Source organism: Rhodoferax ferrireducens (assembly GCF_003347515.1).
GTDB lineage: Bacteria > Pseudomonadota > Gammaproteobacteria > Burkholderiales > Burkholderiaceae_C > Rhodoferax.
Genome location: NZ_QEII01000300.1, coordinates 1 through 115,343, shown reverse-complemented (window position 1 = coordinate 115,343; position 115,343 = coordinate 1). Strand labels below are relative to the sequence as shown.

The following is a 115,343-nucleotide window of genomic DNA, read 5'->3' as shown; positions in this document are numbered from 1 at the left end:
AGTACGCCTACTTTTCCACCACGCTGGGACTGGAGCGGGATGTGCTGCAAATGCTGGCCGTACCCGGCCCGACCCAGACCGCGCAGGTGAACCAGTACCTGGAACAGCTCAACGAGCGAGCCGGCACCCTCTCGATCTACGTGCTGGATAGCAAGGGCAAAGTCCTGGCCACCAGCAACTGGCGCCGGCCCGACAGCTTTCTCGGAGAAGAACTCTCTTTTCGCCCCTATTTCCGCCAGGCCATGGAGACCGGCAGCGGGCGCATCTTTGGCATCGGCACCACTCGGGGCGAGCCCGGCTACTACCTGGCCTCGTCCTTGACCAACGGCCAGGGCACGGTGGGCGTGGCCGTGGTCAAGGTGGGCCTGCAACAGCTGGAAAAATCCTGGGTCACGGCAGAAGCGCCGGTGCTGGTCGCTGACGAGAACGGCGTGGTCATCCTGGCCTCGGTGCCAGACTGGAAGTTCACCACCCTCAGGCCGCTGGACGACGCCACCCGCCGCGCCTTTGACCGCACCCAGCAATACAACCGCCGTGCACTCAATCCCCTGGGCGTGGTGGAAATGACGGAGCTGGCGCACGGCGCCCGCCTGGTGTCCCTGCCCAAGCTGGGGCCGGAGATGGTCTCCATGTTCCCCGTCGCCGGCAAGTTTCTGGCCCAGACCCAGCCGCTGCCCGGCACCCCCTGGCGCATCACGGTCTTCTCCCTGCAGGAACAGGTGCGTGGCATGGCCGCCAACCGAGCCGCCGTGACCGGCGTGGGCGCGGCCTTTCTGTGCATCCTGGCGCTGATGCTGAACGAGCGGCGGCGCCACACGAAAGACCGACTGGCAGCCCGTGAGGCGCTGCAGCAAGCCCACGACGAACTCGAACGCAAGGTGGTGGAACGCACCGCCGACCTCTCTGCGGCCAACACCCGCTTGCAAGTCGAGGTGGCGGAACGCACCCGGGCCGAGCGCACCTTGCGTGCCGCTCAGGACGAGCTGGTCCAGGCCGGCAAGCTGGCGGTCATCGGCCAGCTTTCCTCCGGCCTCGCCCACGAGCTGAATCAACCACTGGCGGCGCTACGCACACTCTCAGGCAATGCCCGCAAGTTCCTTGCCCGCGGCGACCAGCAGACCGCTGGCAGCAACCTGGAACGCATTGCCGACCTGGTGGATCGGATGGGCCGCCTCACGGGCCAGTTGAAGTCCTTCGCCCGCAAGTCCTCCGGCCGACCCCAGGCCGTACCGCTGCGCCGGGCCGTGGATAACGCCCTGTTCCTGCTGGAGCAGCGTCTGAGGCGCGCTGGCGTCGTCGCCTGCCTCGACCTGTCGGACGAGGAACTGCAAGCCTGGTGCGATGCCAACCGGCTGGAGCAGGTGCTGGTGAATCTGGCCGGGAACGCGCTGGACGCCATGGAAGGCCAGCCAGCACCGGCGCTCGACATCACCGCCCGGCGCCAGGGCGAGCGGATCCTGATCCAGGTGCGGGACCGGGGGCCGGGCCTCTCCGCGCAGGCGCGGACCCACCTGTTTGAACCGTTTTTCACCACCAAGGAGGCGGGCAGTGGCCTGGGACTTGGCCTGACCATCTCTGCCGGTATCGTCACCGATTTTGGCGGCAGCCTGTCTGGCGACAATCATCCAGAAGGCGGCGCCATCTTCACGCTGGACATCCCGGCTGCCCCAGGAGGGCCAAACACATGACTGAAATCTTCCAAGTGCTGGTGATCGAAGACGACCCGGATGTCCGCCTAGGCTGCGAACAGGCGCTGCAGCTCGAAGACATTCCGGTCAGCGGCCTGGACAGCGCCGAAAAAGCCCTGCGTTGCGTCACGCGCGATTTTCCTGGCGTGATCGTGAGCGACATCCGACTGCCGGGTATGGACGGCATGGCCCTGCTGAAGGAACTGCGGGCCATCGACCCGGATCTGCCGGTCGTTCTGATCACCGGCCACGGCGACGTGTCCCTGGCGGTCCAGGCCATGAAGGACGGCGCCCACGACTTTATCGAAAAGCCCTTCTCCCCGGACTACCTGGTGGAAGTGGTGCGCCGGGCCCTGGACAAACGCCGCCTGACCCTGGAAGTGCGTCAGCTGCGCGCCCGTCTGAACAACCGGGACCAGCTGGAAGCCAAGCTCCTTGGCCGCTCGCCAGCCATGGCCCGGGTCAGGCAGTTGGTGACGGACCTGGGCAACAGCGCTGCCGACATCCTCATCCAGGGCGAAACGGGCACCGGCAAGGAACTGGTGGCCCGCTGCCTGCACGAGGCCGGGCCGAGTCGCTCCGGTCACTTCGTCGCCATCAACTGCGGCGGTCTGCCGGAGACCCTGTTCGAAAGCGAAATATTCGGCCACGAGGCCGGGGCTTATACCGGTGCCGGCAAGCGCCGAATTGGAAAGATCGAGTACGCCAGCGGTGGCACCTTGTTGCTCGACGAAATCGAGTCGATGCCTCTCAGCATGCAGATCAAGCTCCTGCGGGTGCTGCAGGAGCGCAGCCTGGAACGCCTGGGATCCAACACCCCCATCCCGGTGGACTGCCGGGTTATCGCCGCCACCAAGGTTGACTTGAAAGAGCTTTCGGACCAGGGCCGATTCCGCGCCGACCTCTATTACCGGCTCAATGTCGTCACTTTGCAGCTGCCACCCCTGCGCGAGCGGCGGGAAGATATTCCCCTCATGTTCGAGCACTTCCTGCTGCAAGGTGCTGCCCGTCATCAGAGACCGGTGCCTGCAACTGAGCCGCCCGGTCAGAACCGCCTGATGGCCTACGACTGGCCAGGCAATGTGCGGGAACTGCGAAATGTGGCCGACCGCTGGGTGCTGGGTATCGAGCTCGGTTTCCCTCCCTTCGCAAGCGAAATTCCTGCCGGTCCGCGGCAACTGGCACAGACCGTGGAAGCCTTCGAGAGCGCGCTGATTGCGGAAGCCCTGAACCGACACGGAGCTAGTCTGGCGCGTACTGCCGAAGCCTTGGGCATGGCCAAGACCACGCTGCACGACAAAATCAGGAAGTACCGTTTAGGGAAAAACGACTTGCCTTGGTAGCACCCAGCACGCCCGCAGCTCATCCATTCAAGCTAGCGCTTCCAGCAACTCCGTCTCGATTTCAATCTGGGCGCGGTTGTGCTGCAACTCGGCGCCCTGGATCAAGAAGGTGTCATCCACCCGCTCTCCCAAGGTGTTGACCTTGGCCAGCTGAAGATTGATCTTGTGCTTGGCCAGCACGCGGGCTACACAATAAAGCAGTCCCACCCGGTCGCTGGCGGAGATATTCAGCAGCCAGCGCTGCGCTTTTTCATCCGGGCGCAGGGTGACCCAGGGGGCGATGGGGAAGCTCTTGACCCGGCGCGACACCCGCCCTCGGCTCGGGGGCGGCAGCGGGCCTGTCTGGGCGATGGCCCGGCCCAACTCGCTTTCCACCATGCTGGTGAGCTCCTGGTAGTGTTCCGGCAGGCTTGATGCAATCACCTGAAACGTGTCCAGCGCATAGCCATTGTTGGCCGTGTGCACGCGGGCGTCCAGAATGCTGAAGCCGCACTGGTCAAAGTAGCCGCAGATACGGGCAAACAGGTCGGCCTGGTCAGGGGTGTACACCAGCACCTGCACGCCCTCGCCCAAGGGAGACAGCCGAGCCCGCACGATGGACTTACCGGCGCCCACGTAGCGCGAGAGTTGTCGGGTGTGCCAGGCAATGTCGGCGGCGTCGTGGCGCATGAAATAACCCACGTCCAGCGTGTCCCACAGCGCTTTGTGGGCCTCAAACGGCAGGGCATGCAGCGCGAGCAGAATCAGGGCCTCGCGCTTGTGTGCTTCCACCTCGGCGTCGGGGTCGGGTGCGCGTCCTCCCAGTGCCCGCAAAGTCAGGCGATACAGGTCTTCCAGCAGTTTGCCCTTCCAGGCGTTCCAGACCTTCGGACTGGTGCCCCGAATGTCGGCCACCGTCAGCAGATAAAGCGCCGTGAGATTGCGCTCATTGCCCACGCGTTTGGCGAAGGCGGCGATGATGTCGGGATCACTCAGGTCGGATTTTTGCGCCACGCGGCTCATCGTCAGATGTTCATGCACGATGTATTCGATCAAGCTGGCATCCGTCCGGTCGATGCCGTGCTGCTTGCAAAAGCGCCGTGCCTCGATGACGCCCAGTTCCGAGTGGTCGCCGCCGCGGCCTTTGGCGATGTCGTGAAACAACGCGGCGATGTAGAGAATCCAGGGCTTGTCCCAGCCTGAGGCCAGTTGCGAGCAAAACGGGTACTCGTGGGCGTGTTCGACGATGAAGAAGCGCCGCACATTGCGCAGCACCATCAGGATGTGCTGGTCCACCGTGTACACATGAAACAGGTCGTGCTGCATCTGCCCGACGATCTTGCGAAACACCCACAGGTAACGCCCCAGCACCGAGGTCTGGTTCATCAGCCGCATGGCGTGGGTGATTCCGTCGTGCTGCATCAGGATCTGCTTGAAGGTGGCACGGTTCACCGGGTCATTGCGGAACTTGCCATTCATCAGGCCACGCGCATTGAACAGCGCGCGCAGGGTGCGTGCCGACAAGCCCTTGAGCCCCACCGTGGTCTGGTAGATCAGAAAGGTTTCCAGAATAGCATGCGGTTCGCGTTGGTAGAGATCGTCGCTGGCGACCTCCACCATGCCCGCCTTGTCATAAAAACGTGCGTTGATCGGGCGGCGCTCATGCGTGGACGGGTTGAGCCGTTCCTCGATGTTGAGCAGCAAAATCTGGTTGAGCTGGGTCACCGCCTTGGCCGCCCAGTAATAGCGGCGCATCAGGGCTTCACTGGGGCGCACAAAAGCGCGTTTGTCAACGCTGGGCGAGGGCGCTTCATAGCCAAAAGACTGGGCCACGGCGCTTTGCAGGTCAAACACCAACCGGTCTTCACGGCGCTGGGCAATCAAATGCAGGCGCACGCGAATCAGCCGCAGCAAGGCTTCGTTGTGTTTGATCTGCTTGATTTCAAAGGCGGTGGCCAGGCCTCCCTTGGCCAGTGCATCCCAATTGTTCCCAAGTCCGGCTGCCTTGGCCACCCACAGGATCACCTGCAAGTCGCGCAGCCCGCCGGGTGACTCCTTGCAATTGGGCTCCAGCGAGTAGGGCGTGTCCTCAAACTTGCTGTGACGCTGGCGCAGTTCCAGTGTTTTCGCCACGAAAAAAGCTTGCGGGTCGATCGCCGCATAGAACTGCTTTTCAAAAGCCGCAAACAACGCGACGTTGCCAGTGATCAGCCGCGATTCAATCAGCGAGGTCTGTACCGTGACATCGCGGGCGGCCTCGCTCAGGCATTCCGAGACCGTGCGAACGCTGGAGCCGATCTCCAGCCCGGCATCCCAACAACTGCCGATGAAGCCTTCAATCCGGGCCTTGAGTTGCGCATCCGTGTCGGGCGATTGGTCGTCCGGCAAAAGCACCAGCACGTCCACATCGGAAAAGGGAAACAACTCCGCCCGCCCATAGCCGCCAACCGCCGCCAAGGCGAAGGGGCTGGAAAACCCCGCGTTTTGCCACAAGATTTTCAGCGTGGCGTCCGCCAGGCCTGAGAGCTTGCCCAGCGTGGCGCGAACCCCCCGGGTAGAGGCGCCACTGGACGCCAGGGACTGCAGCAAGGTACTTTTTTGGGCGCGGTAACGACTGCGCAGCGCTTGGAGATCGGTCATGGACTGCTATGCACTAAATAGCTATAGCAGCTGCTTATACGCTTGCAGGGGCGGGGATGGGGAGGGCGGCCGGTGCGGCCACGGGTACGAAGGCGGGTATGGGGGGGCTGCCGGCCGACAAGGTCAACACCTCGTAGCCGGTCTCGGTCACCAGCACCATGTGTTCCCATTGCGCCGACAGCGAACGGTCTTTGGTGACGATGGTCCAGCCGTCGCCCATTTCCTTGATTTCCTTGCGCCCAAGGTTGAGCATGGGCTCAATCGTGATCGTCATGCCGGCTTTGAGCTGGTCCAGCGTGCCGGGCCGGCCGTAATGCAGGATTTGCGGTTCTTCATGAAACTTGCGCCCGATGCCGTGGCCGCAAAACTCGCGCACCACGCTCAGGCCGTTGCCTTCGGCAAAGGTCTGAATCGCATGGCCAATATCGCCCAGATAGGCGCCGGCCTTGACCTTGACGATGCCGTGCCACATCGCTTCGTAAGTCAGCTTGCACAGGCGCCGGGCCGCGACGGAGACGTCGCCCACCATGAACATGCGGCTGGAGTCGCCATGCCAGCCGTCCTTGATGACGGTGACGTCGATGTTGACGATGTCGCCTTTTTTCAGCGGCTTGTCATTCGGAATACCGTGGCAGACCTGGTGGTTGATGGAGGTGCAAATGGACTTGGGGTAGGGGTTGTGACCCGAGGGCGCGTAATTCAGCGGCGCGGAAATCGCCCCCTGCACCTGCACGGTGTAGTCGTCGGCCAGTTTGTCGAGCTCGTTTGTCGTTACGCCGGGCTTGACGAAGGGGGTCAGGTAATCCAGCAGTTCTGAGGCCAAACGGCCCGCCACGCGCATGCCTGCAATGCCTTCGGCGTCTTTGTAAGTGATAGTCATGCCGCAATTATCCCATTGGGCGATGGTTTTTGTCGGGATGCGCCCATGCAAGTCTTTCTGTGGCGTTTCGTTCGCGGGATGGAAGTTGTTGGTTATTAATAAGAAAAACTAAACTATTGATGTAGCGTGAGTTAGTTTCTTTTTATCAATGCCAGTCCTAAAATTATTCTTCGAGTCATGTTTTATGACCTGTTGATTCATTTTTTTAGGGGGTCCGTATCATGCGCAAACGCTTTCTGCTGCTCAATCTTGCCTTTGCTGCGCTGGCGGCTGTGGCCATGCCGGGCCTTGCGGCCTATCCTGACAAGCCGATCCGTCTGATCGTGCCGTCGGCCGCAGGCGGTGCGCCCGACGTTCTGATGCGCAGCTTGGCCTTACAGCTGTCCCAGCAAATGGGCGTGCCGATCGTGATAGACAACAAACCGGGTGGCTCCTATCTGATCGGCACCATGGACCTGATCCGTTCACCCGCCGACGGCTACACGCTGGCCTACGGCAACGTGGTCTCGTTGGCCACCAACCGCTCGCTGCTGGCCAATGTGCCGTACGACGTGGACAAGGACTTGACGCTGATCTCCAACACACTGCGCCTGTCCAACATCATGATTGTGAACAACAGCGTGCCCGTGAAGAACGTGCCCGAGCTGATCGCCTATGCCAAGAAGAATCCGGGCAAGTTGGCTTTTGCATCGGACGGCAATGGCACCACGGCCCATCTGGGCGTGGAGCTGTTCAAGTCCATGACCGGCACCCATTTGCTGCATGTGCCCTACCGGGCCGCGACGGCAGCCATCACCGACCTGATCGGCGGCGGCGTCCAGCTCATGATGATCAACACGCCGGTGTCCGGTCCGCATGCCCAGGCCGGCCGGGTGCGGGCCCTGGGTATTTCGTCCAGCCAGCGCTCGCCTGCCTACCCGGACATTCCGACCATTGCTGAATCCGGCGTGCCGGGCTTCGAGGTCGTGGCGTGGGGTGGCATTGTCGGACCGGCCAACTTGCCCAAGGACATCGTGACCCGACTCAATGCAGAAATTCGCACCGCATTGGCGAGTCCGGCGGTGCGCGATCGCTTCAAGGCGCTGGGTGCTGACACGGACCCCACCACGCCCGAGGAGTTCCGCGAGCTCTCGCGTCGTGAGACCGAAAAATGGGCCAAGGTGATCAAGTTCTCCGGCGCCAAGGTCGACTGACCTTTTAACTGGATTTCCCCTTATGAGCCCCTGGCAAGCTGCCCAACCCGGCGATCTGATCGGCGCGATCGATACGCCGGCCCTTCTTCTGGATCTTGATGCGTTCGAACGCAATCTGGCGCGCATGGTTGAGGCGCTGCGCGGACGCAACGTGCGCCTGCGCGCGCATGCCAAGAGCCACAAGTGCCCGCAGATTGCCCTGCGTCAGGTGGCGCTGGGCGCGGTTGGCATCTGCTGCCAGAAGGTCAGCGAAGCGGCGGTGTTTGTGGGGGCTGGCATCCAGGATGTGCTGGTCACCAATGAGGTGATGGGCGACGTCAAGCTGCGCCATCTGGTGGCATTGGCGCGCACCGCGCGCATGGGCGTGCTGGTCGATCACCCGCAGCAGGTGCAGGCGCTGGCTGCGGCGGCGCAAGCCCATGCGGTGACACTGGATGTCTATGTCGAGGTCAATGTCGGCGCGAACCGCTGCGGTGTTGCCCCCGGAGAAGATGCGGTGCGGCTGGCGAAGCAGATTGCGGCCAGTGCGTCGCTGCGCTTTGCAGGCTTGCAGTGCTACCACGGTCCCGCTCAGCATCTGCGCGCGCCGCAAGACCGTGCCGCAGCCATCGGCAGCGCTGTTGAGGCCGCACGCATAACCCGCCAGGCCATTGAGGCTTGCGGCATCGCCGTCGAGCGTGTCACGGGTGCGGGCACGGGCAGCTTCGTGCATGAGCGCGACTCTGGCGTCTTCAACGAAATCCAGGCCGGCTCCTATGTCTTCATGGACCGCGACTATGGCGACAACCAACTGGGGGACGGCGACATCGCGTTCGAACATGCCTTGTTTGTGCGCACCAGCGTCATGAGTCGGACCACCGCCACGCATGCCGTGGTTGACGCCGGCTTGAAGGCGTCCAGTGTGGACTCGGGCCTGCCCACCGTGTGGCAGCGACCTGATTTGCGCTATGTGAAGGCCGCCGATGAGCATGGTGTGTTGAGTACCGCCGACGCGGCCGCGCTCTCCCTGGGCGAGCAACTGATGCTGGTACCCGGTCATTGCGACCCGACCGTCAACCTGTATGACGACCTGATCTGCGTGCGCGGCGGACGAGTCGAGGCGCTCTGGCCCATTGCCGCGCGCGGCGCGTTGCTATGAACATGGAGCAGCGCAAGGATCTCGCGGCCGTTTTCCGTGGCGCCGCCATGTTCAGCGGGCAGGCCGGCGTCTGCAGCCATTTCAGTCTGAGGGTGAGTACTGAGCCCCTGTTGTTTTTGCTCAACCCGTGGGGCATGTACTTTTCCGAAGCCCGGGCGAGCGAGCTGATGCTGGTTGACGAGCATGGCGTCGAACAACTCGGCGGACGCGACGGCGGCTTTGCTGCATTCAATATCCATGCGCAAATCCATGCCATTCATCCCGAGGCGCACTGTGTACTGCATACGCACATGCCTTACGCGACGGCGCTCACGATGCTCGAAAACGGCCGGCTGGAGCCGGCTTCGCAGGAGGCCTTGCGCTTCTATGAGGATGTCGCTTACGACGACAGCTATAACGGCCTGGCCCATGATCGAGCCGAAGGGGAGCGCATTGCCCGCCAGATGGGCGACAAACATGTTCTCTTCCTTGCGCACCATGGCGTGATCGTGGTTGGGGCTTCGGTTGCCCAGGCCTTTGATCGGCTCTATTACCTGGAGCGCGCGGCAGAGTTGCAGGTCAAGGCCATGAGTTGCAACCGGCCGCTGCGGCTGGTCCCACACGATATTGCGAAAAAAACGGTGAATCAGTTCGGGCGTGAGCGCGAGCACTGGGCACGGCTGCATCTTGATGCGCTGCGCCGCAAGCTCGATCACGAGCATCCCGAATATGCGAGCTGATCGAACACGAGACTACAAAAGGAATGAACATGTCTGGCAACAGAAAACTTGGTTTTATCGGTGTCGGTCTCATGGGCCATGGCTTGGCAAAAAATCTGCTCAAACAGGGGCACGCCATGACCCTGCTGGATCATCCCGGCAACCAGCCGATCAATGACCTGATAGAGATGGGGGCACAAACGGTGGCGACCGCCAAAGAGGTGGCGGCGGCGGCCGATGTGGTGTTCATGTGTGTCACCGGATCGCCCCAGGTCGAAGCCTGTGTCTATGGCTCGGACGGGCTGCTGGAAGGCTTGCGGGCGGGGGCCATCGTCGTGGATGGCACGACGGCCGACCCGGTGTCGACGGTCAAGGTGGCGGCGGCGGTGCAGGCGTGCGGCGGGCGTTATGTCGACGCCCCGATGACCCGAACCTCGCAGCACGCCGAAGATGGCTGTGTCAATACCATGCTCGGTGGCGATGCCGCCACGCTGGCAGAGATTCGTCCGCTGGTCGAGGCCTATTCCGAAAATATCTACATCGGTGGCGATGTGGGTTCCGGCCATCGCATGAAGCTACTGCACAACTACATTTCCCTGGGTACGCTGGCCCTGCTGGCTGAAGCCTATACCTGTGCCGGCAAGGCCGGGGTCGATCGCAAAGTGCTGACCCAGGTGCTGGCCACTGGTGGCGGCGATAGCGCAGTCCTGAAGCGACTGATGCCCTTTCTCGACAGCGGGGAGCCGGGCAGCATGTTGTTCTCGCTGATCAATGCCGGCAAGGACCTGCGCTACTTCACCCACATGGCAGAAGACCTTCAGGTCGGCGCCTTTGTCGGCGAGGCGGTGCATCAAACCTATGTCACCGCTTCCAACGTGGGCGGGGGCGAAAAAATGATTCCTGAACTGCTCAACATCCTGTGCCAGATGCACGGTGCGCCGCCGTGCGGCCAATAGAAATTCATCAACCCAAAGGCCTCTGATGCAAGAAAAATTTGACTTACTGATCCGCAACGCCAGCATCGTCGATGGCACCGGTGCGCCCCGCTTCACGGGTGACATCGGCATTCGCGGCGAGCGCATCGCGCGCATTGGCGACCTCTCCAAGCTGCACGGCGCGCTGGAGATTGATCTGGCCGGTCGCATTGCGGCGCCGGGCTTCATCGACGCGCACACCCACGATGACCGCTTGATGCTGTCCAGTCCCGACATGGCGCCCAAGGTTAGCCAGGGGATAACCACGGTGATTGGTGGCAACTGCGGCGTCTCGCTGGCGCCGATGCCGCGCCCGATCCCCGACCCGGTCACGCCGCCGCTGAACCTGCTCGACGGCGAGGGCGAATGGTTCCGCTTCCCCAGTTTCGGCGCCTACCTAGATGCATTGCGGGCCCATCCGGCCGCCACCAACTGCGCCATGCTGGTGGGACACACCACCTTGCGCGTGGCCACCATGAATGACCTCACGCTGCCGGCGAGTGCGACCGAGATTAGCGCCATGCGCGCGCTGGTTGATGAGGCCATGCGCGCCGGTGCCATCGGCGTCTCCACCGGCCTGTTCTACGAGCCGGCGATTGCCGCGCCGACCGAGGAAGTGATCGAGATCTGCCGCCCGCTCAAGGCATTCAACGGCCTGTATTGCACCCATATGCGCGACGAGGCGGACCGGGTGATTGACTCGCTGGAAGAAAGCTTTCGCATCGGCCGCGAGGTCGGGGTGCCGGTGGTGATCTCGCACCACAAGGTGGTGGGGCAGGCGAACTACGGGCGCTCCGAGGAAACCCTGTCCTTCATTGAGAAAAACATGGCCAAGCAGCCGATCTGCCTGGACTGCTATCCCTATACGGCCGGCTCTACCATTCTGTCGGTGGACCGGGCGGCGAGTTCCACGCGCGTCATTGTCAGCTGGTCCAAGACGCTGCCTGAGTATGCCGGCCAGGACCTGGCCGATATCGCGACAAAGATGGGCGTCTCCCAGGAGGAAGCGGTGCAACGCCTGCTACCTGCTGGCGCGATCTATTTCAGGATGGACGAGGCCGATGTGCAGCGCATCCTGAAGTTCGACCAGACCATGATCGGCTCCGACGGCCTGCCGCACGACGCGGCGCCGCATCCGCGCCTGTGGGGCAGTTTCCCGCGCGTGCTGGGCCACTACGGCCGCCTGCTCGGGCTGTTTTCGCTGGAGACTGCCGTCTACAAGATGACCGGCCTGACGGCCAAGAACTTTGGCCTGAAGGACCGCGGCGTGCTGAAGGAAGGCGCCTACGCCGACCTGACCCTGTTCGACGCCGACACGGTGGACGAGGTCGCCACCTATGAAAAACCAATTGCGCCGGCCCGCGGCATCGACACGGTAATCGTCAATGGCGCCGTGGTCTGGCGCGAGGGCCGCTCGACCGGCGCGCGCCCGGGGCGGGTGCTGGCGCGCGAAACACAAGGAACAGGAATCTGACATGTCGAAACAAGTTTTGGAACAACTCGAGACGCCGGCACTGCTGCTGGACGAGGCTCGGATGGATCGCAACATCGAGCGCATGCGCAGCCATTTGCGCAGCCTGGGCGTGGCCTTCAGACCGCACGTCAAGACCAACAAGTCCATCGACGTGGCGCGTCGGACCATGGAAACACCACAAGGCCCGATCACGGTTTCTACCTTGCTGGAGGCCGAGTATTTCGCGGCGCACGGGGTCAAGGACATCCTGTACGCCGTCTGCATCGCGCCGAACAAGCTGGACCATGTGATGGCCCTGCAAGACAAGGGCGTCCAGCTGTCGCTCCTCCTGGACAGCATGGAGGCGGCCCGGTTTCTGGCCGAACGCGCCAAGGCGGCCCAGCGGCACTTCGACGTCCTCATCGAGATCGATTCGGACGGTCACCGTTCGGGCATTGCACCGGACTCCAGCGAGCTCGTCGAAATCGGCCAATTCCTGGAGAGCGCCGGGATCACGGTCAAGGGCGTGCTCACCCATGCGGGAAGTTCCTACGATTGCCGATCTCTGGACGCGATCCGCGCCATGGCCGAGCAGGAGCGTGCCGCGATCGTGCAAGCGGCTGAGCGATTGCGCGCGGCAGGCATGGCGTGCCCAGTGGTCAGCATGGGCTCGACGCCGACCGCGCTGTTCGCCGAACATCTGGAGGGCGTGACCGAGGTGCGTGCCGGCGTATTTGTCTTCTTCGACCTGGTGATGGCGGGCCTGAATGTCTGCCAGCTGGACGACATTGCCGTGTCGGTTCTGGCCACGGTGATCGGGCATCAGCGCGAAAAAGGCTGGACTATTTTGGATGCAGGATGGATGGCCATGTCGCGCGACCGCGGCACCGAGAAACAGCCCTTGGACCAGGGCTATGGCGTTGTCTGTGACCTTGATGGCCGGCCGCTGGACGACTTCATTCTGGTGGGCGCCAATCAGGAGCACGGCATCATGGCGCATCGATCCGGCAAGACGGACAGCACGCTGCATCTGCCCGTGGGCACCCAGGTGCGGATCCTGCCCAACCATGTGTGTTCCACCGCAGCCCAGTACGGCCACTACAACGTGCTGGGGACGAACCACGAGATCACCGCGACTTGGCCGCGTTTCAGCGGCTGGTAAAGCCAGCAACCAAAGGATCACCCGATGTTAATTATTTCTGAACAGGACGCTCGCACCCTGGTGGGTGTTGAGGACGTCATCGCCGCCGTCGAAAAATCATTCGTCGCCATGGCGCGCGGCCTGGCCCACAACTACCCGGTCGTGCGTGAAGTAGTGGGTTATCAGGATGCCGTGTTTGGCGTCAAGACCGGCTGTGACACCAGCGCCCCCATCCTCGGCCTCAAGGCCGGTGGCTACTGGCCTCACAACCTGGCCCGGGGTCTGACCAATCACCAATCTTCCACGGTGTTGTTTGATCCGGAAACCGGTCGCGCTTCGGCCCTGGTCAGCGCCAATTACCTGACCGGGGTGCGCACCGGCGCTGCCAGCGCCATCGCCACCAAGTACCTGTCGCGCCCGGATAGCAGCGTGCTCGGTATTCTCGGCACCGGCGTCCAGTCGGTGTACCAGTTGCGTGCCACGCTGGCCGTGCGCCCGATCCGCAAAGTCTATGCCTGGGATCCGTCGGCGGAAAATCTTGCGAGTTTCGGCCGCACAGTCGAGGAGCTGGGACTCGAATATGCGCCGCAAACCGACTGCCAGGCCGTGGCGGCCAATGTTGACATTCTGATCACCGTGACGCCGTCGCAGCGGGCCTTGGTCGAGAAATCCTGGGTCCGTGCCGGCACCCATATCAGCGCCATGGGGGCCGACACCAAAGGCAAGCAGGAATTGGATGCGGCGCTGGTGGCGAGCGCGGCCTTGTTCGTGGATGAAGCCGCTCAGGCCATCACCATTGGCGAATGCCAGCATGCCTATAACGCCGGGCTGATCACGCTGCAGAGCCTGCGCGGCAGCATTGGCGCGGTCATCGCGGGGCTCTGCGGGGGACGGCGCAGCGCAGAGGAAATCACTCTTTTCGATGGCACCGGTGTGGCCTTGCAGGACCTGGTTGTGGCCGACCTCGCCGTGCGCCTGGCCACCGAGCAGGGGCTGGGTTCGCGGGTCGCGTATTGATCGATCCGTCACGCCAGAACGACGGCTCGAGAAAACAAACCAGACAACAAGCGGGAGATGTACTTGCAAAAAATAATTGACGATTCGATTCACTGGTTCTTCAAACTGCTGGAGCTGCTGGTGGTGCTGTGCATGGTGGCGATGGTGGTCATGGTGTTCGGCAATGTGGTGCTGCGCTATGGTTTCAATTCCAGCCTCCTGATCTCCGATGAAATGTCGCGCTACTGCTTCATCTGGCTGACCTACATCGGGGCCATGGTGGCCATGCATGAGGGCGGTCATCTGGGCGTTGATACGCTGGTCAAACACCTGCCGGTGATGGGCAAGCAAGTGTGCCTGTTCCTGAGCGAGAGCCTGATGCTGCTGTGCAATGGGCTGTTTTTTCTGGGCACCTGGAAAATGCATGACCTGCAGGTGACCAATGTGTCGCCGGTGGCCGGCCTCTCCATGATCTGGATTTATGGCATCGGCTACGTGGTCAGTGTGGTGATGGGCATCATCAATCTCAATGTGATGTATCGCCTGTTGACTGGACAGATCAGCGATGACGATCTGGTGCAGGTGGTCGAGACCGAAGGCTTGGCCGATGTCGAAAAACAAATGCAAGAGGCCAGGGCATGACCGTCAGCGTCTTTGTTTTCAGCTTGCTGGCCGCCATGGCCATCGGCATGCCGATCGCCTATGCGCTGCTGGTCTGCGGTGTCGCTCTGATGGCGTTCCTGGGGGCCACCAGTGGCTTGGTGACTTTTGACAGCCAGATTCTGGCGCAGCGCTTTGTCGAAGGCGCCGACAACTTCCCGCTGCTGGCGGTGCCGTTCTTTTTACTCGCGGGTGAATTCATGAACGCCGGGGGCTTGAGCCGCCGCATTATCAATATGGCCATGGCCTGGGTCGGGCACTTTCGCGGCGGCCTGGGTTACGTCACGGTCATTGCCGCGGTGATCATGGCCTCACTGTCGGGCTCGGCCGTCGCCGACACCGCCGCACTGGCCGCGCTGCTGGTCCCGATGATGCGCGCCGCCGGCTACAACGTGGGCCGGGCCTCGGGACTGATCGCCTCGGGCGGCATCATCGCGCCGGTGATTCCGCCGTCAATAGGCATGATTATTTTTGGCGTCGCGGGCAATGTCTCCATCACCAAACTGTTTCTCGCCGGCATCGTCCCCGGTATGCTGATGGGGCTGGCGATCGGCCTGACCTGGTGGTGGCTGGCCAAGCGGGAAAACGTGTTGCCCGCGCCCCAACTGAAGCTGCCCGAACGCCTGCGTATCACGGCCGAGGGCGGCTTCGCGCTGGCGCTGCCGATTGTCATCATTGGCGGCATGAAATTTGGCGTGTTCACGCCGACCGAAGCGGCGGTCGTGGCGGCGGTGTACAGCTTTTTCGTGGGCATGTTCATCTACCGCGAACTCAAATGGTCGCAACTGTACGGCGTGATCCTGGCCGCCGGCAAGACAACCGCGGTCGTGATGTTCCTGGTCGCCGCGGCCATGGTCAGCGCCTGGCTGATCACGGTGGCCAATATCCCGACGGAGGTCGCCAACATGATGGCGCCGTTCATGGACAACAAGCTGCTGCTGATGTTCATGATGATGGCGCTGATCGTGGCCGTTGGCACGGCGCTGGATTTCACGCCCACCGTGCTGATCCTGACGCCGGTGCTGATGCCCCTGGTGCTCAAGGCCGGCATCGACCCCGTCTACTTCGGCGTCATGTTCATCATGAACAACGCCATCGGCCTGATCACGCCGCCGGTGGGCACGGTGCTCAACGTCGTGTGTGGCGTTGCCAAGATCAGCATGGATGATGCGTTCAAGGGTGTGCTGCCATTCCTGATGGCGCAATTGACCGTGCTGTTCCTGCTGGTTCTGTTCCCCGCCATCGTCACCGTGCCACTGCAGTGGTGGATGCGATGACTACATTTTCCCAACCCCTGTCGTTTATTTAAGGAGACAAGCATGTTCAATCGTAGAACCCTGGCCACCGCCGTGGCCGCAGCCGCCTTGCTGGTGGCAACTTCTGCCTTCGCGCAATTCACCGAGCGCACCATCAAGTTCACCAATGGCGTAAATGAAGACCACTCGGTCGGCAACGGCGTCAGGAAGATGCAGGAAGTACTCAACGCCAAAACCGGCGGCAAGATCAAGATCAACGCCTTCTGGGGCGGCTCGGCCGGCGGTGACCTGGCGGCTACCCAGGCGACGCGCGCGGGTACGCAGGAGATCGTCTGCACGTCCGGCTCGGCATTGGTCGGCATCGTCAAGGAGCTTGGCGCGTTTGACCTGCCATTCCTGTTTGCCAATGAAAAAGAGGCCTATACCGTGCTGGACGGCCCGGCCGGTCAATACTTCAATAAAAAATTGGAAGCCGCTGGCCTGGTGAACCTGGCCTACTGGGAAAATGGGTTTCGCAACCTGACCAACAGCAAGCGCCCGGTCGCCAAAGTCGAAGACTTTGACGGCGTCAAAATTCGCGTGATGCAGAACAACATTTTTCTCGACACCTTCAAGACGCTGGGCGCCAACCCCTTGCCGATGGCCTTCGGGGAAGTGTTCACCGCGCTGGAGACCAAGACCATTGACGGCCAGGAAAATCCCTTTGCCACGATCGAAACCTCCAAACTCAATGAGGTGCAGAAGTATTTGTCAGTGACCCGTCATGCCTACTCACCGTTCTTTGTGCTGTACAGCAAGAAGCTGTGGGACCAGCTGAACCCGCAGGAACAGGCGGTGCTGCGTGAAGCGGCATTGGCCGGGCAGACCGTGCAGCGCGATGCCAGCCGCGCGCAGGATGAGAAATCACTCGCCATCCTCAAGTCAAAGGGGATGATAGTCAACGAATTTTCCGAGGCAGAGAAGGCCCGCGTGATCGCCAAGATCAAGCCAGTCTACGACAAGCACGTGCCAGTCATCGGCGCCGAGGCGGTTAATGTGTTGCTCGACGGCCTCAAGAAAGCCCGGGGCGGTTGAGCCAGCAGCGCTGCGTTGATGGATAGTGGATAGCAGGCCGCCAGGGGCAACTCTGGCGGCCTTTTTAATTTCTTTCAGTCACCGGTCGCGCCGAGGCGCCCACTGGCACCCGTACCGCCGGTCATCAACAGTCTGCGGACCGCGTCCGCGTAGACGACTTCGGAGTCATCCTGCGGAGAGTAGCCGAGCACGCGACGAGCCGTCTCGAGGGACCAGAACGCCCTGGTGTTGTCGGAGATGCCGTAGGCGATCACCCAGGGCACGGCCTCCTCCGGCAAGACAAGCTTCGCTTCCAGTGCCGATCGGAACAGTGCCGCACAGTCCCGCTCACTCAGGTAGGCGCCGAGTGCGCGCTTGAACGCCGCACGGCCGCTCGGCCGCGTCAACCCGGACGCGGGCGGCTGCGCGTCCGGCTCAAAGCGGGAGACGTCGAGCGGGTAGGGCGAGCCGATGCGAAGCATGACCATCTCGATCTGCCGGCCGAAGACGCCGCATGCGTAAGGGTACGCCAGGAGCTCATACGACGCCTTGGCCCAGCCGTAGAAGTTGTCGGACAGGGGCAGGTCGCTTGGATAGACCATGTCGCGTCGGCGTTGGTGGACTTGGGCGTGTTCGTACCAGTCGGCGGCATGGTTTGAAGAGACAACCAGGATTCGCTTGACGCCGGACTCCAGCGCGCAGCGGTATACGCGCTGTGCCATGCGGATGTTGTTGAACTCGGCCTCGAACCGGTCGATCTGGGGCGGCAACAGACTGTAGACGTCTCGTTCGGCGGAGGGGATGTAGGCACTGTGGATGACGGTTTCCACGCCCCGGAACAGCGCTGCCATTTCGGCGTCGTTCGCGTCCAGCAGACTCATGGGGTGGAACGTCGCACCCGCCGGAACGTGCGCCGGCGTTCGCAGGTCGGTGAGTCGCAAGTCGTGCCGACCCTCAAGTCCCGGCATGGCCAATGTGGCCATGTGGCCTGCCGCCCCCGTGACTAGTACTTTCATGATGACTCTCCGATGGTCTGGTCTGCAAGTGCACACCTGATCCAGTCAAGCCGGTTCAGGGGCATCATCGCGTAATGGTAAAACTCGACGCTGGTTGCGTGCGCGCTACGCACCGCGGCCACCTTGGCGTTGAAGTTCTCCTCAAGACGGCAGTCCGGCAGCAGCGGGCGCAAGGCCACCGAGATCCTGGCGTCTGGGCCGAGCAAGTTCCTGTAATCGGCCAGCAGGGCTTGCAGGCGCGTCGTTGTGTCTACGTAGCCCAACACAGAGAACTCGTCACAGGCGGCGGCCACGGCGACCGGGTCGATCCCGAGCTTGCGCGATGACGCCGTCACCTCGTCGTCCGCGCTTGTTCCGTGCATGACGTGCGACATCGCCCCCGCGTGATCGATGAAGGTGAGCGCCACCCCGGCGGGCGCCATTGCCGCACGGACTTCTGCCACGAGGCTCGTGACCACGACCGTGCGCGTCGCGACGTACTTGGCCAGCTCCGCCTGCCCGGTCTCGCTGAGGAGCGGCGCGGTCTGCACCGGAGGCAAGGTCCCAAGCCAGACCGGCTCCAGGGCGGCGCGTGCGGCTGCCGCCAGCGCCTCGACCGCGACACCCGCACGCTCCCCCGCTGCGCGGCAGTGCTGACAGAAGCACTGCGACAGCAGGGTCCGCGCCTCGGCCGGCAGGTCAATGAGGTAACGCTCGTGATGTTCGCCGTGTTCCAGGGGGCGGTAGTGCAGGCTCTCTGCCAGCAGCCGCCGGACCGGGTAGCGCGCGATGTCCCCGGCCAGCTCGCGACAGTAAGCGCGCACGCGCGGGTTGGCGGGGCACAGATCGGTCAGGTAGGGGTCGCCATAGACGTTGCGGGTCGCACAGTCGGGGTGCTGCGTCGCCAATACGGAGTTGTGCAGAAAAATTGTCCAGGCGTCCACGGCCAGTCCCCGCCGCCGCGTTCGTGCGCACAATTCCGACAGCACATCCACGCCACCCGCCGCCGCGGCCATCCGCGGGGTGAGGCCGCTGGTGTAGCGGTGCTGTTCAGGCGCGAACCAGGCGACATCGCCCTCGTTGCGGTAAACATGGAACTTCGGATTGTGCGCGAACACGTCGCGCGCGTCATGGTAGGTGGCGGACAGCGCCACGCCATCGACACCGCCGCGTTGCTGCAGGTTGTCGAGCACGGCGTCATAGCCCTCGTGCAACAGATCCGTTCCAAAAACATAGACCGAAGATCGCATGGCGCTTCCTAGTACCAGAGGGCTTTGTCGACAACGTTAAGCAGTGCTCGCCCGGATTCGAAGCGCTGCGCGTTGTCACAGAGAACGGCCAGTCGGCGTTCGACGATATAAGGGCCGACCACCGCCACATGGGGCGTCAGCAAGGCGCGCGGCTCCTGCCACAGCGGATGGTCGCTGGGCAGGGGCTCCTGCTCGAACACATCAAGCGCGGCCCCGCCCAGCCGCTGCTGCCGCAGTGCCTGCACCACCGCATCCAGCTGCACGGTGGCACCCCGCCCGATGTTGACCAGCAGGGCACGCGGGCGCATCAGCGCGAGGCGCGCGGCATTGATGAGGCCTTCGCTTTCGGGGGTGTGCGGCAAGGTCAGGATCACCGCATCGGCCGTCGCCAGCAGTCGGTCAAGCGCCTGCGGTGGATGGATTTCTGCCATCCCTTCGGGCCGATCGGTCCGTCGCGGATCGACGCCGATTACTTTGGCGCCAAAGGCGCTGACCAGGCGGGCGATCTCGGCCCCGATACCGCCGACGCCGACCACAAGCACGGTGCTCTGCGGCAGGTGCAGGATGTCCTCGTCCGCCAGATGCCGGATCCACTCGCCCCGGGTTTGCTGGCGCATGTAGCGCGGCAGGCCGCGGGCCAGGGCGAGCAGCATGGCCACGGCGTGCGTGGCCACGTGGTCGTTGTAAATGCCTCTGAAATTGGTGACCTGGACGGGGTGTGCGACCAATTCCGGAAAGAAAAAACCGGCTGGCGGCGCGGCCATTGGTGCCTGCAGCCATTGCAGCTTGTCGGCCACTGACAGCAGTTCGGCATCCAGGGTGCCGAACGCCGCCTCGGCTTGCGGCAGCAGTCGCAGCGCGGCGGCCCGGTCCGGGGCGACGCACACGCGCAAGCCGGGCGCGGCCTGCGCGACCGCGTCGGCCCAAGCCTGCGTCGTCTCATCCAGGGGCGGCAGCATGACCAGATCTCGGGTCATCGCGCACCTCCAGGCAGCCCGGTGACCTGATTGCGCCAGTCGGCGGCTCCCGCGAAGGCCAACAGGTTCTGCGCGAAGATGACGCCCCAGCGACGTCCGTAGCCCGGACTGTCGCCGGCGTTGTGGGCGCTGAGCACGACGTTGGGCAGGTCCCAGAGCGGCGACCCAGTCGGGAGCGGTTCTATGGCCGTCACGTCGAGCCCGGCGCCGCGCAGGCCGCCGGACCTCAAGGCACGGATCAAGGCCGCCTCATCGATCAGGCTGCCGCGCCCCACGTTGACGATCCATCCGGCGCCCAGGAGTTCGAGCTCGCGTTCTCCGACCAGGGGGCGACGATCCGGGGTCGCGGGGGCAGCGAGCAGCAGGATGTCCGCCCATTCGCATACAGCCGCCATCTGGTCAACGCCGCGCACGTCAGTCAGGCAGCCCTGGTATTGGTCTGGATGGCGCTTTACGCCGGTGATGGACATTCCCCAGTTCTGGGCGCGCCGGGCCACTCCCTCGCCGATCCGGCCGAGGCCGACGATACCGAGCTTCTTGCCCGCCAACTCTTCGCCGACCAGCGCTCCCCAATGGTGCTGCGTCATGTTTCGCACGGACTCGCCGATGCGGCGCGTCAGTGCGAGCAGGAGGCTGAAAGCATGCTCTGCCACGCAATCCGAGTGGACCCCGGCCGCAGTCGTCAAGACGACATGGTGCGAGCTCAACACATCCAGCGGATACTGCTCGGTCCCTGCGCCTGTGCCAGCGATCCATTTGAGCGATGGCGTCAGAAAAGCGTCCCGCCAGATGAAGGTGACCAGCACCTGCGCACCGTTGTTGAGGGCGCGGATCACCCCCTCCTCGTCGGCGGGACAGTGCAGCACGATCTCGGGGATTCCCCGCAAGAAGGTATCGACCGCCGGCGGGTGGCGGGGATGCAGGACGACGTGGAGTTCGGGCATTGGGTTCATCAGACTGTGGTGGCAGGTTTGCCGGAACCGCTGTGGCGGGGGTCCATGACGTCGCGTATCGCATCGCCGAGCACATTGAAGCCAAGCATCAGCAGGACGAGGGCGGCGGTGGGCCCGATCACCAGCCACGGTGCGACGGTGATGAAGTCACGGGCCTTGGACAGCATGCTGCCCCAGTCGGCCTGGGGCGGGCTGACCCCGAGACCCAGGAAGCTGAGAGAGGCATAGGCCAGCTGGGCGGTCGACATGCTCAGCGCCGCCAGCACGATAACGGATGGCAGGACATTGGGCAGCATGTGGCGGGCGAGAATCGTCGGCGTGCGTACCCCCGCCAGTCTGGCGGCATCGAGGTACTCGCTGGTCCTGATGCTGAGGGCGCTCGCTCTGGCGATCCGCGCGAACCGGGGCGTGTAGACGATGGCGATGGCAAGGACGGCGTTGAACAGTCCCTGGCCGAGGACGGCGACGATGATGATGGCCAGCAGCAGCGTCGGAAAGGCAAACAGCACATCCTGGCTGCGGTTGAGGACGGTGTCTACGACGCCACCGAAATAGCCGGCGATGACGCCGATCACGACGCCGACGACCGAGGCGATGGCGACCGAGAGGAAGGCAATGACGATGGCGATGCGGGAGCCGTCGATGACGCGGCTGAGGGTGTCGCGTCCCAGTTCGTCGGTGCCGAACCAGTGCATTGAGGAGGGCGCGCTCAGGGTGCTGACCAGCTCGCCGACATTGGGATCGTAGGGCGTGAGGACTCGACCGAAGAGCGCGAGCACGACGAACAGCGCCAGCACCGCCAGGCCGAAGGCGCCGCCCTTGTGACGCAGCAGCTCGGCGAGGAAACCCTGTTGTCGCGGCTTTCGAGCGGCTTGTACCGGGACCAGTGCCGAGGTGACGTCCGTTTCGTGGTCGAGTGTCATCGTGTCCTTTGACGTGGGTCTAGAAGTGGGTAGAGCAGGTCGATCACCCCGTTGATGATCACGAAGGTCACCGCGAAGACAAGGGTCGTCGCGGTGACCATCGGGTAGTCACGCGTTGAAATCGCTTCGAGCATGCCGCGCCCGAGCCCGGGCAGGCTGAAGATCTGTTCCACAACAATCAGTCCACCGAGCAAGACGCCGAACTGGAAGCCGATGAAGGTGATGATCGGCGGGAGCGCATTGCGCAAGGCATGCAGGTAGTGGATTCTCGGCAGGCGAACGCCGACGGATCGTGCCGTGACGATGAACGGGTCCGTCAGGACTTCGAGCATGGCGCTGCGGGTCATCTGCATCGTCATCGCCGTGATCGGGAACGTGATGGTGAGCAGCGGCATGATCATCGACCGGATATGTGTCATCGGGTCCTGGGACCAGGGGGTGAACGACACGCGGAAGAGGTCGGGCGCGACCCGCGATCCGACGAGCAGCAACAGAATGCCGACCACGAACGTCGGCACCGAGAACGCGATCAGCAGCTGTGACCGGATCAGTACATCGAGCTTCCTGTTCGCGTGCACGGCCGCCACGATTCCGGCTGGCAGGCCGATGAGGGTTGAAAAGAGCAGGCAGACCAGGGCCAGTTCGGCCGAGACCGGGATTTGCTGCGCGAGGTCCGAGCTGACGTTTCTGCCGGTAATCGGAGAGGTGCCGAGATCGCCCAGTAGCGCGTTCCCCAACCAGCGTGCGTACTGCACCGGCAGCGGCTTGTCCAGGCCGAGATTGCGGCGCACCTCCTCGAACTGCTCGGCCGTGGCGCCTTCGGTGCCGACGATCACACTGGTCAGGTCACCCGGGATCAGGGTCCCTAGGCCGAACACCAGCACCGTCACGGCAAACAGCACCGCGATCATGGCGCCCAGGCGGGTCAAGACCATTTTCAGCATGGCAGTTCCCCCTTCGCCAGCCTGTCGGCGGCGTCCGGGAAATGGCAGGCGACGAGATGGCCGGCGCCGGCAACGCGCAGCGCAGGCGCCTCTGCCGCGCAGATCGCCGCGGCCAGGGGACAACGCGTGCGGAACCTGCATCCCGAAGGCGGATTCATGGGGCTCGGCACGTCGCCGCGCAAGACGATCTTGGGTCGACTGTGCTCAAGAACGGGGTCGGGCAGCAAGGTCGCATTGCGCAGCGCGATGGAATAAGGATGCAGCGGCCGCTCGGCGAACTCCTGCGCGGTCGCCGTTTCCACGATCTCACCGAGGTACATGACCACGACCCGATGGCTGATCGCCTGCACCGCCGCCAGGTCATGACTGATGAAGAGGTACGAGGTGCCCAGTGTCTGCTGCAGGTCGACCAGCAGGTTGAGGATCTGCGCCTGCAGGGAGATGTCCAGCGAGGCGACGGACTCGTCATGCACGACAAGCGCTGGTTGAGCGATCAGCGCCCTGGCGATCGAGGCGCGCTGCTGCTGCCCCCCTGACATCTGGTGGGGCATGCGCGCTGCCATTTTGGGGTTCAGGCCGACGAGACTGAGTATGCGCTCGACCTCATCGTCGGTGTTGCGTATGCCGCGGGCTCTGAGTGGCTCGGCCACGCTCGCGCCGACGGTGCGTCGCGGGTTCATCGAGCCGGCCGGGTTCTGAAATACCATCTGAAAGTGTCGCCGACGCTCCCGTCCAGCGGCGCCGGACGCCCAGATGTCGCCGCCGTGAATCCGGATGACCCCCGTGCTCGGTTCGAGCAGTCCGACCACCAGGCGTGCCAGCGTGGACTTTCCGCACCCGGACTCACCGACGATGCCCAGCGTTTCCCCCGCTGCGAGACGCAGGGAAACACCGTCAACAGCGCGCAGGATTCCACCCGCCCGCCCTGGTGAAGGGTGGACCTGGAAGTGCTTGACGACGTTGTCGACCTCTAGCAGGGGTGGGGTCAAGTCAGCGGCCATGCGCGTGTTGCTCCAGCTTGCGTGCATTCTCGACGCTCGGGCGCTCACTGGCGCCGAGCGTCACGCCATCCTGGGTGACCCAGCAGCGGGTCAGATGGCCAGGTGCGACGGCGAGCAGGGAGGGGTGGGTCTTGCAACGCTCTTGCGCAAGCGCGCACCGGTCACGGAAGCGGCATCCCGTCGGGAGCGCACTCATGTCCGGCGGCGATCCGGGCAGGGTCGGTAGCTGTCCCCGTGGATGATCGGCGCGCGGGATGGAGCGCAACAGTCCCCATGTGTAGGGGTGGCGGGAGTCCGCGAAGAGCTGCCCGACCGGCGCCTCCTCCACGATCTCACCGGCATACATCACCGCGACCCGGTCGCACATTTTGGCAATCACCCCCATGTTGTGGGTGATCAGAAGCAGTGCGGTCCCGTGATCGTGCGTCAGTTTCTTCATGAGGTCCAGCACCTGCGCCTGGATGGTCACGTCAAGGGCGGTCGTCGGCTCATCCGCGATCAGCAGTTGGGGTTCGTTGAGCATGGCCAAAGCGATCACGACGCGCTGGCGCATGCCACCCGACATCTGGTGCGGGAACGAGGCTGCCTGACGCTCGGGGTCCGGCATGCCGACGTCCGACAGCGCCTTGTGGATTACTTGCGCACCCGCCTGGCCCCGGCCATGGGCCTTCAGCGCTTCGCGCATCTGCCATCCGACCGTGAAAACCGGGTTCAGCGCCGTCATGGGGTTTTGAAATACCAGGCCGGCCTCGGTGCCACGTCGGCGCCGCATCCCCTCCTCGTCGAGCGAGAGCAGCTCAGTGCCGTTCAACTCGACCGAGCCGGACTCGATGCGTCCGGGATTCGACACCAGTCTGAGGATCGACATGGCAGTCACGCTCTTGCCCGAGCCCGACTCGCCGACCAGACCCAGGGTTTCGCCCCGGCCCACGGTGAATGACACGCCATCGACCGCGGTGATGGTTCCGTAGCTGGTGTGGAAGCGGGTGGTCAGGTCCTTGACTTTCAGAACGGGCGAGACATTCACGTTGCAACTTCTCCGGTGAGCGACTTGAGGCGACGGCTTTACTTGAGGATCACGCCGGCCAGGAAGGTGCGAGACAGGGTTGCGTCTGGCGCTGCCGACAGAACCTTGGCGTTGTAGGCGACCCAGGCGTTGCGCGCGGCAACCGTGATGTCAGGGAAGACCAGGTCATCCTGCATCAGCGCCACTTTTGCCAGTTGGGCTGTGTAGTCCTCGATGGGGCCGTTCTGGGCCTTCACGATCAGGGCCGCCATCTCCGGAGGTGTCGGCCCCTGCCGGCCGGGACGCGGCATCAGGTAGAACAGCGGGTCGGCCTGGAAGGCGTACTCGTTGTCGCCGATCTCGTAGTCGGCCTTGTTCTGCTTGTCCAGCCAGACCGCATTCTGGTTGGCCTGGATCGTGACGCGGATACCCGCCTGCGCCAACTGGGTCTTGGTCAACTCGGCGAGCCGGTCCAGGTAGGTCGCGTAGCCGGCCAGGTGATTCAGGGTGATATCAATGCCATTCGGGAAACCGGCCTTGGCCAGCAGTGCCTTGGCCTGGGCGAGATCGTGTTTCTGGTACTTCAGGTCTGCCGCCTTGGGCGCCCAGGTGTAGGACGGCGGCAACTGGGCGCTCGGGACGCCCTCGCCAAGGAGGGCACCCTGGACGATTTCCGCCCGGTTCAGCGCCAGGGAGATGGCGCGGCGGACATCCGCGTTATTGAATGGCGCGCGATTGGTGTTGAGGTTCAGCCGCAAGGTATTGGTCGAGTTGACCTGGACCGTGGTGATGGCCGGGTCGCCCCTGAGCTGGAGCTTGCCCTCGGCGCTGGGCAGCATGAGGTCGATCTGGCCCGACTTCAGTGCCGCAATCTGCGCCGATTGCTCCGGCATGTAACGGATCGTTAGGTCGGAAACCTTGGCGGTCGCCTCCTTGTTCCAGTAGTTGTCATTGCGCTTCAGGACCAGTTGGGTGTTCGGGGTGTAGGAGACCATCTTGAACGGGCCGGTCCCCATCATCTCGCGCTTGGGGTCATGCGTCTGCGCCCACTTCTGGCTCAGAATCGCCGACCCGACCAGGAACGGGCTTCCCAGGTTCAGCAGGAAGCCGGCGTCAGGCTGCTTGAGCTGGAAGTGGACCTTGCGCTCGTCCACCTTGGTCACCGCGACCAATGAACTGAAGCGATCCTTGGCGTAAGGCAGTCCGCGCTCGCTGAGCCGCTGGAAGGAGAACACCACGTCGTCGGCGACCACGGGGCTCCCGTCGGAGAATTTCGCGCCATCGCGCAGCGTGAACTCATAGCCGGTCCGCGCCGCATCAATTGACCATTTGCTGGCGAGCACGGGCACGATCTTGCCGCCGACGTCCGCGCGCACCAGACCCTCGTAAACAAGCTGCCAGGTGTACCAGGTTCGGATCTGCGACGACTGCGTCGGGTCGAAGGTTTGCGGCACGACGTCTTCGGCAACAACCAGGGTGCTGATTTTCGTGCTGACATCCTGCGCCGCGCTGTACGACGTTACCAGGACGCCCACTGCCAGTAACCCGGCAAGGCGGCGAAATGTGGATCTCATCTGGATTCCTTTGTTGAAATAGCCGCCTGTGCGGCAAGAAGCAGAGGGAGCAGCAGTAAACGCGTTGGCACGGCGCGAACGGCTGCAACAAGGGTTCGAAACCCGAATGTAGGCCTGCCGTTCCGAAAGATAAACTACGTGGCGCTACATCTATAGTTCATTTTTTCTTACGAATCCTGTGCACTGAATTCGGCTGGCGAAGGCGCCCCTGCCAGCGCGTGGCGCGGGCACGGATCGGTCCAGGAACCAATCAGGCGGATGGCTGCCGCCACGGCGGCAAAGGCTTGAAGCGCGCTTGCAGGAAGGCCAAAAACAGCTTCACGCGCGCTGACATGCCCTGGCGCCGGTCCACCAGCGCCACGATGTCGGCATCGGGCAGGCGCCAGTCTTCCAGCACGCGCACCAGGCGGCCGGTGGCCAGGCTTTCGGCCACATCCCATTCGGAACGCATGATCACGCCCTTGCCCATGAGCGCCCATTGGCGCACGACGTCGCCATCGTTGCTGCTCAAGATCGCCGGCACCCGGACCGAGAGCTCGTTGCGGTTCTTGCGGAAGCGCCACAGGGTCACGTCTTCCTGGTTTTCGCGCAACACGATGCAATGGTGCGCGGCCAACTCCTGCGGCTCCCGCGGCGCCGGGTGACGGGCCAGGTAATCGGGCGCGGCGCAGACGAAGCGGGCATTCGGCGCGATGGGATAGGCGACCATGCTGGAGTCCGAGAGGTTGCCGATGTGCACGATCACATCGAACCGATTGGCATCGGCCACCGGCACCACGTCGCTCAGCGACAGGGAAACCATCAACCTGGGATGCAGGGTGTGGAAATCGGCAATAGCCGCTGCCAGGTGATGCCGGCCAAATCCGAGAGGGCCGCAGACATTCAGCGTGCCGGCCACTTCCCCCGAGCGTGCGCGCAGGGTGTCGGTGAGCGTATCAAGATTGGTCAGAAGATCGACCGCACCCGCATAAAACAGCTCACCCTCGTCGGTGAGGCTGAAGCGCCGGGTGGTGCGGTGGACCAGTTGCAGGCCCAGGCGTGTCTCAAGTTGTCGCAGACGCTGCGACACGGCCGACGCCGTGACGTCCATGCGTCGAGCGGCCTCGGCCAGGGAGCCACTTTCCGTGACCGCCACGAAGAAGCGCAGGTCGGTAATATCGTTTGACATTGCTTAGATTTTCCTAAGGGTAATCGTTGCCATTCTGCAGTTTATCCTGCGGAATTGAATCACTTTGCACACCCATTGTCTGGTTTACCCGTCTTGTGCGTTGGCTTGGGTCAAGGGCCAGTTAAAATCAAACGCTTCCTCGGGCCGGCCCAGTCAGCGCCTGCCCCTTGAGCCAATTTCAACCCCGTCAGCCCCCAATCCAGGCCATAACCGTGACTCTGCATATCACCCAAATCGAGGGCGGCAGCGCTCTCAGCAGCTTTCGTATCCAGCAGCTTCTTCCTAGCCTGCAAGCCATTCACGACAAGATCAACGGTGTGGCCGCGCGCTTTGTGCACCTCGTCACGTCCGATGTTGAGCCCGCGCCAGCGCTCAAGGAGCAGTTGGCAGCCTTGCTAACCTATGGCGATCCCTACACCGGTCCGCAGGACGGCGCGCTGATTGTGGTGACGCCGCGTTTTGGCACGGTGTCGCCCTGGGCTTCCAAAGCCACTGACATTGCCCACAACTGCGGCTTGGCCGTCAGACGCGTGGAGCGGGTGCTGGAATACCGCGTCACGCTCAAGAGTGGTTTACTGAGCAAACCCACCTTGTCCGATGCGCAACTGGCGCAAATTGGCGACTTGCTGCACGACCGCATGACCGAGAGCGTGATGTTTGACCGAGTTGCTGCGCTCGGCCTCTTCACCGAGCTGCACCCGGCGCCCATGGCCCATGTGGACGTGCTTGGCGGCGGCAAGGCGGCGCTGGAAACTGCCAACACCCAGTTCGGTCTGGCACTGGCGGCTGACGAGATCGACTACCTAGTGCAGGCCTTCACGCAACTCAAGCGCAACCCGACCGATGTCGAGCTGATGATGTTTGCGCAGGCCAACAGCGAGCACTGCCGCCACAAGATCTTCAACGCCCAGTTCACCATTGACGGCGTGGCGCAAGACCAGAGCATGTTCGGCATGATCCGCCACACCCACCAGACCAACCCGCAGCACATGCTGGTGGCCTACTCGGACAACGCTTCTGTCATGGAAGGCGTGGAAGTTGAGAGATTTATAGCAAAATCAGCCTCTAGCCCTCGTGGAATAAGCGCAGGCGGCTATGAAAAACAGAGTGCGATCAATCACATTCTGATGAAGGTGGAAACGCATAACCACCCGACGGCGATATCACCTTTCCCCGGCGCCTCCACCGGCGCGGGCGGCGAGATTCGCGACGAAGGCGCGACCGGGCGCGGCTCCAAGCCCAAGGCCGGTTTGACCGGTTTCACCGTGTCCACCCTGCGTTTCGACGAAGCTGCGACCGGCTACGGCAAGCCTGGGCACATTGCCAGCCCCTTGCAGATCATGCTGGAGGGCCCCTTGGGTGGCGCGGCGTTCAACAACGAGTTTGGCCGTCCCAATCTGCTGGGTTACTTTCGCGAATACGAGCAGAGCCTGAGCTACTCGGTGGCCGACGCCGCCGGTGCAACATCCGACAAAGAAGAGCAGCGCGGCTACCACAAGCCCATCATGATCGCTGGCGGCCTGGGTGTGATCGACGCCACGCAGACGCACAAGATTGAGTTCCCCGCCGGCAGCTTGCTGATCCAGCTCGGCGGCCCCGGCATGCGCATCGGCATGGGCGGCAGCGCCGCCAGTTCCATGGCGACCGGGTCCAACGCGGCGGAACTCGACTTTGATTCGGTGCAGCGCGGCAACCCCGAGATTGAGCGCCGGGCGCAGGAAGTCATCAACCAATGCTGGATTCAAGGCGCGGGCAACCCCATTCTGGCGATCCATGACGTGGGCGCAGGCGGCTTGAGCAATGCCTTCCCCGAGCTGACCAACGACGCCGGGCGCGGCGCCCGCTTCGATCTGCGCGCCGTGCCGCTGGAAGAGTCCGGCATGGCACCGAAAGAGATCTGGTGCAACGAAAGCCAGGAACGCTACGTGCTGGCCATCGCGCCTGAGTCGCTGGACCAGTTCAAAGCCCTGTGCGAACGCGAGCGCTGTCCATTTGCCGTGGTCGGCGTGGCGACTGAAGCGCGTCAACTGGCACTGGTCGATGGGGATCACCAATCCCCCGTGGACATGCCGATGAACGTGCTGCTGGGCAAACCGCCCAAAATGCACCGCGATGTGACAACCGTGGAGCGCACGTTTGCGCCCGTCAACCTGACCGGCGTGGATCTGCAAAAAGCCTGCATCGACGTGCTGGCCAGCCCGACCGTGGCCTCCAAGCGCTTTCTCATCACCATTGGCGACCGCACCGTGGGCGGCTTCAGTCACCGCGACCAGATGGTCGGCCCGTGGCAAGTGCCCGTGGCCGATTGCGCCGTGACCCTGGCCGACTACAAAGGTTTTGCTGGCGAAGCCATGAGCATGGGCGAGCGCACGCCGCTGGCCACCGTGAACGCGCCCGCGTCCGGCCGCATGGCGGTGGGTGAAGCCATCACCAATTTGCTGGCAGCACCCATCGAGCTTTCAAGGGTCAAGCTCTCAGCCAACTGGATGGCCGCTTGCGGCGAACCGGGCGAAGACGCCGCGCTCTACGCCACCGTGAAGGCCGTCGGGCTGGAGCTGTGCCCGGCCTTGGGTATTTCCATCCCTGTGGGCAAGGATTCGCTTTCCATGCGCACGCAGTGGAAGGATGAAGAGGGCGCCAAAAAAGTGACCTCGCCCGTGTCCCTGATCGTCACCGCCTTCGCCACCCTGGCTGACGTGCGCGGCACGCTGACGCCGCAACTGAACGCGACGGACGACACCACGCTGGTGCTGGTTGACCTGGGCCGCGGCCAGAACCGCATGGGCGGCAGCATGCTGGCGCAGACGTTGGGTCAACTCGGCGACGAGGTGCCGGATCTCGACCACCCGCAAGACCTGGTGAACCTGGTCAATGCCGTGAACGCCTTGCGCGCGCAGGGTCAGATCCTGGCCTACCACGACCGCAGCGATGGTGGCCTGTTCGCCTCGGTGGTGGAGATGGCGTTTGCCGGCCATGTCGGCGTGTCGCTCAACGTCGACCTGCTGGTGACCGAAGGCGACGGCATCACCGACAGCCGCGCCGACGTAGGCGACAGCAAAAACTGGGCCGGCCAGGTCAGCGCCCGCCGCGACGAGCTCACGCTCAAAGCCCTGTTCACCGAGGAGCTGGGCGTGGTGCTGCAGGTGCGCACGGCGCAGCGTACGGAAGTCATGCAAACCTTGCGCGAGCATGGCTTGAGCAAATACAGCCACGTCATCGGCAAAACCCGCCCGGCCGCCTCAAGCATCCAGGTGGGTGTGGGCGAGGTGCAGGTCTGGCGCGACGCCAAAGCCGTGTTCAGCGCCAAACTGCAGGATCTGCACCAGGTTTGGGACGCCACCAGCTGGAAGATTTGCCAACAGCGCGACAACCCGGCCTGCGCCGACGCCGAGCACGCCGCAGCCGGTGATCCGCTGGACCCGGGATTGCACCTAAGTTTTGGATCAAATCAGCCTCTAGCCCCCGTAGATCCTGCGCAAGCAGCTACTAAATCAGTAGTAACTCAGGCAAGCCCCGCGCTGCTGCTGTCCCGCCCTAAAGTGGCGGTGCTGCGCGAGCAGGGCGTCAACTCGCACGTCGAGATGGCTTACACCTTCACCGAGGCCGGTTTTGAAGCCTATGACGTGCACATGACCGACCTGCAAAGTGGCCGCGCCAACCTGGCCGACTTCAAGGGCGTGGTCGCTTGCGGTGGCTTCAGCTACGGCGACACCTTGGGCGCCGGCATCGGCTGGGCGCGCTCCATCACCTTCAACCCCGTGCTGGCGGAGCAGTTCAAGGCCTTCTTCGGCCGCGACGACACCTTTGGCCTGGGCGTGTGCAACGGCTGCCAGATGTTTGCCGAACTGGCTGACATCATCCCCGGCGCACAGGATTGGCCGCGCTTCACCACCAACCAGAGCGAACGCTTCGAGGCCCGCCTGAGCATGGTCGAAGTGCTGGACTCGCCGTCGCTTTTCTTCGCCGACATGGCCGGACACCGCCTGCCGATTGCTGTGGCACACGGCGAGGGCTACGCCAACTTCAAGTACCGCGGCAACGCCGACAAAGCCATCGCCGCGATGCGCTTCACCGACAACTATGGCACTGCGACCGAGGCCTACCCGTTCAATCCGAACGGTAGCCCCGGCGGCTTGACGGCCGTGACCACGGCGGACGGCCGCTTCACCGCCATGATGCCGCACCCCGAGCGCGTGTTCCGCAACATCCAGATGAGCTGGACCAACGGCGACCCGGCGGCTTTCAGCGCCTGGATGCAGTTGTGGGTGAATGCGCGGAAGTGGGTGGGGTAATTCGCCGGTCAATGTCCCACCAGGGATGAAGGGCGACTTTCATCCCTGGATTTTGGACAAAGAGTATTCACCACTCGGCGTCTTGTAGGTCATCCCGGAAACCGTGCCTTCTTTCATGATGAAACCGAAAATGATGTTCGCCGCACTGGGCGAACGAAATTCGAGGGCGCGGTAAGAATGGAGGGGGCGGTCAATCTGACCCGGTTCAACAAAATACAACTGGTGGTCATTTTTTTGAATGACTTGGCACTTGAAGCCGCTCGCGGTTTCGTAGGTGCCTACCAATGATGCCGCGACACTGGCCTTGACCGGTTCTGCGCACCTCTTGAATACGGCCTCGGCTTCGTCCAGCGTCATGGTGAGGCCGCTGATCTGGCCTTGTGGGTCAATACTGAAATTCACCGACCACTTGCCATACACCTCGTCATCGGCCGTGTCGAAACGGTCGTAGTGAACATGCACCAGGGAAAGCACCGAGTCCCGGAATGCAAGCGACAGCTCGTTTCCCCGCATCGCGATCTTCAGTTGTGGATAGGCCGGATGCTCAAAAGTGCCGCAATAGTCGCTCAGTGGATGGGACGGCAGTGTTCCGGACACATGGTCATTTGCGGCCTTGGCTCTTGCGGTGGCGGTTGTTTGTTTATTCTTTTGAATGATTGGAAGAAAGCGCTCGTTCCAGGGGGTCTGACCCAGATCGAGCAGACGCTCATAAAGGTTGTAGGTCAGCAGATCCGCCAGAACGGCGCAATGATGGCCGATGACGAAAGTCACCACACCGAGTTTTTCTTTCGGTAAATACGAGACCTGCGAGTAACAGCCTCCGAGCGAACCACCATGAAATGTCATCAAATGGCCGCGATAGACCGCTGTGTGTCGTCCCATGCCGTAGGTACTGTTGAGCAGTTCCTTAAAACCCCTTCCATTCAGCATGTGATTGGGTATTGCCATGGACGGCTCAAGCGTTGCCTTGAGCACGGTTGCTGGAATGATCTGGCTTCCTTCCAGATTGCCTTCACCCATCAAGGTGCCGAGCCAGCGCGACATGTCGTGCAAATTCGAGTTCAGGCCGCCAGCGGGTCCGGCACCGATCATGTGCTCGTACTGGGGGAGCTTGAAAAGCTCAGTGGAGTCGCGCCGTTCTGTGTAGGGGACGGAAAATTCGTCCTTCCGATACATCTCCGGCATGGAAAAAACGGTGTCGCGCATGCCAATGGGGTCGAGCAGTCGCTGCTGTACGAAGGTCTCCCAGGATTGGCCGGTCAGCAGTTCTATGGCGTGGCCCACTGCCGCATACATCACGTTGTTGTAGACAAAGCTCTGGCGCAAGGGATCACTGGGTTCCATGTATCGCAACCGGTCAAACAGTTCTTTGCGGGAAAAGTCCGAGCGAAACCACATCGAGTCGTGGCGGTTGATGCCCGTGCGGTGCGCCAACATGTCGCGCAAGGTCACCGTATTATTCAAGGAATCACTGAAAAAGCGTATGGACGGCACAGTCTCGCGGATGGGTCGATCCCAGTTGAGCATCCCCTTCTCCACCAGCAGTCCGGCCGCGATGGCCGTGAAAAGTTTGGTGTTGGATGCAATTGGAAAGAGTGTGTGCGGCGTGAACGGCAACTTCGCACAGTAGTCTCGAAAACCATAGCCCTTGGCGAAAATCAACTTGCCGTCTTGAACGACGCCTATTGCGACCCCCGGCGCATTCCAGTCTGCAAGGGTTTTCTGCATGAAGTCATCAAGTTCGTCGAGTTTGCCAAGCATGTTCATTGTTCGATTCCCGTTTTTTGTAAATGGCCCGCAGTGTATTCGCAGAAAAACAATAATATTGATTGCGTGGCCGCAGCAGAGGTAGTGCTGGGCTGCCTCCAAATTGTGAACTCGTGCTTGAGCGGCGGGGCGTCACAGTAGATACCGCGATGCGGCTGGTACGTTATTTCGGTTGTGATGTGCAAAGCTGGATGAATCTACAAACAGCCTACGAAGTCAAAGTGGCAGAGAAGACTTTGGCTCGGAAAATTGAGAAAGAAGTGCAACCCCTGGCGGCTTGAGTCGTCGTGAATCCAATGGTTTAGTGCAAATCAGCGCTAGCCTTGTAGCCAAGGAGAATGTTCATGCAACGTATCGTCATCGTCGGAGGCGGCACCGCCCGCGCATCAAGTTGCACTGACGATCAACAGGCGACGCCCCAAGTTCACTTGTCCAATACAACAAGCTGATTGATGACAGCTTCCACATCGTCGAGGCCGCGCACAAGCTGCTCCATGGCGATGGACTGTTCGGATGCACGCACACAGCCTTTGAGCCAAACCCAGCGCCTTTGACCCTCAACCCAGAGGCTGGTGTCCGAAAAGCGCCCATCGCTCAGGATCGCCTTTTTGACGCGCGGAATTATTTCCTTGTCGTACAGGTAAGCGTTGGGAAGCCGGCAGCGGCCCGACTGGTAGCAACTGGTCCCCCGTTCGGCTCGGAAATGCGCCTCGGCGCGCATTTCCGAAAGTGTGATTTTGGGCGCCTCCTGTTGGGGACATTGAGCCAGCGCGTCCGTCACTTGCAGGAAGGGATCATCGAAATAGTTGCGACGTTCCTCATCGGCATAAGCCATGCCGCACAAGCAGAGAAGCACTGGCGCCATGGCAAACCATCGCAGCCGTAACCAAGTGCTCCAGGCACTCATGTGCGTTGCTCAGAAGCAATTTCATCGTACCCGCGCCCAAGAAACTGAATGATGCAAAAACCATGACCAAAAGGGTCTGCCATCACCGCGATTCGTCCCCAGTTGTGCGCAGCCATGGGCAACTCAACCGTGGCGCCGCTGCGAATAGCACTCTTGACCGTGGATTCGATGTCATCAACAACGAAATCGAGATGCACAGGGGTCCAGTGGCGCGCGTAGGTTCGGACTTGGGATGTCTTGGGTGAGGCTGAAGTGTCGGCGGCTTTGGCAAGGAAGTACAAGGGCGCAGAGGCACCGAGTACCTCAACGGCATCAGCACCTAGGCGACGGCCGATTCTTAGCCCAAAGGTCGAGGTGTAGAAGGCAAGTGCCGCTTCCAGGTCGTCGACATCAATATTGACAAGGATACCGGGCGCCGAGCTCATGTTGCGCACCATTTGACATGAACGGCTTGCGGTGCCATGGAGTTCACAGGTCTGTGAAGGTGAAGCTGCGCTCTGTGATCACAGGCGGTTCGACCCTGAAGTCGCTGTACCGTATCCACGCTGGCTTGACGCGGACATAGGTGATGCCAGGCCACGAGAGGCGGGTGGGACCGTCCGGGAAAGCCGAAAAGTAAACCTGTTGAAGCTGTTCCAGTTCCGCGCCCTCTGGAAAGTCCGCGACCCCTTCATACTGCAGGGTCCGGGTGTCAGCTTCATTCCAACCTCCGATGACCAGCGCTATGCGCGGATTTGAGCGCAAGTTGACGGCCTTCCGGCTTGAGCTCAAAGTGTCAAAGACGAGTTCAAGTTGCTCCGTAACGGCAACGCCAATGATTGCAGCCTGAGGCGTCAGAGTGGCTGAGTTTGTGGCCTCGACGGCCCAGCGATAGCCGCGAATAAAGGTAAGAATGTCAAGCTCGTTCACGGTGCTGCCTCCGTGGAAAACAACCATAGCCAAAGACAACAGGGAAAGTTTTGCGAAACCTCAATGGTGAACGGTTGTCACTTTTGATTCGTTAGATTCCGCGGGGTGCCAGGAACAACATGATGATTCCCTTCGACAAATTGCTCCACCTCACCGTGGGCATGGTCATAGCCGCCCTGGTTGTCATTCTTACCGGCTCGCTTGTCTTGGCCGGCGCCGCAGTGCTGCTGGCCGGTGCAGGTAGAGAACTCTATGATGCCTATCACCCGGACACGAACACGGTTGACATCTGGGACGTTGTCGCGACCTGCGCGGGCTGGATTCCGGTGGCACTGGCCGTACGAATTTTTCAAGGCTAAATCAGCTGACTTGATCTACAAGGCGTCGTCGGGAACTCGAATCCCGCTATCTGATTTTTACATGCATACGGTTGATATATCAATATTGATAATTCTCAAATTTCATGGCGACTAGATCCACCTCCCTAATAATTGTTGCAGCACAGCAAAAAATGTGCAAACACGCGGGTCTTCCCTACAATTAACGCCATGCTGCACCGCAACATAAATTGCCAATCCGGGCGTTTACAAGCAGGCATTTGATTCAACCACTCTCCTGAAGGAAACAGCCATGTCGTACTCCATCGAACAATTCACGGCCACGAGCAAAGACAACCTGCAAGCACTGGAAAGCCTGACGACCCAGGCTTTTGCCGGCGTCGAAAAGCTGGTTGAGCTGAACATGGCGACCTCCAAATCGATCCTGGGTGAGTCTTTTGGCCATGTCCAGGCTGTTCTGGGTGCCAAAGATGCGCAGGAAGTACAGGCGCTGCAAGCAGGCTTGCTCAAGCCGCTGGCTGATAAATCCGCAGCCTACGCCCAGAATATTCAGACCATTGTTTCTGACAGCGGTGCTGAATTCACAAAGGCCGTCGAAGCTAAAACTGCTGAAGCACAAAAAGCCTTTGGTGATGTGGTCGAAAACCTGACCAAGAACGCGCCTGCTGGCAGCGAAAGCGCGGTTGCTGCATTCAAAAACGCATTGGTTGCCGGCCAGAATGCGGTCGAGACAGCGCAGGCTTCTGTGAAAAAAGCTGTGGAAGCGGCTCAGTCGAACTTCACGTCAGCAAGCGCCCAAGCCTCCGATGCTGTCAAGAAAGCCAGCAAAGTCTCCAAAGTCGCTTAACAGAAAATAGGCCCCGGGGCCGTGACGATCAAACGGCACCTGCGGGTGCCGTTTGTGTTTGAAGAATCTGAATAGTGGAACGTCCCGTGGCACGGATTTTTTCTTGATCGCGCCCCAACTGCTGGACTTCGAATTTGAATTGACTGCCGTTAACGGATTAAGGGTTGAGCAACTCGTCAGACAGCGAGCCTTCGGGCAGACTGCGGACGATATGGCGGCGGCAAAGGCTGACGAATTCCTGCGCCGCGCGTGATTGAGCCTGGCGCGGGTTGAACGCCAGCAAGGCACGAAAAGGCAAGCTGAACGCCAGCGGTATGCAACGCAGGCCAAGCGCGACATACTCCCGCGCCACCAAGGGGTTGGTCACTGCCAGGCCGGCGCCTGCCAAGACCAGCGCGCACTGCGTCGCGCTGTAAGGGGTTTCAATCACAAAGCGCGGCTCGATGCCTGCTTGTGCAAATGTCGCCTCCAGGCGCCGCTGCGCAGGATCCAGCGACGAAAGGCCCACCAGCGGCACCTCTCGCAGATCCTGAATTTGCAGGGATGACTTGCGCGCCAGCGGATGAGCCGCAGGCATGACGCACACGGCCGCTAGCTGATAAAAGAGCGAGGAAACCAAACCACTGGTATCGGCCTCGTCGCCAAGAAAGGCCAAGTCAACTGCGCCTTGAAACAAGGCCTCACGCAGCACCTTGGAGCTGTCCACCAGCAACTGGCATCGGGTACGCGGGTAACTGCGCTGGAATTCAGTCAACGCCCACGGCATGACACTGGCTGCCAGTGCATGCAGCGAGCCGATGCGCAGCACGGTTTCTTCATGCGACTGCAGCGCCACGATTTTGCGCTGCACGGCGTCCAGACCGTCATAGACCCGCTCCACTTCTTCCATCAAGGCATGCGCCTCCGGTGTCGGCACCAGCTTGCCTTTGGGGCGCTCAAACAGTTTGAGGCCCGAGCGAATTTCAAATTGCTGAAGTATCTGTGTCACCGCCGGCTGGCTGACATGTAGCGCGGCGGCGGCACGGTTGGCCGTGCCGAGCCGCATGACCATGCGAAACACTTCTATTTGACGTGCGCTGACGTCTTTGAGATCGTGCACCAGTCTATCTTTCATATAAGTTCTACTTATTATAAAGTGCGAAAGACTGAGCGTCGGCAGCGGCAAACTTGCCTACCATTTGCCCATGAACCAGATTTTCTCTACGCCACGCGAAAGCATTGCTTTCCATCCCGCCATTCAGCGCAATCCTTCGATGGTCGGTCTGCGCTGCATCGGCTGCGCGCGTAGCTACCCGGTGCAGGATTTGCCGACCGGCTGCCCGCACTGTGCGGACCTCGGCACCCCAGCCAGTTTGGAGGCTGTGTACAGTGCCTTGCCTGAAACGCTTCAGGTCGCGAGCTCAGGTTATAAGTGGGGCGCCTGGTTGCCATACATGGATGGCATTTCGCTGGGCGAAGGCAACACGCCTTGCCTCGACCTTTCCCGGCTGGCGCGGGAGCTGGGCATCCGCCAGTTGACAGCCAAGCACGAAGGAATGAACCCGACGGGTTCGCACAAGGACCGTATGTCAGCCCAGGGCATCAGCCGGGCGCTGGATGTCGGTGCGCAGACTGTCGTGCTCGCCTCCAGCGGCAATGCCGCAGTGTCGGCCGCCGCGTATTGCGCCGTCGCCGGCCTTCGCTGCGAGGTTGCGACGTATCGCGACATGCCCGAGTCCTACGCCCGCGCCCTCTACCGTTTTGGGGCAAAGCGCTTCGTATTCGAACAAAGCTTTGACCGTTGGGCACATGTGCGCCAGCGGGTGGAGCGTGAAGGCGCGTTTGCACTCACCAACTACAGCGTTCCCGCTGTCGGCAGCCCGGTATTCGGCGTGGAAGCCTACCGCGCTGTGGCGCTGGAGTGCGTAGCCGATGGTTGCGTGCCTGACCACGTCCTGGTTCCGACCGCACGAGGCGACCTGCTTTGGGGGCTGTACAGCGGTCTGCGCGATTTGCTGGCCGCCGGGCTTATCCCGCATATGCCCAGGCTGTGGGCGGTTGAGCCTTTTCCGCGCCTCAGCCGCGTGCTGGCGGGCGAGTCCCTTCAAGCGGAGTTTGCGGGGCAAACCGCGCAGTTCTCGATTGCTGGCAGCACCGTCACGCTTCAGCAAAAACTGGCGGTCGAGCGGTCCGGCGGTGGCGTCGTCGTCATGAACGACATGGACGCTGCCCAAGGCGTTTCCCAGCTGGCGGCCCAGGGCTTGTGGGTCGAGCTATGTGCTGGCTCTTGTCTCAGTGCGCTGGCAAGCCTTTGCACGCGGGGCCAGATCTTGCCCTCTGAACATGCCTTGCTGCTGCTGACAGCCAAAGGCGACCGTGACACCTTTGATGTCACGCGCTGATTCGATTTCTCTCACCTTCCAAAAGGAGTTTTCATGTTAATCCGACCGCTTCAAACCCTTCTACTCGCCTGTTCGTTGTTGGGCGCCAGCGCCCACGCCGCCTATCCCGAGAAACCGATCCGCCTCATCGTGCCGTGGGCCGCCGGGGGCAGCACGGACGCCATTGCCCGCGCAGTCGCACAGCGCATGAGCGAGACCATGGGCCAGCCCATAGTGGTGGACAATCGCTCGGGCGCGTCCGGACGTATCGGCACGGAGGCGACCGCCAAGTCCCTGCCCGATGGCTACACGATTGGCATCGTTGAATTGCCGCATGCCATTGCGCCGGCTGTTTTCGTCAAAATGCCGTATGACCTGCTGAAGGATTTCTCGCCCATTTCGATGCTGGGAACTTCACCGTTGATGCTCTTCGTCAACAGTTCCCAGTACAAAAATGGGGACATCAAAGGTTTCCTGAAGAACGGCCGAAGCAGCACAGAGCCCTTGGCAATGGCGCACAGCGGCAATGGCTCGATCAGCCATCTCTCGGGCGAGTTGTTCGCCGGTGCAACGCACGTGAAAATCAATCCCATCCCCTACCGGGGCTCCGCGCCGGCCCTGACCGACGTGGCTGCGAGCCAGGTGAGCGGCCATTTTTCTACCTTGGCAAGCGGTGCTTCGCTTTTGGGCGCCGGCAAGATTTCGGCGCTGATGGTGACGGGTTCATCGCGCTTTGCCGGCCTGCCCGATGTGCCGACCGCCTCAGAAGCAGGTATCGCCGGCATGCAGTTCAACCAGTGGTGGGCGCTGGTGGCGCCTGCGACGACGCCGATCGAGATCGTGCAGCGACTCAACAAAGAGGCCATGGCAGCGTTGGCGCATCCGGCAACCCGCGAGCGACTCACCACGCTGGGGATTGAACTCAAGGGCTCCAGCCCCAATGAGCTGCGCACGTTCATGCGCAGCGAGGTTGAGCATTGGGGAAATGTCGTGCGCAAGGCTGGCGTCATTCCTGAATAGGATCTCAAAGGTTTGCAGGTGACCGGTTTCATTCATTTCATTCAAGAAAGCATTTTCACCATGTACCGAAACATCACGACAGTCCTGTTGGTCGCAGCCATCCTGGGCGCTTCTGCATGTTCAACACCACCCACCGATCTGGACGTTTCCCTTGCCCACGCCACCGTCGAAAAGAAGTTTGTCGTCACCATGCTGCCGCCGCTGGTGATGCCGGCGGTCAATCAAATGCACTCGTGGCAAATCAAGGTGACCTCGCCAGCCGGCATCCCTGTCACGCACGCCCAAATTGTTGTGGACGGTGGTATGCCGCAGCATGGACATGGCTTGCCTACGCAACCGCGTGTCACCAAGGAACTTGCGGACGGAACCTACCTGCTCGAAGGCATGAAGTTCAGCATGACAGGTTGGTGGGAAATCAAGCTCGCCATTCAAAGCGCAGAAGGCAGCGACCGCGTGACCTTCAACACCGTACTTGCGTCCGCGCCAGCAGCGCCGTTGACAGCCCGATGAGTTGGGCGCGGGGCAAGCAGATGAACAAGAGGCTCTACAAACTGACAGGCATGCTTGTGTTCGCCCTCGCGTCTTACACGACGTTGCTGGCACTGGCAGGACCCGGCCTTCAGGCAACTGCAAATTTACGGGACGAGTGGAACACGGCGGACCTGGACGTGCTGGCGTCCTTGCGCATCAGCCAGCTTTCGCCAGCACTGAGAGATCCGTCCAATTCCATTGAAAACCTGCCGGCGGCCATCGAGCTCGGGCAGCGCCTGTTCAAAGACGCACGGTTCAGCCGTAACCAGGCGGTTTCCTGTGCCAGTTGCCACGATCCTGAAAAACAGTTCCAGGATGGGCTGCCGGTGAGCCGCGGCGTCGGCGAAGGCGCTCGCCGTGCGATGCCCATCGTCGGGGCCGCGCACAGCCCCTGGCTGTTTTGGGACGGACGCAAGGACAGTTTATGGGCGCAGGCCTTGGGACCACTTGAGGATTCCGTTGAGCATGGCGGAAATCGCACCCGCTATGCGCATTTGATACAGACGCATTACCGTGCGGAATATGAAGCGATTTTTCACGCGATGCCGGACCTGTCGCACATGGCCCAGGATGCGGGGCCCAGTGGCACGGCAGCGGAAAAACTCGCCTGGGACGCCATGACCGCCAAGGAGCGGAAGGCTGTTACGCAGGTGTTCGCCAACATGGGCAAGGCCATCGCGGCGTACGAGAAGACCTTGACCTATGGCGAAGCGCCGTTCGATCGGTACGTGGAGGGCACTATCGCGAAGGTCCCCGGCGCGCAGGAGGCGTTGACGCTGCAGGAAGTCAGCGGTCTGAGGGTATTCATTGGCAAAGGCCAGTGCGTGACTTGCCACGCCGGCCCCTTGTTGACGGACCAGCACTTTCACAACACAGGCATACCGCCACGTGATCCCGCCAAGCCTGACCTGGGTCGCGCCGCGGCGATTGACAAGGTGCAAAAAGACGAGTTCAACTGCATCGGTCCTTTTAGCGATGCCACAGCCGATCAGTGCCAGGAGTTGCGGTTCATGGCAACCGACAAGGCGCCGATGCTGGCTGCGTTCAAGACGCCGAGCCTGCGCAACGTGGCCTTGCGGCCGCCCTATATGCATGCAGGGCAGTTCACGTCCATCGAGCAGGCCATCCGGCACTACACAAAAGCGCCGGTCGCGGTGGCAGGCCACACCGAACTGTCGGATGGGCGCGCCAGTCACGTCGAGCGCCAGCCCATCAGGTTGACCGAAGAGGAAATTCGTGACCTGGTGTCGTTTCTGCGAACCCTGTCTGGACCGATTCTCGACGGGACCCAACGATGACGCACCCCACTAGAATCAGCCGAACACAATCGGCAAGTATTTCGCAGTTAATCGATGACAAAAGATATCTCTCGACAGGCACTGCGCCCATGGCTGTTTGGCACGGGTGTTGCCTTGTTGGGCATGGTGGGCAGCATCTTCCTGGCCCGCCAACAGGCCGAGTCCGCCGAGCAGGTCGAACAGGCGCGCTTCGCCCTGGCGGCCAATTCCGTGATCGAAGCCCTGGTTCGCCGGATAGATGCATACACCGAGATCGCTTTTGGTTTGCGCGGGCTTTTTATCGTCAATCCGGCACTGGATCGTCGCTCCTTTGTCGAGGCCATTTCTCATCTCGATGTCGACACCCGCTACCCGGGCATAAAAAATATCGCGTTTACCCGTTACGTCATCGCGGCCGAAAAGCAGCAGTTTGAAGTGCGGGTGCGCGCCGACACCTCGGTCGAGCCTCAGGGTTACCCGGCGTTTGCGATTCACCCGCCTGGGGAGCGCAAGGAGTACTTTGTGGCTGACTACCTCTGGCCGATGAGCGGCAACAGAGGCATTCACGGCTTGGATATCAGTGCGCAACCCGCCAATCTGGCCTCCATGCACTACTCGCAGCGTAGCGGTCAACCCGTGGCGAGTGCCCCGTTCAACTTGCTTCAAGAAACCACCCATCGGACAGGTTTCGTCATTCGGGTGCCGGTATTTCGCAGCAGTCAAAATTCAGTCACAACCCAAGAGCAAGACCAAAGTTCGAATTTCCTCGGCTCGGTGAGCGTCACCCTGCGCGTGTTCGATCTGGTGCAGCAGCTCGAACGCGAGGGGCGTCTGCAAGGTCTTCAGCTGGATATGTCTGATCGTGGTTCATCGCTCGACAACAGGACCGTTGGCGTCAAGGTTCCGCTATTTTCGACACCGCCGGTCCGCTCAATCCCTGCCGCCAGGCTCAGCCGCGATTTGAGTGTGTATGGCCGGCAATGGCAATTGGATTTTCAACCCAACCGGCAGTTCCTGTCGGACTCCGAACGGAGAATTCCGACACTGATAGGTCTGGCGGGTGGTTTGATTTCTCTGCTTTTGGGGGCACTGGTTTTCTTGCTGGCACGCGGACGATCGCATGCGTTGGCGCGCGCAGCCCTGAGCGGTGAAGCACTGAAAGACAGCGAGGAACGCTGGCGGTTTGCCCTGGAAGGCGCGGGGGATGGTGTCTGGGACCTGGATATCCAGACCGGCGAAGCTTTTTTCTCCCGCCGTTGTAGCGAGATTCTGGGCTATGACGAAAGTGGAATTCACGCCGATGTGCGCGAGTGGAAACAACGTGTGCATCCCCAGGATTTACCTGATGTGGTGAATGCATTTCAGCGCAAACTCGACCGCCTGTCCGCCTCCACCGCCGTTGAATTCCGCATGCAGTGCAAGGACGGATCCTGGAAATGGATACAGAGTCGCGGCATGGTGCTGGGCATGGGTGCCAATGGCAAGCCGACGCGTTTGATAGGGACCATGACCGACATCACCCAACGCAAGGCCGCAGAAGACGAAATCAGGTATCTTGCCTTTTACGACCCACTGACCCAACTCCCGAATCGACGGCTGCTGTACGACCGCTTGCAGCAGGCTCTGGCCAGCAGCATCCGTTCCGAACGCCACAGCGCGCTGCTGTTCATCGACCTGGATAATTTCAAGACGCTCAACGACGCCCAAGGCCATGACAAGGGCGATCTGCTGCTGCAACAGGTCGCTCATCGTTTGACCTCCTGCGTCCGCGAAGGCGATACCGTGGCCCGCTTGGGCGGCGACGAATTCGTGGTGATACTGGAGGACCTCAGCGCTACGGCGGCTGATGCTGCCGCCCAGGCCGAAACCGTGGGTGAAAAAATCATCGCCGCGCTCAATCGTCCCTACGACCTAGCAGGGCTGGAGCATCACAGCACCCCGAGCATGGGCGTTACGCTATTTAGCGACGAACGGGAGTCCATCGATGACTTGCTGAAGCGCGCCGATCTCGCCATGTACCAAGCCAAGTCCGCTGGCCGCAATACCCTGCGCTTTTTCGATCCCGACATGCAGGCCGTGGTCAGTGCCCGCGCCTTGCTGGAATTGAATTTGCGCGAGGGCCTGCAATGCGGTCAATTCCTGCTCTATTACCAGGCTCAGGTGGACCGGGGCCGCGTCACGGGTGCTGAAGTTCTGCTGCGCTGGCAGCATCCGGAGCGTGGCTTTGTCTCTCCCGCAGACTTCATTCCGCTGGCCGAAGATACCGGACTGATATTGCCGCTGGGCCAATGGGTGCTGACAACGGCTTGCCAACAGTTATTTGCCTGGGCGGCAGACCCGCTATTTGCCCCACTCACCCTGTCCGTGAATGTCAGCTCGCGCCAGTTCCGCCAGCCCGACTTTGTGAGTCAGGTGCTGACGACCCTCGCTGCTGCAGGTGTCAATCCCCATCAACTCAAGCTGGAGCTGACCGAGAGCCTGTTGCTGGACAACGTTGAAGACACGATCGCCAAAATGAGCCAGCTCAAAGCACATGGCGTCGGCTTCTCATTGGACGATTTTGGCACTGGCTACTCCTCACTGGCTTACCTCAAACGCTTGCCGCTGGACCAGCTGAAAATCGATCAATCCTTTGTTCGCGACGTGCTCACCGATCCGAACGATGCTGCCATTGCCAAAACCATCATCGCGCTGGCCCAGAGCCTGGGCTTGGGCGTCATGGCGGAGGGCGTGGAGATTGCGGCGCAACGCGACTTCCTGGCCGATTCGGGCTGCCATAGCTACCAAGGTTATTTTTTCAGCAGGCCCTTGCCGCTGGAAGGCTTCGAGACGTTTTTCAGGCAGGCCGCCCAGGTTTAGGCGACTCAGGGCATTTCGATGATCAGATCGTTTCTGCCGCGCCCCTCGCATTCGGGCGGTTCGCCGTAGCCGGCCGAGCGCACCTGCTGTTGCAGTGACAGTTCCACCTGGAACCATTGGCAAAAATAGTTTTCGTAACGGTAGCTCCACACTTCGCCGCGCGCACGCCCGAGACCGTGAACCACACCGGGTCGGCCCAGCAACTTGCGTACATCGTCCTGCGCCATGCCGGGGTTGATGCGCAGGAAGTTCTGTTCGGTCAACACCTGCTCGGCGCGTAGCGCCCGGCCAGCGGGGTCGAAGTAGACGAACCAGGTTTGTTTGCCATACGGTCCGCGTGGAAACTCCAGCCGGCTGCCTGCGTCCATGCGGCGTTCTATATCGGGCGGTCCCATCCGCGCCACCACCTCGTCCCGGCTCATGCCGGCCAGCGCATCGGGCGGTGCGTAGCTGCTACAGGCTGGCAGCAAGGGCAAGTACAGCAAGAGCCAAGACCACGGCGAAAAACGAGGACGCATCACGGATTCTCCTGGATCGCACTATTCCCAAATCAACAGTTGCTTGATTTGTTTGAATGTAAAAAGTTCGTCTGCAGGCCAATATTTCAGCGCGGCTTGTAGGCCGTGACATCCATCTCCACCTTGGCATCGATCATCAGGCGTGCCTCCACGGTGGAGCGGGCGGGGCGGTGCTCGCCAAAACATTCCATGTAAACACGGTTGAAGCTGCCAAAGTCGCGGGCATCGTCCAGCCACACACTGACCTTGGCGACGTCGGCCAATGTGCAGCCGGCCAAAGCCAGGGCTTGCTCAAGGCGCAGGAAGACCTGGCGGGTTTGCGCTTCGATGCTGCCCACAATCACCTGGCCCTGCTCGTCAGTCGGCACCTGGCCCGAGACAAAAACAAAATCACCGGCGCGTGTGGCTGGTGAGAGCGGGCGCGCCAGGCGGTCGGAGGCTAAAGGCGCTTGGCCCAACATTTCAACTTTTGACATTTCATTTTCTTTCTGTAATGAATTTACATAAAACTTAGTAAAAACACGTTTGACTTTTAAAAAAGTCTAATTTAACATGATGTTTGTGTAATGTTATTACTTTAGGAGCCAGCATGCAATCTCTTTCCACACGCTTCCATAGACACCACGCGCCGACGCTCAAGACGGCACATCAGGGCAGTCGACGGCGCTGGCTCAGCCTGATGGTGCTGGCCGGTGCGCTGGCTGTTCCTTTTGGCACGGCTTCGGCTGCGCCTGCCAAAGGCGGCGCCGCCAATCTGGCCATGGTGGGCGAGCCCCAGGGCCTGGATCCGATGACCAGCACCGCTGACCTGGTCGGCACCATCATGCAGCACGTCTACGAGCCGCTTTACACCTTTGACGCCAACTGGAATATCGCGCCCATGCTGGCCGAGAGTCTGCCGGTGGTCTCGAAAGACGGCCTGAGCTACACCATCCCCTTGCGCAAAGGCGTCATGTTTCACAACGGCCGCGAAATGAACGCCGACGACGTGGTTGCTTCGCTCACGCGCTGGATGGAATTGTCCCCGCGCGGCAAGGCCGTGGGCAAGGAGGTCGCCTCTCTGAAAGCCAAGAGCGCACTCAGTGTGGAACTCAAGCTCAAGGCCCCGTACGCGCCCTTGCTGGCGCAACTGGCCTTGCCGAGCGGCATGGCGGCCATCATGGCCAAGGAGAGTATTGCCCCGCAGCTGAAGGATTTCATAGGCACCGGTCCCTACAAGTTCAAGGAACGCAGGCCCGACCAATACACGGTGCTGGTACGCCACGACGCCTACAGCGCGCGCAAGGAAGCCGCCAGCGGTTACGCCGGCCGGCGCGAGGCGGTGCTCGACGAACTGCGTTTTGTGCCGGTGCCCAATGCCAATACACGGGTGGAGGGGGTCTTGTCCGGGCAGTTCCAGTACGCTGACCTGCTGCCGGTGGACGCCGCCAGTCGCATCGACAAAGCCGGCGCCACCGTGGTGCCCATCGTGACCAAGAATTTTGGTTTCCCCTACATCGTCTTCAACACCAAGGAAGGTGTGCTGACCTCGCAACCCCTGCGCCGTGCTGTGCAGGCGGCGGTGGGCGAGGGCGAGATGCTGGCGGCGGCTTTTGGCGACAACCGTTTCTTTGTGGTCGAGCCCAACTTCTTCCCCAAGGGAACGCCTTATTTTTCGTCGGCGGGCAGCAATCTCTACAACGAGCGCAATCCATTGCTGGGCAAAGACCTGGCTGCCAAAGCGGGCTACAACGGCCAGCCGGTGCGCATCATGGCCAGCCGGCAGTATGAGTTTCACTACAACATGGCGCTGGTCATGGCGGAACAATTGAAGAAGGCCGGTTTCAAAACCGATTTGCAGGTGGTGGACTGGGCCACGCTGGTGCAGCGCCGCAACGACGCCAAGCTCTGGGACGTGTATTTCACCCATTCCGGCCTGTTCCCCGAACCCATGCTGTCGCCACCGCAATTGGGTGAAGGCGCGCCGGGCTGGTGGGATACGCCGGCCAAAAAGGCCACGTTGACCGCCTTCAACCAGGAGGCCAATGTCGCCAAACGCGGTGTGCTCTGGGGTCAGGTGCAGCAAGCGGTTTACGACGAAGTGCCGTTCATTGAAGTCGGCAAATTCAACGCCTTGTCCGCACGCTCGGCCAAGCTGGAGGGCTTTACCCCCTCCATCTGGCCCTTCTTCTGGAACACCGGTCTGGCGAAGTAAGGACGAATCCGCATGCGCTTCTTGCTCAAACGCATGGCCGGCGCCGCCGTGGTGCTGGTCATCGTTGCGGTGCTGGTCTTTCTCCTGACCCGGCTGGCCTCGGGCGATCCCATGGCCTTGATGCTCGGTGACCAGGCCACGGTGGAAGATATTGCCAAGGCCCGCACGCAGTATGGACTGGACAAGCCGCTGCCGGCGCAGTTCGCGCTGTGGGTGGGTGAGTTGTTGCAGGGTAATCTGGGGCAGTCGATTTTCCTGCAGCGTCCAGTGGCGCAAGCTTTGCTGGAGCGCGCCGAGCCCACGTTGTTTCTCGCCTTGTTTGCGGTGGCCATTGCGGCACTCATCGGGATTCCTTGCGGCATGGCGGCCGCCATCTGGCGCGGCCGCGCCGCCGACCAGGTCTTGAGCGGTGTGGCCATGTTGGGGGCCAGTATTCCAAGCTTCTGGATGGGCTTGATCCTGATCCAGTTTTTTGCGGTGCGCCTGGGCTGGTTCCCCGCCTCCGGTTACGGCGACCCCGGCATGGGCCTGGGGCAGCGCCTGTACCACCTCGCTTTGCCGGCGATGGTGCTGGGTTTGTTGAATTCGGCCCTGATCATCCGTTTCACGCGCGCCTCCATGCTGGATATTCTGGGTGAGGATTTTGTCCGCACCGCGCGCGCCAAGGGCTTGCCAGAGCGGGTGGTGATGATCAATCATGTGCTGCGCAATGCGCTGGTGCCCATCATCACGGTGCTGGGCCTGACCGCGGCGCTGATGATTGGCGGCACCGTGGTGACAGAGACGGTATTCAATCTGCCCGGTGTTGGCAACCTGGTGGTGCGTGCCGTGCTGCGCCGCGACTATCCCGTCATTCAGGGCACCTTGCTGGTGATCGCGGCTATTTACGTCCTCATCAATCTGGTGATTGACCTGCTCTACACGCTGGTGGATCCACGCATCCGGCTGGAGTCTTCATGAAATTTTTAACAATATTCCTTTCACAGCGCAGCGCGCCGCTGGCCCTGCTGCTGGGTAAACTTTTTGCCCGCAAAGTGGTGTTGGCGGCGACCCTGGTGCTGGCCTTGGTGGTCTGCGTTGCCGCCCTCGTGCCGTGGCTGTCAGACGCGGACCCGAATGCCATCACCGTGACCGAGCGTCTGTTCGCCCCCTCCTGGGTGCACTGGGCCGGGACAGACGAGCTGGGCCGTGACGTGCTGCTGCGCATTGTGCACGGCGCTCGCTACTCCTTGCTGATCGGTTTCGTGACCGCCGCCGGCGCCGTCGTGCTGGGAACCTTGATGGGTGTGCTGGCCGGATTTTTCCGGCGCCTGGATGCGCCCTTGATGCGCCTGGTGGACGCCATGATGTCCTTCCCCGACATCCTCTTGGGCATTGCGCTGGTGTCCATCCTGGGGGTGTCGCTGTGGAACGTGATGCTGGCGCTGGTCATCGTCTACACGCCGCGTGTCGCGCGGGTGGTGCGCGCTGCCACCCTGGTGCTGCGCGAGCTGTTGTTCGTGGATGCCGCACGCGCTCTGGGCGTGCGCACGCCGCGCATTTTGTGGTCGCACATCCTGCCCAACCTGATGTCACCGATTCTGGTGCAAGTGACCTTCATCTTTGCCTATGCCATTCTGGCCGAGGCCGGTCTGTCCTTTCTCGGCGTCGGTGTGCCGCCCGATATTCCGACCTGGGGCACGATGATTGCCGGCAGCCTGGAGTATTCCGACAAGGCGTTCTGGACCATTCTGTTTCCCGGGCTGGCGATTGTGCTGACCGCCGTGTCGCTGCAAATGCTGGGCGATGGTGTGCGCGATCTGCTGGATCCCAAACTGAAAAAAGCTGTATGACCATGATCCCAACGCTTGTGGCACCACGACTTGATGTGCGTGGCCTGTCCACCTCGTTTGCCACCGACGCCGGACGCATCCAGAGCGTCGCCGATGTGTCCTTCACGATCGCGCCGGGCGAAACACTGGCGCTGGTCGGTGAGTCGGGCTCGGGCAAATCGGTCACCAGTCTTTCCCTGATGGGACTGCACGCCAAGACCTCGCAGGCACGCATGGACGGCGAGGCCTGGTTTGTGCGCCGCGACGGCGTGCGTGTGAATCTGCTGGCGCTGCCCGAGGCCGGTTTGCGGGCCTTGCGCGGCAATGAGATGGCGATGATTTTCCAGGAGCCCATGACCAGCCTGAACCCGGTCATCACGGTGGGCGATCAGATTGCCGAGTCCGTCCGTTTGCATCTCAAGCTGGACCGCCGGGCGGCGCTGGCCCATGCGCTGCGCATGCTGGAGCTGGTGGAAATTCCGGCGGCGGCCCGGCGTGTCCACGAGTACCCGCACCAGCTCTCCGGCGGCATGCGCCAGCGGGTGATGATCGCGCTGGCCATGTCATGCAATCCCACGCTCTTAATCGCGGACGAGCCGACGACGGCGCTGGACGTCACCATCCAGGCGCAAATCCTGGCCTTGATGGGCCGCCTGCAAAAGGAAACCGGCATGAGCCTGCTCTTCATCACCCACAACCTGGGCGTGGTGGCGCAGTACGCCGATGCGGTGGCGGTGATGTACGCGGGCCGCATCGTCGAGGCCGCTCCGGTGCACGCACTCTTTGCCCAGCCCAAGCACCCTTACACCCGCGGTTTGCTGGCTTGTCTGCCGGGCGTGGCGCGGCAGCGGGCGAGGGCGACCGGCAGCGCGCCAGGGCAGCGCCCGCGTCTGGAGGCGATTGCCGGCCAGGTCTCCGGTCCCTTCTCCCAGCCGCCCGGTTGTGCCTTCGCGCCCCGTTGCCCTCTGTCTGATGCTGACTGCGATGCGCAGATGCCGAGTCTGGTCGCCCATGGCGAACACCGCATGGTGCGTTGCATCAAAGTGCGCGATGAAGTCAACAACGAGGTGCCGGCATGAAGCCCCATGACAATCTGGTCGACATTCGGGCCTTGAGCAAATACTTTGGCGGTGGCAGTCATCCGGTGCGGGCGGTCGATGATGTCAGCTTTTCCATTCGTCGCGGTGAAACGCTGGGGCTGGTCGGTGAGTCGGGATCGGGCAAGAGCACGATTGGGCGATTGCTGACCCGGCTGGTCGATCCCACGGCCGGCCAGATGTTGTATGACGGCGAAGGCGAGGGTGCCGCGGTTGACGTGGCCACCCTGTCGCAAGCGCAGTACCGGCCCTTGCGCTCAAAAATCCAGATCATTTTTCAAGACCCCTACGCCAGCCTCAACCCGCGCATGCGCATCCGGCAGGTGCTGGCCGAGGCGCTGGACACGCATGGTCTGGCCAAGGGCGCGGCGCGCTTGCCGCGCATCCACGCCTTGCTGGAGCAAGTGGGTTTGCGCCCCGAGCATGCGGAGCGCTTTCCGCATGAATTCTCCGGCGGGCAAAGACAGCGCATTGGCATTGCCCGCGCGCTGGCGGTAGAACCGCGCTTCATCGTGGCGGACGAGCCCTTGTCGGCGCTGGACGTCTCCATCCAGGCGCAAGTGGTGAACCTGCTTGGGGAGCTGAAAGAACAACTTGGCCTGACGATCCTCTTCATCTCGCATGACCTGGACGTGGTGGAGTACCTCTGTGACCGCGTCGTGGTGCTGTACCTCGGGCGGGTGATGGAGATTGCCCCGACCCACGCGCTCTATTCGCAGCCGCAGCATCCCTATACCCAAGCCTTGCTGGCGGCCGCGCCCATACCCGACCCGGCACAGCGCCGCAGTATTGCGCCGCTCAAAGGGGACCTGCCCAGCCCCGCCAACCCGCCTTCCGGCTGCGTCTTTCGCACCCGTTGCCCGCATGCGATCGATCAGTGCGCCAGCACTGAGACGGTTCTGCGCGAAGTGCGGCCCGACCACTGGAACGCCTGCTGGCGTACCGACATCCTCCATTCAAAATGAACACCGATTTCACCCTTGACCACGGCTACAAGAGTTTCCCCCTTAACGCCACACCCTGCCTAGCCAGCGAGTTGCCTGCCAAGGGCTGGAACCTGCTGGCGAATGACCTGGCGTTTCCGCTGGCGGTGATCAGCCGCGCGGCGCTGGCCCACAACGTGGCCTGGATGCAGGCTTATGCGCAGCGCAAGGGTGTTGCCCTGGCGCCGCATGGCAAGACCACCATGTCGCCCGAGTTGTTTCGGCTGCAACTGGCGGGCGGTGCCTGGGGCATGAGCTTCGCGACCGTGTACCAGGTGGCCGTCGGGGTGGATGCCGGCGTGCGGCGCATCATCATCGCCAACCAGGTGGTGTGCGATGTGGACCTGGACGGCTTGAGTACCTTGCTGGCGCGCCATGCCGACTTGCGCGTGTGGTTCTTGGTCGATTCGCTCGCGCAACTGGCGCTGATCGAAGACTGGGCCGGCCGGCGCGCGGCGACAAAGCCATTCGAGGTGCTGCTGGAAATGGGCATACCGGGTCAGCGCACGGGCTGCCGCACGCTGGCAGAGGCGCTGCAACTGGCGCAGGCTTTGGCTGCGTCGGCTGCGGTCCGCTTGGACGGCATTGAATGCTACGAAGGTGGCGTGGCCCAGTGTGACAGCGAACATGATGCGCGTGAAGTCACCGCCCTGGTGCGACGCGTGACCGAAGTGGTTCGGGCCTGCGAAAGAGAAAACCTCTTTGAGGGCGACGAAGTGCTGGTCACGGCCGGCGGATCGGCGGTGTTTGACCTGGTGCTCCCGCTGCTGCGCCTGCAGGGCGTGTCGCGCCCCTTGCTCGGTGTGCTGCGGTCGGGTTGCTATATCACGCACGACCACGGCAACTATGCCCGGTTCCTAGTGCAACTGGAAAAACGCGAAGGACTCGACAGCTCACTGCGCCCTGCGCTGGAAGTCTGGGCCATGGTGCAGTCGGTGCCGGAACCGGGCCTGGCTTTGTTGACTTGCGGCCGGCGTGACATCTCTTACGACCTGGAGATGCCGATCCCTCAGCACCATGCCGCACGCGGCGAATTGCAGGCGAAGGCGGTGCCGGCGGACTGGAAGATCAGTGCGCTCAATGACCAGCACGCTTATCTTCGCTTCGATCCAACGGGTTTGACGCCTGCGGTCGGTGACCGCGTGGGCCTGGGCATTTCCCACCCCTGCACTACGTTTGACAAATGGCGCTGGCTACCGCTGGTGGAAGACGACGGGTCTATCACCGGTGCAGTCAGCACGCGGTTTTAAGGGGGCTGCCCATGAACTCTCCTCTCACCCAAGGCTTGTTGCAGCAGATGCGCGAACGGCTGCCCGCTCTGCCCGAGGCGCAGCGCAAGGTGGTGCAAGGCATATTGGAAGATCCGCGCACTGCGGCCGGGGCCACGGTGGAGCAACTGGCGCAAACCGCTCAGGTGTCCATGCCAACCGTGGTGCGCACCTGCCGCAGCTTTGGCTACGACTCGGTGCGCGACTTCATGCTGGCGCTGGCGCAAGACCTGGTGGTGTCCGGCTCGCACCTGCACCGCAGCGTGTCGCCCGATGACTCGGCGCAACAGGTGTCGAGCAAGATCATTCATGCAGCGGTGGTCTCGCTTACCGAACTGGGACGGCGCATAGACGCGGACATGATCGACCGGGTGGCCATGCGACTGGCCCAGGCGCGGCGCATTGACTGTTATTCGGTCGGCTCGGCGTCCTCCTTCATGGCCAACGAGCTGCAAAGCCGTTTGTTCCGGATGGGCCGCACCGCCAATGCCATTTTTGACGCCCACCAGCAGCTGGTCTCCGCCAGCACGCTCGGCCCCGATGGCGTGGCCTTCGTGATCTCGCATGTGGGCAGCATGCCGTACACGCTGGAGGCCGCCAAGTTCGCCCGCGCTCAGGGTGCCACGGTGGTCGCCTTGACGCAGCCCGACACACCGTTGGCCCGGATTGCCGATCTGGTACTGGCCGTTTCCGTGCCGCCGGATGCGGTGATGCGCGTCGGAACCGAGGCCTATCTGGCGCATTTGCTGGTGATCGAAATCCTGATGGTTCGTCTGGCGCAGCAGCTCGGGCCCCAGGTCGCCCATGGTCTGCAGCAGTTCAAGCAGTTGCTGCAAAAACATGGCTTCGACAGTGCGGAATATGCCGGCTTCACCGACAGCAGCGAGAGTCAAGCCGATCCGGCCAGCGACCAGCAGAAAGGTCTGATATGACGCGCGCAACGCTACTGAGAAATGGCCTGATCGTCGACGGTGACAACCGTCCGGCCCGGCGCGGCGATGTGTTGCTGGCGGGGGAGCGGATTGTCGCGCTGGCCGCGCCCGGCCAGATCGCGCCGGAGGTGATGGCTCAGTTTGGCCAGGCGTTTGATGAAATCGACTGCAGCGGCAAGGTGATCGCGCCGGGTTTCATTGACGTGCATACGCATGATGACGGGGCAGTGCTGGATGCGCCGGCCATGCTGCCCAAACTTTCGCAAGGCGTGACCACTGTGGTGGTGGGCAATTGCGGGCTCTCGCTCGTGCCCCTGGTGACCCAGGAACCCGTGGCACCGTTGGCCTTGTTGGGGCGCCAGCAGTTTCGCTTTCCCGGGATGGCGGGCTATGCGCAGGCTGTTGATGCGGCCAGGCCGAGTGTCAATGTGGCGGCGCTGGTGGGCCACACCACGCTGCGCATGCACCACATGGCGCATCTGGACCGACCCGCTCAGGCGGACGAGTTGGCGGCGATGGTGAAGGACCTGGAAGAGGCTATGGCGGCTGGCGCCCTGGGTCTGTCCTCGGGTGTTTTTTACCAGGAAGCCTATGCGGCCGACCAGGCCGAGTTGACGGCCCTGGCCTGTGCTGCGGCGCGTTCCGGCGGTATCTACGCCACCCATATTCGCGACGAGCTGGCGGGCATTCTGCCAGCCCTGCAAGAGGCGGCGCTGACCGCACGCCAGGCCGGTTTGCCGCTGGTCCTGTCGCACCACAAATGCGCAGGCCCCGCCAATTGGGGGCGCACGCGCGAAACCCTGCCTTTGATCGAGCAACTGGCACGCGAGCAGGACATCGGCATGGATGTCTACCCCTACACGGCCGGCTCGACCGTGCTGCGCGAAGACCTGGTGGATGGCGTGATCGATATCCTGATCACCGGCAGCCAGCCGCATCCCGAACTGGCGGGACGCTATCTGGCAGATATCGCCAGGGTTTGGGAGTTGACGCAACAAGAGGCCTGCCGGCGTCTGATGCCCGGTGGCGCCTGCTATTTTCAGATGCGCGAAGACGATGTGGAACGCGTGATCGCGCATCCCCTGTCGATGATCGGTTCTGACGGTTTGCCGCACGACGAGCGGCCGCATCCTCGGCTGTGGGGCACCTTCCCCCGCGTGCTCGCGTGTTACTGGCGCGAAAAAGGCCTGCTGCCCCTGGAGCAGGCGGTGCACAAGATGACAGGCTTGTCGGCACGACGTTTCAAGCTCGACCAGCGCGGCCTGCTCAAGCCGGGCTTCTATGCCGACGTGCTGGTGTTCGACCCGGCGCGGGTTCGGGATTTGGCGACCTTTGAGAACCCGATCCAGTTCAGTGCCGGTATTGAGCGGGTGTGGGTCAACGGGGTCCTGAGCTACACGGAAGACGGCCGCGCCACCGGCGCCCGGGCCGGTCGTTTTGTGCGACGCGCTGTTAGCTCGTGACGGTTGTTCGGGCTCGCGCGCGCGACTGCAGCAACTAATTATTTCTTGTTCTTCCCGCCCTTGGGGTAGCCCAAGCGGGCCAGTGCCTGTTTGACCCGGGCGTCAAAGGCGTCGCCGACGGTGTCGATGCCCTGATCCACCACCTTGGTGGCATCGTCGATGCGGTGCTTGAGCAGATCGGCGTTGGAGTCGATGGCACCACGCGCCTGCGATTCCATTTTTTCGCCCGCCTTGACCAGCGCTTCAAAGGCTTTTTCACCTTTGGTTCCGGTGGAGGCGGTGACCTTGGCCAGCGCCCCTAGACCCGCCAGCCAGATGGCACGCTGGGTATCGATCAGTTTGAACGAGGCGTCTCGCGTCAGATGCACGACGGTGCTGACTTTTCTGCGGCTCTGGGTTGCCACTTGTTTCAAGGTGGTGGGTGCAGGCGCCGCAGTCGTTTTGGTTTTTGCCGCTGGGCGCTTGGCCGGTGACTTGGCAGCAGCCGTCTTGGCCTTGATTGTTTTCGCCGCTTTGGTGGTTTTGGCCGCAACAGCCTTCACGATAGGGTTTGCAGTGCTCGTCGCCATGAAAGACTCCCGGTTGATTGATGAAACAGACCGCGCAAATTGTTCCTCCACTGTTCGGGTATCGTCAAGCCATGCTGCGCAAAGACTCTTCTGCTTTTACGACACGATTTGACGGAATAGACGCTTTGCGCGGTCTGGCCATGGTGTGGATGACCGCGTTCCACTTCGGTTTTGACCTCAACCAGTTCGGTTACATCAGGCAGGATTTTTATCGCGACCCGGTCTGGACCTGGCAGCGCACCGTTATCTTGAGCCTGTTTTTGTTTTGTGCCGGTATGGGCCAGGCCATTGCGGTGGCACAGGGACAGAGCTGGCCCCGTTTCTGGCGCCGCTGGGTGGAGGTGGTGGGGTGTGCGCTACTGGTCACGGCCGGGTCGTGGCTGATGTACCCGCAAAGCTTCATCTATTTCGGGGTACTGCACGGCATCGCCCTGATGCTGATCGTCGCGCGCTTGACGACACGCTGGGGTAGCTGGCTCTGGGGTTTGGGTGCAGTGGCTATTGCTATTAAATATATAGCTGTCTACGCAATAGAGACGGGGGCTACCCCCCTATTTATCGATATATTTAACTCCCCGCAGCTGAATTGGCTCGGGCTGGTCACGCGCAAGCCCATCACGGAGGACTATGTGCCGCTGCTGCCCTGGCTGGGCGTGATGTGGTGGGGTGTGGCGGCTGGCGCCTGGCTGTCGCGCCAAGGGGGCAGGCGATTTCCGCGGCGTTTGCCCACAGCCATCGTGAAGCCGCTGGCCAGCCTTGGGCGCTGGAGTCTGAGTTATTACCTGTTGCACCAGCCGGTGATGATTGGCGCCTTGATGGCGCTCGGCTGGTTCGTCAAATAAAAACACGGTGAAAAAAAACGGCTCGACGCCGCTTTTTTTCTTGATTCTTGAACTGCGACGGTCTTATTCGACCTTCGCCTTGGCGCGCAGTTCTTCCTGGAACTTGGTCATCTTCTGTTGCTGCAATTGCTGCGAAATTTGCGGTTTGACCTCGTCAAATTTTGGCAGCTGGGCATCACGTACATCGTCCAGGCGGATGATGTGGTAACCGAACTGGGTCTTGACCGGCGTCTCGGTCATCTTGCCCTTGGTCAGCTTGCTCAGTGCTTCCGAGAATTCGGCGACATAGTTGCCAGCGCCGGCCCAATCGAGATCCCCACCCTTGGCGCCAGAGCCTGGGTCTTTGGAGGATTTCTTGGCAATTTCTTCAAATTTTCCACCTTTTTTCAGCTGGGCAATGATGGCCTTGGCCTCGTCTTCCTTTTCCACCAGGATGTGGCGGGCACGAAATTCCTTGCCACCATTGGCGGCTGCAAATCTGTCGTACTCGGCTTTGATTTCGACATCGGTGACGGGATTGGCTTTTTGGTAATTGCCAAACAGTTCACGGATCAAAATGGTCTGGCGTGCCAGTTCAAGCTGCACCTTGAAGTCGTCTGTCACGTCCAGGCCCTGTTTTTGGGCTTCCTGGATGAAGATCTCGCGGGCGATGACTTCGTCCTTGAGTTGGCCTTCCATTTCCGGGGTCACCGGGCGCCCCGACCGGGCCAACTGCTGGGCCAGTGCGTCGACACGGGCTTTGGGCACGGCCTTGCCGTTGACGATGGCGACGTTTTGGGCCAAAACAGCCGGTGCCAGCGTGCACAGCATGGCCGCTGTCGCAACGGCGGACAAAAATTTCATTCTCATTCAGGTTTCCTAAGTGACAGTTTTTAAATTGTTAAATTCAAACAGGTGGTAGATGGGCTTCAATGGCCAGCGCATGCAGGCCCTGGTCCATGAAGTCTTGCAGTGAATCATACACAAGGCGATGGCGCATCACGGCCGACTTACCTGTAAACAAATGTGAAGTGATCTTCACCCGAAAGTGCGTCCCCGAGCCCGTGCCATTGGCCCCCGCGTGACCATTGTGCTGGGCGCTTTCATCCACGACTTCAAGCGTGACGGGTTGAAGGGTTTCGCGCAAACGCTGTTCAAGTTGCTGTGCGGTGGGTGCTGCTGGCATGGTAGTGGGTGTCATAAAGGGTGTCAGGCCTGGGGTTCGTCGGTTTTGAGGTAACGCGCAATATAGAAACCCTGGCCCACAATGAAGACCAGCGGAAACGCATAGCCCCATACCTTGAAATTGACCCAGGCTTCCGTGCTGTAGTAGGCGGCCACATAGGCGTTGATGAGCGACATGAAGGCGCAATAGAAGATCCACACCACGTTGAGCCGTTGCCACACCGGATCAGGCAATTCCATCTGGCTGCCCAGCAGCAGTTTGAGGAAGTTCTTCTTCCATATCCACACCGCTGCGGCCAGCGCAATCGCCATGGCCGCGTACAAGACGGTGGGCTTCCACTTGATGAAGCGGTCGTCGTGCAGCACCAGGGTCAGGGTGCCAAAAATCAGCACAAGAGCGAGCGTAATCTTGTGCATGACCGTCAGTTTGCGGTCCATCGAGTAAATCAGGCCCATTTGCACCACGGTGGCGGCCATCAGTACGCCCGTGCCCACATAAATGTCGTAAAGCTTGAAACTACCGAAAAACAGCAGGATGGGGAAGAAGTCGATCAGTATTTTCATTTAGGGGTGAAGTTTAACGAAGCCGAGTTCATGCAGTAACGCAGGCCGGTGGGCGCGGGGCCGTCTTCAAACACATGACCCAGATGCGCGCCGCAGTCGGCGCAGTGCACCTCGGTGCGTTGCATCCGCAGCGCTCCGTCCACCTTGGTGTCCACGGCCGCTTCATCGATGGGCTGGAAATAGCTGGGCCAGCCGCAGCCGGAGTCAAATTTGGTGCTGGCATCAAACAGCGGCTTGTCGCAACAAATGCACTTGTAAATGCCGGCCGCCGTGTTGTCCTCCAGTTTGCCGGTGTAGGCGCGCTCGGTGGCTTCATGGCGCGTGACCTCAAAGGCCAGCGGTTCGGCGCCTTTAGCCGCCAGCAGGGCTTTCCACTCGGCATCGGTTTTTTCAATTTTGTAGGTCATGATCTGGTTGGCTAGGGGGTTGAAGGGTTCAGGAGCTGCAGCTGATCGAGATACTTTGCGCCCAATCGGGCGGGAAGGACGCGTATTCCTCAAAACCCGGGTGTTCCTCAAAGGGCGATTCAAGCAGCATCAGCAAGGTATTGACTTGCGAAAAGTCTTTAAGTTTCGCCGCCTGGATGGCCAATTCGCCCAAATGGTTGCGCAGCACGAACTTCGGATTGGTTCTTAGCATCAAATCGGTCACTAGCCCCCGTGGAATATGCGCAAGCCGCTCCGAATAGTGTAGCAACCAGGCGTCGGCCGCAGCCCGGTCCACAAACAGGTCACGCACCGGCTCCACGTCGGTGCCGGCGCTGGAATGGCTCAGGCGTCGCCAGAAGATGGTGTAGTCGACCCGGTCCTGGGCCAGCAGCTTCAGGATGTCTTCAATCAGGGTCCGGTCACCCGCCGACTGGTCCGTAGCCTTGTCGCCGTCGGCATCCAGCAGGCCCAGCTTGGCGCACATCAGTTTCTCCAAGGCGGCGGGAAACACGGTTTTATAGGACTCCAGGGCGGCGAGGGCGAGTTCCTGTTCTTCGATCAGGGGCAGCAAGGCCTGGCCCAGGCAAAACAGGTTCCAGTAGGCGATGTTGGGTTGCTTGTTGAAGGCATAACGACCCTGATCGTCGGAATGGTTGCAGACATGACCGGGGTCATACGCATCCAGAAACTGGAACGGACCGTAGTCGATGGTCAAGCCCAGAATGCTCATGTTGTCGGTGTTCATGACGCCATGGCAAAAGCCCACGGCCTGCCACTGCGCCACCATGTTGGCCGTGCGCTCGCTCACCGCTTCCAACAGGGCCGCGTAGGCGTTGCCGGCAAACTTGTCGCTGCTGCGGCATGCCGGGTAAAAGCGGCCTATCACGTAGTCCGCCAGGGCTTTGAGTTGCACATGCTGGCCACGGTGCGAAAAATGCTCGAAGTGGCCAAAGCGTACAAAGCTGGGCGCCACCCGCGTGACCACCGCCGCCGTTTCGATGGTTTCGCGGCGTATGGGCGCATCCGAGCCGGTCACGCATAGCGCTCGCGAGGTCGGGATGCCCAGGCCTTGCATGGCCTCGCTGCACAAAAACTCGCGGATGCTGGAGCGCAACACGGCACGCCCGTCGCCCATGCGCGAGTAGGGTGTGAGCCCCGAGCCTTTGAGCTGTACCTCCATTCCGTCCGCGGTTTCGCCCAGCAAAATGGCGCGGCCATCGCCGAGTTGCCCCGCCCATTGGCCAAATTGATGGCCGCTGTAAACGCTGGCCAGGGGCTGGGTGCCCGCCAAGGGACGGTTGCCCGAGACAACTTCCAGCAGCTCAGGTGACGCCAGCCACGATTGATCCAGGCCCAGTTCGCGGGCCAGCGCACGACTGCTACTCACCCAGTAGGGTGCGGGCAGTGGCTGAGGCGCGAGCGGCGTGTAAAAAGTTCTGCCGAGCTGGGCAAAACTGTTGCGCCAGATCAAGCCGACGTCGAGGGTGCTGGAGTTTTGTGTCGCCATGGTCATGGCGGAATTGTCTCGCAAGTGCGGCTGTACCCAGAGTTCGCAGGGTTATGTGCTCAGGGTAAACGCCCGTGTCCTGAAGGGGACTGCGTGCGATTCCTCAAGGAATAAGCCGCAGTACCATGTAACGCTCGGTACCACCACTATTCAGGAGTTCTCCCATGCTCGGGTTGATGCAAAGCCACCAGTTGTTGATCTCGTCGCTGATCGAGTTTGCCGAACGCCACCATGGCGAAGGCGAGGTCGTATCTCGCCGGGTGGAAGGGGATATTCATCGCTGCACCTACAAGGATGTGGGTCAGCGTGCACGCCAGGTCGCCAACGCCTTGGACGACTTGAAGCTGGGCTTTAGCGAGCGGGTTGCCACGCTGGCGTGGAACGGCTACCGGCATCTGGAACTGTATTTTGGCGTGAGCGGATCGGGTCGTGTGCTGCACACGCTCAACCCGCGCCTGCACCCGGATCAGATAGCCTGGATTGCCAACCACGCCGAAGACACGGTGCTGTGTTTTGACATGACGTTCTTGCCCATCGTCAAAGCCATCCACAGCCGCTGCACCACCATCAAACATTTTGTGGCACTGGTTGACGCGGACAAGTTGCCGGCCGACACCGGCATTCCCGGTCTGCTGAGCTATGAAGCATGGATTGGCAAGCAATCCAGCAACTACCAATGGCCGTCGTTTGATGAAAATTCGGCCTCCAGCATGTGCTACACCAGCGGCACCACGGGCAACCCCAAAGCGGCTTTGTACAGCCATCGCTCGACCATGCTGCACGCTCTGTCCGGCGCCTTGCCGGACGCCTTGAGCATGAGCGCGCGCGACGCGGTTTTGCCGGTGGTCCCCATGTTTCACGTCAATGCCTGGGGCTTGCCGTATTCAGCCGCGATGACCGGCGCGAAACTGGTGTTCCCCGGCCCGGCGATGGATGGCAAGTCGATTTTTGAGTTGATTGAAAGTGAGCGCGTGACGTTCGCCGCCGGCGTGCCGACCGTGTGGCAAATGATGCTGGCTCACATGCAGGCCGGCGATCTGCGCTTCAGCACGCTCAAGCGCACGGTGATTGGTGGATCGGCCTGCCCACCGGCCATGATCACGGCCTTCAATGACGTCTACGGTGTGGAGGTTCTCCACGCCTGGGGCATGACGGAGATGTCGCCACTGGGGACGGTGTGCACCCTCAAGAACAAGCATCTGCCGATGACACCGGAAGAGAAAATGAAAGTCCGGCTCAAACAGGGGCGCGGCATTTTTGGTGTCGATATGAAGATCGTTGACGACGAAGGTCATGAGCTGCCCTGGGATGGCAAGGCTTATGGCGATTTGCTGGTCAAGGGGCCGTGGATCATCAGCGAGTATTTCAAAGGCGAGGGCGGCTCCCCCCTGGTGGACGGCTGGTTCCCGACCGGCGACGTGGCTACGATCGATGCGGACGGCTACATGCAGATCACCGACCGCAGCAAAGACGTCATCAAGTCCGGTGGTGAATGGATCAGCTCTATCGACGTGGAGAACATTGCCATGGCGCATCCCGCCGTGGCGATGGCGGCTTGCATTGGCATGAAGCATCCCAAGTGGGACGAGCGGCCCATCATTGCGGTGGTCACCAAGCCGGGCTGCGAAGTGTCGCGTGATGAACTGCTCAAATTTTACGAAGGCAAAACAGCGAAGTTTCAGATCCCGGACGACGTCGTGTTTGTCGATGCCATTCCGCTGGGCGGCACCGGCAAGATGCAAAAGAGCAAGCTGCGTGAATTGCTCAAGGACTACAAACTGCCTGACGCCTGATCAGCTGTCACATGGGTGATTCACTCTACGGGAAATCCCTTGGGGTGCATTACACAAACACTTGTACGCTGGACGAGTGTTGATAGTCTGAAACTCAGGAGATTGTTTTATGAAATTTGGATTCAAGCTTGTTGCAGCCGCGGTGACCGTCATGTGCGCCGGCGGCGCGTTCGCCCAAAAGGGCGAAACCGTCAAGATTGCCATGATCGAAGGTCTGTCCGGGCCGATGGCCAATGTGGGGCAAAACCAGCTCAAGAGCTGGCAGTTTCTGGCCGACAACTTGAACGGCGCCAAGAATGCCGCGGGTGTGAAATTTGAAATCATTGGCATGGACAGCAAGGGTGCGCCACAAGAAGCACTCAACACCTTCAAGGCAGCGGTTGACCAGGGCTTTCGCTACATCGCGCAAGGCAATGGTTCCGGCGCCGCACTGGCTTTGTCCGATGCCGTTGCCAAGCACAACGAGCGCAACCCGGGCAAGGAGGTGGTCTACCTGAACTACGCCGCGGTGGACCCGGCGCTGACCAACGAAAAATGCAACTACTGGCACTTCAGGCTGGACGCCGATACCTCGCAGAAAATGGAGGCGCTGACCAGCTTCATGAAAGACCAGGCCAAGGTCAAGAAGGTGTACCTGCTCAACCAGAACTACTCACATGGGCAGCAGGTTGCCAAGTACTTCAAGGAAGGCATGGCGCGCAAGCGGCCGGATACGCAAATTGTCGGCGATGACCTGGTGCCGCTGGGTCAGGTCAAGGACTTTGCGCCCTATGTCGCCAAGATCAAGCAGTCGGGGGCCGACACCATCGTCACCGGCAACTGGGGTGCTGACCTGACCTTGTTCGTCAAGGCGCTGAACGACGCGGGACTCAAGTTGCCCATGTACACCTACTATGCGGGCGTGGCGGGCACGCCCACCGCGCTGGCTTCCGGCGGGGAAAGCGAGGTGTACCAGATCGCATACAACCACTCCAACTACGCCGGCGTCATGGGCAAACTGACGGGCGACTACCAGAAGAAGTTCGGCGACGACTTCTACACCTTCTCCATCTACAACGGCATCCTGCTTCTGAGCGAAGCCATGGCCAAGGCCAAATCCACGGATCCGGTCAAGGTGGCTGCCGCCATGAGCGGGCTGAAGTTCAAGGGCTTCAACGGCGACTCCGAGATGCGTAAATCCGACCACCAGATGCAGCAGGGGCTCTACATCTCCAAATGGCAAAAAGTGGACAAGCAGAACCCCTACAGTGTGGAGAAAACCGGCTACACCTTTGCGCCCCTCAAGTACATTGATGCGTATGTGGCCAGCACCCCCACCAGCTGCCAGATGAAGCTCCCGGGGTAAGGTTGGTCTGATATCAACGCCGGGTGGCCTTGTCGCTACTCGGCGTTTTTTAGTGGCGTTTTTCCGCCAACTCTTTTCTCGTACCGGCCCTGCAGGCCGGTTGTCTTGGCTTCTTCTCACTATTTCACGAACACCCCATGGAGTTCTATACCATTTCACTGCTGAACGGCATCAGCTACGGCTTGCTGCTGTTCATGCTGAGTTCCGGGCTGACGCTGATCTTCAGCATGATGGGCGTTCTCAACTTCGCGCATGCTTCCTTCTACATGGTGGGCGCCTACCTCGCGTACACCGTGACCTCGGTCGTGGGTTTCTGGCCGGCCTTGCTGGTGGCGCCTTTGTTGGTGGGCCTGCTGGGTGCGGCGTTTGAAAAATATTGCCTGCGCCGGGTGCACAAGTTTGGTCACACGCCCGAGCTTCTCATCACCTTTGGCCTGAGTTACATCATTCTCGAAGTGGTGCAGTTGATCTGGGGCCGCGGTTCGGTTGACTACCGGGTGCCGGTGGCACTGGACGGCCCCTTGTTCACCCTCTTTGGCACCCAGTTCCCGATGTACCGTGCCTTCATGATGGGGGTCGCGCTGTTGATGTTGTTGGCCATCTGGCTCTTGCTCACGCGCACGCGGATCGGTCTGGTGATTCAGGCGGCCTTGACACATCCCGAGATGGTGGAAGCGTTGGGGCACAACGTGCCCCGTGTCTTCATGCTGGTGTTTGGCGGTGGCTGTGCGCTGGCGGGTTTGGCGGGCGTCATTGGCGGTAATGCCTACGTCACCGAGCCGAGCATGGCGTTCTCGGTCGGCGGCGTGATTTTCGTGGTGGTCGTAGTCGGCGGCATGGGCTCTCTGGCGGGGGCTTTTCTGGCCTCGCTGCTGATTGGCGTGCTTCAGACCTTTGCGGTGGCGATTGACGCTTCCGTGCTGTCGGCGCTTGAGACGGTGGGTGTGATGCTGACGCCCTCGACCTTTGGCTATGCGCTGCTCAAGCTCAAGCTCAGTCAGGTAGCGCCCATCCTGCCTTATCTGTTTCTGGTGCTGATCCTGATTTTTCGGCCCAAGGGTCTTCTTGGCACGCGGGAGGGCTGATCCATGAGCAAAAGTGTTTGTGAGTTCAAGCCGCTCAACGTCGGACGCTTCCTTGTCTGGACTTTGTTTGCCGTGGTGTTGGCCACGGTGCCCCTGCTCTTTACCAGCAGCTTGAGCCAGACCATGCTCAGCCAAATGGGCATTGCCATCATCGTTTGTCTCAGCTACAACATCCTGCTGGGGCAGGGCGGCATGCTGAGTTTTGGTCACGCGGTCTATTCCGGCATGGGCTCGTTTCTCGCCATTCACACCTTGAACAAGGTGTCTGGCGGGCTGCCCTTGCCGGTGAGTCTGATCCCGATTGTGGGCGGCCTGGCCAGCATGGGGGTCGCCATCCTGCTGGGTTGGGTCACCACCAAGAAGGCGGCGACGCCGTTTGCGATGATCACCCTGGGCATTGGCGAACTGGTGTGGGCCATGTCCCTGATGTTTCCTGAGTTTTTTGGCGGCGAGGGCGGCGTGTCAGGCAACCGTGTGGCCGGCGCCAAGACCTTGGGCATCACTTACGGGCCGCAGATTCAGCTGTATTACCTGATCGCCGTCTACACCTTTGTCTGTACCGCGCTGATGTTTGCGTTCACACGCACCCCTTTGGGACGGATGTTGAATGCGGTGCGTGACAACCCCGAGCGCGTGGAGTTCGTCGGTTATGACACGCAGAAGGTGCGGTATTTTGCCTTCATCGTGGCGGCGTTTTTTGCCGGTATATCGGGCGGACTGGCGGCCTTGAATTTTGAAATTGTCACCTCGGAAGTGGTCAGCGGCTACCGCTCGGGCGCTTACCTGCTGTTCACGTTTCTGGGCGGGGCGACCTTCTTCTTCGGGCCGATCCTTGGCGCCATTCTCATGGTGCTGGCTTTTGTTTTGCTGTCCGAGTTCACGAAGGCCTGGCTGCTGTATCTCGGTTTGGTATTCCTCTTCATGGTGATGTATGCGCCGGGTGGCGTGGCCTCCCTGATCATGATGAACCTGCGGGTAGCGGTGTATGGTTACCTGCGCAAACTCTGGGTCAGCTATCTGGCGCTGGCGTTCACGGCACTCGTGGTGTTGATCGGCGCCGGGGCGATGATCGAGATGGTCTACCACCTGCAACTGAACTCGGCACTCGGGACGGAGCTGACGTTTCTGGGTGCGACGCTGGATTCGAAAGGTCTGAACAGCTGGTTCGGCGCCGTGTTTGTGATGTTGACGGGCGTGGGGCTATTTGAAGTTTGCCGTCGACAGTTTGCCCGGGAGTGGAGTCAGATTCAGGAAAACATTGAAAAAGAAATCAAACGAAGGGAGGCGCTATGAGCAATGCGTCTAGTCAACCCGGCATTGCGCTGGAATTGAAGGACTTGCGCAAGAGCTTTGGCAAGACCGAGATCATTCGCGGCATCAATCTGGCGGTGCCCAAGGGGGAGCGTGTCGGCATCATCGGCCCGAACGGCGCCGGCAAGTCCACCTTGTTCAACCTGATCAGCGGCCGCTTCGAGCCCAGCAGCGGCGACGTGCTGCTCAACGGTCAACGTCTCAACGGCAAAAAACCGTTCGAGATCAACCGCATGGGTTTGAGCCGCAGTTTCCAGATCACCAATATCTTCCCCAAACTCAGTGTGTTCGAGAATTTGCGCTGCGGCGTGTTGTGGAGCCTGGGCTATAAATACACTTTTCTAAAGTTTCTGGCGGACCTGGACGATGCCAATGACCGCGCCACCGAGTTGATGGAAATGGTCAAGCTGGACCGAAAGCGCGACGTGCTGGCCATCAACCTGACCTATGCCGAGCAGCGCGCGCTGGAGATCGGCATCACCATCGCCGGTGGTGCCGGCGTCATCTTGCTGGACGAGCCGACCGCGGGCATGAGCAAGTCGGAAACCAGTCGTTTCATCAAGCTGATCAAAGACGTGACGGTCGGCAAAACGCTTTTGACGGTGGAGCACGACATGGGTGTCGTCTTTGGCCTGGCCGACAAGATCGCCGTCGTGGTGTACGGTGAATTGCTGGCCTACGATGTGCCTGAGGCGGTGCGCGCCAACGCGTGTGTGCAGGAGGCCTACCTGGGTTCTTCAGTGGCTGACTTGCAGGCAGGAGGTCACTGATGATGTTGGAAATAGAAAACCTGCACGCGTATTACGGCAAGAGCCATGTGCTGCATGGCGTTCACTTTGGCGTGCAGAGCGGCGAAATCGTCGCGCTGTTGGGCCGCAATGGCTCGGGCCGCTCGACCACGGCCAAGGCCATCATGGGCTTGGTGGACTGCCATGGCTCCCTGCTCTGGAAAGGGCAGGAGATGCTGGGCAAAAAGACCTTCGAGATTGCGCATTTGGGCATCGGCTATGTGCCCGAAAGTCGCGATATTTTCCCCAACCTGACGGTCGAGCAGAATTTGTACCTGGGCCAGAAAAGCGCCCGCAAAGCCGGGCGCTGGTCGCTGGACGACATGTACCAGATGTTTCCGCGGCTCAAAGAACGCCAGCACACGCAAGCGGGTGTGATGTCGGGCGGTGAGCAGCAGATGCTCACGCTGTGCCGCACCCTCATGGGCGACCCGGACCTCATCATCATCGACGAACCCACCGAGGGACTGGCACCCAAAATTGTCGAACTGGTAGCGCACTACCTGAAGGAACTTAAAAACAGGGGGATCTCCGTGTTGCTGATTGAACAGAAATTGACCATTGCCATGGATATTTCGGACCGCTGCCTGGTCATGGGGCACGGCAGCATTGTGTTCACGGGGAGCCCGACGGAGTTGCGCAATGACAGCTACATCCGCAAGGAATGGCTGGAGGTTTGAACCCCTTGTCCCACCCGTGACAAAACCCGGGTTGAACCATTCAATATAGCTCTTACAATCCAAAAAACGAACGATCGTTCTATTTTTATTTTTTGAGGAATGCAAGCATGACCGCTGAATACAAAGTACAGGGCGACATCGCCGTGATCACCTTGAACAACCCGCCCGTCAACGGTTTGGGCTACGCCACGCGGGTTGGCATCACCGACGGGCTGGCCAAAGCCAATGCCGACGCCGCCGTCAAGGCCATCGTCATCACCGGCGCCGGTAAAGCATTCTCGGGGGGCGCCGACATCAAGGAGTTTGGCAGCCCCAAGGCCCTGCAGGAACCCAATTTGCTGAGCGTGATTCTGGCGGTCGAAAACTCGTCCAAGCCGGTCATTGCCGCCGTTCACACCGTCTGCATGGGCGGCGGGCTGGAGCTCGCACTGGGTTGCCATTACCGCATCGCCGCCCCGGGTTGCAATGTGGCGCTGCCCGAGGTCAAGCTGGGCCTGATTCCGGGTGCCGGTGGCACCCAGCGCTTGCCCCGCGCGCTGGGGGTGGAGCCGGCGCTGAACATGATTGTCAGTGGCGAGCCGGTCAAGAGCGAGATGCTGGCCATGCTGCCGGGTCAGAAGCTGTTCAACAAAATGGCGGCCTCGACTGAGTCCCTGCTGGAGGAGGCCTTGGCCTATGCGGCCGAAGTCGCCGATGCACGGCCCTTGCCGCTGGTGCGCAACCTGCCTTGCAAACACCCCTTGGGCGACGCCTATTTCCAGTTCGCGCGCAACATGGTTAAGGGCATGTCGAAAAACTTCCCTGCTCCCGCCAAATGCGTGGACGCGGTGGAAGCCGCCACCAAGAAGAAGTTTGACGATGGCATGGTGTTCGAGCGCGATCTCTTCATCAACCTGATGTGGACACCGGAGTGCCGCGCCCTGCGCCATATCTTCGTGGCCGACCGTGCAGCATCAAAAATACCTGATGTGCCTTCTGATACTGCGCAACGTGCTATCAATACGGTAGCTGTTATCGGCGCCGGCACCATGGGCGGTGGCATCGCGATGAATTTCCTGAATGCCGGCATTGCGGTCAAGATGCTGGAGATGAAGCAGGACGCGCTGGACCGTGGGCTGGCCACGATCCGCAAGAATTACGAATCGCAGGTCAAGAAGGGCAAGCTCAAGCAGGACAAGTACGAGCAGCGCATGAACCTGCTGAGCACCACGCTGAGCTATGACGATCTGAAGGATGCTGATTTGGTGATTGAGGCCGTGTTTGAAGAGCTCGGCGTGAAAGAAGCCGTGTTCAAGGAACTCGATCGGGTGATGAAACCCGGCGCGATTCTGGCGTCGAACACCTCCACGCTGGACCTGAACAAAATTGCCGCGTTCACGCAACGGCCGCAAGACGTGGTCGGCATGCATTTCTTCAGTCCGGCCAATGTGATGAAGCTGCTGGAAGTGGTGCGCGGCGAGAAAACCGCCAAGGACGTGCTGGCCACGGTGATGGCCGTCGCCAAGAAGATCAAGAAAACGGCCGTGGTCTCGGGCGTGTGCGACGGCTTCATCGGCAATCGCATGATCGAGCAGTACGGTCGTCAGGCCGGCTTTTTGCTGGACGAGGGCTGCACGCCGGCGCAGGTGGACAAAGCCGTCGAGAAGTTTGGTTTTGCGATGGGCCCGTTCCGCATGGGCGATCTGGCCGGCAACGACATTGGCTGGGCCATCCGCAAGCGTCGCTACAGCGAAAAGCCCGACATGAAATACAGCAAGACCGCTGATCTGCTGTGCGAAAAGGGCCGCTTCGGCCAGAAGACCGGCGCCGGCTGGTATGACTATGTGGCCGGCAAACGCGATGCGGTGCCGAATGCCGAAGTCGTGCAGATGATCGAAGCGCACCGCCAATCGCTGGGCATTACGCCGCGCAAGATTTCGGATGACGAGATCGTGCAGCGCTTGGTGTACTCCCTGGTGAATGAAGCGGCGCATATTTTGGAGGAGGGCATTGCCTCCAAGGCCAGCGACATCGACATGGTCTACATCATGGGTTACGGCTTCCCGGTGTACCGCGGTGGCCCGATGAACTACGCCGACCAGGTCGGCTTGTTCAACGTGGTGCAAGCCATGAACCGCTTTGCCCAGAATCCGCTCGACGACGCCAAGTTCTGGCAGCCCGCGCCCCTGCTGGCCCGGCTGGCCGCTGAAGGCAAGACGTTTAACTAAAACTTGGCGGGACAGACCGCAGCGACGCAATGCGAGCCAGCGCTGTCCCCAACACTTGAGAAAGATCACCATGACCTCAGCCGTAATCGTTTCCACCGCCCGCACCCCGCTCGCCAAGAGCTGGAAGGGTTCTTTCAACATGACCCATGGCGCCACGCTCGGTGGCCACGCCGTCGAGCATGCCATTGCCCGCGCTGGCATTGAAGCCGCCGAAGTAGAAGATGTCATCATGGGTTGCGCCAATCCGGAGGGCGCCACCGGCTTTAACATTGCCCGCCAGATCGCCCTGCGCGCGGGCTGCCCGGTCACCGTGTCGGGCATGACGGTCAACCGCTTTTGCTCATCGGGCCTGCAAACCATTGCCATGGCTGCCCAGCGCGTGATTGCCGGCGAAGGTGATATTTTTGTGGCCGGTGGCGTGGAAAGCATCTCCTGCGTTCAGCAGGAAATGAACACCCACATGATCGCCGATCCGTGGCTGGTCAAGAACAAACCCGAGATTTACTGGAACATGCTGCAAACCGCCGAGAACGTGGCCAAGCGCTACAACATCAGCCGCGACGCCATGGACGAGTACGGCGCAGCCAGCCAGCAGCGTGCCACTGCGGCGCTGGCGGCCGGTCTGTTCAATGCAGAAATTGCCCCGATCACGGTCACCATGGGTGTGGCGGACAAGGTGATGGGTCTGACCACTAAGCAAGTCACGGTCAGCCAGGATGAAGGCATTCGCGACGGCACGACCAAGGAAGGCATCAGCGGCTTGCGTTCCGCCGTGCCGGGCGGCCTGATTACGGCGGGCAACGCCAGTCAGTTCTCGGACGGCGGCGGTGCCGTGGTGGTGATGAGCGAGGCCCTGGCCGAGAAAAAAGGCTTGCAGCCGCTGGGCCGCTTTTTGGGCTTTGCCGTGGCCGGTTGCGAGCCGGACGAGATGGGCATTGGCCCGGTGTTTGCCATCCCCAAGGTGCTGGCGCGTCTGGGCCTGAAAGTCAGCGATATCGACTTGTGGGAGCTCAACGAAGCCTTTGCCGTGCAGGTGATTTACTGCCGCGACAAACTGGGTATTCCGAATGATCGCCTCAACGTCAATGGCGGCGCCATCGCTGTCGGCCATCCCTACGGTGTGAGCGGCCAGCGCCTGACCGGCCACGCCCTGATCGAAGGCAAGCGCCGCGGCGCGAAACGCGTCTGCGTCACCATGTGCATTGGCGGCGGCATGGGCGCTGCGGGCATTTTTGAAGTGCTGTAAGCCTCGATCGCTTCAACGAAAATGATGGACAACACGGGCAAGGTCTCCCCCGCAGCCTTTCTTGCCATGGGGCAGGAAGTGCTGGCCTCCCAGCCTTTCAGCGTGCTGATCGGTGCCGAGCTGCACAGCCTGGCGCCGGGGCAGTGCGAGTTGCACGTGCCGGTGAGCGAAAAAATCCGCCAGCAGCATGGCTTTGTGCATGGCGGCGTGGTCAGCTACGCGGCTGACAATGCGCTCACCTATGCGGGCGGCACTGCCTTGGGCGTGCCGGTCGTTACCTCCGAGTTCAAGATCAACTATGTGCGCCCGGCCGTGGGTGAGCGCCTGATCGCACGCGCCCATGCCGTGCATACCGGCAAATCCCAGGCGGTCTGCCGCTGCGATGTGTTTGTCGTCAAGGACGGCAAGGAGAAGCTTTGTGCCGTGGCCCAGGGCACGATCGCCGCCTTGCCACCGGCTTCTGTGGATTCGTAGCGAACCCTTGCAACCGGATTTTCCGGTTGTTGATTCTTTCTGCCCAATCCTGCGAGGCGCCCATGAGTCTGCGTTCTACTGTCGATTTCCTGCTGTACCAGTGGCTCGATGCCGAAGCGCTGAACCAGCGTGCACGCTTTGCTGACCATTCGCGTGAAACCTTTGACGCGGTGCTGGACACCTGTGAACGCATCGCCCGTGAAAAGTACGCGCCCTTCAATCGGCTGGTGGATACACAGGAGCCGCATTTTGATGGCGAGCGCGTCATTCTGCCGCAGGCCACCCATGATGCGCACAAGGCCTATGCCGAATCCGGCATGTTGAGCGCTGCACAAGATTTTGAGATGGGGGGCATGCAGCTGCCGTACACGATTGAGGCGGCGGCCAATTCGTTTTTCGCCTGCGCCTCGGTCAGCATCGGCTCCGGCATGTTGACCACTGGCAACGCTAATTTGCTGATGGTGCACGGCACACCGCTGCAACAAGAGGTGTTTGCCAAGAACGAATTCTCCGGGCGCTTCTCCGGCACCATGTGCCTGAGCGAACCCCAGGCGGGCTCGTCGCTGAGCGATGTGCTGACGCGGGCGGTTCCTGACGGCGACGGGTTTGAGACTGACCCGCTGGGCGCGCGCTATCGCCTCAAGGGCAACAAGATGTGGATCTCGGCCGGCGAACACGAGTTGACCGAGAACATCATTCACCTGGTGCTGGCCAAGATTCCGGGGCCGGACGGCAAGCTGATCGCGGGCACACGTGGCATCTCGCTGTTCATCGTGCCCAAGAAGTTGGTCGACGCTGCCGGTGCGCTCACCGGTGAGCGCAACGATGTGGCTTTGGCCGGTCTGAATCACAAGCTGGGTTGGCGCGGCACCACCAACACCTTGCTGAATTTTGGTGAAGGCAAGTACCCGGTGCTGAGCACGGGTGGCGGTCTTGACGGAAGCGGGGCGGGCGCCGTGGGCTACCTGGTGGGCCAGCCGGGTGAGGGCTTGCGCTGCATGTTCCACATGATGAACGAGGCGCGCATCGGCGTCGGCATTGCGGCCACCATGCTCGGCATGGCCGGCTATTACGCCTCGCTGGACTACGCCAGAAACCGGCCGCAGGGACGACCGGTTGGCACAGGGGGTAAAGACGCGTCGCGGCCGCAGGTGCGCATCATCGAACACGCGGACGTTAAGCGCATGTTGCTGGCGCAAAAGTCCTACTGCGAAGGTGCGCTGGCGCTGGAGTTGTACTGCGCCCGATTGGTCGATGAGCAACACACCGGTGATGCACAAGCGGCTGACAAAGCCCGTCTGTTGCTGGAAGTGCTGACCCCGATTGCCAAGAGCTGGCCCAGCGAATGGTGCCTGGAAGCCAACTCGCTGGCGATCCAGATCCACGGCGGCTATGGCTATACCCGCGACTTCCCAGTCGAGCAGTATTGGCGCGACAACCGCCTGAACATGATTCACGAGGGCACGCACGGCATTCAGGCCATGGACTTGCTGGGCCGCAAGGTGCTGATGGAGAACGGGCGCGGGTTGGCGCTGCTGGCTGAACGCATCGGGGCGACCATCGCGCGGGCGAACGCTGTGCCCGAGTTGTCGGCGCACGCGGATGCGCTCACGCAGGCGCTGCGCCAGGTGCAGGACGCGACTCAAGCTGCGTGGTCCACTGGCACGCCCGGTGATGCCCTGGCCAATGCCGTGCCCTATATGCAGGCCTTTGGCCATACCGTGCTGGCCTGGATTTGGCTGGAAGTAGCGCTGGCGGCCTTGACGATGGACGCTACGCAATCAATAGCTTCTACCGCAGGAAGGATAAGGGCTACAAGCTATTTTTATCGTTACGAATTGCCCAAGATCGGGGCTTGGCTGAACGTGGTGGTAAGTCGTGATCAGACCTGTGCGGAGATGCCTGAAGACGCGTTTTAACCCTCATTCCAGCACCTGCCCCAGTCGCGCCCAGCGCACCCCTTGCGAATCTGAAGAAAACCAGACTTGGCGCGCCCGGCCCAGGATGTCTTGCATGGGGACGGTGCCGAAGCTGCGCGAGTCGATGCTCGCTTGCCGGTTGTCACCCAACACGAACACCTGGCCGTCGGGCACGGTAAGTTGCAGCGTCTTGGCGGGGGCCGTTTGGGCACGGTTCAAGGGCTGGGCCGTCGCAATCTGCGCGACCGGGGTCACGGGCTCGACCCACTGCACCTGCCATTGGCGTTCGCCTATCGCCTCGGTCACGGTGACGGTGCCTGCGCTTGACGGCGTGGCCGAGCGTTGCAGCGTTTGGCCGTTGACCCAGACTTGCTGGTTCTTGAGCTCAATATGGTCCCCGGGCAGGCCAATCACGCGCTTGATGTAGCGCACGCTGCGGTCATTGGGGTAGGCAAAGATGGCGATGTCACCGCGGTGCACGCCTTGTTGGCAGCCGGGGCAGTTGTAGCGCTTGTCAGCCCAGATCATGTCGCCCGCGCGCACACTCGGCTCCATGCTGCTGGAGGGAATGCGAAAAGGCTCCACCTGATGTTGCCGCACATACAGGGTCAGCAGCGGCAAGGCCAGCAAATCGCACAGCACGAAGACCAGGACATAGACACCGCTCAGCTGCCAGGCCTTGGCAGGTGTCTCCACGCGCAGGCGGGCCGTGCGCCAGGCGTCCCACACTGCATAGCCCCAAACGCCGAGGGTGGCGACCAGCCCTAGCAGCAGGGTGGGCAACATCAGGCGCGCGGGCAGGTAGAGCGCGACCAGCGCGATGGCGGGAATGCACAGCAGGGTGAAGCTCAAGAACAGCCAGATGGCCCGGTTCAAGTCGCCGTTGTAGAGCTGGCCAAAGCCGGGCAGCACGAGAGAGGCCAGTGCCGCTAGCAGCGGTTTTCGCGGGGTCATGACGGCGTCGGGCAGAGGGGCTGCCACCGGGGATGATGCAGGGTGCGTGATTTGCATGGTTTCTTCCTTCAATTCAATTTTTTCGATCAGTCAAATAGCTGCGCTGGCGAGCCACAAGCCAAAAACATAGCTGGCGAGTTGGCTCAGTCCCAACACGCTGCTGCCGACCAAACCCAGGGTGGTGGCCAGCCGGCGCAGACGATGCCAGCGCCGGGTTGCTGCCCTGGCCGATGCGCGCACCTGTGGCGCGGCGAACGCGAGCGGCTGGATACGCTGCATCACGCGTTGGGTAAAGTCGGGTGGCGGGCGCAGCAAGTCGTCATGCAAAAGTGCATCCAGGTCGTCATTCATGGCTTGTCTCCGATTCGATGTCTGTTTGCAGTAACTCGCGCAGTCTGTGCCGGGCCCGGTGCAAGCGGGTCTTGATGGCTGCCAGGCTGTTGCCTTCGATGCGCGCGACGTCAGCCAGCCCCAGCTCATGCACATAGACCAGGGCCAGCACGCTGCGATCCGCCATGGGCAATTGGCGCAGGGCAGATTGCAGGCGTGCGTTTTGCTGGGTGCGCTCCATGGCTACGGCTGGGCCGACTTGTTCACAAGCCTGTTCGGGCAGGTCAACATCCTGAATTTCGCGCCGCAGAGGTGCTCTTTGCAGTGCGTTGCAGGCCAGATTGCGGGCGATGGTGAACAGCCAGGTGCCAAACTGTGCACGCGCCGGTTCATAGGTGTGGAGTTGCGTCCAGGCGCGCAAAAAAGTCTCCTGGGCCAGCTCTTCCGCCTGGGCCTGACCCAGCCCCAGGCGGCCTAGAAAACCGAACAGGGGGCGCTGATAAAGGTCCACCAACTCTGCGAAAGCCCGTTGCTCTCCTGCGGCGATGCGGTGCAGAATGGCCTCGACTTTCAATGTCCGTTCCTCAAGAGTCTTTTCATTTCCCCAAGCTTTCCAGGTGCAGACGGAAGTGTCTGTTCGTTATACCGGTCGGGCCGGGAAAAGGTTACATCAAGGGCAGTCAATTGCTCTTGTCCGCGAAGGGCCGCAGCCGCAGACCATCGGACTCAGATTCAAGCGCGCACTATCGCCAGTGAGACAGCCGCCGCAAGGCGAAACCCGTAAATTCCTGCAAAATGGATTTTTTGCAGGAGACAACATGGCCCGTACCATCCAACAACTTTTTGATCTCACCGGCAAGACAGCCCTGGTGACCGGCGGCTCGCGTGGCTTGGGCCTGCAGATGGCGCACGCCCTGGGCGAAGCCGGCGCCAAAGTGATGATCAGTTCGCGCAAAGCCGAAGACCTGGAAGTGGCCGTCGCCGAACTGCAGGCCGCCGGCATTGACGCGCGCTGGATCGCCGCCGACTGCGCCAAGGACGCCGAGATTCACCGCTTGGCTGACGAGACCCTGCAGCGCATGGGCGATGTGGACATTCTGGTCAACAACGCAGGCGCCGCCTGGGGCGCTCCGGCGGAAGACCACCCGATTGACGCGTGGGACAAGGTGATGAACCTCAATGTGCGTGGCTACTTTTTACTCAGCCAGGTCATTGCCAAAAAGAGCATGATCGCGCGCCGCTCGGGCCGCATCATCAACATCGCGTCCATCGCCGGTCTGGGGGGCAACCCCGAAGGCATGAACACCATTGCCTACAACACGTCCAAGGGCGCGGTCATCAATTTCACCCGTTCCCTGGGTGCGGAATGGGGCAAGTACAACATCACCGTCAACGCCATCTGCCCTGGCTTTTTCCCGAGCAAGATGACCATGGGCACGCTGGCGGCCATGGGCGAGGAAAAGCTGGCCGCACACGCACCGCTCAAACGGCTGGGCGATGACGAGGACCTGAAAGGCCTGTGTGTGCTGTACGCGTCCGACGCCGGTAAACACATCACCGGTCAATGGCTGGCGGTGGACGGTGGTGTGAGCGTGGTGACCGGTGGTTGACTTGAATAGGGGCAACGACAAGGATATGAACAAAGATGTGGATGCCGTGGTGAATGAGGCGCTGAGTTTTGGTGTGGCCATTCCCTTTGTCGATCATCTGGGCTTTGAGCTCAAGCGCTTTGATAGCGGATTCTCGGAGTTGGTTTTTGATCCCAAGCCCGAACACCTCAATTCGTTTGACGTGACGCATGGCGGTGCCCTCATGACGCTGCTGGACGTGACCATGGCGGTGGCAGCGCGCAGCGTGCAAAAAGACATGGGCGCGGTCACCATCGAGATGAAAACCAGTTTTATGCAACCGGCGCGCGGCAAGCTGACGGGCAAAGGACACTTGATGCACCGCACGGCGACTATGGCCTTTACCGAGGGCACGGTTTTTGACGAAGCCGGGCGCGCTTGTGCCCACGCCACCGGCACCTTCAAGTTTGTCAAGCGCCTGGCCACCGGACCGAAAAGCGTCAACGGGCTGAATGCCATACCCACCGACTGAGTAATTTATAAAAAATATGTCTCTAGCCCTTATGCAATAAGCGCAAGAATCTATTAATTTAGTAGCAAATTAACAACATTCTCCAGGAGATAAGTCATGCCCCAAAACAAGCAAATCCAACTCGACAACCGCCCCGACGGCGAGGCCGTTGTCGGCAATTTCAAGCTGCTCATCAGCGACACGCCCGCGCTGCGGGACGGGCAGGTGCTGGTACGCCACCACTTCCTGAGCCTGGACCCCTATATGCGCGGCCGCATGAACGACTCCAAAAGCTATGCCGTGCCCCAGGAGCTGGGCCAGACCATGGGCGGCGGTACCGTCGGTGAAGTGCTGGAGTCGAAAAATGCCAAATTCGCGGCGGGCGACAAGGTGGTCGGCATGGGCGGCTGGCAAGAGTACAGCGTGGTCGACGCCGACCAGCCCGGCGCCCTGCGCAAGGTTGACACCACGCACATTCCGCTGAGCGCCTACCTGGGTGCGGTGGGCATGCCCGGCGTCACCGCCTGGTATGGCCTGGTGAAAATCATCGAGCCCAAAGCCGGCGAAACCATGGTGGTGAGTGCCGCCACAGGGGCGGTCGGCAGCGCCTTCGCGGCTTTGTCGAAAGCTCGCGGCTGCCGCACCGTCGGCATTGCCGGCGGCCCCGACAAATGCAAGTACGCGGTGGACGAACTGGGCTTTGATGCCTGCATCGACTACAAGTTGCACAAGGACGCGGCCTCGCTGTCCAAGGCACTCAAGGAAGCCTGCCCGAAGGGGATCGACGGTTATTTCGAAAACGTGGGCGGCATGGTGCTGGATGCCGTGTTGACCCGCATGAACGCTTTTGGCCGCATCGCGCTGTGCGGCATGATCGCTGGCTACGACGGCACGCCCATGCCGCTGACCTATCCGGCCTTGCTTCTGGTCAACCGCCTCAAGGTGCAGGGCTTTATCGTTAGCGAACACATGGAGGTCTGGCCCGAAGCGCTCAAGGAACTGGGCACGCTGGTGGCGACGGGGAAACTCAAGCCGCGCGAGTCCATTGCACAGGGCATCGAAGCCGCGCCGGAAGCTTTTCTGGGCTTGCTCAAAGGCAAGAACTTTGGCAAGCAACTGGTCAAGCTGATCTGAGACCTGACGGGACGGACCATGACCGACATCATTCTTCACCACTACCCCCTCTCGCCGTTTGCAGAAAAAATCCGGATGGTGCTGGGCTACAAAAAGCTGGCCTGGAAGTCGGTCATCATCCCGTCCATCATGCCCAAGCCGGATGTGCTGGCGCTCACCGGCGGCTACCGCAAGACGCCGGTCCTGCAGATCGGCTCGGACGTGTATTGCGACAGCGCGCTGATCTGTGACGTGCTGGAACATCTGCAACCGGAGCCCACGCTCTATCCCGCGCAACACAAAGGCCTGGCGCGGGTGATGGCGCAGTGGGCCGACACCACGCTGTTCTGGGCTGCCATGGCTTACACCCTGCAACCCAAAGGCGCGGCGACCCTGTTCGAGGGGGCACCACCCGAGGTCGCCCAGGCCTTTGGCGCCGACCGTGGCGCCATGTCGGCCGGTATGACGCGCTTGCGTCCGGCGGATGCCACCGCTGCCTACAAGTCGTATCTGCGCCGCATCGCCAACATGCTCGAAGGCCAGGATTATTTGACGGGCAGCGCGCCTTGCGTGGCCGATTTTGCGACCTACCATCCCCTGTGGTTCTCACGCCATCGCGTGCCGGTCATGGCCGGCATTCTGGACGCCACGCCCACTGTGCTGGCCTGGATGGATCGCATGGCGGCACTGGGACACGGGCAGATGGAAAAATTATCTGCTTCAGAATCGATAGCTGTCTGCGCACGTTCTACGGGGGCTACAGCCCTGAATGACACTATTTTTCAGGACGAGCATGGCATTGCGCTGGGCAGTCGTGTCACGGTGGCTGCCGAGACTTTTGGCCAAGAACCCACTGAAGGCGTATTGCTGGCAGCCACCCGAACCCACTACACCTTGCGTCGCGTGGACGAGCGGGCGGGCACGGTGCAGGTGCACTTTCCCCGCATCGGCTACGTTTTGAAAAAGGCCGAATCATGATCACGAATTTCAAAGGGAAAACGGCCGTCTTGACAGGCGCCGGTTCGGGCTTTGGCCTGGAATGCGCACGCGTTGGCGCCAGACTGGGCATGAATCTGGTCCTGGCCGACGTCCAGCAAGATGCGCTCGACAAGGCAGCGCACGAGATGCAAGCCGCTGGCGTACAGGTGCTGGCCGTCCGGCTGGATGTGTCCAAGGCCAGCGAGGTGGAGGCCTTGGGCGTGGCGGTGCAACAGCGCTTTGGCGCGCCGCACTTCGTCTTCAATAACGCCGGTGTGGGCGCCGGGGGCCTGATCTGGGAGAACACCGCCCAGGACTGGGAATGGGTCATCGGCGTCAACCTGATGGGCGTCGCGCACGGCGTGCGGGTCTTCACGCCCATGATGCTCGATGCCGCCAAAAATGACCCCGCTTACCTGGGCCACATCGTCAATACGGCCAGCATGGCCGGCCTGCTCAATGCCCCCAACATGGGCATTTACAACGCCAGCAAACACGCGGTGGTGAGCATGAGCGAGACTTTGTACCAGGACCTGGCGCTGGTCACGGATCAGATCGGCGCTTCGGTGTTGTGCCCGTTTTTTGTGCCGACCGGCATCAGCCAGAGTCATCGCAATCGCCCGGCGGAGGCGGCGCCGGTCAAGCTCACCAACAGTCAGCTCATCGGCCAGGCCATGAGTGACAAGGCGGTGGGTTCGGGTAAGGTGAGTGCCGCGGATGTGGCTCAAATGGTGTTCGATGCGGTGGTCGCCAACCAGTTCTATATCTACAGCCATCCCAAAGCCATCGGCTCGGTGCAGACCCGGCTGGAAGACATCATGCTGGCGCGCAATCCGACCGATCCATTCAGCCACAAACCGGAATTGGGCGTGGCCTTGAAGCGGGCACTCAGGGTAGGTTAGCTATAGCAGGTACGCCTGATTGCGCACTAACTGAAGCAGGCTTTTTTGCGCCATGGGCTTGTGGTACAGGTAGCCTTGCATTGTGTTGCAGCCGGAATTTTCCAGATAACGTTCCTGAACCGGGGTTTCAACCCCTTCCGCGACGAGGTTCAGACCGAGACCTCTTGCGATGGAGATGATGGCCAGCACCACCGGACATTGCGAACTGCCATCCTTGATCTCCATGACAAATGAGCGATCGATCTTGATGGTGTTGATCGGGAATCGATGCAAATACGACAAGGAAGAGTAGCCTGTTCCAAAGTCGTCAATCGCGACACTAACCCCGAGCTGACAAAGCTTGTTGAGCTGTTCAATGGCCGTCTGCGGGTTATGAATGCAGATGTTTTCGGTCACCTCTACTTCAATCTGGGACGGTTCGATGTTGTGGCGATCCAGCGCACTCCTGAGCTTCTCAAAGAAGTCGCCCCGGTCCAAATACTGCGGAGACAGATTCAGTGACAACCGCACGGACTTGCCCCCAGCCGCATTCCAGGCCCGCAGGTCAAGGCAAATGGCCTCCAGCATCCAGTCGGTGATGGGAATAATCAAACCATTTTCTTCGGCAAATGGCAAAAAATCTCCCGCGCTGAGGAATCCGCGCTCAGGATGGTTCCAGCGCATCAGGGCTTCAGCCCCGACTATTTTTCGCGTCTTAACGTCCACTTGGGGCTGGTAGTACATCTCCAGTTCGCCCAGTTCCAGTGCCGTTCGCAAACTCTGCTCAAGCGCGATCTTCTGGTATGACGCATCCAGCATGGACCGGTCAAAAAAGGCGTGGCCGTTCTTGCCCTCTGCCTTCATGTGGTACATCGCGATATCGGAGTTCCTGATCAGCTCTTCTATCGATTCACCGTCGACTGGATAAATGGCGATGCCGATACTGGCCGAGATGTGGACCGATTGCCCCGCGAGCTGGAACGGCAGGCGCAAACACTCCAGCACCTTTTCTGAAATCACCACAGCATCCTGTCGATCGTTCAACTCCGGCAACACAGCCGTAAACTCATCCCCCCCCAGTCGTGCCAGCGTGTCGCAACTGCGCAGGCAAGCTTTGAGGCGTATGGCGGTCTGTTGCAGCAACTCGTCGCCTATGGCGTGACCGAGTGTGTCATTCACCAGCTTGAAGCGGTCAAGATCAATAAACAGCAGGGCCAAATTGGAGTTGTTGCGCTTGGCCTGCAGCAAGGCCAAGCCCAAGCGGTCTTTGAACAGCACCCGATTGGGCAGGTCCGTCAGGATGTCGTGATAAGCCTGATAGGTGATCAGTTCGTCAGCCTTTTTGCGATCGGTAATGTCACGGGCAATGCCGTAAGTGCCAAATAGTTCCCGCCGGCTCGAATCAGGGACCTGGAACTTCTCGTTGGCACCCAACGAAATCATCATCAACTCATTATTGAAAGTGCGTGCTTCCCCGTCAGAATGGCGAGACTTGAGCCGCAACTCGACATTGCGAGACAGGCGATAGTCGCCGCGCTTTTCATTGAAGACGTAATTTGCCCGCGTCACGTCTTCTTCGTGAACGAGCACAGAATAATGCTCGCCAATGAGCTCGTCGCGACTAAAACTCAACAGCTGCTGCACCCGGTCGTTGATGAACGTAAAGCGGCCTTCATGATCGAGCGTGTAGATGATGTCGGGTGAACTGTCGACCAGGTAGCGGTATTTTCTTTCCGAGCTTTCGAGTTGCCAGGCGATATGTCGATTTTCTGCCTGCAAGCGGCGCTGCTTCAACGCGTTGTCAACCGTCTTAATCAGTTCCTCCGGCGAATAGGGCTTGCGCAGGTAGTCGTAAGCCCCGCGCTTGAGCGCACCAATCGCCGCCTCGATTCCCCGGTCGCCGCTGGTCACAATCATGTTGGCACCCGCGTGCTGGGTGTTCATGAAATCCATGATCTCGTGACCGCTGATATCTGGCATTCGCAAGTCCAGAATCACCAAGTCGAATGGGCCTTCACTGAGATACTGGATCGCTTCACTGCCGCTGGCGGCCGTCGTGAGAATATATCCGCGACCCTTGAGCAATTCGCTCAGGCTGCTGAGCATTCTTGGTTCGTCGTCAACCAGAAGCACCTGCGCGGGTGCCTCTCCCGAAAAAGAGCTGGGCGAATCGCAATCCGCGAAACTGAAAGTTGATGGAATCAAACTGCTTCCAGCCATGACATCCACTTCAGGTCTCATGCCGCATCCTTGATTAACACCGGAGCGACGCTCTGAGCGACCGCGCTGCGGGCTGGCAACAGGATTTCAAACACCGTCCCGGTGTTGGCGCTGCGGCAACTGATCAGTCCATTGAGCCTTTTGACCAAGCCGTGAACAATATTCAGACCAATCCCGCGATTCGCGCCCACCTTGGAACTGCGAACCGGAGAAAACAGCTTGGCCAGCACCTCGGCCGGCAGGCCAGGCCCGGTATCCTTAATACACAATTCGAAATACGCACGTCCGTCGAGATGGATCCGCCCGTTGTTGATCTCAATCTGACCGCCCTTGGGCAAGGCCTCGACGGCATTTTTGATCAAATTCACCAGAATTTGTTTGAGGACGTCAGCCGACCCGTCGATCTCGGAGGCTTGGTCCGGCATGCGCGCGATGATCTGTACCGAGGGCGGCAAGAACTTGCTCTCGCGAAACAATCGCACCAGATCATTGACGACACGGTTGATCTCCGTAACGCCGTGCTGAATTTTCGGGGCGACTCCGGCAAACTCGTTCATGATGTTGCCCACCCGGTCAAGCTCTTCATTGAGTATCAGCAACTCATCCGCCACGGGCTCTTGTCGGGTTAATTTTCCGTCAAGTACGCCGATGTAGTTCTTGATGATTGCCAGCGGGTTGTTGACCTCGTGCACCATTCTGCGAGAGCTTTCGCTATACGCTTCCTTCAAACTGGCAATACGCCGATCCATTTCAGCGCGATCGCCGCCCATTGCTTCAAGCGCAGTGGCCGCCTGTGCGCCAAAGGATTGCAGAAAGCTTTCACGGCGTTTCAAATCTGCGAGCCGCCATGCCGCAACGCCGCACACCATCATCCCCAAGCACCGTGCCCCGGTTGCAATGGGCACACAAACCAGATACTCGGCGTCAAAAATACGAAGCAATTGTTCTTCGGGAAGGGTCAGCATGGAGCGATCGTGGCCCAGAAAAGCCACGCGCTTTTGCCGTACGGATTCTGCAATCCCTCCATTGCCAGACAGCGCGATGGAGAACTCGGCCAGACGTTGCCGTTGCTCGCCCACTGAGACGCCAACGATGGCCTGGCCACTCCCATTGATCAACAGAATAGCGGAATCGTCCAGATTAAAAAGGATGCGTGCGTTTTGCCGAACGACGTCGAGAAGCTGGGCATCACCCTTTTGGCGGGCAAATGACTGACCCAGCTCGGCCGACAGCGCCATGTTGCGAACTTCCTCGGCCAGTCGTTCCTGAACCGGATCCACCACCTGCGCTGCGGGTGAGCGGGCTGGCGGTGTCACCAGGTCATCAACGCCTGAGAGATCAATGCCCAAGTATTCCGCCGCCTTCTTCACTTGCGCCGCCGCGCCTTGGGCAATAGTCAGCAGGTCATCCATCTCAAGGGCGCAAAGAGCGCCCGCATTCGCAGAAAGGGGAAGCTCTGGCTCATGGCAGCTCAGCACATGCGCAAGATGGATGATGCGAATCAGGGGGTGGGCAGCTTCCAGGCGGGTCGTGGACTCGTGGTGATAGAGAATGCTGTCAGCCATGAACGAGTCAAGGTTCCAGCGTTCGATCAACCAGGCGCCAGCGTCAGCGTGAGAAATCTGGAGAGTACGCAACTCAACGGCGCAAAGGTTTTCATTGTCCTGCGCCAGAAAATAAACACCGTATTCATTGGGTGCCGCGGCCAGCAAGGCCAAGCGCCCCACATCATGCAGCAGACCGGCAAGATAGGCCTCTTCGGCTTGGGGGTAGCCCGTTTTCTTGGCAATCTCGCGCGCCATGACGGCGGTGGTCAAAGAGTGCTTCCAGAATCTGCGCAGATCCGTGCTGCCGGAGTGGGGGAATCCGTTGAAGGTCTGAAACACGCACTCGCTGATGACCAGGGTCTTGATCATGTCAGCGCCCAGGACACTCAGTGCCTGGACCAGACCCACCTTTCGACCGCCGCGGTGGTAAGCGGCGCTATTGGCAACGGTCAAGACCTTGGTGGTCATGCCCGCATCGTTGGCGATCAGTTTGGCAAGTTCAGCCATGCCCGCCTCGTCGGCCTGACACAGTTCGATCAACTTGAGGAGAATCTGCGGCATCGAAGGCAACCGTGCCACCAGCAGGCGATTGCGGATATCCTGATTATTTTGGGACATTTTTACGGATGCTATTGCCAATAAATTGCCAGACAGTAAACGCGTAACGGAGACCAGAAACAACAAGTTCAGCGCATTTTTTTAACTGGACTTGACACCGAATTATCCAAAAATTCAACTTAAAACCCCTATCAAGTTGAATTAATTAATTTCAATATAACATTTTGTTACCCCTTGTCAAACCGGTACTGACAAGTGAGTCACAACTAGTGGTTTTTTGGGGTCACATCGCCGCTAAAGCAATTGTGTTGAGCAACAGCAGCTATCAAAGTCGGAGCTTTAACGCAGAAGCCGAACGCCCGGGTCAATGCAAATTGATGGCGCGCGCGTCAGAAAAAAGATCCACTTGGGCCAGCGTGTGCTCTGACTTTCCAATCAAGGCCACATAGTGGGCAAGTTCCGCATTCTGAATAAAACTTGCTGACGACTCGGCTGAAAGCATTTTGTCGGGATGCTGAGATCGTGCGACGGCAAATCCCTGCACATAGTCGACGCCAATCTCGGTCAGGGTCTGCACGGTCGCGTTGTCTTCCGCCCATTCGGCAATCACTTTCATACCCAGGTTTCTGGCCAGGCTGACAATGGCTTCGACGATGGCGATGTTGGCCGGGTGCTTGTTCATGTTGACGATGAAGCTGCCGTCAATCTTCAGCAGATCCGCCGTGAACTCCTTCAAGTACGAGAATGAGGTGTACCCCGCGCCGAAGTCGTCCAGCGCTACCTTGGCGCCGTAGCCCCGCACCTTGTCAACGAATCGCCGCGTATTTTTGAGGTCATGCAAGGCCACGCTTTCGGTGATCTCAAGGCACAATTTGCCGACGATGTGCATGTTCTTCTCAAGCATGGCGTACACCTCCTGCAGAAACCGCTCGTCGTTCAATGATGCACCGCTCAAATTCATGCAGACGAATTTTGTGCGCGTCATATCCCTGTAGTTGGTGTTGAGCCAGGCCAGTGTGGTCGTCAGGACCCAGCGGTCAATCATGTCCATGCGTCCACTGCTTTCCGCTGCGGCAATCAGCCGGTCTGTAGGAACCACTTTGCCATCCGGGTCACGCATGCGCAAAAGCACTTCAAAATTCAGTGATTCGTGCGGCTTTGTGAGCGACATGATGGGCTGCATTTCCAGATACAGACCATCGGTGGCGGAACTGGTGGAGAGCAGCGCGATCAATTTGAGTTCGGCTTCATGCTGCTGGAACCCGATCGCATGCTTTTCATACACCACCAGTCCGCCGCCGTTGGCGGATTTGGCTTGGCGACAAGCGCGGTCGGCCGTCGACATGGCGTCATTGAACTGCATGCCGGTGCTGACCTCAATGAGTCCGATGGAGCCGCGCACATAAAAGGCCTTGTCACCTACGCGGTAGGGCTGTGTGCCAATGGCGTCGACGATGCCCTGGCACAGGATCGAGGCCAGCGCGACGGGCGTCTCAGGGAACACAATGACAAACTCATCGCCGCCGACACGGCCAAATTGAAGATCGCGCGAGAGCATGCTCGACACGCGCTTGCACACCTGTTGCAACACGTCGTCGCCAGCGCCGTGGCCGAACAGATCATTGATCAGCTTGAAGCGGTCGAGGTCAAGGTAGGCGAGCGCCAAGGTGTTGCCTTCGGTCAGCTTGGCGATGGCGCCGTTGAGCACTTTTTCGATACCGCGCCGATTAAGCACTTTGGTCAGTGAATCGTGGTTGGCCAGAAAATACAGATCGGCACTGGCTCTGGATTTCTCGGTGACGTCCTGCAATGAGCCTTCAATCCTGTCGCGGGCTAGCGTCGCCTTGACGAGAAAGCGTTTTGAATCCGTGAAGCCAAGCATCTTCCTGCCGTTGATTTCCATTTCATCTTCGGTCTTGTCAGACACCATCTGATGCAGTTGTGTCCAGGCACCGTCGGCAAAATACTGCTGCCAGCTATTGCCCCCGTCCGAGAGCACATTCGGACTCAGCATGGCGAGCAGGGCCGGGTTAGCGCTCATGAATCGACCGCGCAGATCCAGGGTGAAAAGACCGATGGGCATGGCATCAAAGGTGTGCTTCAGTTCAGCTTGAACCTCCAGCCGTTGCGTGTGCTCCTGGCGCATATGTTCGGCAATCGCCAGGGCCGCAAGCAGGCTTGACGATAGGGCTGCGGTAACGAAGTTCACCGATCCGATCAGGCCCTTGATTCCCAATGCTGCAAAAAGGACTTCGGAAAAACTGGCGATCAGCGTGATGCTGATTGATGCGCTGTACCACATGGCCACCCGCGAACGGGTCTTCAACAGAATACGCGCCAGGTAATACACCAGAACCCCGACGGTCAGGCCGGCACAGACCCAAAGAATTGGCAGAAATGACCGATAAGGAACTAGGACAGAAAGCAGCAGCAGAGGCAAGCAGGTCCACTGCGCAATCCGCAATATCAATAAGGAGCCGATTTTGCTCAATTCATCACGGAAAAGTACTTTGAAGAGAGTGACTGTCAGCAAGTAATACAAGGCAAGCGTGACCGGCCGAATGCCCAACAGCCAATCGTAAGGTACTGTATTTCCCAGCCATTGTGAGTCCCATCCGGCAGAGTTGGCGCCCATTCTTAAATTCACCACAAGCCATGCCGCGAACAGGATGTACAAGCCGTTTCGGTTGATCAAAGCCGTGATCAGCACAAAAATGGCCAGTACGATGAGACCACCGTCCAGCAGGCCGGACTTGCGCTGAAATTCCTGTGCAGAAATTTCCAAATCGGCGGCCTTCCATGTCAGGGCCGAAAGACGGGCCGGACCGATGGCACTGGTGCGGCACAGCACCTGCCCGTCTTTGAGGGATGGACTGAGCGCGAGCGCAAAACCGGCCTTGATCGGCGAGATGCTGCCGGCCGCGCTCAGGCGGCTGCCATTGCCAAGCGGATGGAGGGTCCTCGCATCCCAGCATGCGATGTCGACTGCATGCCGCGAGGGAAACTCAACCACCAAGGGTGTGCGATCCACTTCTTCGGGGGCGTTGAATGCAAACCAGAAAGGGGCTTCCGAACGCTGCGTATCGTAGTGCGGGCTGAGCGTGCGGCCCTGCAAATGCGCCAGTACTTGCGCGGGTTCCACCAGGCCGTTCGTGCCTTTGATGGCCTGAATTTCCAGTGCTTGCGGGTGAACTACAGGGTATTGTGTTTTCCAGGCAAATAGTGCCAGCAAAGACGCCAGACCGATAAAAAAAGGCAGCGCATAAGCCGAGAATCCGTACAGCAACCGATCCAGTCCCTTGTTGAAACTGTCGATTTGACTACGGAAGTACTCTGATGATTTATGCATTTAGTTTATTGCTCGGCACTGGAATACCTCGCTCGGCATGATTGGGTGCCGTCGGGCGCTGTCTTGTTTGGCTGGGAAATCATCAAAACCACATGCTTTGCCATCCTTGCCTGCGGTTCAAGAACCCTATTGTTTCTTTATTTCACGTTTTGTAAAACGCTGTTACAAAATAAACATACACCGGTCGGGATAAAACCACAAGGGAATTTAGAGTATGTCGTCACAAAACCAACATACTGCTTCAGATTCGACTGCCTATGATGAGCAAAGGCGCAAGGGCACTGTGCTGGTGCGCCTTGCAAAGAGATGGCTGGCTAGCTGGGTGCGGTCGGTGCGGACAGACCGCCGTGGCCACTCACATGGGAAGCATTGCAGATTGAGCTGGCCGGGGCTGTCTCGTTAGCGGCGCAGTGAGTGGTTGGCGATGATCGCTGACATCCAGATCCGGATGATGCGTGTGAAAGAAGAAGTCATAAAGTGGCTGTTTTGCTGCGGCCCAGCTCGGCTCCACGGCATCAACTTCCAGGGACATCACGCGATGCGGCAGGTTGCCGACGTGGCTAAAGGGAATGTAGCCCATGCCCGGAAACACATCTTTAAACAGCAGTCGGTCATACATCCGGTCGACGGGAGCACGTCCGGTGACGACCATCCATTCGATGCCGGTCTGCAGACAATACTGATAAAAGGCCTTGAACAGCACTGTGGTCACGAGACGACCGCCCTTGCCGTCGGTAACGCCCAAGCGGGTGGCCTCAGCCAGCGGCCGCGCCTTGAGCCATGCGGGCAACTCGACCGACTGTTCAAGGCAAAGTGGCTTGAACTGGTTGGTCTGGATGCGCATGGTGCCCAGCGGGGAACCATCCAGTTTTGATTCGGCCAGCAAGACCACTACGCCATTGTCGGCATCAGCGGTTTCGGCTGCTTTGAGTGATTCAGCGAAAACCGGTAGATGGCGTGCGTAAGCCGAGTGGCGAATCTGCACTGCTTTGTCCAAGTCGTCTTCGTCGCGCACCAAGCGGACGGTGAACGGAAGCAACTCCCTCGTCATGGCGGGTTCGGTCAGTGCGTCGACGCCGGATGGACGCGTTTCGATACGATGAGGCTGGAAGTCGGCAGACATTGCGTGCTGATTCATGAGGACACTCCTTGATGTAAGGTGGGTTGGACCCATCGGACGAGCCAAATTGGTGTTGTCTGATGCGCTGAAAGTCAATGTAGATGCGGCTATCAAGAACTCATGTCGGCGTCTGGATAATCCGGATGTAAGGGTTTTTTCAGTGCATGTAGGTTTTTTCCTACAAGCGCGTCCACCTTTGCGCAAGTCGCCACAGGGGTACTTGGCCCACCCTCCTGTGGCAAACTGGCCACCCTTTTTCAGTTTTAGTCAGCGTCAGGCTGGCGGTTCATACAGTCATGCAGAAAATCATCGCGCAAATCGCGCAGGAAATCCGGGTTCAGACCAAGCAGGTGCAGGCCGCCGTTGAGCTGTTGGATGGGGGTGCCACGGTGCCCTTTATCGCCCGCTACCGCAAGGAAGTGACCGATGGTCTCGACGACATCCAGCTGCGCGAGCTGGAAGCCCGGCTGGGCTATTTGCGCGAGCTGCGTGACCGGCTGCAGACGGTGATCAAGAACATTGAGGAGCAGGGCAAGATGACACCGGCGCTGCTGGCTGCACTGGTGGCCGCCAGCACCAAACAGGAGCTGGAAGACCTGTATTTGCCGTTCAAGCTGAAACGTCGCACCAAGGGGCAACTGGCGCGCGAGGCCGGACTGGAACCTCTGGCCGACGCGCTGTTTGCCAACCCCGATCTGGTGCCGGCGGACGAGGCCGTGGCCTACGTGATCCCCATGCGGCCGGTGGTGGAGGGCGAAGACAAGCAACCCGATTTTTCCACGGTGCAGGCGGTGCTGGACGGCGTGCGCGACTGCTTAAGCGAGCGCTGGGCCGAAGACGCCACCGTGGTGCAGGACCTGCGCGAATGGCTGTGGCAAGAGGGTCTGTTTCAAAGCAAACTCATGGACGGCAAGGACGAAAACCACGCCGATGTGGCCAAGTTTCGCGATTACTTTGACTACGACGAACCGATTGGCCGCGTGCCCTCGCACCGCGCACTGGCGGTGTTCCGCGGCCGTGGGCTGGAGATTCTCGATGCCAAGTTGGTGCTTCCTGAGTTAAATCAGCCTCTAGCCACCGTCGCTTCTGCGCAAGCAGCTATTAAAACAAGAGCAACGCCGGTGGTGTCGCTGGCCGAGGGTCGCATTGCGCTGCGTCTGGGCTGGAGCCACAAGGCGCGCGCCGCCGACGATTTGATCCGCAAGTGCGTGGCCTGGACCTGGCGCGTCAAACTGAGCTTATCCACCGAGCGCGACCTGTTCACCCGGCTGCGTGAAGACGCCGAAAAAGTCGCCATCAAGGTATTTGCCGACAATCTGCGCGATTTGCTGCTGGCGGCTCCGGCCGGGCCGCGCGTGGTGCTCGGGCTGGACCCCGGCATCCGCACCGGCGTCAAAGTGGCGGTGGTCGATACCACGGGCAAGCTGGTCGAAACCTCCACCGTGTTCCCGCACGAGCCGCGCAAGGACTGGGAGGGCTCGCTTCACATTCTGGGCAAGCTGTGCGAGAAGCACGGCGTGAATCTGATCGCGATTGGCAACGGCACGGCCAGCCGCGAAACTGACAAGCTGGCCGCCGATTTGATCAAGCTGATGGCCAAAGTGTCGGATCGCCTGATTGAAAAAGTGGTGGTCAGCGAAGCCGGGGCTTCCGTCTACTCGGCCAGCGAATTCGCTTCGCAGGAAATGCCGGATGTGGACGTCAGCCTGCGCGGCGCCGCCAGCATTGCGCGCCGCCTGCAGGATCCGCTGGCCGAGCTGGTCAAGATCGATCCCAAATCGATTGGCGTCGGCCAGTACCAGCACGACGTGAATCAGAGCGAACTGGCCAAGACGCTGGAAGCCGTGGTGGAAGACTGCGTGAACTCGGTGGGTGTGGACCTGAACACGGCCAGCGTGCCGCTGCTGTCGCGCGTGTCCGGCCTGAGCGGCAGTGTCGCCAAGGCCGTGGTGCGCTGGCGCGAGGCCAATGGCGCCTTCAATAATCGCCAGCAACTGATGCAGGTGACGGGCCTGGGCGCCAAGACTTTCGAGCAAAGTGCCGGTTTCCTGCGCATTCGGGGTGGCGACAATCCGCTGGACATGACCGGCGTGCACCCCGAGACCTACCCGGTGGTCGAGAAAATCATGCTGCACACGGCCAAGCCGGTGGCCGAGCTGATGGGCCGGGCCGACATGCTCAAAGTCCTCAAACCTGAACTGTTTGCCAATGCGCAGTTCGGTGTCATCACGGTCAAGGACATTCTGGGCGAGCTGGAGAAACCAGGCCGTGATCCACGGCCTGACTTCAAGGTGGCGCGTTTCAATGAAGGCGTGGACGACATCAAGGACTTGAAAGAGGGCATGATTCTGGAGGGCACGGTCAGCAATGTGGCGGCCTTTGGCGCGTTTGTCGATCTGGGCGTGCACCAGGACGGATTGGTCCACGTCAGCCAGTTGGCGCACAAGTTTGTCACCGATGCCCGAGAGATCGTCAAAACCGGCGACATCGTCAAGGTGCAGGTGGTGGAGGTGGACGTGGCGCGCAAACGCATTGCTCTGACCATGAAACTGGGCGCGGCACCCGCACGGCGTGACGCCCCCGGCGACAACCGCTTCCAGGGCGCGACCAACAACCAGCGTGGCCGGCCGGGCGGGCAGGGCGCATATAACGCCACCAACGCGCCGCAATCCAACGCCATGTCCTCGGCGTTTGCCAAGCTCAAGGGCGCTGGCCGTTAAAACAGCGCTGATACATAATGTTTCAATCAGGTTCATTCATCAACGGAATTTGTTAACGGAGTTGCCATGGAACTGAATGCCCTGCTGGCGTCACAGTTCGTGCTGCCCAGCATTCCCAAGGTGCTTGCGCTCTTGCTCAGCGAGTTTGATCAAGATGAGCCTGACCTGAAAAAAATCACCCAGCTCATCAGCACCGATCCGGCCTTGACGACGCGTCTGCTGCAACTGGCCAACTCGGGCTTTTTCAAGCTGTCCGGCAAGATCAGCAGTGTTTCCGAAGCCCTGGCGATTCTGGGACTGGGTCATGTGCGGACCATGGCGGCGGCAGCGGCCTCGGGCGCCTCCTTCAAGGCGGTGCCGGGCATTAATCTGCAGCAGTTTTGGGCCTACAGCCTGAATGTAGCCAAGCTGGCCCGCTCCCTGGCGGGCGTGGTGCGGCAGAACCAGCAGGCGGCTTTTACCGGCGGCCTGATTCACGCGGTAGGCGAACTGGCCATGCACATGGGCATGCCCGACGAGGTGGCTGCGCTGGACCGTGATGTTCCCCCGCTGGACCTGCGCCGCGCAAAGGCGGAAACCAAGGCTTTTGGTTTTTGCTATGCCCAGGTGGGCGCTGGGTTTGCCCGCCAATGGCACATTCCGCAGCCTCTTGTGGATGCGCTGGAGCATCAGTACGCGCCGTTTGAAAACAATGTCTACGAACCCTTGGCGGGTGTCATCCATCTGGCCACCTGGCGGGCGCGCGCCAAAGAGGCCGAGCTGTCCGACAAGGCCCTTGCGGTGACCTTTCCGGGCCCGGTGGGCGAGGTGCTGGGGCTCGACATCGACATGGTGCTGCAGCAGGACCCCATCGATTGGTCGGTCCAGACGCCGGGCCGGCCTCTGCTCTAGGGACTGGCGCGCCTGCGTGCGTCATGGGTTCAAGCTGGCCCGTGAGTTGCTAATTTCTCCGCCCATTTCTGGACTGTCGCTGCGCGCCAATCTGTCCTGAATCAAACCTGCTGCTTCCTCTTCAGAGAACTTCGGGTTTACCCTGAATTATTAACGCAGATTAATGATTCTTCTATTCCCTGTAACTAAAGTGGGCTTTGGTTTTTAAACCAATTTTCCGCGCACCGCGCGGACTACTTTGGGAGGCAGCGTTTTGAATATTTCCAGCGCCATCGTGTATGCCAAGCCGGGCCAAGAACAGGCCTTGCGTGCGCATTTAGCCCAAGTGCAGGGCGTGGAAATCCACGCGAGCACCGATGACGGAAAACTCATCGTCACCATCGAGAGCGAAAACGATCGCAGTGCCGTCGATGCCTACGAGGCCATTGAACGCATGAATGGTGTTCTCTCCATCGCCATGATTTTTCAGCAAACCGAATCCAACCCTGACCAGGAGCTAATGAAATGCAAGTAACCCGTCGTGATCTCATCAAGGCCAACGCTGTCACCGCCGCCGCCACCGTGATCGGCATCAGCGTGCCAGGCGCGCAAGCGCTGGCGCAATCCGGCACCAGCGACGGGGTGCGCTGGGACAAAGGCGTGTGCCGCTTTTGCGGCACCGGCTGCGGCGTGCTCATCGGGGTCAAAGACAACCGCGTGGTCGCCACCCAGGGAGATCCTGACGCGCCCGTGAACAAGGGCCTGAACTGCATCAAAGGTTATTTCCTGTCCAAGATCATGTACGGCAAGGATCGTCTCACCGAGCCGCTCTTGCGCATGAAGAACGGCAAGTTCGACAAGAATGGTGAGTTCGCCCACATCAGCTGGCCGCAGGCGTTCGACATCATGGAAGAGAAGTGCAAGTCCGCACTCAAGGCGGGCGGTCCGAAATCCATTGGCATGTTCGGCTCCGGTCAGTGGACCATCTGGGAGGGCTACGCGGCCGTCAAACTGTTCAAGGCCGGGTTTCGTTCGAACAATATCGATCCGAATGCACGTCACTGCATGGCTTCGGCCGTGGCCGGTTTCATGCGCACCTTCGGCATTGATGAGCCCATGGGTTGCTACGACGACGCCGAGCACGCGGATGCCTTTGTGCTGTGGGGCTCCAACATGGCCGAGATGCACCCGATTCTGTGGTCGCGCGTCACCGACCGGCGCCTCACTGCCAAGCACGTGAAACTGCATGTGTTGTCCACTTTCACGCACCGTTCGTGCGAGCTGGCCGACAACGAACTGATCTTCAAACCGCAGTCCGATCTGGCCATCCTGAACTACATCTGCAACCACATCATCCAAAGCGGTTCGGTCAATGAAGAGTTTGTGAAGAAGAACGTGAACTTCCGCCGGGGTGTCACGGACATTGGCTACGGCTTACGTCCCAATCACCCTTTGGAGCAAGTGGCCAACAACAACGGTTACCCCGGCGCGGACGGCAAACCCAAGGGTAACCCTGGCGCATCAGCGCCCATGACGTTTGATGAATTCAAACAGTTTGTGTCCGAGTACACGCTGGACAAGGCGCACGAGATTTCCGGCGTGCCCAAGGACAAACTCGAAGCCCTGGCCCGCACCTACGCCGACCCGAAAACCAAGATCGTGTCTTACTGGACCATGGGGTTCAACCAACACACGCGTGGTTCGTGGGCCAACAACATGATTTACAACGTGCATTTGCTGACGGGCAAGATTTCGGAACCCGGCAACGGACCGTTTTCGCTCACCGGCCAGCCGTCGGCCTGTGGCACGGCGCGCGAAGTCGGTACCTTTGCCCACCGGTTGCCGGCGGATATGGAGGTGACCAATCCGAAGCATCGCGAAATCACTGAGAAGCAATGGAAGCTGCCCGCCGGCACGGTGCCGGATTGGGTGGGTCTGCATGCGGTGGCGCAAAGCCGTGCGCTCAAGGACGGCAAGCTCAATTTTTACTGGACCTCGACCACCAACAACATGCAGGCCGGGCCCAACATCAACGGCGAAATTTGGCCGGGGTTTCGCAACCCGGCCAACTTTATCGTGGTGTCCGACTGTTACCCCACCGTTTCCGCCCTGGCGGCGGACCTGATTCTGCCGTCGGCCATGTGGGTGGAAAAGGAAGGTGCCTTCGGCAATGCCGAACGTCGCACCCAATTTTGGCGGCAACAGGTCAGGGCACCGGGCAAGGCCAAGTCAGACCTGTGGCAGTACATCGAGTTTTCCAAGCGTTTCAAGGTCGACGAGGTGTGGCCCGCCGAGCTGCTGGAGAAGTCTCCCGAACTCAAGGGCAAGACCTTGTATGAGGTGCTCTACGCCAACGGTCAGGTGAATAAATTTCCGGTGACGGAAATCCAGAAAGGCTTCGAGAACGACGAGTCCAAAGAGCTTGGTTTTTATCTGCAAAAAGGTCTGTTCGAGGAATACGCGGAATTTGGACGCGGCCATGCGCACGACTTGGCACCGTTTGACACCTACCACAAGGCCCGCGGTCTGCGCTGGCCCGTGGTCGACAGCAAGGAAACCTTGTGGCGCTTTCGCGAGGGCTTCGATCCGTATGTGAAAAAAGGTGAAGGCGTCAAGTTCTATGGCAAGCCCGACGGCAAGGCCTGGATCTTTGCCCTGCCTTACCAGCCCGCGGCCGAAGCCCCCGACGCTGAGTTTGATTTGTGGTTGTCCACCGGTCGCGTCATTGAACACTGGCACACAGGCTCCATGACACGACGCGTGCCTGAGTTGTACCGCGCCATGCCCGATGCCTGGCTTTACATGCATCCCGAGGACGCCAAGAAGCGCGGCCTGCAACGCGGCGATACGGTCAAGGTGTCCAGCCGGCGCGGGGAGATCAGCACCAAGGTGGAAACCCGGGGTCGCAACAAACCGCCCCAAGGCCTGGTTTTCATGCCCTTTTTTGACGAGCACCGCCTGGTGAACAAGCTGACGCTGGATGCCACTTGCCCGATTTCGAAAGAGACCGATTTCAAGAAGTGCGCTTGCAAGGTGGTCAAAGCTTGACGGCCTGGATTTGACGCCATGAAAACGCCTGCCACCGCACGTCGCCAGTTCATCTTCGATTCCGCGAAGATGGCCTGCGGCGTGGGTGCGATTGGCTTGGGCCTGGGCTTGTATGGCCAACAGGCCAGGGCCTTGCCCGCAGGCGCGATTCGGCCACCCGGTGCGGGGACCGAGCAGGACTTTCAGTCCGCCTGCATCCGTTGCGGCCTGTGCGTGCGTGACTGCCCCTACGACATACTCCAACTCGCCACACCGGCGCTGCCAGTGGCGACCGGAACGCCTTTTTTTGTGGCCCGCACCAAGCCGTGCGAGATGTGCGAGGACATTCCCTGTGTCAAGGCCTGTCCCACCGGGGCGCTGGACCCCAAGCTGACCGACATCACCCTGGCCAGGATGGGCCTGGCGGTGCTGGTGGACCATGAAACCTGTCTGAACTTTCAGGGCTTGCGCTGCGACGTGTGCTATCGCGTCTGCCCGGCAATCGACAAGGCGATCACGCTGGATTTGCAGCACAACGAGCGCACGGCCAAACACGCCATGTTTTTGCCCACCGTGCATTCAGCGCAATGCACCGGCTGCGGCAAATGCGAGGCTTCGTGCGTGCTGGAGGTGGCTGCCATCAAGGTCTACCCGGTCAAACTGGCCAAGGGTGAACTGGGCGCGCATTACCGGCTGGGCTGGGACGAAAAGCGCAAGGCCGGCAAGTCTTTGGTCGAGGATAGAAGCCTCGTTGATTTGCCCGATCGCATGCCCAAGGGCATGCAACTGCCGGGGCACTCCGATCCGGGTAGCGCAATCTCCAATGAGGCGCCTCGATGAGCCCCGCCGTGAATAGCGTTGGTCAGGAAGCACGGGAGGCCAAGGGTTGGTGGGGTGCGCACCGTTGGCTGCTGCTGCGGCGTGTCTCGCAGCTGAGCCTCCTGAGCTTGTTTTTGCTGGGCCCGTGGTTCGGCTGGTGGCTGGTCAAAGGCAACCTGAATTACAGCCTGACCCTCAACACCGTGCCGCTGACCGACCCGCTGGTGCTGCTGCAATCGCTGGTCACCGCACATACGCCAGAGCGTAACGCGATCATCGGCGCGGTGCTGGTCCTGTTGTTTTATCTGTTGGTCGGCGGCCGCAGCTACTGCGCCTGGGTCTGTCCGGTCAATATCGTCACCGACGCGGCCAGTGCGCTGCGGCGCAAGCTTGACATCCGGGGTGGCGGCGATATGCCGCGCCAGACCCGCTACTGGATGCTGACCCTGATTGTGGTGCTGGCCGCCACCACGGGCAGCATCGTCTGGGAACTGGTCAATCCCGTGTCCATGCTGCACCGGGGCCTGATTTTCGGCATGGGCGCGGGTTGGCTGCTGATAGGCGCGATCTTTTTGCTTGACCTGTTCGTCATGAAACGGGGCTGGTGTGGCCACCTGTGCCCGGTCGGCGCTTTTTACAGTCTCTTGGGACGGTTCAGCCTGGTGCGCGTGTCGGCGAACCAACGCGAGGCCTGCAACAACTGCCTGGATTGTTTTGCCGTGTGTCCCGAGCAGCAGGTGATCCGCATGCCACTCAAAGGCGCAGCCAAGGGCACGAACCCGGTGATTCTCTCAAGCGATTGCAGCAACTGCGGGCGCTGCATCGATGTCTGTTCAAAAGATGTTTTCAGCTTTGGTGGCCGCTTCGCTCCAAAGCCTTCAACCCCGTCCGGCAGCGACAAGTTGTCGCTCTGACTTCAAAGACTTTTTTACACGTGGAGTTCCCATCATGAAGATGACCCTGAAAATCTCGCTGGCTGCTGTGCTGTCTCTGGCCTCATGCTGGAGTACTGCACAGCAGGTCAACAGCATTCGCGGCAGCGATGTCACAAGCATTGACAACGCGCCCATCGTGCAGCCGTATGTCGGAAGCAAGCCGGGTCAACAGGCGCTCATTGTGCGCACCTTCAAGGAACAACCGCCCCTGATTCCGCACAAGGTTGACGGTTTCGATGAAATCACCGCCACGGAAAACGCCTGCCTGGATTGCCACAGCCACACCGAATTCAGAGGCCAGAAAATACCGCGCGCAGGCAAGAGTCATTTTGTCCAACCCGCCAGCACCAATGCCGCCCAAGTGCTGGACATGCAGCGCTGGCAGTGCAACTCCTGCCACGTGCCGCAAATCGATGCCAAGCCCCTGGTGGAGAACGTCTTCAAAGGTAACGTCGGACAGTGACGCGGCAGGGACTCGGCAATCGCCTCAAGAGCGGAAATAAAATGCGCTATATTCAAAACCCCATCTTCAGTAGGGGAAAAGCGCAGCCGCTTCGATGTTGAGTTTTTTGCATCCGGTGGCATCGCGCTTCGTTTCAAGAATTGATCTGTTAAAACTCTTTTTAAACACGAGTTTTGGCGGACACCATGAGAAGAAAAATGCGCAACATCAAGCTGTTCGAATCCGAAACTCACAAGTTCATCCTGCTCAATGAAAGCGAGCCGGGCGAGGAGGACGGCGTTCGTTCCAACCAGTATCTGGTCGTGCATGAAGATGCCGGTGTGTTGCTTGATCCGGGCGGTTTCGGTGTGATGCCGCGTGTGCTGGCCGAGATGCTGCGCTATCTTCCGCCCGACAAAGTTCGCGGTATCTTTCTTTCCCACCAGGACCCCGACATTGTGGGCGGTATTGCCACTTGGCTGGAGCTGATCAAGGCGCCGGTGTATATCTCCCGCATCTGGATGCGCTTCCTGCCGCACTATGGTCTGAAGGATATGTCGCAATTTGTCGGCGTGCCGGATGCAGGCATGGATTGCGAGGTGGCGCCGGGCTTCAACCTCAAAATCGTTCCCGCGCACTTTCTGCATTCGGAAGGCCAGATCAACGTCTACGATCCGGTGTCGAAAATCCTGTTCACCGGCGATATCGGTGCGGCCATGATGCCCATGGACAAGGACGACGCCTATGTCGGTGATTTCAAAAGCCATCTGCCCTATATCGAAGGCTTCCACCGCCGCTATATGTGCTCCAACAAGGCCATCCGCTGCTGGCTGGAGACCATCGCCGGGCTGGAAATTGACATGATCGCGCCGCAGCACGGGCCCATCTATCGCGGCACCGCGGTGCGCGAATTTCTGGACTGGCTGCGTGACCTTCAATGTGGCGTTGACCTGATGCACAGCGGCGGGCGGTTCTCCGAATGAACAGCATTCTCCCCAGCCACCTGGAGGGGGTGCGCCTGCGCGTCATCGATCGCATGGCGGCCTTGCTGGAAAGCCAGACCCGCACCAAGATTTTCGGCGGCAACCTGAATGCGCTGGTGAAGGAGGTTCACCACGAAGTGATCACCGATTTGCGCAGCATTGCCGAGGAAGTGGGGGTGCCGGAACTTAGCCAGCGACTGGAGCGCGCGGTGGAAGCCTGTACCCGCCTGGATGCCACGCTCGACCTTCTGCTGGATGAGCGGCAACGCCAGTGGCACCGCAACGGCAACTACGTGCGGGCGACGATGCAGGAGTTCAACGAGACCTTGACCAACCTGGCTTCGACCTTGATTGAAAAGGACTTGTTCGAGCGCCAGAGCAAGGTGCTGGAGCGCATCATCCTGTCGCACGAGCACGTCGCGCAGTGGAAGGAGTTCGTGCAGGAAATTCTGGCCGACTTTCACGCTATTTTTCCGTTTAACTTCTTCTACATCGCGTTCGCCGAGGAGCACGGTCTCTCCCTTTTTCTCTACTACCTCGGTGACTATGCCGACGATTTGAAGAAAACAGCGCGCGACATGCTGTCCCGGCAGATGCTCGCCAGCCTGATGCTGCCCAACGATGCGCCGCTGGACATCGAGGAGTTCGTTGTCAAAGTGACCGGGCCGGTCGACAGCATCGACGCGGTGCGCATGATCACGGTCGCGGTGCCGGAACACACGCCCAAGCTGGCCGGACTGCTGGGTGTGGCCTATGTCGCCAGCGGCGAGCTGAGCGCCCAGGAGGAAAGCGTGGTGCGCTCCATTCTGTCGGTCATGGTGATGGTGGTCGGCTCCAGCAAGTTGTTGGCGCGCACGCTGACCGAGCTGGAATACTATGCCATGCACGACCCGCTGACCGGCCTCTACAACCGCCGGCATTTCAACAACATCCTGGAATATGAAATCGGGCGCTCGGAGCGGCACAGCCACGAGTTTTCCCTGTTGATGCTTGATTTGGATGATTTCAAGGACATCAACGATTCCTATGGTCACGCGACCGGCGATGAAGCCTTGTGCGGGGTGGCGGAAATCCTGCGCGAGCATATCCGCAAGGGCGACCTGGCGGCGCGCATTGGTGGCGACGAATTTTCCGTCATCCTGATGGAAACCGGCCGCACCGGGGCAGCCACGGTCGCTGCGAACCTGGGTCGCACCTTGCGCGAGCGCGTCTTCACGGCCCCCGACGGCAAGCACTTCCACTTGACGGTTTCAATCGGCATCGCCACGTATCCTGTCGACGCGCAGAACGAGTCCGATCTGCTGGCCGGGGCGGATGTCGCGATGTACCGGGCCAAGGAAATGGGCAAGAACAGTGCTTGCACGCTCGATTCACTGCAAGGGCGGGTCGAGGGCAGCCGCAATACCCGCGACCATGCAGAAAAACTGCGCGAGGCATTGCAGCAGGATCGCATTGTTCCGTATTACCATAGCATCGTCGATTGCCGCACGGGCGAATTGTTCGCCTGCGAAACGCTGGCGCGGCTGATCGAACCGAGTGGCGAAATCCTCTCCGCCGGCATCTTCATCGAGACGATGGAAAAGTACGGCATGGGGCGCGAACTTGACCGTATCATCATCAGCAAGGCGTTCCAGGCGAAGCGCGAGCGCATGGTGTCGGATTCGCCGGGCATCAAGCTGTTTCTCAACCTGTCGGCGCAGGAGATCCAGGGGCGCGGCATCCTGGGCTACGCCGAGGAGTTGTGCAACACGCTGGAGATTCCGCCGGAATGCATCGTTTTTGAAGTCCTGGAACGCGACGCCATCGGCGATATGACCAATATGCGCAAGTTCCTGACCAATCTGCGCCAGAAAGGCTTTGCCTTTGCGCTGGACGATTTCGGCAGCGGCTACAACTCCTTTCACTACCTGCGCGAACTGCAGTTCGAATACGTCAAGATCGATGGCGCTTTCGTGCGCAATATTCTCAATTCCAAGATTGACTACGCGCTGGTTCACAATCTTTCCCGGCTGTGTCAGGACATTGGCATTCAGACGGTGGCGGAGTTTGTCGAGAATCAGGCGATCTTTGATGCACTCAAGGACATGGGCATCAACTATGCCCAAGGCTTTCACATCAGCATGCCCACGCGCGAGATGACGCGTAAATAGACCGCCTGCTTACCGCCGCACATTTCAGCCCCGCATGACAGCCTCGAAATGGCACGGCTAATTTTCCCGGCGCTGTTGGCCTTTGTGCTGGGCACGGCCCTGCAACTGCAGCAGGCGAGCCTGTACTCCTGGCCGGTTTATGGGTGTTTTCTGCTGCTGGCCCTCGTGTTTTATGCGTTAGAAGCTATTAAATCAGTAGTAATTCATGGGCGTATCGCGCTGCTTACCGTGGCCTTTGGCCTGTTCGCGTTGGGTGTGACCGGGCTGCGCGCTTCGGTCTTCTTGAACGATGCGCTGGACAATGGGCTTGAAGGGCGAGACGTGGTGGTGACGGGGGTGATTGCAGCCATGCCGCAGCGCAACGAGGCGGGTCTGCGCTTTCGCCTGGACGTGGAGTCGGCGCAGCTGCTGGGCCAAGCGGTTCACTTGCCACCCCGTATTTACCTGGGCTGGTATTCAGGGGTTTTCGGTGGCGGTGGTGCTGTAGGCGAACTGCAACGCCAGCCGGCACCGATCGAGGCCGGAGAGCGCTGGCAGATGACGGTACGCCTCAAGGTGGCGCACGGCGGCAGCAACCCTTATGGCTTCGACTATGAACTCTGGCTGTGGGAGCAGGGATTGCAGGCCACCGGTTATGTGCGCGCCGGTGCCAAAGATCCGGCACCGCAGCGGCTGGGCCAAACCGGCTGGCACCCGGTGGAGCGCGCACGCCAGCAGGTACGCGACCGGATTTTTGAGCGGGTAAGCGAACCCAAATACGCCGGCCTCATTGCTGCCCTGGTGGTGGGCGACCAGAATGCCATTGACCGCGCCGACTGGGATATCTTCCGGGCGACAGGCGTGGCCCACCTGATGGCAATCTCAGGCGTTCACGTCACCATGTTTGCCTGGGCGGCGGCCCTGGCGGTGGGCTGGTTGTGGCGACGCTCAAGCCGTCTTTGCCTGTGGCTGCCGGCGCCCAGCGCGGCCTTGGGCGGTGGCGTGCTGCTGGCTGCTGCCTATGCCTTATTCAGCGGCTGGGGTGTGCCCTCGCAACGTACGGTGCTGATGCTGGCCACCGTGGGTCTGTTGCGGTTGTCGGGCAAGCGCTGGCCGTGGCCGCATGTGTGGCTGTTGGTCTGCGCGGTGGTGGTGGCGATTGATCCGTGGGCCTTGCTGCAGGCCGGGTTCTGGTTGAGCTTTGTCGCTGTCGGCGTGCTGTTTGCTACAGATTCAGGAGTTACTGGCGCTGACAAGACGGGGGCTGGAGGCCGGTTTTATTCAATGTTTCGGGAGCAATGGGTGGTCACCCTGGCTTTGACGCCGCTGACTTTGCTGCTCTTTGGGCAGGTCTCGGTGGTGGGCTTGATCGCCAATGCGCTGGCAATTCCCTGGGTAACGCTGGTGGTGACGCCGCTGGCCATGTTGGGGGTGTTCGCGGCACCGCTGTGGGATGTAGCGTCCTGGGCGATTGCCGCACTGGCTTGGTACCTGCATCTCCTGGCCGCCTTGCCGTGGGCCTCCATTTCGATTGCACAAGCGCCCTTGTGGGCCGGGGTTGCGGGTGTTTTGGGTGGCCTGTTGCTGGCCACGCAGTTGCCCTGGAGCCTGCGGCTGTCCGGCTTGCCCTTGATGTTGCCGGTCCTGCTGTGGCAGGCGCCGCGCCCGGCCATGGGGGAGTTCGAATTGCTGGCCGCTGACATCGGGCAGGGCAATGCCGTCATTGTGCGCACGGCCAGCCATGCGCTGGTGTATGACGCCGGGCCGCGTTTTAGCCGCGAGAGCGACGCTGGCCACCGCGTGCTGGTGCCACTATTGCGCGCGCTCGATGTCCGTGTCGACACGCTGATGCTCAGCCACCGTGACAGCGATCACGTCGGCGGCGCCCTGGCGGTGTTGGCGATGCAGCCTCAAGCCGCGTTGCTGAGCTCCATAGAAGACGATCATGAGCTGCAGGCTGTGCGCAGGGCCACCCGCTGCTTGGCGGGGCAGCGCTGGCGCTGGGACGGTGTCGATTTCGAAGTACTGCACCCGCGCGCCGAAGACTATGCGGCCGGCCATAAATCCAACACCATGAGCTGCACCCTGCGCATCTCCAATGGCGTGCAGTCGGCGCTGCTGGCGGGCGATATTGAACTGGCGCAGGAAGCACGGCTGGTCGGTGAGGGCGCCGCACTCAAAGTGGATGTGCTGCTGGTACCGCACCACGGCAGTAAAACCTCCAGCAGCGCCGCCTTTCTGGACGCCGCGCAGCCGCAGATTGCGCTGGTGCAGGCCGGCTACCGCAACCGCTTTGGCCACCCGGCAGAGCCTGTTTTGGTGCGTTACGAGGAGCGTCATATACGCGTCGTGGATTCGCCCCATTGTGGTGCGGCGACCTGGCAGTCGGCCCAAGCGGAGGTCGTCCAATGTCAGCGCGCGCAAGCCTTGCGTTATTGGCATCATCGCGTGCCATAGAGGCACACCTATTTGGGCGTTTCACTCAGTCCACATTCCGTCATTGCGAGCGTAGCGCGGCAATCCAATGACGAATTTATCGAACGGCCCAAAAAGTTTCAGGATGCTTGGCGCAAAGCTTGCTAAGCTAGATGCAGGAGAGAAATCGTTTATGCAGAAATTCGACGAGATGTACACCCAGTTGCCCTACGAGTTTTTTACTCACGGGAAGCAGATTCGTGATCACTACAAAATCTACGACGAATGGCTGGCCCGCCAACCCGGCGACATGATGGCCAAGCGGCGCGAAGAGGCCGAGATGATCTTCCGCCGCGTCGGCATCACCTTCGCCGTCTATGGTGAAAAGGACGAAGAAGGCGCCGGCACCGAGCGACTCATCCCGTTTGACCTGATCCCCCGCATTATTCCGGCCCACGAATGGGCGAGCATGGAGCGCGGCCTGGTGCAGCGGGTCACGGCCCTCAACCGCTTCATCCACGACGTGTACCACGACCAGGAGATCATCAAGGCCGGGGTGGTGCCGCGCGAGCAGATCGAGAACAACGCCCAGTTCCGCCCCGAGATGATGGGCGTGGACGTGCCCAACAACATCTACTCGCACATCTCCGGTATCGACATCGTGCGCGCACCCAACGCCCAGGGCGAGGGTGAATACTACGTGCTGGAGGACAACCTGCGCGTGCCCAGTGGCGTGAGCTACATGCTGGAAGACCGCAAGATGATGATGCGGCTGTTCCCCGAGCTGTTTAACGCCCACCGTGTCGCGCCCATTGCCCATTACCCGGATTTGCTGCTGGAAACCCTGCGCGCCAGCAGCCCGGCCACCACGGCCGAGCCCACGGTGGTGGTGCTGACGCCTGGCATGCACAACAGCGCCTATTTTGAGCACGCGTTCCTGGCGCAGCAAATGGGGGTGGAGCTGGTGGAAGGGCAGGACCTGTTCGTCAAAGACAACTTTGTTTACATGCGCACCACGCGCGGCCCCAAGCGCGTGGACGTGATCTACCGCCGGGTGGATGACGATTTTCTGGACCCCTCGGTGTTCCGTCCGACCTCAACCCTGGGTTGCGCGGGCTTGCTGGAGGTCTACCGCGCCGGCCATGTGACGATCTGCAATGCGGTGGGCACCGGCGTGGCTGATGACAAGTCCATTTACCCTTATGTGCCCAAGATGATCGAGTTTTACCTTGGCGAAAAACCCATTCTCAACAACGTGCCCACCTACATGTGCCGCAACAAGGATGACCTGGCCTACACGCTGGCCAACATGAAAGACCTGGTGGTGAAAGAAGTGCACGGCGCCGGCGGCTATGGCATGCTGGTGGGGCCGGCTGCCACCAAGGCCGAGATCGCGGACTTCTGCAAGGCCGTGCAGGCCAACCCGAGTGGCTACATTGCGCAGCCCACGCTCAGCCTGTCGAGCTGCCCCACCTTTGTGGAGAGCGGCATTGCGCCGCGCCATATTGACTTGCGCCCCTATGTGCTCAGCGGCAAGACGGTCGAGATGGTGCCGGGCGGCCTGACGCGCGTCGCGCTGAAAGAGGGCTCGCTCGTCGTCAACTCGTCGCAGGGCGGTGGTACCAAAGACACCTGGATATTGGAGAACGGCGTGGAGCCGGCCAAGCCAATGCCGTCGCAAACCCAGACGCAGTCCCAAACGAAATCCCAAACACCGTCATCCTGAGCGCAAGGAGTCATTCAAATGCTGTCACGTACCGCTGATCACCTTTTCTGGATGTCCCGCTACACCGAGCGGGCCGAGAACACCGCCCGTTTGCTGGATGTGAATTACCAGACCTCGCTGCTTCCGCAATCCGAAGCGGTGGCGCTGCTGGGCTGGCAGGGCTTGCTGAGTATCAGTGAGCTGTTGGACACCTACACCGAAGCGCATGGCGATGTCACTGCCCGTAACGTGATGGACTTCATGGTAAAGGACGAGAGCAATCCATCCTCCATCGTGTCTTGCCTGGGCGCCGCACGCGAGAATGCGCGAGCGGTGCGGGGCACCCTGACCACCGAAGTGTGGGAGACCCTGAACACCACCTGGCTGGAGGTCAAGCGCATGATCAAGTCGGGCGAGTTCGAGCGCGATCCCAGTCAGTTTTATGAATGGGTCAAGTTTCGCTCGCACCTCTCCCGAGGCGTCACCGTGGGCACCATGCTGATGGACGAGGCCTTGTATTTCATGCGCTTGGGCACGTTTCTGGAGCGGGCCGACAACACGGCGCGTCTGGTGGACGTGAAGTTTCATGCGGTGCAAAGCGACTTTTTTGGCACGGCCAGCGAAAAGGATCAGGAGTATGACTTCTACCACTGGAGCGCCATTTTGCGCAGCGTGTCGGGCTTTGAGGTCTACCGCAAGGTGTACCGCGATGTGATCCGACCTGAGCGCGTGGCGGAGCTGCTGATTCTGCGTCCCGACATGCCGCGTTCGCTGCATGCCAGCCTGAATGAAGTGGTCAACAACCTCGGGCTCGTGGCCAATGACCAGTCGAGCGAAACCCATAGACGGGCCGGCAAACTGTGTGCCGAGCTCAAGTACGGGCGTATTGATGAAATTCTGGCTACCGGCCTGCACGCCTATCTGACGCAGTTTCTGGACCGGGTGAACGATCTGGGCGCCCATATCAGCCAGGACTTCCTGGTTCCCGCTGCTGCCTGAAGGGCGTGAGCCACTGAATATTTCAGCATAATGGTCCGAAAGAGGATCATGTATGAAAGTGGCAGAACTAAATCGGGAGCTGGATCAGGCGCGGGACGCGGGGCCGTTGCGAGACATCATCATCCCGCCTTGCCCGGAGTTACTGGCTGCCTTGCAGCGCGAGGTCAACCAGGCCGACCCTGACCCCGGCGTGATCGCCCGTATCGCGGGCAGCGATGTGGCCATGGCGGCGTCACTGATTCGTCTTTCCAATAGCTCTTTGTACGCGCGAAGCCGGCCGGTGCAAACCGTGGCCGAGTCGGTTGCCATGCTGGGGGTGGGGCCTACCGTCATGCTGCTGACCGGTTTCTTGGCGCGCAACGCGATCCGCGTCAACTCACCGCTGCTGGCGCATTTTTGGGAATCCTCCACGCGCCGTTCGCTGGCCATGGCTTACATTGCCCGCCAGCTGTATGACGTGGATGCCGACGTGGCTCAGACCTGCGGCCTGTTTTGCCATGTCGGCATTCCGGTGATGTTGCAGGGAGTGCGCGGCTACGGTGGCACCTTGGCCGAAGCCATGGCACGCCAGGACCGCACCTTCACACAGACCGAGAATGCCGCGCACCGCACCGACCACGCGGTGGTGGGCGCGCTCGTTGCCAGGACCTGGCGGCTGCCGCCGGTGATCGCCTTGGCGGTGCGCCTGCACCACGACTTTCCCGCCTTGCGCGATGACACCATTCCTTTGGAGGTTCGTAACCTGGTGGCCATCGCATCCATCGCCGAGCATCTGGTCGGCATGCACGAAGGCGTGAAACAGCAGCAGGAGTGGGAGCGCCATGGCGCCGAATGCCTGGCCTTTCTGCAAGTCGACGCCGCCGAAGTGGATGCCTGGGTGGATGCCCTCTACCCAATTTTCGAGAGCGTGCTGGCGTCCTGATTGGGGGAGAACTTAGCGGTTCATGGCGGATGCCACTTCCCGCCCCAGCTCGATCACCGCCATGGCGTAGTAGCTGCTCCAGTTGTAGCGCGTGATGGCATAGAAGTTCTCCGTCCCCGCTACATAGCTGGGCGGCGCATCGCCGTTTTGCAGTTCAATGAGCGCCAGTGGGCCTTTATGTTCCAGTGCCGCGCCTTCTAGCACGGCGCCCTTGGCGGCAAAGCTGGCCACGCTGAAGGTTGGCAGAATGTCGGGCGCCATCAAGGCGTCCATATCAAGTTTCTGGGTATCAAAGGCCACCGGGTATTGGGTAGGCATGCCCGGTTGCCAGTTAAACGCCTTGAAGTAGTTGGCGACCGAGCCAATCACATCGGCCGGGCTGTTGAAGAGATCAATTCTGCTGTCGCCGTCAAAATCAACCGCGTATTTAACCCAGCTTGACGGCATGAACTGGGGCATGCCCATGGCTCCCGCATAACTGCCACGCAGCGCCAGCGGGTCAATATTGGTGCGATGACTCAGGCTCAAGAACTGTTCCAACTCGTTCTTGAAAAATGCGCTGCGCTCAAGCGCGCGCGGATGGCTGGCCGGAAAATCAAAAGCCAGTGTGGCCAGGGCGTCGATCACCCGAAACGTGCCCATTTGCTGGCCGTAAATGGTTTCCACGCCGATGATGCCGACGATGATGTCAGCCGGCACGCCGGTTTCCTGTTCGGCGCGCGCCAGCGTGTCCCGGTTGTCTTGCCAGAACCGCACGCCGGCGTTGATGCGCGTGGCGTCAATGAAGCGGCCACGATAAACGCGCCAGTTCTTGGCAGTGCCCGCCGGGGGCGGCTGAATGAATCGGGCCACTTGCGGCAGGTAGTTGGACTGCCCGATGGCTTGCCGTACCCACTCGGTGTCCAGATTGCGCCGCGCGGCGATGTCATCGGCGGCCTGCATGACATCTTCGCGTTCGGCATAGGCCGGGCCGGGCGCGGTGGGCTGACGGACTGCTTGCGCAGTGCTCACCTTCTTCTTGGAGATTTTTAGGGCGCTAGCTCCCGTAGACAGTGCGCATAATGCTATAAAAATAGAAGCAATTGACAGAAATTTATAAGTCACGTGGGCCAGATCAGTTGTTTGAATTCGCGTTCCAGTGTAGCGAGGCGGGTGCGCTGGCTGCATGGCTTGATCGGAGCAATGCATGAACCATATTGGGTTTCCCAATTAACGTGAAAGTCAGGCTGCCTGCAATTCATTTTTTTCTGAAAGCATTTCACAGGCTCTCCGAGTTTCTTCGTCGATCGGAAAATAGCTTTCTATTCGTAGCTCATCCAACGTGACCTGTTGGGACGCTAAAAAAGTGGTCACGACCATGAAAAATCCAAGTTTAAGAGCCCCGTTTTCCAGTGTGAGTGAATTGATGGGTGCTTGTGTCAATGAGAAATCAGGATGGCGCCATGCACGCGGCATATCTGGATAGGCGAGTACCCGCGCCAATAGCGCGCGAAGCGTTCCATCTTCAGAACTCAGCAGAGCCTCCCGTTGGAGGCGATAAATCATTTGTTGCCCGACCTGCGTCCAGTTTTTGATAAATGGCCGTGCCAATTCAGGATCAAACACAAGCTCAAACAAATTGACAGGTGTTTTTAAACGCGCTGGGTTCACAACGAATTGAGAAAAAATTGTGCGGGCTGCGTCATTGCAGCGAATGATGTCATAGCCCGCATTCATGACTGTAAAGGGGTAAGGCCCATGGTTCTGCATCATGCGCACGATGGCCATGTCCAGCGTTGGATCGAGCTCTTCAAAATCAGGCTCAGGACTCCTGGACTGGAAATCGGCGGCGCCAAGTATGTGATTCTGATCTCGCACAGGCACCTCCAGTGCCTTCATCAGGCGCAGCACCATTTCTTCACTTGGACTGGCACGGCCGGTCTCCAGGAAACTGATGTGGCGCGCCGACACGTCAGCGACCAGAGCAAGGTCTAGCTGGGACATGTCACGGCGTATGCGCCAGTACTTGAGCAATGCGCTGAAAAGCTTATTTGACATTTTTATGTTCTCCCACAATTACCTGGATAGGTAATTGTCAGGCGCTTTGGAATAAAAAATAATCCTGTTCGACTTACCCAATTACCCCGCAATTACTATGAATCGCAAACTATTCCTTACCATCGCATCCACCGTGGCTTGCCTGGTCGGCGCACTGGCGCTACTGGCACCGGAGTTTTTACTGAGCACCATGAAAGGCGCGGTGCCAAATCCTGCCGCCCTCGTGATGGCACGAACGACAGGCTTACTGTTGTTAATGGTCGCACTCACGGCCTTTTTAGTTCGCGGGCATGCGGACTCGCCCACCATGGAGGCTGTACTCAAGGCGAATCTATTTTTGCAGATGGGCTTGATCCCCATGGATCCGCTGGCTTACGTGAATGGGGCTTTTACAACGATTGGTTCATTCGCGCCCAACACGGTCATCCACATTCTTCTGGCAACTGGATTCGCCTACTACCTTGTTAAAGTGCGCAAGGCGCTGGCGGTTACGGCCAGTTGAGAGGGCTGTGGTGGTCAGGCTTTGAAAATCATGCGGGCCAGATCAGTTGTTTGAATTCGCGTTCCAGTGTAGCGAGGCGGGTGCGCTGGGCGCCCAGTGGCGCATAGCGCTGGGCTTCCAGGCGCAGCAGCCAGTCGCGAATCGCCAGCGCACGGGCGTTGTCCGGTGCGAACGCCTGCATTAGCTGCTGCGCCATCGCCCGTGGGGGGCTATGGGGCGCCAGTTGGACGCCGGCCTTTTGCAGCCGTGCTGCCGCCGTCCCCAGCAGCCGCAGCCAGGGGTCTTGCCGGCTGCGTTCCCACAGTGTCCAGGCTGCGCCCAGCAGGCTCGTCCCCACGACGATGCCGATCAGCAGGTAGATCAGGTCTTCCCGGCTTGGCGCGTCGAATCCGATTTTTTTCAGCAGATTGAGCTGCTTGCCTTGCGTGTAATTCAGCACGCGCTGGTTCCAGCTGTTGTTGACGGCGTCCCACAGGGCGCGCAGGTTCAGGGCCAGGTCCGCGCCGACGTCGCCCAGCAGGGCGCTGGCGATCGCGCCACGCGGCGCCTGCAGGCGTTGCAGTGCGCCGACGCGTCCGGGCGCCACGGCTGCGGTCGGGTCCACGCGCACCCAGCCACGTCCCGCCAGCCAGACTTCAGCCCAGGCGTGGGCGTCGCTCTGGCGCACGACGAGGAAGCCGTCCACCGTGTTTATTTCACCACCCTGGTAGCCCGTGACGATGCGGGCGGGCACATCCAGCGCACGCATCAAGATCACGAAGCTCGACGCAATGTGTTCGCAAAAACCCTCTTTGCGGTCGAACCAGAATTCGTCGGCACTGTCGCGGCCATACACGCCGGGTTCCAGCGTGTAGCTGTAGCCCCCGGTGTGCAGACGCGCCAGCACAGCGCTTACCAGCTGCGCACTGCTGGCTTTTGCGTAGCGAGGGTCGCGCCGCAACTCAACGGCCAGTTGCAGTGTGCGGGGGTTGAAGCCGGCCGGCAGGTTCTCGTAGTCTTGCAGGCCTGCTGTTTGGCGCGGCGGGCCGTGGCGGAAGGCGGGATAGCTCTGGGCCGTGTAGCGTACCAGGTCGGCAATCGGGCGCTCGGTCAGCCATTGCAACTCAGACGTCATGCTGGCCTCAAAGCCGGGCACGACGGGTTTCGTCAAAGTGGCGTCCAGCACCAGAAGCCAGGGGCGGTTGTTGGGCTCCAGCGTCACCTGGTAGTTGATGGGCGCGCCGAGGACCTGCACGTTGGCCGCGAGCTGCATACCGGCGGATAAGCCCGAGCGCAGGGGCCGCCACTCGCGGCCGTCAAAGGTGGACAGCACCGGCCCGCGAAAGTACAGGTCCGACTGCGGCGGCACGGCGCCTTCAAAGCGGATACGCATGGCAATGCTGTCGTCCAGCGCGAGGCTGGCGATATTGCCCACCTGCATGGTGGCGGACAGGCCGCTGCGCCCGATCATGGCGTCGCTGGGAATGCCCCACAGCGGGGCGAGCCGGGGGAACAGCATGAACAGCACCAGCATGATCGGCGCCCCCAGCAGTGCCATCCAGCCGGCGGTTCTGGCGGCTTGGGCCAGGGGCGGCTTGCCCACCGGCATGTGGGCATTGACCAATGCAGTCAGCAAGCCCAGCAGGGCGAGCAGCATGGCGGCTGCCGTGAGCAGGGATTGCGAATAAAAAAAGTTGGTCAACATGGTGAAGAAGCCGAGGAAAAACACCACGAAGGCATCGCGCTTGGCCCGCAGTTCCAGCGTTTTCAAGGCCAGCAAGACCACCACCAGGGTCACGCCGGCATCGCGCCCGAGCAGGGTTTTGTGCGTGAACAATGTCGCGCCAACCGTGAGCAGCAGCAGTGCCAGTCGCCACCAGCGCGAGGGCAGCGGCTGGACGGTGACGGCAAGCCAGCCCCGCCACAGCAGCACGGCGGCGGCCAGGCCACTGCACCACGGCGGCAGATTGCCGACCTGCGGCACCACGACCCAGGCAATCACGATCAGTAAAAACAGCGTGTCGCGGCTGTCGCGCGGCAAGTGGCGCAAATGATTTTGCAGGCGATGGAGCACTCTCATCGTCACGCGCTCAGTACAGGGCCAGCGCTTGCAGGCAGCGTCTTTTGTGGGCTTCGCCACGGCTGGGTTTGAGCTCCAGTGGGCCCAGGCGCAGGCCGTAATCCAGCCCCTGCTTCTCGGCTTGCAGCACCCAGGCGCACAGGCGCGAGAGTTGCTGCTCGGGGTGAACCGTGCCGGTGTGACGCGGGTCCAGCCACAACTCATAGCGCTGCACTTGCTGGGCGTCCCGGCTCACCAGCTCGTCCGATTTGGCCGCTTTTTTCCAGACAATGAGTTTCAGAGGATCACCGCGGCGGTAGGCGCGCACACCCTCGTAGTCGCCGCTGGCCGGCTGGTGCGCGACTGCAGCGCCACCGGCCCGCGGCTCACCGGCGGGCAAAGGGGGCGGCAGCGTTTCCGGCGCGGGGTACACCAGCACCTGTGCGGCCGGTCGCCACACCGTCCACACGCGAAACGTCCCCAGCGGAAAGCGCGTTTCGGCCGTCAGCGCCGGCACCGGGTGCAGGCCGCGCCGCCCGGGCTTGAAGGCCATGTGCACGGTGGCCACGCCCTGCGCCGGCACATCGGTCCAGACCCAATGATCGGTACCCAACACTGCCAGACCAATGCCGTACCGGACGCTGCTCCGTGTGTTCTGAAGATTTATGCCAATTACGGCTCTAGCCCCCGCAAATTGTGCGTCAGGCGCTATTAAATTCATAGTAATTCCGCGAAGTGTGCCGTGGCACACATGCATGCCGACCAAGGTGCTGCCCGCCAGCAGAAAGGTCAGCAGGTAGCCCAGGTTGAGCTGGTAGTTGATCGAGGCGAGCAGCAGCAGCAAGAGCGTGGCGCCCAGCATGAAGCCGGGGCGAGTCGGCAGGATGTAGACGTTGCGCTGGGTCAGGGTGACGACGTCACTCAAAGGCGACCGCGCCACGAACCAGCGCTGAAGCCATTTCACGGCAGCGGCACGCTGTCAAGCAAGGCGCGCACCTGTTCCACCGCGCCCCGGCCCGCATCGCCCACCGGAACCAGGCGGTGGGCCACTGTTTGGGCCAGGATGGCCTGCACGTCGTCCGGTGCCACGTAGTCGCGCCCGCTGAGCAGTGCCTGCGCCTTGGCGGCACGTATCACGGCAATACCGGCCCGGGGGCTCAGGCCCTGTAAAAACCACTGGCCCGAGCGCGTCGCCGCAATCAGGTCCTGTACGTAATCGAGCAGGGGCGCGGCCGCATGAATGTCCAGCACCTTGGCCTGCAGGACTTGCAATTCGGCGGCGGTCAGCAGGCTGGGCAGGGCGTCGACCAGGTCGCGGCGGTCGTGGCCCGCGAGCAGTTCGCGCTCGGCGGCGCGGTCGGGATAACCCAGCGAGATGCGCATCAAAAACCGGTCCAGCTGCGACTCCGGCAGGGCATAGGTGCCGAGCTGGTCGTGCGGATTTTGCGTGGCAATCACAAAAAAAGGCGAGGGCAGGGGGCGAGTTTCACCGTCCACCGTGACCTGTTTTTCTTCCATGGCTTCGAGTAGCGCGCTTTGCGTTTTGGGGCTGGCGCGGTTGATCTCGTCGGCCAGCAAGACCTGGGCAAACAAAGGGCCTGGATGGAAGACAAAGGTTTCCTTGCCCCGTTCATAAACGGAGACACCCGACAGGTCGCTGGGCATCAGGTCGGCCGTGAACTGGACGCGTGAAAATTGCAGGCCAAAGGTCCTGGCCAGTGCATGTGCCAGCGTGGTCTTGCCAACGCCGGGAACGTCCTCAATTAACAGGTGACCACCGGCCAGCAAACAGGCCACGCAATCTTGCGTTTGGGCAGGTTTGCCAACAATCACCGTGTTAAGCTGATCAACCAGTGATTTGAGTTTTTGTTGTGCATCCATGGCACGACGTTACCAAAAAAAATTGAGAGACAGGGGCGCACCATGACGATGACGGGATACTTTACCCACCGCGATTGCTGGAAACATGAAATGGGTGCCGGCCACCCCGAATGTCCTGAACGGCTGGATGCCATTGAGGACCGCATTTTGATCTCGGGCCTGGACATCGCGCTGGACCGGCGCGAGGCACCGATCGCGCCCTTGAGTGACATCGAGCTGGCGCATGGTCGCATGCATGTGGCTTCACTGCGGGGCTTGAGTGACGGCCTCAAAGAAGAAATCATGGCCGGCGGGCCAACCCATGCGCAGGTTGACCCGGATACCTCCATCAACATCCACACCTGGGATGCCGCGCTGCGGGCTGCGGGTGCCGCGCTGGCGGCGACCGATGCCGTGATCGCCGGCGAGCTGGAGAACGCTTTTTGCGCCGTTCGCCCGCCGGGCCACCACGCCAGCCGCGACAAGGCCATGGGCTTTTGCTTTCTCAACAACGTGGCGATTGCCGCCAAGTACGCGCTGGAGCGCCACGGCCTGAAGCGGGTGGCGATCATAGACTTTGACGTGCACCACGGCAACGGCACGGAAGACATCGTGGCCGGTGACCAGCGCATCCTGATGGCGAGCTTTTACCAGCACCCGTTTTATCCCCTGGACTACGATCACTCCAACGCCAGTAACCTCGTCAACCTGCCTGTACCCGCCTATACCAAGGGCATGGAGGTCCGGGAACTGATCGAGATCATGTGGATTCCGCGCCTGGAGGCGTTCAAGCCGGAGATGATTTTTATCAGCGCCGGCTTTGACGCGCACCGGGAGGACGACATGGGCCAGATGGGTCTGGTTGAACAGGACTACGCCTGGATCACCAGTCGCATCAAGGACGTGGCCCGTCGTCATGCCAAGGGGCGCATCGTTTCCTGCCTGGAAGGCGGCTATTCTTTGAGCGCGCTGGGGCGCAGTGTGGAGGCGCATATCCGGGTGCTGGCCGATGTCTGACCCCCGGATTGGCGACCTTGACGCTTGGGTGGCGGCCTTGACCAAGCCCGCCGCCCTGATGGAGCTGGGCGCATTGGCGGTGTGCGTCATCGCGGCTTGGGCTATTGCCGCGCTGATTTGCCGGGCCAAGGGCTCGCGCGACAAGACCTCCATCATGTTTGGCAGACGCATTGTGGACGGGGTGCTGTTTCCTCTGGTGTTGCTGTGCCTGGCTTATGTGGCCAAGGCATTGGTGGCGCTCCAGGTTCCCCTGGCCGTTTTCAAAATTGCGATTCCCGTCCTGATTTCCCTGTTAGTCATTCGTTTCGGGGTGAAAGTGTTGCAGGCGGCTTACCGGGATACGCCTCTGGTGCGCATGCTGGAGCGCACGATTTCCTGGGTCGCGTGGCTGGCGATGGTCTTGTGGGTGAGTGGCCTGATGCCAGTGCTGCTGGAGGAGCTCGACCAGATCACCTGGAAGGTGGGTGGCACGGTGCTGTCGGTGCGCACCCTGCTGGAAGGCACCCTGACGGCCGGGGCTGTACTGATCTTCACCCTGTGGATTTCTTCGGCCATCGAGGCGCGCCTGCTGCGCTCCGCAACCGGCGGCGAGTTGTCCCTGCGCATGGCTGCGAGCAATGCCACGCGCGCCCTGCTGGTGTTTGTCGGCCTGTTGCTGACGCTGTCGGCCCTGGGGATTAATTTGTCGGCGCTGTCGGTGCTGGGTGGCGCGATCGGCGTGGGCGTGGGCTTTGGTCTGCAAAAACTGGCTGCCAACTACGTCAGCGGTTTTGTCATTCTGGCCGAACGCAGCATGCGCATTGGCGACAGTGTGCGGGTTGACAATTTTGAGGGGCGCATCACCCAAATCAACGCCCGTTACACCGTGATTCGCGCACTGAATGGGCGTGAGTCCATCGTGCCCAATGAGATGCTGATCACCAGCCGCGTGGAGAACCTGTCGCTGGCCGATGCCCAGGTCTGGCAGTTCTCGGTGGTCTCGGTCAGCTATGACAGCGACGTGGAACTGGTCATGCGCCTGCTGCTGCAGGCCGCCTCGAACCATGAGCGTGTGCTGCGGGATCCCAAGCCTTCGGTGAACCTGACCTCCTTTGGCACCGACGGGCTGGAGTTCAAGGTAGGCTACTGGATCGCTGATCCCGAGAACGGCAGCGACAACCTGAAATCCATGATCAATCTGGACATCCTTAGGTCACTGCGTGAAAACCAGATCGAGATTCCCTATCCTCAACGCGTCGTCCATACGCGGGCCGCTTGACGGATTGGGTGTTCTTGCCGGTATAATTTGAAAAAGCACGACCGTACTATTTTGTGTTTTGTTACTTGATTGTCGTGTTGACGACCATGCTGGCCGGTGGTACGGCATAGAATCTCAGGTTGACGTGCACGTCAATCAGTTTGACGTCAGCATCGAGCAAACCGCCGTATTTCGTATTTGTATTTATAACTATCTGGAGTTAGAGCAATGAAAGTCCTGGTCGCAGTCAAACGCGTGGTGGACTACAACGTGAAGGTCCGCGTCAAGTCGGACCACACCGGTGTAGATATCGCCAACGTCAAAATGAGCATGAACCCCTTCGATGAAATCGCCATCGAGGAAGCGGTTCGCCTGAAGG

Annotated in this window: 97 protein-coding genes and 1 pseudogene (1 of these 98 running past the window's edge); 61 read left to right on the top strand and 37 right to left on the bottom strand. The window is 60.7% G+C overall.

Going from position 1 to position 115,343, the window contains the following annotated elements; translation table 11 throughout:
- Positions 1 to 1,688, top strand: partial view of a sensor histidine kinase gene (locus tag C5P05_RS23010; protein ID WP_114972185.1) — the 3' portion only. Its footprint begins 184 nt before the window's first position; the window shows 1,688 of its 1,872 coding nt (coding positions 185-1,872); the start codon falls outside the window, past its left edge; it ends in the stop codon at positions 1,686 to 1,688.
- Entirely contained in the window at positions 1,685 to 3,031 is a 1,347-nt protein-coding gene (locus tag C5P05_RS23005) for a sigma-54-dependent transcriptional regulator (RefSeq protein WP_114972184.1), read from the top strand. Before C5P05_RS23010 ends, C5P05_RS23005 begins: the two co-directional genes overlap by 4 nt.
- Positions 3,032 to 3,058: 27 nt before the next feature.
- Here C5P05_RS23005 and C5P05_RS23000 read toward each other — a convergent pair whose 3' ends face one another.
- Together C5P05_RS23000 and map are read right to left on the bottom strand one after the other, a co-directional pair.
- Positions 3,059 to 5,650, bottom strand: coding sequence for a [protein-PII] uridylyltransferase (locus C5P05_RS23000; protein WP_114972183.1), 2,592 nt, complete (start codon positions 5,648 to 5,650; stop codon positions 3,059 to 3,061).
- Positions 5,651 to 5,684: 34 nt separating this feature from the next.
- Positions 5,685 to 6,530, bottom strand: a complete 846-nt coding sequence (map, locus tag C5P05_RS22995) for a type I methionyl aminopeptidase (protein WP_114972182.1) — start codon at positions 6,528 to 6,530, stop codon at positions 5,685 to 5,687.
- Between the two features lie 221 nt (positions 6,531 to 6,751).
- On the opposite strand from map, the gene C5P05_RS22990 reads away from it, so the two are divergent.
- The 10 genes from C5P05_RS22990 (at position 6,752) to C5P05_RS22945 (ending at position 17,113) form a co-directional block, all read left to right on the top strand.
- Positions 6,752 to 7,723 carry a Bug family tripartite tricarboxylate transporter substrate binding protein gene (locus C5P05_RS22990; protein ID WP_114972181.1) on the top strand — a complete coding sequence of 324 codons (972 nt, stop codon included), beginning with the start codon at positions 6,752 to 6,754 and terminating at the stop codon, positions 7,721 to 7,723.
- A 22-nt stretch (positions 7,724 to 7,745) separates the two neighbouring features.
- Positions 7,746 to 8,861 carry a DSD1 family PLP-dependent enzyme gene (locus tag C5P05_RS22985; protein WP_114972180.1) on the top strand — a complete coding sequence of 372 codons (1,116 nt, stop codon included), beginning with the start codon at positions 7,746 to 7,748 and terminating at the stop codon, positions 8,859 to 8,861.
- Positions 8,858 to 9,580 carry an aldolase gene (locus C5P05_RS22980; RefSeq protein ID WP_114972179.1) on the top strand — a complete coding sequence of 241 codons (723 nt, stop codon included), beginning with the start codon at positions 8,858 to 8,860 and terminating at the stop codon, positions 9,578 to 9,580. The genes C5P05_RS22985 and C5P05_RS22980 overlap by 4 nt, the downstream gene beginning before the upstream one ends.
- Positions 9,581 to 9,609: 29 nt before the next feature.
- Positions 9,610 to 10,515, top strand: coding sequence for an NAD(P)-dependent oxidoreductase (locus C5P05_RS22975; protein ID WP_114972178.1), 906 nt, complete (start codon positions 9,610 to 9,612; stop codon positions 10,513 to 10,515).
- A 25-nt stretch (positions 10,516 to 10,540) separates the two neighbouring features.
- The gene (locus C5P05_RS22970) at positions 10,541 to 12,007 is read left to right on the top strand and encodes an N-acyl-D-amino-acid deacylase family protein (RefSeq protein WP_114972177.1); all 1,467 of its coding nucleotides are present in this window, start codon (positions 10,541 to 10,543) and stop codon (positions 12,005 to 12,007) included.
- A gap of 1 nt (position 12,008) precedes the next feature.
- The gene (locus tag C5P05_RS22965; RefSeq protein WP_114972176.1) at positions 12,009 to 13,148 is read left to right on the top strand and encodes a DSD1 family PLP-dependent enzyme; all 1,140 of its coding nucleotides are present in this window, start codon (positions 12,009 to 12,011) and stop codon (positions 13,146 to 13,148) included.
- A 24-nt stretch (positions 13,149 to 13,172) separates the two neighbouring features.
- On the top strand, positions 13,173 to 14,144 hold the full coding sequence (locus tag C5P05_RS22960; protein WP_114972175.1) for an ornithine cyclodeaminase family protein: 972 nt from the start codon (positions 13,173 to 13,175) through the stop codon (positions 14,142 to 14,144).
- A gap of 63 nt (positions 14,145 to 14,207) precedes the next feature.
- On the top strand, positions 14,208 to 14,765 hold the full coding sequence (locus C5P05_RS22955) for a TRAP transporter small permease (RefSeq protein WP_232834632.1): 558 nt from the start codon (positions 14,208 to 14,210) through the stop codon (positions 14,763 to 14,765).
- Positions 14,762 to 16,060: a TRAP transporter large permease subunit gene (locus tag C5P05_RS22950; RefSeq protein WP_114972173.1), complete on the top strand. Its 1,299-nt coding sequence runs from the start codon at positions 14,762 to 14,764 to the stop codon at positions 16,058 to 16,060. The genes C5P05_RS22955 and C5P05_RS22950 overlap by 4 nt, the downstream gene beginning before the upstream one ends.
- A 42-nt stretch (positions 16,061 to 16,102) precedes the next feature.
- A complete protein-coding gene (locus tag C5P05_RS22945) occupies positions 16,103 to 17,113 on the top strand; it encodes a TRAP transporter substrate-binding protein (RefSeq protein WP_114972172.1) in 1,011 nt (336 codons plus the stop codon).
- Between the two features lie 74 nt (positions 17,114 to 17,187).
- On the opposite strand, the gene C5P05_RS22940 is transcribed toward C5P05_RS22945, so the two are convergent.
- The 10 genes from C5P05_RS22940 to C5P05_RS22895 all read right to left on the bottom strand — a co-directional run bounded on the left by C5P05_RS22940 (position 17,188) and on the right by C5P05_RS22895 (position 27,883).
- Positions 17,188 to 18,108, bottom strand: coding sequence for an NAD-dependent epimerase/dehydratase family protein (locus C5P05_RS22940; RefSeq protein ID WP_157979435.1), 921 nt, complete (start codon positions 18,106 to 18,108; stop codon positions 17,188 to 17,190).
- A complete protein-coding gene (locus C5P05_RS22935) occupies positions 18,105 to 19,337 on the bottom strand; it encodes a hypothetical protein (RefSeq protein WP_114972170.1) in 1,233 nt (410 codons plus the stop codon). The genes C5P05_RS22940 and C5P05_RS22935 overlap by 4 nt, the downstream gene beginning before the upstream one ends.
- Positions 19,338 to 19,345: 8 nt before the next feature.
- The gene (locus C5P05_RS22930) at positions 19,346 to 20,314 is read right to left on the bottom strand and encodes a D-2-hydroxyacid dehydrogenase (protein WP_114972169.1); all 969 of its coding nucleotides are present in this window, start codon (positions 20,312 to 20,314) and stop codon (positions 19,346 to 19,348) included.
- Positions 20,311 to 21,258 (bottom strand): D-2-hydroxyacid dehydrogenase, encoded by a 948-nt coding sequence (locus tag C5P05_RS22925; protein ID WP_157979434.1) that lies wholly within the window; start codon positions 21,256 to 21,258, stop codon positions 20,311 to 20,313. The genes C5P05_RS22930 and C5P05_RS22925 overlap by 4 nt, the downstream gene beginning before the upstream one ends.
- A gap of 8 nt (positions 21,259 to 21,266) precedes the next feature.
- Positions 21,267 to 22,190 carry an ABC transporter permease gene (locus C5P05_RS22920; protein WP_114972167.1) on the bottom strand — a complete coding sequence of 308 codons (924 nt, stop codon included), beginning with the start codon at positions 22,188 to 22,190 and terminating at the stop codon, positions 21,267 to 21,269.
- Complete coding sequence (locus C5P05_RS22915; protein ID WP_157979433.1) at positions 22,187 to 23,134, bottom strand: ABC transporter permease; 948 nt, start codon at positions 23,132 to 23,134, stop codon at positions 22,187 to 22,189. The genes C5P05_RS22920 and C5P05_RS22915 overlap by 4 nt, the downstream gene beginning before the upstream one ends.
- Positions 23,128 to 24,135 carry an ABC transporter ATP-binding protein gene (locus C5P05_RS22910; RefSeq protein ID WP_198674836.1) on the bottom strand — a complete coding sequence of 336 codons (1,008 nt, stop codon included), beginning with the start codon at positions 24,133 to 24,135 and terminating at the stop codon, positions 23,128 to 23,130. The genes C5P05_RS22915 and C5P05_RS22910 overlap by 7 nt, the downstream gene beginning before the upstream one ends.
- Positions 24,125 to 25,162 carry an ABC transporter ATP-binding protein gene (locus tag C5P05_RS22905; protein ID WP_114972164.1) on the bottom strand — a complete coding sequence of 346 codons (1,038 nt, stop codon included), beginning with the start codon at positions 25,160 to 25,162 and terminating at the stop codon, positions 24,125 to 24,127. Before C5P05_RS22905 ends, C5P05_RS22910 begins: the two co-directional genes overlap by 11 nt.
- 38 nt (positions 25,163 to 25,200) lie before the next feature.
- Positions 25,201 to 26,715, bottom strand: coding sequence for an ABC transporter substrate-binding protein (locus tag C5P05_RS22900; protein ID WP_114972163.1), 1,515 nt, complete (start codon positions 26,713 to 26,715; stop codon positions 25,201 to 25,203).
- Between the two features lie 250 nt (positions 26,716 to 26,965).
- Entirely contained in the window at positions 26,966 to 27,883 is a 918-nt protein-coding gene (locus C5P05_RS22895; protein WP_114972162.1) for a LysR family transcriptional regulator, read from the bottom strand.
- Between the two features lie 212 nt (positions 27,884 to 28,095).
- Between C5P05_RS22895 and purL the strand changes: the two genes are divergently transcribed.
- Complete coding sequence (gene purL / locus C5P05_RS22890; protein WP_114972161.1) at positions 28,096 to 32,175, top strand: phosphoribosylformylglycinamidine synthase; 4,080 nt, start codon at positions 28,096 to 28,098, stop codon at positions 32,173 to 32,175.
- Between the two features lie 39 nt (positions 32,176 to 32,214).
- Here the strand turns inward: purL and C5P05_RS22885 are convergent, their stop codons facing one another.
- The 4 genes from C5P05_RS22885 to C5P05_RS22870 all read right to left on the bottom strand — a co-directional run bounded on the left by C5P05_RS22885 (position 32,215) and on the right by C5P05_RS22870 (position 35,758).
- Entirely contained in the window at positions 32,215 to 33,942 is a 1,728-nt protein-coding gene (locus C5P05_RS22885) for a serine hydrolase (protein WP_114972160.1), read from the bottom strand.
- Between the two features lie 424 nt (positions 33,943 to 34,366).
- A complete protein-coding gene (locus C5P05_RS22880; protein ID WP_232834631.1) occupies positions 34,367 to 34,849 on the bottom strand; it encodes a BON domain-containing protein in 483 nt (160 codons plus the stop codon).
- A complete protein-coding gene (locus tag C5P05_RS22875) occupies positions 34,846 to 35,274 on the bottom strand; it encodes a VOC family protein (RefSeq protein WP_114972206.1) in 429 nt (142 codons plus the stop codon). Before C5P05_RS22875 ends, C5P05_RS22880 begins: the two co-directional genes overlap by 4 nt.
- 43 nt (positions 35,275 to 35,317) lie before the next feature.
- Positions 35,318 to 35,758 (bottom strand): pyridoxamine 5'-phosphate oxidase family protein, encoded by a 441-nt coding sequence (locus C5P05_RS22870; RefSeq protein WP_114972205.1) that lies wholly within the window; start codon positions 35,756 to 35,758, stop codon positions 35,318 to 35,320.
- Positions 35,759 to 35,877: 119 nt separating this feature from the next.
- Here C5P05_RS22870 and C5P05_RS22865 point away from each other — a divergent pair, with 119 nt between their 5' ends.
- Complete coding sequence (locus C5P05_RS22865) at positions 35,878 to 36,117, top strand: hypothetical protein (protein WP_157979432.1); 240 nt, start codon at positions 35,878 to 35,880, stop codon at positions 36,115 to 36,117.
- A gap of 271 nt (positions 36,118 to 36,388) precedes the next feature.
- Entirely contained in the window at positions 36,389 to 36,943 is a 555-nt protein-coding gene (locus C5P05_RS22860) for a phasin family protein (RefSeq protein WP_114972158.1), read from the top strand.
- Between the two features lie 157 nt (positions 36,944 to 37,100).
- On the opposite strand, the gene C5P05_RS22855 is transcribed toward C5P05_RS22860, so the two are convergent.
- Entirely contained in the window at positions 37,101 to 38,057 is a 957-nt protein-coding gene (locus tag C5P05_RS22855; RefSeq protein ID WP_114972157.1) for a LysR substrate-binding domain-containing protein, read from the bottom strand.
- 70 nt (positions 38,058 to 38,127) lie between these two features.
- On the opposite strand from C5P05_RS22855, the gene C5P05_RS22850 reads away from it, so the two are divergent.
- Genes C5P05_RS22850 through C5P05_RS22830 form a run of 5 tightly spaced genes read left to right on the top strand, consistent with a single transcriptional unit; the run spans position 38,128 to position 44,990 of the window.
- Positions 38,128 to 39,324, top strand: a complete 1,197-nt coding sequence (locus C5P05_RS22850; RefSeq protein WP_114972156.1) for a threonine synthase — start codon at positions 38,128 to 38,130, stop codon at positions 39,322 to 39,324.
- A gap of 33 nt (positions 39,325 to 39,357) precedes the next feature.
- The gene (locus C5P05_RS22845) at positions 39,358 to 40,323 is read left to right on the top strand and encodes a tripartite tricarboxylate transporter substrate binding protein (RefSeq protein WP_114972155.1); all 966 of its coding nucleotides are present in this window, start codon (positions 39,358 to 39,360) and stop codon (positions 40,321 to 40,323) included.
- A gap of 60 nt (positions 40,324 to 40,383) precedes the next feature.
- Positions 40,384 to 40,833, top strand: coding sequence for a FixH family protein (locus C5P05_RS22840; RefSeq protein WP_114972204.1), 450 nt, complete (start codon positions 40,384 to 40,386; stop codon positions 40,831 to 40,833).
- The gene (locus C5P05_RS22835; RefSeq protein ID WP_232834630.1) at positions 40,830 to 42,152 is read left to right on the top strand and encodes a cytochrome-c peroxidase; all 1,323 of its coding nucleotides are present in this window, start codon (positions 40,830 to 40,832) and stop codon (positions 42,150 to 42,152) included. The genes C5P05_RS22840 and C5P05_RS22835 overlap by 4 nt, the downstream gene beginning before the upstream one ends.
- Positions 42,153 to 42,206: 54 nt before the next feature.
- Positions 42,207 to 44,990, top strand: a complete 2,784-nt coding sequence (locus C5P05_RS22830; RefSeq protein WP_114972154.1) for an EAL domain-containing protein — start codon at positions 42,207 to 42,209, stop codon at positions 44,988 to 44,990.
- A 5-nt stretch (positions 44,991 to 44,995) separates the two neighbouring features.
- Here C5P05_RS22830 and C5P05_RS22825 read toward each other — a convergent pair whose 3' ends face one another.
- Positions 44,996 to 45,508, bottom strand: coding sequence for a hypothetical protein (locus C5P05_RS22825; RefSeq protein ID WP_114972153.1), 513 nt, complete (start codon positions 45,506 to 45,508; stop codon positions 44,996 to 44,998).
- Between the two features lie 86 nt (positions 45,509 to 45,594).
- Positions 45,595 to 45,984, bottom strand: coding sequence for a RidA family protein (locus C5P05_RS22820; protein WP_114972152.1), 390 nt, complete (start codon positions 45,982 to 45,984; stop codon positions 45,595 to 45,597).
- Between the two features lie 113 nt (positions 45,985 to 46,097).
- Between C5P05_RS22820 and C5P05_RS22815 the strand changes: the two genes are divergently transcribed.
- Genes C5P05_RS22815 through C5P05_RS22780 form a run of 8 tightly spaced genes read left to right on the top strand, consistent with a single transcriptional unit; the run spans position 46,098 to position 55,256 of the window.
- Positions 46,098 to 47,702, top strand: a complete 1,605-nt coding sequence (locus tag C5P05_RS22815; protein ID WP_198674835.1) for an ABC transporter substrate-binding protein — start codon at positions 46,098 to 46,100, stop codon at positions 47,700 to 47,702.
- 12 nt (positions 47,703 to 47,714) lie between these two features.
- A complete protein-coding gene (locus tag C5P05_RS22810) occupies positions 47,715 to 48,662 on the top strand; it encodes an ABC transporter permease (protein ID WP_114972150.1) in 948 nt (315 codons plus the stop codon).
- A complete protein-coding gene (locus tag C5P05_RS22805; protein ID WP_114972149.1) occupies positions 48,659 to 49,534 on the top strand; it encodes an ABC transporter permease in 876 nt (291 codons plus the stop codon). The genes C5P05_RS22810 and C5P05_RS22805 overlap by 4 nt, the downstream gene beginning before the upstream one ends.
- Before the next feature lie 2 nt (positions 49,535 to 49,536).
- Entirely contained in the window at positions 49,537 to 50,592 is a 1,056-nt protein-coding gene (locus tag C5P05_RS22800) for an ABC transporter ATP-binding protein (protein ID WP_198674834.1), read from the top strand.
- Entirely contained in the window at positions 50,589 to 51,575 is a 987-nt protein-coding gene (locus C5P05_RS22795; protein ID WP_114972147.1) for an ABC transporter ATP-binding protein, read from the top strand. The genes C5P05_RS22800 and C5P05_RS22795 overlap by 4 nt, the downstream gene beginning before the upstream one ends.
- Complete coding sequence (locus C5P05_RS22790; RefSeq protein ID WP_114972146.1) at positions 51,572 to 52,843, top strand: amino acid deaminase; 1,272 nt, start codon at positions 51,572 to 51,574, stop codon at positions 52,841 to 52,843. The genes C5P05_RS22795 and C5P05_RS22790 overlap by 4 nt, the downstream gene beginning before the upstream one ends.
- 11 nt (positions 52,844 to 52,854) lie before the next feature.
- A complete protein-coding gene (locus C5P05_RS22785) occupies positions 52,855 to 53,793 on the top strand; it encodes a MurR/RpiR family transcriptional regulator (RefSeq protein WP_114972145.1) in 939 nt (312 codons plus the stop codon).
- Complete coding sequence (locus C5P05_RS22780; protein ID WP_114972144.1) at positions 53,790 to 55,256, top strand: N-acyl-D-amino-acid deacylase family protein; 1,467 nt, start codon at positions 53,790 to 53,792, stop codon at positions 55,254 to 55,256. The genes C5P05_RS22785 and C5P05_RS22780 overlap by 4 nt, the downstream gene beginning before the upstream one ends.
- A gap of 38 nt (positions 55,257 to 55,294) precedes the next feature.
- Here the strand turns inward: C5P05_RS22780 and C5P05_RS22775 are convergent, their stop codons facing one another.
- Positions 55,295 to 55,825 (bottom strand): phasin family protein, encoded by a 531-nt coding sequence (locus tag C5P05_RS22775; protein WP_114972143.1) that lies wholly within the window; start codon positions 55,823 to 55,825, stop codon positions 55,295 to 55,297.
- Positions 55,826 to 55,896: 71 nt separating this feature from the next.
- Here C5P05_RS22775 and C5P05_RS22770 point away from each other — a divergent pair, with 71 nt between their 5' ends.
- Entirely contained in the window at positions 55,897 to 56,667 is a 771-nt protein-coding gene (locus C5P05_RS22770; protein WP_232834629.1) for a DUF1624 domain-containing protein, read from the top strand.
- A 63-nt stretch (positions 56,668 to 56,730) separates the two neighbouring features.
- Here the strand turns inward: C5P05_RS22770 and C5P05_RS22765 are convergent, their stop codons facing one another.
- Genes C5P05_RS22765 through C5P05_RS22745 form a run of 5 tightly spaced genes read right to left on the bottom strand, consistent with a single transcriptional unit; the run spans position 56,731 to position 60,336 of the window.
- Entirely contained in the window at positions 56,731 to 57,516 is a 786-nt protein-coding gene (locus tag C5P05_RS22765; RefSeq protein WP_114972141.1) for a peptidylprolyl isomerase, read from the bottom strand.
- Positions 57,517 to 57,553: 37 nt separating this feature from the next.
- Positions 57,554 to 57,847 (bottom strand): BolA family protein, encoded by a 294-nt coding sequence (locus C5P05_RS22760; RefSeq protein ID WP_114972140.1) that lies wholly within the window; start codon positions 57,845 to 57,847, stop codon positions 57,554 to 57,556.
- 8 nt (positions 57,848 to 57,855) lie between these two features.
- The gene (locus C5P05_RS22755) at positions 57,856 to 58,395 is read right to left on the bottom strand and encodes a septation protein A (RefSeq protein WP_114972139.1); all 540 of its coding nucleotides are present in this window, start codon (positions 58,393 to 58,395) and stop codon (positions 57,856 to 57,858) included.
- Positions 58,392 to 58,802 (bottom strand): peptide-methionine (R)-S-oxide reductase MsrB, encoded by a 411-nt coding sequence (msrB, locus tag C5P05_RS22750; RefSeq protein ID WP_114972138.1) that lies wholly within the window; start codon positions 58,800 to 58,802, stop codon positions 58,392 to 58,394. Before msrB ends, C5P05_RS22755 begins: the two co-directional genes overlap by 4 nt.
- 28 nt (positions 58,803 to 58,830) lie before the next feature.
- Positions 58,831 to 60,336 carry a protein adenylyltransferase SelO family protein gene (locus tag C5P05_RS22745; protein ID WP_114972137.1) on the bottom strand — a complete coding sequence of 502 codons (1,506 nt, stop codon included), beginning with the start codon at positions 60,334 to 60,336 and terminating at the stop codon, positions 58,831 to 58,833.
- Positions 60,337 to 60,494: 158 nt separating this feature from the next.
- Between C5P05_RS22745 and C5P05_RS22740 the strand changes: the two genes are divergently transcribed.
- From C5P05_RS22740 to C5P05_RS22695, 10 genes are all read left to right on the top strand, one after another.
- The gene (locus C5P05_RS22740) at positions 60,495 to 62,123 is read left to right on the top strand and encodes a 3-(methylthio)propionyl-CoA ligase (RefSeq protein ID WP_114972136.1); all 1,629 of its coding nucleotides are present in this window, start codon (positions 60,495 to 60,497) and stop codon (positions 62,121 to 62,123) included.
- A gap of 109 nt (positions 62,124 to 62,232) precedes the next feature.
- Entirely contained in the window at positions 62,233 to 63,468 is a 1,236-nt protein-coding gene (locus tag C5P05_RS22735) for a branched-chain amino acid ABC transporter substrate-binding protein (protein WP_114972135.1), read from the top strand.
- Between the two features lie 137 nt (positions 63,469 to 63,605).
- Positions 63,606 to 64,553: a branched-chain amino acid ABC transporter permease gene (locus tag C5P05_RS22730; RefSeq protein WP_114972134.1), complete on the top strand. Its 948-nt coding sequence runs from the start codon at positions 63,606 to 63,608 to the stop codon at positions 64,551 to 64,553.
- A gap of 3 nt (positions 64,554 to 64,556) precedes the next feature.
- Positions 64,557 to 65,846: a branched-chain amino acid ABC transporter permease gene (locus tag C5P05_RS22725; RefSeq protein ID WP_114972133.1), complete on the top strand. Its 1,290-nt coding sequence runs from the start codon at positions 64,557 to 64,559 to the stop codon at positions 65,844 to 65,846.
- Complete coding sequence (locus C5P05_RS22720; protein ID WP_114972132.1) at positions 65,843 to 66,634, top strand: ABC transporter ATP-binding protein; 792 nt, start codon at positions 65,843 to 65,845, stop codon at positions 66,632 to 66,634. Before C5P05_RS22725 ends, C5P05_RS22720 begins: the two co-directional genes overlap by 4 nt.
- Before the next feature lie 2 nt (positions 66,635 to 66,636).
- Positions 66,637 to 67,332 carry an ABC transporter ATP-binding protein gene (locus tag C5P05_RS22715; protein ID WP_114972202.1) on the top strand — a complete coding sequence of 232 codons (696 nt, stop codon included), beginning with the start codon at positions 66,637 to 66,639 and terminating at the stop codon, positions 67,330 to 67,332.
- Positions 67,333 to 67,439: 107 nt separating this feature from the next.
- Positions 67,440 to 69,539: a 3-hydroxyacyl-CoA dehydrogenase NAD-binding domain-containing protein gene (locus C5P05_RS22710; protein WP_114972131.1), complete on the top strand. Its 2,100-nt coding sequence runs from the start codon at positions 67,440 to 67,442 to the stop codon at positions 69,537 to 69,539.
- Between the two features lie 70 nt (positions 69,540 to 69,609).
- Entirely contained in the window at positions 69,610 to 70,785 is a 1,176-nt protein-coding gene (locus C5P05_RS22705; RefSeq protein WP_114972130.1) for an acetyl-CoA C-acyltransferase, read from the top strand.
- A 24-nt stretch (positions 70,786 to 70,809) separates the two neighbouring features.
- On the top strand, positions 70,810 to 71,259 hold the full coding sequence (locus C5P05_RS22700; RefSeq protein ID WP_114972201.1) for a PaaI family thioesterase: 450 nt from the start codon (positions 70,810 to 70,812) through the stop codon (positions 71,257 to 71,259).
- 62 nt (positions 71,260 to 71,321) lie between these two features.
- Positions 71,322 to 73,178 carry an acyl-CoA dehydrogenase gene (locus tag C5P05_RS22695; protein ID WP_114972129.1) on the top strand — a complete coding sequence of 619 codons (1,857 nt, stop codon included), beginning with the start codon at positions 71,322 to 71,324 and terminating at the stop codon, positions 73,176 to 73,178.
- A 3-nt stretch (positions 73,179 to 73,181) separates the two neighbouring features.
- Here the strand turns inward: C5P05_RS22695 and lepB are convergent, their stop codons facing one another.
- Genes lepB through C5P05_RS22680 form a run of 3 tightly spaced genes read right to left on the bottom strand, consistent with a single transcriptional unit; the run spans position 73,182 to position 75,036 of the window.
- Positions 73,182 to 74,189 (bottom strand): signal peptidase I, encoded by a 1,008-nt coding sequence (gene lepB / locus C5P05_RS22690; RefSeq protein ID WP_198674833.1) that lies wholly within the window; start codon positions 74,187 to 74,189, stop codon positions 73,182 to 73,184.
- 33 nt (positions 74,190 to 74,222) lie between these two features.
- Entirely contained in the window at positions 74,223 to 74,483 is a 261-nt protein-coding gene (locus tag C5P05_RS22685) for a hypothetical protein (RefSeq protein ID WP_114972128.1), read from the bottom strand.
- Positions 74,476 to 75,036, bottom strand: a complete 561-nt coding sequence (locus tag C5P05_RS22680) for an RNA polymerase sigma factor (protein WP_114972127.1) — start codon at positions 75,034 to 75,036, stop codon at positions 74,476 to 74,478. The genes C5P05_RS22685 and C5P05_RS22680 overlap by 8 nt, the downstream gene beginning before the upstream one ends.
- A 244-nt stretch (positions 75,037 to 75,280) precedes the next feature.
- On the opposite strand from C5P05_RS22680, the gene C5P05_RS22675 reads away from it, so the two are divergent.
- From C5P05_RS22675 to C5P05_RS22655, 5 genes are all read left to right on the top strand, one after another.
- The gene (locus C5P05_RS22675; RefSeq protein WP_114972126.1) at positions 75,281 to 76,072 is read left to right on the top strand and encodes an SDR family oxidoreductase; all 792 of its coding nucleotides are present in this window, start codon (positions 75,281 to 75,283) and stop codon (positions 76,070 to 76,072) included.
- 25 nt (positions 76,073 to 76,097) lie between these two features.
- Positions 76,098 to 76,562: a PaaI family thioesterase gene (locus C5P05_RS22670; protein WP_114972125.1), complete on the top strand. Its 465-nt coding sequence runs from the start codon at positions 76,098 to 76,100 to the stop codon at positions 76,560 to 76,562.
- Between the two features lie 96 nt (positions 76,563 to 76,658).
- Entirely contained in the window at positions 76,659 to 77,675 is a 1,017-nt protein-coding gene (locus tag C5P05_RS22665) for an NADP-dependent oxidoreductase (RefSeq protein WP_114972124.1), read from the top strand.
- Between the two features lie 18 nt (positions 77,676 to 77,693).
- Positions 77,694 to 78,632 carry a glutathione S-transferase family protein gene (locus C5P05_RS22660; RefSeq protein ID WP_114972123.1) on the top strand — a complete coding sequence of 313 codons (939 nt, stop codon included), beginning with the start codon at positions 77,694 to 77,696 and terminating at the stop codon, positions 78,630 to 78,632.
- Complete coding sequence (locus C5P05_RS22655) at positions 78,629 to 79,534, top strand: SDR family oxidoreductase (protein WP_114972122.1); 906 nt, start codon at positions 78,629 to 78,631, stop codon at positions 79,532 to 79,534. The genes C5P05_RS22660 and C5P05_RS22655 overlap by 4 nt, the downstream gene beginning before the upstream one ends.
- Here C5P05_RS22655 and C5P05_RS22650 read toward each other — a convergent pair whose 3' ends face one another.
- The 4 genes from C5P05_RS22650 to C5P05_RS22635 all read right to left on the bottom strand — a co-directional run bounded on the left by C5P05_RS22650 (position 79,535) and on the right by C5P05_RS22635 (position 88,325).
- Complete coding sequence (locus C5P05_RS22650; protein WP_114972121.1) at positions 79,535 to 81,754, bottom strand: EAL domain-containing protein; 2,220 nt, start codon at positions 81,752 to 81,754, stop codon at positions 79,535 to 79,537.
- Positions 81,751 to 83,898: an HDOD domain-containing protein gene (locus C5P05_RS22645; RefSeq protein ID WP_114972120.1), complete on the bottom strand. Its 2,148-nt coding sequence runs from the start codon at positions 83,896 to 83,898 to the stop codon at positions 81,751 to 81,753. The genes C5P05_RS22650 and C5P05_RS22645 overlap by 4 nt, the downstream gene beginning before the upstream one ends.
- A 304-nt stretch (positions 83,899 to 84,202) precedes the next feature.
- Complete coding sequence (locus tag C5P05_RS22640; RefSeq protein ID WP_232834628.1) at positions 84,203 to 87,187, bottom strand: putative bifunctional diguanylate cyclase/phosphodiesterase; 2,985 nt, start codon at positions 87,185 to 87,187, stop codon at positions 84,203 to 84,205.
- 355 nt (positions 87,188 to 87,542) lie between these two features.
- A complete protein-coding gene (locus C5P05_RS22635; protein ID WP_198674832.1) occupies positions 87,543 to 88,325 on the bottom strand; it encodes a hypothetical protein in 783 nt (260 codons plus the stop codon).
- 278 nt (positions 88,326 to 88,603) lie between these two features.
- Between C5P05_RS22635 and C5P05_RS22630 the strand changes: the two genes are divergently transcribed.
- The 13 genes from C5P05_RS22630 to C5P05_RS22570 all read left to right on the top strand — a co-directional run bounded on the left by C5P05_RS22630 (position 88,604) and on the right by C5P05_RS22570 (position 106,273).
- On the top strand, positions 88,604 to 91,027 hold the full coding sequence (locus C5P05_RS22630; RefSeq protein WP_114972119.1) for a Tex family protein: 2,424 nt from the start codon (positions 88,604 to 88,606) through the stop codon (positions 91,025 to 91,027).
- A 66-nt stretch (positions 91,028 to 91,093) separates the two neighbouring features.
- Positions 91,094 to 91,918: an HDOD domain-containing protein gene (locus C5P05_RS22625; protein ID WP_114972118.1), complete on the top strand. Its 825-nt coding sequence runs from the start codon at positions 91,094 to 91,096 to the stop codon at positions 91,916 to 91,918.
- A gap of 253 nt (positions 91,919 to 92,171) precedes the next feature.
- A complete protein-coding gene (locus C5P05_RS22620; RefSeq protein ID WP_157979431.1) occupies positions 92,172 to 92,432 on the top strand; it encodes a chaperone NapD in 261 nt (86 codons plus the stop codon).
- Positions 92,423 to 94,945: a nitrate reductase catalytic subunit NapA gene (napA, locus tag C5P05_RS22615; protein ID WP_114972116.1), complete on the top strand. Its 2,523-nt coding sequence runs from the start codon at positions 92,423 to 92,425 to the stop codon at positions 94,943 to 94,945. The genes C5P05_RS22620 and napA overlap by 10 nt, the downstream gene beginning before the upstream one ends.
- 18 nt (positions 94,946 to 94,963) lie before the next feature.
- Positions 94,964 to 95,764: a ferredoxin-type protein NapG gene (gene napG, locus C5P05_RS22610; RefSeq protein ID WP_114972115.1), complete on the top strand. Its 801-nt coding sequence runs from the start codon at positions 94,964 to 94,966 to the stop codon at positions 95,762 to 95,764.
- Between the two features lie 8 nt (positions 95,765 to 95,772).
- Positions 95,773 to 96,657: a quinol dehydrogenase ferredoxin subunit NapH gene (gene napH / locus C5P05_RS22605; RefSeq protein ID WP_232834627.1), complete on the top strand. Its 885-nt coding sequence runs from the start codon at positions 95,773 to 95,775 to the stop codon at positions 96,655 to 96,657.
- 34 nt (positions 96,658 to 96,691) lie between these two features.
- Positions 96,692 to 97,141 (top strand): nitrate reductase cytochrome c-type subunit, encoded by a 450-nt coding sequence (locus tag C5P05_RS22600; protein ID WP_157979430.1) that lies wholly within the window; start codon positions 96,692 to 96,694, stop codon positions 97,139 to 97,141.
- Between the two features lie 197 nt (positions 97,142 to 97,338).
- On the top strand, positions 97,339 to 98,103 hold the full coding sequence (locus tag C5P05_RS22595) for an MBL fold metallo-hydrolase (protein WP_114972112.1): 765 nt from the start codon (positions 97,339 to 97,341) through the stop codon (positions 98,101 to 98,103).
- A complete protein-coding gene (locus C5P05_RS22590) occupies positions 98,100 to 100,253 on the top strand; it encodes a putative bifunctional diguanylate cyclase/phosphodiesterase (RefSeq protein ID WP_114972111.1) in 2,154 nt (717 codons plus the stop codon). The genes C5P05_RS22595 and C5P05_RS22590 overlap by 4 nt, the downstream gene beginning before the upstream one ends.
- 48 nt (positions 100,254 to 100,301) lie before the next feature.
- Positions 100,302 to 102,689: a DNA internalization-related competence protein ComEC/Rec2 gene (locus C5P05_RS22585; RefSeq protein ID WP_114972110.1), complete on the top strand. Its 2,388-nt coding sequence runs from the start codon at positions 100,302 to 100,304 to the stop codon at positions 102,687 to 102,689.
- A 151-nt stretch (positions 102,690 to 102,840) separates the two neighbouring features.
- Positions 102,841 to 104,373 (top strand): circularly permuted type 2 ATP-grasp protein, encoded by a 1,533-nt coding sequence (locus C5P05_RS22580; RefSeq protein WP_114972109.1) that lies wholly within the window; start codon positions 102,841 to 102,843, stop codon positions 104,371 to 104,373.
- A gap of 18 nt (positions 104,374 to 104,391) precedes the next feature.
- Complete coding sequence (locus C5P05_RS22575) at positions 104,392 to 105,351, top strand: alpha-E domain-containing protein (protein ID WP_114972108.1); 960 nt, start codon at positions 104,392 to 104,394, stop codon at positions 105,349 to 105,351.
- 52 nt (positions 105,352 to 105,403) lie between these two features.
- Complete coding sequence (locus C5P05_RS22570) at positions 105,404 to 106,273, top strand: HDOD domain-containing protein (RefSeq protein WP_114972107.1); 870 nt, start codon at positions 105,404 to 105,406, stop codon at positions 106,271 to 106,273.
- 12 nt (positions 106,274 to 106,285) lie between these two features.
- Here C5P05_RS22570 and mltB read toward each other — a convergent pair whose 3' ends face one another.
- Together mltB and C5P05_RS22560 are read right to left on the bottom strand one after the other, a co-directional pair.
- A complete protein-coding gene (mltB, locus tag C5P05_RS22565; protein WP_420130768.1) occupies positions 106,286 to 107,284 on the bottom strand; it encodes a lytic murein transglycosylase B in 999 nt (332 codons plus the stop codon).
- Positions 107,285 to 107,494: 210 nt separating this feature from the next.
- Positions 107,495 to 108,310, bottom strand: coding sequence for a helix-turn-helix domain-containing protein (locus C5P05_RS22560; protein WP_114972105.1), 816 nt, complete (start codon positions 108,308 to 108,310; stop codon positions 107,495 to 107,497).
- A gap of 97 nt (positions 108,311 to 108,407) precedes the next feature.
- Here C5P05_RS22560 and C5P05_RS22555 point away from each other — a divergent pair, with 97 nt between their 5' ends.
- Complete coding sequence (locus C5P05_RS22555; protein ID WP_114972104.1) at positions 108,408 to 108,812, top strand: hypothetical protein; 405 nt, start codon at positions 108,408 to 108,410, stop codon at positions 108,810 to 108,812.
- A gap of 28 nt (positions 108,813 to 108,840) precedes the next feature.
- Here C5P05_RS22555 and C5P05_RS22550 read toward each other — a convergent pair whose 3' ends face one another.
- From C5P05_RS22550 to C5P05_RS22540, 3 genes are read right to left on the bottom strand one after another with little or no spacing between them, the layout of a single operon-like run.
- The gene (locus tag C5P05_RS22550) at positions 108,841 to 110,871 is read right to left on the bottom strand and encodes a transglutaminaseTgpA domain-containing protein (protein WP_114972103.1); all 2,031 of its coding nucleotides are present in this window, start codon (positions 110,869 to 110,871) and stop codon (positions 108,841 to 108,843) included.
- Between the two features lie 10 nt (positions 110,872 to 110,881).
- Complete coding sequence (locus tag C5P05_RS22545; RefSeq protein WP_232834626.1) at positions 110,882 to 111,814, bottom strand: DUF58 domain-containing protein; 933 nt, start codon at positions 111,812 to 111,814, stop codon at positions 110,882 to 110,884.
- Positions 111,811 to 112,731, bottom strand: coding sequence for an AAA family ATPase (locus C5P05_RS22540; protein ID WP_114972102.1), 921 nt, complete (start codon positions 112,729 to 112,731; stop codon positions 111,811 to 111,813). The genes C5P05_RS22545 and C5P05_RS22540 overlap by 4 nt, the downstream gene beginning before the upstream one ends.
- A gap of 42 nt (positions 112,732 to 112,773) precedes the next feature.
- On the opposite strand from C5P05_RS22540, the gene C5P05_RS22535 reads away from it, so the two are divergent.
- The 3 genes and pseudogenes from C5P05_RS22535 to C5P05_RS22525 all read left to right on the top strand — a co-directional run.
- Complete coding sequence (locus C5P05_RS22535; RefSeq protein ID WP_114972101.1) at positions 112,774 to 113,727, top strand: histone deacetylase family protein; 954 nt, start codon at positions 112,774 to 112,776, stop codon at positions 113,725 to 113,727.
- Complete coding sequence (locus C5P05_RS22530) at positions 113,720 to 114,985, top strand: mechanosensitive ion channel family protein (protein ID WP_114972100.1); 1,266 nt, start codon at positions 113,720 to 113,722, stop codon at positions 114,983 to 114,985. The genes C5P05_RS22535 and C5P05_RS22530 overlap by 8 nt, the downstream gene beginning before the upstream one ends.
- A gap of 207 nt (positions 114,986 to 115,192) precedes the next feature.
- Positions 115,193 to 115,343 (top strand): annotated as a pseudogene (locus tag C5P05_RS22525) (electron transfer flavoprotein subunit beta/FixA family protein); the annotation flags it as partial.

Excerpts from the sequence above, each read along its gene's own strand:
- C5P05_RS23005 (WP_114972184.1), top strand. The coding sequence starts at position 1,685 with ATGACTGAAATCTTCCAAGTGCTGGTGATCGAAGACGACCCGGATGTC.
- C5P05_RS23000 (WP_114972183.1), bottom strand. The coding sequence starts at position 5,650 with ATGACCGATCTCCAAGCGCTGCGCAGTCGTTACCGCGCCCAAAAAAGT.
- map (WP_114972182.1), bottom strand. The coding sequence starts at position 6,530 with ATGACTATCACTTACAAAGACGCCGAAGGCATTGCAGGCATGCGCGTG.
- C5P05_RS22990 (WP_114972181.1), top strand. The coding sequence starts at position 6,752 with ATGCGCAAACGCTTTCTGCTGCTCAATCTTGCCTTTGCTGCGCTGGCG.
- C5P05_RS22985 (WP_114972180.1), top strand. The coding sequence starts at position 7,746 with ATGAGCCCCTGGCAAGCTGCCCAACCCGGCGATCTGATCGGCGCGATC.
- C5P05_RS22980 (WP_114972179.1), top strand. The coding sequence starts at position 8,858 with ATGAACATGGAGCAGCGCAAGGATCTCGCGGCCGTTTTCCGTGGCGCC.
- C5P05_RS22975 (WP_114972178.1), top strand. The coding sequence starts at position 9,610 with ATGTCTGGCAACAGAAAACTTGGTTTTATCGGTGTCGGTCTCATGGGC.
- C5P05_RS22970 (WP_114972177.1), top strand. The coding sequence starts at position 10,541 with ATGCAAGAAAAATTTGACTTACTGATCCGCAACGCCAGCATCGTCGAT.
- C5P05_RS22965 (WP_114972176.1), top strand. The coding sequence starts at position 12,009 with ATGTCGAAACAAGTTTTGGAACAACTCGAGACGCCGGCACTGCTGCTG.
- C5P05_RS22960 (WP_114972175.1), top strand. The coding sequence starts at position 13,173 with ATGTTAATTATTTCTGAACAGGACGCTCGCACCCTGGTGGGTGTTGAG.
- C5P05_RS22950 (WP_114972173.1), top strand. The coding sequence starts at position 14,762 with ATGACCGTCAGCGTCTTTGTTTTCAGCTTGCTGGCCGCCATGGCCATC.
- C5P05_RS22945 (WP_114972172.1), top strand. The coding sequence starts at position 16,103 with ATGTTCAATCGTAGAACCCTGGCCACCGCCGTGGCCGCAGCCGCCTTG.
- C5P05_RS22940 (WP_157979435.1), bottom strand. The coding sequence starts at position 18,108 with ATGAAAGTACTAGTCACGGGGGCGGCAGGCCACATGGCCACATTGGCC.
- C5P05_RS22935 (WP_114972170.1), bottom strand. The coding sequence starts at position 19,337 with ATGCGATCTTCGGTCTATGTTTTTGGAACGGATCTGTTGCACGAGGGC.
- C5P05_RS22930 (WP_114972169.1), bottom strand. The coding sequence starts at position 20,314 with ATGACCCGAGATCTGGTCATGCTGCCGCCCCTGGATGAGACGACGCAG.
- C5P05_RS22925 (WP_157979434.1), bottom strand. The coding sequence starts at position 21,258 with ATGCCCGAACTCCACGTCGTCCTGCATCCCCGCCACCCGCCGGCGGTC.
- C5P05_RS22920 (WP_114972167.1), bottom strand. The coding sequence starts at position 22,190 with ATGACACTCGACCACGAAACGGACGTCACCTCGGCACTGGTCCCGGTA.
- C5P05_RS22915 (WP_157979433.1), bottom strand. The coding sequence starts at position 23,134 with ATGCTGAAAATGGTCTTGACCCGCCTGGGCGCCATGATCGCGGTGCTG.
- C5P05_RS22910 (WP_198674836.1), bottom strand. The coding sequence starts at position 24,135 with ATGGCCGCTGACTTGACCCCACCCCTGCTAGAGGTCGACAACGTCGTC.
- C5P05_RS22900 (WP_114972163.1), bottom strand. The coding sequence starts at position 26,715 with ATGAGATCCACATTTCGCCGCCTTGCCGGGTTACTGGCAGTGGGCGTC.
- C5P05_RS22895 (WP_114972162.1), bottom strand. The coding sequence starts at position 27,883 with ATGTCAAACGATATTACCGACCTGCGCTTCTTCGTGGCGGTCACGGAA.
- C5P05_RS22885 (WP_114972160.1), bottom strand. The coding sequence starts at position 33,942 with ATGAACATGCTTGGCAAACTCGACGAACTTGATGACTTCATGCAGAAA.
- C5P05_RS22880 (WP_232834631.1), bottom strand. The coding sequence starts at position 34,849 with ATGAGTGCCTGGAGCACTTGGTTACGGCTGCGATGGTTTGCCATGGCG.
- C5P05_RS22875 (WP_114972206.1), bottom strand. The coding sequence starts at position 35,274 with ATGAGCTCGGCGCCCGGTATCCTTGTCAATATTGATGTCGACGACCTG.
- C5P05_RS22865 (WP_157979432.1), top strand. The coding sequence starts at position 35,878 with ATGATGATTCCCTTCGACAAATTGCTCCACCTCACCGTGGGCATGGTC.
- C5P05_RS22860 (WP_114972158.1), top strand. The coding sequence starts at position 36,389 with ATGTCGTACTCCATCGAACAATTCACGGCCACGAGCAAAGACAACCTG.
- C5P05_RS22855 (WP_114972157.1), bottom strand. The coding sequence starts at position 38,057 with ATGAAAGATAGACTGGTGCACGATCTCAAAGACGTCAGCGCACGTCAA.
- C5P05_RS22850 (WP_114972156.1), top strand. The coding sequence starts at position 38,128 with ATGAACCAGATTTTCTCTACGCCACGCGAAAGCATTGCTTTCCATCCC.
- C5P05_RS22845 (WP_114972155.1), top strand. The coding sequence starts at position 39,358 with ATGTTAATCCGACCGCTTCAAACCCTTCTACTCGCCTGTTCGTTGTTG.
- C5P05_RS22840 (WP_114972204.1), top strand. The coding sequence starts at position 40,384 with ATGTACCGAAACATCACGACAGTCCTGTTGGTCGCAGCCATCCTGGGC.
- C5P05_RS22835 (WP_232834630.1), top strand. The coding sequence starts at position 40,830 with ATGAGTTGGGCGCGGGGCAAGCAGATGAACAAGAGGCTCTACAAACTG.
- C5P05_RS22830 (WP_114972154.1), top strand. The coding sequence starts at position 42,207 with ATGACAAAAGATATCTCTCGACAGGCACTGCGCCCATGGCTGTTTGGC.
- C5P05_RS22825 (WP_114972153.1), bottom strand. The coding sequence starts at position 45,508 with ATGCGTCCTCGTTTTTCGCCGTGGTCTTGGCTCTTGCTGTACTTGCCC.
- C5P05_RS22820 (WP_114972152.1), bottom strand. The coding sequence starts at position 45,984 with ATGTCAAAAGTTGAAATGTTGGGCCAAGCGCCTTTAGCCTCCGACCGC.
- C5P05_RS22815 (WP_198674835.1), top strand. The coding sequence starts at position 46,098 with ATGCAATCTCTTTCCACACGCTTCCATAGACACCACGCGCCGACGCTC.
- C5P05_RS22810 (WP_114972150.1), top strand. The coding sequence starts at position 47,715 with ATGCGCTTCTTGCTCAAACGCATGGCCGGCGCCGCCGTGGTGCTGGTC.
- C5P05_RS22805 (WP_114972149.1), top strand. The coding sequence starts at position 48,659 with ATGAAATTTTTAACAATATTCCTTTCACAGCGCAGCGCGCCGCTGGCC.
- C5P05_RS22800 (WP_198674834.1), top strand. The coding sequence starts at position 49,537 with ATGATCCCAACGCTTGTGGCACCACGACTTGATGTGCGTGGCCTGTCC.
- C5P05_RS22795 (WP_114972147.1), top strand. The coding sequence starts at position 50,589 with ATGAAGCCCCATGACAATCTGGTCGACATTCGGGCCTTGAGCAAATAC.
- C5P05_RS22790 (WP_114972146.1), top strand. The coding sequence starts at position 51,572 with ATGAACACCGATTTCACCCTTGACCACGGCTACAAGAGTTTCCCCCTT.
- C5P05_RS22785 (WP_114972145.1), top strand. The coding sequence starts at position 52,855 with ATGAACTCTCCTCTCACCCAAGGCTTGTTGCAGCAGATGCGCGAACGG.
- C5P05_RS22780 (WP_114972144.1), top strand. The coding sequence starts at position 53,790 with ATGACGCGCGCAACGCTACTGAGAAATGGCCTGATCGTCGACGGTGAC.
- C5P05_RS22775 (WP_114972143.1), bottom strand. The coding sequence starts at position 55,825 with ATGGCGACGAGCACTGCAAACCCTATCGTGAAGGCTGTTGCGGCCAAA.
- C5P05_RS22770 (WP_232834629.1), top strand. The coding sequence starts at position 55,897 with ATGCTGCGCAAAGACTCTTCTGCTTTTACGACACGATTTGACGGAATA.
- C5P05_RS22765 (WP_114972141.1), bottom strand. The coding sequence starts at position 57,516 with ATGAGAATGAAATTTTTGTCCGCCGTTGCGACAGCGGCCATGCTGTGC.
- C5P05_RS22760 (WP_114972140.1), bottom strand. The coding sequence starts at position 57,847 with ATGACACCCACTACCATGCCAGCAGCACCCACCGCACAGCAACTTGAA.
- C5P05_RS22755 (WP_114972139.1), bottom strand. The coding sequence starts at position 58,395 with ATGAAAATACTGATCGACTTCTTCCCCATCCTGCTGTTTTTCGGTAGT.
- msrB (WP_114972138.1), bottom strand. The coding sequence starts at position 58,802 with ATGACCTACAAAATTGAAAAAACCGATGCCGAGTGGAAAGCCCTGCTG.
- C5P05_RS22745 (WP_114972137.1), bottom strand. The coding sequence starts at position 60,336 with ATGACCATGGCGACACAAAACTCCAGCACCCTCGACGTCGGCTTGATC.
- C5P05_RS22740 (WP_114972136.1), top strand. The coding sequence starts at position 60,495 with ATGCTCGGGTTGATGCAAAGCCACCAGTTGTTGATCTCGTCGCTGATC.
- C5P05_RS22735 (WP_114972135.1), top strand. The coding sequence starts at position 62,233 with ATGAAATTTGGATTCAAGCTTGTTGCAGCCGCGGTGACCGTCATGTGC.
- C5P05_RS22730 (WP_114972134.1), top strand. The coding sequence starts at position 63,606 with ATGGAGTTCTATACCATTTCACTGCTGAACGGCATCAGCTACGGCTTG.
- C5P05_RS22725 (WP_114972133.1), top strand. The coding sequence starts at position 64,557 with ATGAGCAAAAGTGTTTGTGAGTTCAAGCCGCTCAACGTCGGACGCTTC.
- C5P05_RS22720 (WP_114972132.1), top strand. The coding sequence starts at position 65,843 with ATGAGCAATGCGTCTAGTCAACCCGGCATTGCGCTGGAATTGAAGGAC.
- C5P05_RS22715 (WP_114972202.1), top strand. The coding sequence starts at position 66,637 with ATGTTGGAAATAGAAAACCTGCACGCGTATTACGGCAAGAGCCATGTG.
- C5P05_RS22710 (WP_114972131.1), top strand. The coding sequence starts at position 67,440 with ATGACCGCTGAATACAAAGTACAGGGCGACATCGCCGTGATCACCTTG.
- C5P05_RS22705 (WP_114972130.1), top strand. The coding sequence starts at position 69,610 with ATGACCTCAGCCGTAATCGTTTCCACCGCCCGCACCCCGCTCGCCAAG.
- C5P05_RS22700 (WP_114972201.1), top strand. The coding sequence starts at position 70,810 with ATGGACAACACGGGCAAGGTCTCCCCCGCAGCCTTTCTTGCCATGGGG.
- C5P05_RS22695 (WP_114972129.1), top strand. The coding sequence starts at position 71,322 with ATGAGTCTGCGTTCTACTGTCGATTTCCTGCTGTACCAGTGGCTCGAT.
- lepB (WP_198674833.1), bottom strand. The coding sequence starts at position 74,189 with ATGCAAATCACGCACCCTGCATCATCCCCGGTGGCAGCCCCTCTGCCC.
- C5P05_RS22685 (WP_114972128.1), bottom strand. The coding sequence starts at position 74,483 with ATGAATGACGACCTGGATGCACTTTTGCATGACGACTTGCTGCGCCCG.
- C5P05_RS22675 (WP_114972126.1), top strand. The coding sequence starts at position 75,281 with ATGGCCCGTACCATCCAACAACTTTTTGATCTCACCGGCAAGACAGCC.
- C5P05_RS22670 (WP_114972125.1), top strand. The coding sequence starts at position 76,098 with ATGAACAAAGATGTGGATGCCGTGGTGAATGAGGCGCTGAGTTTTGGT.
- C5P05_RS22665 (WP_114972124.1), top strand. The coding sequence starts at position 76,659 with ATGCCCCAAAACAAGCAAATCCAACTCGACAACCGCCCCGACGGCGAG.
- C5P05_RS22660 (WP_114972123.1), top strand. The coding sequence starts at position 77,694 with ATGACCGACATCATTCTTCACCACTACCCCCTCTCGCCGTTTGCAGAA.
- C5P05_RS22655 (WP_114972122.1), top strand. The coding sequence starts at position 78,629 with ATGATCACGAATTTCAAAGGGAAAACGGCCGTCTTGACAGGCGCCGGT.
- C5P05_RS22650 (WP_114972121.1), bottom strand. The coding sequence starts at position 81,754 with ATGAGACCTGAAGTGGATGTCATGGCTGGAAGCAGTTTGATTCCATCA.
- C5P05_RS22645 (WP_114972120.1), bottom strand. The coding sequence starts at position 83,898 with ATGTCCCAAAATAATCAGGATATCCGCAATCGCCTGCTGGTGGCACGG.
- C5P05_RS22640 (WP_232834628.1), bottom strand. The coding sequence starts at position 87,187 with ATGCATAAATCATCAGAGTACTTCCGTAGTCAAATCGACAGTTTCAAC.
- C5P05_RS22635 (WP_198674832.1), bottom strand. The coding sequence starts at position 88,325 with ATGAATCAGCACGCAATGTCTGCCGACTTCCAGCCTCATCGTATCGAA.
- C5P05_RS22630 (WP_114972119.1), top strand. The coding sequence starts at position 88,604 with ATGCAGAAAATCATCGCGCAAATCGCGCAGGAAATCCGGGTTCAGACC.
- C5P05_RS22625 (WP_114972118.1), top strand. The coding sequence starts at position 91,094 with ATGGAACTGAATGCCCTGCTGGCGTCACAGTTCGTGCTGCCCAGCATT.
- napA (WP_114972116.1), top strand. The coding sequence starts at position 92,423 with ATGCAAGTAACCCGTCGTGATCTCATCAAGGCCAACGCTGTCACCGCC.
- napG (WP_114972115.1), top strand. The coding sequence starts at position 94,964 with ATGAAAACGCCTGCCACCGCACGTCGCCAGTTCATCTTCGATTCCGCG.
- C5P05_RS22600 (WP_157979430.1), top strand. The coding sequence starts at position 96,692 with ATGAAGATGACCCTGAAAATCTCGCTGGCTGCTGTGCTGTCTCTGGCC.
- C5P05_RS22595 (WP_114972112.1), top strand. The coding sequence starts at position 97,339 with ATGCGCAACATCAAGCTGTTCGAATCCGAAACTCACAAGTTCATCCTG.
- C5P05_RS22590 (WP_114972111.1), top strand. The coding sequence starts at position 98,100 with ATGAACAGCATTCTCCCCAGCCACCTGGAGGGGGTGCGCCTGCGCGTC.
- C5P05_RS22585 (WP_114972110.1), top strand. The coding sequence starts at position 100,302 with ATGGCACGGCTAATTTTCCCGGCGCTGTTGGCCTTTGTGCTGGGCACG.
- C5P05_RS22580 (WP_114972109.1), top strand. The coding sequence starts at position 102,841 with ATGCAGAAATTCGACGAGATGTACACCCAGTTGCCCTACGAGTTTTTT.
- C5P05_RS22575 (WP_114972108.1), top strand. The coding sequence starts at position 104,392 with ATGCTGTCACGTACCGCTGATCACCTTTTCTGGATGTCCCGCTACACC.
- C5P05_RS22570 (WP_114972107.1), top strand. The coding sequence starts at position 105,404 with ATGAAAGTGGCAGAACTAAATCGGGAGCTGGATCAGGCGCGGGACGCG.
- C5P05_RS22560 (WP_114972105.1), bottom strand. The coding sequence starts at position 108,310 with ATGTCAAATAAGCTTTTCAGCGCATTGCTCAAGTACTGGCGCATACGC.
- C5P05_RS22555 (WP_114972104.1), top strand. The coding sequence starts at position 108,408 with ATGAATCGCAAACTATTCCTTACCATCGCATCCACCGTGGCTTGCCTG.
- C5P05_RS22550 (WP_114972103.1), bottom strand. The coding sequence starts at position 110,871 with ATGAGAGTGCTCCATCGCCTGCAAAATCATTTGCGCCACTTGCCGCGC.
- C5P05_RS22540 (WP_114972102.1), bottom strand. The coding sequence starts at position 112,731 with ATGGATGCACAACAAAAACTCAAATCACTGGTTGATCAGCTTAACACG.
- C5P05_RS22535 (WP_114972101.1), top strand. The coding sequence starts at position 112,774 with ATGACGATGACGGGATACTTTACCCACCGCGATTGCTGGAAACATGAA.
- C5P05_RS22530 (WP_114972100.1), top strand. The coding sequence starts at position 113,720 with ATGTCTGACCCCCGGATTGGCGACCTTGACGCTTGGGTGGCGGCCTTG.